This is a genomic window from Chlamydia psittaci 6BC, assembly GCF_000204255.1.
GTDB classification, from domain to species: Bacteria; Chlamydiota; Chlamydiia; order Chlamydiales; family Chlamydiaceae; genus Chlamydia; species Chlamydia psittaci.
Map to the genome: position 1 here is coordinate 1 of NC_017287.1, position 115,343 is coordinate 115,343.

Genomic DNA, 115,343 nt, shown 5'->3' on the forward strand with positions numbered 1-115,343 from the left:
TATATAAATACTCTATCTTTTTCAGAAGTTGTGGAAAGTGTTGAAGGAATGTAAAAATGAGCTCATTAGCGTTGAGTCGACGACCTCGTAGAAATAGAAGAACTGAGGCAATTCGTGATTTGGTATCTGAAACTTCTTTATTACCTCAGGATTTCATCTGTCCTTTTTTTGTTAAGGAAGGAAAAAACATACGTGAGGAAATAGAAAGTCTTACAGGTGTGTATAGATGGAGTATAGATCTTCTTTTAAAAGAGATCGAAAGGTTGTGTTCTTTGGGGTTAAGAGCTGTGATTCTTTTTCCCGTCATTCCGAGTCATCTTAAAGATGCTTACGGTTCATACTCTTCTAATCCTAAAAATATTCTATGTAAGAGCATCTATGAAGTAAAAAAAGCTTTTCCTAACTTGTGTGTAATCAGCGACATTGCTTTAGATCCTTATACCACTCATGGTCATGACGGTATTATTGATCGTGGGGAAGTATTGAATGATGAGAGCGTGCGTATATTCGGTAACATAGCTACGTTGCATGCTGAGATGGGCGCTGATGTTGTAGCTCCGAGTGATATGATGGACGGCAGGGTAGCTCATATCCGCTCGAAGTTAGATCAAGCAGGATGGACTCAAACCTTAATTCTCTCTTATAGCGTTAAGTATGCTTCTGCTTTGTATAATCCTTTTCGAGATGCTTTAGGATCTCATTTGCAATCAGGAGATAAACGCAATTATCAGATGAATCCTAAAAATGTTTTAGAAGCTTTACTAGAGTGTTCTTTAGATGAGCAAGAGGGCGCTGATATGCTCATGATAAAACCCGCAGGATTATATCTTGATGTGTTGCATCGAGTGAAAAATAGTACAACATTACCCTTAGCAGCCTATCAAGTCAGTGGTGAATATGCTATGATAGCAGCAGCTTCTACTATGGGGTGGTTGGATAGAGAAAAGATAGTGTATGAATCTTTGATAGCGATAAAACGCGCAGGAGCCGACATGATCATTTCTTACGCAACTCCGTTAATTTTAGAAATGATAGCTTCTTCGAGAGTGTAAGTTCTTCGAAGAACTTTATTCTGTATCTGCGGTATTTTCTGGGTTTAATATCCCTGTTTCTTTTGCGTAATGCTTTAGAGCTTCTTTGATTATCGTGAGCATTTCTGTTTTTGATGGATCTATGAAGGTCGGAAGAGCAAAATCTTCAGGACACACTTCTAAGAACCCTAACATGCACGCTAATTCGAAGTTTTTGGTAATGACAGACTTAATTAAAGGTACAACAGGGATTTTCATCGCCATAACTTTATCATAAATTTCGGTATCTATGATGGGGCGTGTTTCTCCGTGGAGGTTGGTATCCGGATCCATGTAGGTGTGTTTTCTTTTTAAAAATCCGGAAAGATAGGTCCTTGTCAGTGTAGGTTTATTAATACCTAACCTTAGAAAGTTAAAAGCTTGCCGCTTTTGGGGATTAGGGATAACAGAGATAGTAGCATCTCTCATACCGAGACAAGGAAGATGTTCCTTGTCGCAAAGTCTTCCAGTTAAAGGATCTCCAGAAATTAGAGATACCTGATCAGATGCGATCTCATCTAAGGGAAGTAAGCTTTGGAAATCAGCACCTCTAGTAGTAATCACATAGCGTCTTAACGAAGGTTTTAAACCCGATCCAGCTAGGGCTACTACCTGCTCATTGAGAATTCTTCCTTTTAAGAATAAGTGTCCTATAGCTAAGACTTCCTGGAAAGATATGGTGAAAACCACGTCCTTTTCACTAGTAATAGGTGCTATGTAGTGAATGTGTGTAGAGGGAGACCCAGAAGGATAAGGCCCTGTGATTTTATGTAAATGTGCGATGGATTTTAAGTCTTTTTCAGGAATCGCTAGTCTATCAGTAGAAATAATATGTGGGCATAAACCAAAAAGTTTGGCTATAGCTCGAACTCCTACATTGAAAACGTAAAATCCTTCTTCTCTGGAAGAAAAGACGGAAAGATGTTTTTCTGTAGATGGAGTGAAAGGACGGTTATCAGCTAAGTTGATGAAGACATCCCTAGGATGATGCGTAGGTAAGGCTGGAATATCAAAGGGACGTTGTTTAAAAAGCGCGAATAGCCCTTCTTTTTTAAAGATTTCTAACAGTTCTTGTCGTGATAATTTGGATAAATCGTAAGAGTATTCTGTTAGATTTTGCCCTGGGTTTTTTTTGATAACTACATCTAAAAGAGACCGCTTATCTCCTCTACGTATTTCTTGTACAGTTCCAGAAACGGGAGATGTAATAAACACTCCCGGGAAGTTTTTATATTCCGCAACCGGTGATCCTGAAGAAATAGCCTGACCCTGTTCTACCTTAAGCTTTAAAGTTAAGGCAGAATATGGGCGCAGGTCTACAGAAACTAGAGCAGGGTCGATTCTTTTTAAAAACCCAGACTCTTTAGGAGACCCTTGCAAAGATAGATCTAAACCCCGAGTAATCGCAATTTTCATACTTTAGGGATTATAGGCGTTTTTATAAGGGAATCCAGTTTTTTTTCTTATTTTTTTTAGATGAAGTAGTTTTTGTTTTATTACTAGAATTAGGTTGGGGAGTTTCTCCTCCTAATTCCTTGGTAACTTCATTAATCAGAGCTTCTGTTTCTTTTTTATACTCGTTACATGAAGACCGGATGTTTTCTAACGCTAACCATTCTTCTGGAGAGAAGTTATCTGGGTTATTAGCAAACACTTCCATTTGTTCTCTAGTCATCCCTGTTTGTTGAAGGATTTCCTGAGAACGTTTGTCTAGCTCTTGGATTTTTTCTTGGGTTTTTTCCATCAAATATTCGTAATCTACTTCAGAGTCAGAAGATAAAGCTGCACCGAAGGAAGGATCGAAGTCTATATTATAAAGAGTAAGTATTTGTTTTATAGAATCTATTATTTTTTGCGCAGAGTTACTATTCATTAATACACCATGGATTTTAATTTATTATAAAATAAATATTATTATTTTTGTGTTGTGATATTGCTCTTTTTTATAGTTAAGCGTATATTTCCCGTTAAAAACGGGAGACATCGTGGACTATCTAGAAAAGTTGCAAGTCTTAATAGACGAAGAGCAACCCTCAAGTTTCTTTAATTTGTGGGAAGAATATTGTTTTAACGATGTGGTGAGAGGGGCCGAGCTTGTTCAGATCTTAGAGAAGGTAAAACACTCATCTTTAGCCCCTTTGTTTGGCAAGATATCAGACTCTGTCCTTCCTTTATGGGAGAGAATACCTGAGGGAAAAGAAAAAGATCAGGTTCTTAGATTGGTTTTGGATATACAAAACACTAACGCTAAGCCGTTTTATGATGCTGCTATTGATTATGTAAATAGGAAGTATCATGGTAGGGAAAATTTTAATGAGGCTTTAAGAGTAGTTGGTCTTCGTGATGGTCGCGAGTTTCAGTATAGTTTAAGCCGTTTTGACTTCTTAATGCACTTGAATGAGGGAAATTTCGTCTTTCATTCTGGGGGATGGGGAGTTGGAGAGGTCATGAGTGTTTCCTTTCTTCAACAAAAGGTTCTCATTGAGTTTGAAGGGGTTATGATGGCTAAGGATATCTCCTTTGAAACGGCCTTTAAAAGTTTGATTCCTTTAGATAAAGATCATTTTCTATCACGAAGATTTGGAGATCCGGATGGTTTTGAGGCTTATGCTAAAGATCATCCTTCCGAGGTTATAGAAATTCTACTTAAGGATTTAGGTCCAAAAACAGCGAAAGAGATCAAGGATGAACTTGTAGATTTAGTTATTCCCGAGGCGGACTGGAATCGTTGGTGGCAAGCAACTAAGAGTAAAATTAAGAAAAACACTCGTATTGTAGCCCCTAAAACCATAAAAGATCCTTATAGATACAATCCTGGAGGGGATTCTTTAATTTCTCAGTTAGAAACTCGACTTTCTCAAATCGAAGAGACTCAGGGAAAGATTATAGAGATTTATCAATTCATTAGAGATTTGCATAGTGAATTAAAGAAACCTGAAAACAGGGAAATCATACTCAATGTTTTACAAACACTTCCTATAGAAGATAACCAATCTTTAGAAATCCAAAGGGATTTGTTACTTTCTGATTTTTTAGGTGAAAAATCTAATAAGTTAGACAGTAAATATATAGCTTCGCTTTCTGAAGAAGGGATTATCTCCATAGTCAATGCCATTTCTATAGCAGCCTTACAGAAAGCTTTCTTAATGTTAATAAAGAAGCATTTTCCAGTTTGGGAAAATGTCTTTATGAAGATCTTTTTCTCGACAACGTTTCCAGCTCTTAGAGAACTGAGTTTTAAAGTGTTAAAAGGAGAGGAGTCGTGTTGCCAGAAGATTAAGGAAAAGCTTCTTGGGTTTATAGAGCATCCTATGATGTACCCAGAGGTTTTTGTCTGGTTTTTCTTAAAGTTTGGTTCGCACGATGATGGTCTTTTTGATCCAAATGATAAAGAAATCGAAAGATTGTTTTTAGAAGCTGCTATGGTGTTTATGTATCATATTGCTTCAACGCCTCAGAAAGAGTTGGGCAAAAAGATTTACAACTTCCTTGTGAGTGACCGTTACTTAGTTATTCGTAATATGATCGAGGGAGCTCCTTTGTCTTATTTGAAAGAGATTTTGTTGCTCTCTACAAAATGCAGTCAATTTTCCTCTAGTGATCTTAGTGTTTTACAAAGCGTTGCTGAGGTTGTACAACCTGATTTGAAGAAAAACACTGTGGCTGTGGAAGAAGATATTCTTTGGACAACTCCAGAAAGCTTTACGAAAATGAAAAACAAGCTGCAATCTCTTGTGGATAAGGAAATGGTGGATAACGCCAAAGAAATAGAGGACGCAAGAGCTTTAGGGGACCTTAGGGAGAACTCTGAGTATAAATTTGCTTTGGAAAAACGAGCACGTTTACAAGAAGAAATCCGTGTGCTTTCTGAAGAGGTAAATCGAGCTAGAATATTAACTAAGGATATTGTTTTTACTGATACGGTAGGCGTCGGTTGTAAGGTTTCTTTAGAAGATGAACAGGGAAATCTTATTACATATTCCATCCTCGGTCCTTGGGACGCTGATCCTGACAACTATATTTTATCTTTAAAATCTAAGCTTGCTCAAGAAATGCTCAACAAGAGCGTTGGAGCTAGTCTACAGTTTCAAGGAAAGAAATATAAGATTAGCCGAATACAATCTATTTGGGATGCATAAAGGAAATGGAGTATAGCGGAATCGAACCGCTGACCTCAACAATGCCATTGTTGCGCTCTACCAATTGAGCTAATACCCCAAGTAGATAAAATTATCATGAGATAAGGTTTAGAATCAATCTTTGTTATAATACGAAGGAATTTCTTTGGTATGAGTTTTTTTAATCAATTACCCACGTTTGCTCCCGATTCTATTTTGGGTTTGCAAAAACTATTTTTAGAAGACGAGCGAGAGGATAAGGTCAACCTTGTTATAGGTTCTTATGAAGATCCTAACAAGGCTTATGGTGGCTTTTCGAGTGTCCGTAAGGCACAATTTTTATTATTAGAAAACGAGATGAATAAGGGGTACTTACCTATTAGTGGGTTGTTGTCTTTTAATCAACAAATGGAGAGTCTTGTTTTTGGCGATGATGTAAATCCTAGTTTTGTTGTTGGCGCCCAAGCCCTTGGAGGAACGGGAGCCCTGCATTTAGGCGCGAAGATTTTTTCCATGACCAATCCTTCTGGTGCAGTATACATTCCCGAACAGACGTGGGGAAACCATTTGAGAATATTCGCTCAACAAGGTTTAGATGTTCTAAAATACCCTTACTATAGTTCAGCAAGTAAAACACTAGTTTTTGATGAGATGATGTCTGTATTACAATCAGCTCCCAAGAACTCTTTAGTGCTTTTGCAATGTTGTTGTCATAATCCTACAGGAATGGATCTTAATGAGAACATGTGGACACGTCTTGCAGAGCTGATGAAAGAACGCCAGCTGCTGCCTTTTTTTGATACGGCGTATTTAGGGTTTGGTTCGGGTATCGAAAAAGATAGAAAACCTATAAAGATTTTTATAGATTCAGGGCACACTGTATTTGTAGCTGCATGCGCAAGTAAGAATTTTTCTCTTTATGGGGAGCGTGTAGGCTATTTTGCTGCATACAGTAGGGTCACTGATGATTTAGATAAGATTTCCAGCTGTCTCGAAGAAAAAATACGAGGAGAATATTCTTCGCCTCCTAGACATGGAGCTAAAATTGTTTCTACAATTTTATCAGATGCTTCTTTGAAAACAGAATGGTTGGCAGAATTAGAAACGATTCGTTGTTCTTTAGAGAAAACACGAATTCGATTTGTTCAGGCTATGCGCAATCATATTGGTCATTCTTTTGACTTTATCCTCTCTCAGAAAGGATTTTTTGGTTACCCAGGATTTTCTTTAGAACAAGTCTTATTTTTAAGATTAGAAAAAGGCATCTACACAACAAGTGGAGCCAGGTTTAATCTCAACGGGATCACCGATAATAACATCGATCATGTAGTTCAGAGTTTTGCTGAGGCATATCAACAAGCTTAGTGTGCCGAGTTTTCTATAACATGATTCTCCTTTTTTGATTAAAAATCCTCATAACGATAGCGCAGATAACTATCTGCGCGTATTTTTAATTAATTGCACATTGAAGTTTTCCTTATGTTTTGTTTTATCTGCGAATATCATAAAACGATAAGTTAAGCACAGAACAGCTACATAAACTCAATAGGGTTTCAGGTAGAGTCTGTGGGGAATGAATCTTGTGTTGAAACGAAAACATGAAGAAATATGCGAGAGATTAAAAATCCGGAAGAACATCATTCTGCAATAAAAACAACAGGATCTGTGTTTTACCGTCGACATAGAAAGAACAGAGTATATGTCTACGTGGTGATAGCATTGAGTATTACTTTGTTGTGGAGTTTGCCAAAACCGTTTTATGAAAATATCCAAAAACGTTTCGTGGTTTGGTATTCGCGTGTTTTTATGAATCACGCTGAGGTTTCTTCCACAAGTTGTTCTATCCAAGATACTGAGAACATCATCTTAAAAGATCGCATTGCTATTTTAGAAGAGCGTTTACAAGCTTATGAGGTTGCTTATCATACGCCCCCTTTGTTTCCAGAGATTCTATCGCCTTATTTTCGTAAGTTAATAACGAGTCGTGTGATTTACCGAGATCCCTCCCATTGGGGAAGTTCTTGTTGGGTAGATGTAGGTAGTGAACATAACATACAAAAAAACTCCTCAGTGCTTTCTGGGAAGGTGCTGATCGGTCTTGTAGATTATGTTGGAGAAAAGCAGTCCCGAATACGTTTGATTACTGATGTAGGTATGCAACCTTCAGTGATCGCTGTTCGCGGAGGAATACAAGCATGGTTAGTAAAAGATCGGATTCAAGATCTTAGTAAGCAAATAGAACGCCTTTCTGATGCTTACATTCTAGAAAAAGATAAATATGAAAAAATCTATCAGCTAGACGAGCTCAACATATCTATACAATGCGGTGATGAAAATACCTTACTTTTGCGAGGTACATTATCAGGAAAAGGCGGTCCTTTGTGGAAAGATGAAACTCTAACTTTACATGGGGAAGGATTTTGTTTTTCTGATGGTAAGGGTTTGCGTGTTGGGGATCTTTTAGTTACAACTGGACTAGATGGTGTCTTCCCCCCAGGATTATTAGTTGCTGAAATTACTAAAGTGTGTCTACCCCGAGAGGGCGCATGCTCCTATAAAATAGAGGCTAAATCACTTGCTGCAGATTTAATGAATCTCTCTTCTGTTTTGATTCTTCCTGCTATGGAATTTAACCCTAATGATAGACCGGATATTTTTGGTCTATTGTGGGATTAAATGTTTTGTAGTTTGGTAAGCACAAAAAGCCGTTTCCTTCAGAATCGATACCTCGAATAAATACAAATCCCATTTCTACGTCACTGGTAATATCAAATTGTTGCAAAAAGCGTTTTGCTGCATGGATGTAAATGGCACCTTGATAATCCAGGTTATGCTCTTTGATGTAAGCAAAGAGATTTTCTTGAGAATATTTTGAGGTAGTTTCTCCTAAGAAGGATGTTTTCCAATCTATAATGTAATACTTGCCATTATACTCGAAAAATAGGTCAATTGCTCCCTGCCACAACTGTTCTTTATTAGAAAAGAGAAAGGCTTCTTCACTAAGTATTTTGTCAGGGCAGACATCTTTTAAGGCAAAGGATGCGGAGGTAAAAGATAGCGGTGAAGAAATAGTTGAGAAAAGCTTTTGTGCGATCATTTCTTCATACCCCTCTAAATGAGTGTTTTTCACGAAGTGTGAGACTGTAGTTAAGATTTTAGAAATGGGAATTTTAAAATTTGGAGATATATTCTCTAGGATTTTATGAATGATAATACCCGTTTTTCTTCCTTTAGGAAGTGCTGAAGAGATCGAAGGGTTCTCAATGTCACTATCTACAAGCACTTCGTTATCTAACATCGTTTTTACAGAGGAGAAAGAGAAAATCTGTTTTGTAGGATAGGGCGATAACACAAAAGTTGAAGGTGGGGTAAGGTTATAAATAGGCTCAGTGGATGGATCCTGTCTGTGTGTGGTTGATAAAGAAAATAAGGAGGGATGCTCTTTGGATAAATTTTGGGCGAGATCGAGGATAGATGCATACGATCCCTCCTGCTTTACATAGTTTGTAAGAGCGGTATTGCGTCTTGAATTTAAAGAAGTTTGGAAAGGGATAAAGAGTTGTTTTTTAGCTCGAGTACACGCTACGTACATTTCTCTTATCCATTCTGAAGAACTTTTATTTTTTTTTGATTTATCTAGTCCTGGGCAAAAAACAACATCATATTCCAATCCCTTAGATGCGTGAATTGTAGTGATTTTTAGGATTTCTGTGTCTTCGGAATAAGATGAAAACGACAGGTTTTCTTCCCAACGTCCTGTCTCTGAGAAATATTGCAAATAGAGAAGTTGGTGTTGAGGTTGTGAAGAAAGCGTTCCTAAGTATGCACAAAGCCTTTCCATTTCTTGGAAAGTCAGGTCTCCTTGAGGAGTTTTGAGTAAAGCTTCTCCATGAAGAGTCATGAAATGATAAAATGTAGCCAAAAGCCCATGATCAAAAATATAACTGCGTAGAGAGAAAAAATAAGAGGAGTAGTGTTCTTTTTTCTCTAGAATATCGGTGAGGTCATGTCGAAATAGGCTACTCAGTAAAACCCTTTGTATTTTTTCATAGTTTTCTGGATAGAGGATAGCCTCTAGCCAAGCTATGGTTAATAGATATGTTTCAGTAAGATGAAATATCGATTTATTTTTAGAAAATGATACAGGAATACTGCAGTGGGTTATTAAATCGAATGCTTGAGCCGAATCCGATACTAAAATTGCCATGCGTCCAAAAGAGATTCCATGAGTAGCTTGTAAATGTGAAGCTGTTTGAGATATCCACGCAGCTTGGTCAAGAACATTGTCATAAGAAAATAAGTGAATAGGCGCATGTTGGGAGTTATCAAAATACTCTGAACTCTGTGGGGTTAAGGAATGATATTCTATAGGTTCATAACCAGGAATTTCTAGAAAAGGAGAACATTTACAGAAGAGAATATTGATGGCCTGCATCAACTGTGGTGTAGAACGGTAGTTGTTGATAAGATGCAGCTGTGACGTTTTAGGAAATGTAGATTTTGCTTTTAAATAGGTAACGAGATCAGCATTTCTCCATTCATAAATCGATTGTTTGGGATCACCTATTAGAAATAGGGATCCAGAGAAATCATTGTGAGCAAATAGTTTTGCAAAAATATTCCATTGTTTCCTATCCGTATCTTGAAATTCATCGATTAATATGAGCTGGAATCGCTTTCTTAGGGATTTTATCACTTCTTCAGCTTGAGAAGAGCGCAGCAGCTCTTCTAGTGTGACAATGCTTTCATCTGGAGATAGCCACCAAGTGTAGTGGTTTTTTAAATACAATTGTAAGTCGTGAAGCAAGGTGTTGAAAATACTGTCTACATTGCAAAATTGCTCGGTATCTTGAAACCATGATGTTTCTTCTATATAGCTAAAAGCGTGACAAGGTTGATAACGTGCTAAACGATTTTTGGGATGGAAAGTTTCTGCTATCTTAGAAAAAGAAAGCAGGCGCACTGATGTTTCTGAAGCATACAAATGATCTACAAAGGATAGAAGGTCCTCAGTTATAGAGAAAGGCTGTTTTTTGAAACTCTCCGTATATTTAAGAGCTTGTTCTAAGAAGTTTTCTTTAGGGATATCTTTGATTTTAGATCGAATAGAGCTATGCCAAGTGTTTAACAAGGATGTGGTGGTGCTTTTAGATGGTAGGTGATCAAAAGTCTGGACTGTGTAACTTGAAAGTAACTTATCTGTCAAAAAAGATGTGTGTTTGGAATTAGAGTTATACCGTGCCGCAAGTAAGTAAAATTGTTCAGGAAATAAGACGTTCTCCCAAAGATCTTGGGATAAATACTTACGAATATGATGTAAAACCGTTTGTGAGTGCGTAAGAGCCGAGTTTTTTTGCGAGATTTGCATTTCTGGAAAATGCTGTTGCAAAACGTAATTACAAAACCCGTGGATGGTAAAAATTGCCATACGATCTATCGAAGCTAAAGCATTACGCACCTGCATGTAAAGCTGCTTTACATCACAGGGAGGGGATAAGTAAGGAGGCAAAGGGTGCTCGGGGTTTGTAATGGCAGATTTTAACTGTGATGCAGCTTGTTTGAGGTTCTCTTGAATCCTAAGTTTTAACTCATTAGTAGCGGCATTCGTAAATGTTACAACAAGAATATTTTCAACATGGGAAACAGAACCTTCTAAAAGAGCACGTAAAACAATTTGTTCGATGGTAAATGTCTTTCCAGTACCCGCAGAAGCTTCTAGAAAATATTTCCCTTGGATAGATGTTTCAGGATGAAAAATATCAAACGGTTTCATGCGTACCCTTAAACAAAGAAAGAATCTGTAGACGTTGTTCTTCACTTACTGTGAACTGTTCTTTATAGTCTCGGTTATGAAATTTCCAAAAAGTCGATAAAGAGGGATTATTAGCATCAGCTTCGATAGCTGTACGTATAGCTTCATGAAACTTCTCAGAATTGTCTAAAAACTTCCAACAATCAGAAGAAATTAAAGGAATCGGAAAATCTCTCATCATTTGGTACACACGAAGAACCTGGTGCAGATAATCGTCAGGATTAGAAAAAGGAAGAGGAAGATCTTCAAAAACATCTTGAGAAAGGATGTTTCTGATAACAGCGTCTTCTGAAAGCACGCCAGATTTTTGTAACATTGCTATAGCAATGTAAGCCTTTAAGTAATTTTTCATGTCAGAAGAGTTCTCTAAAATAGATTTTGTTTTCCTTACAGTTTTTCTTGTCTTAGCTGTAGGGTCAATGGAACAGAGATATATACCTTTAGAGAATACTCCAGAAAAATTCCCGTGTAGATAAAGCTCAGAGTTATTCAAAGTTATTGCAACAGGTGAGAGAACCTTATCTTGATCCGCAAGATGATCATGAAATAATAATGAAGAAAAAAGCACAGTATATGGTGCTGTAAGGGCATTTAAGCGAACATTGTTCAGCCATTGGGATATTAGATCGTCGTAGTAAGTAAAAATGTCCTTAGAAAAGGAAGATAGGTAATTATACGTGCTATCTTCAGATGTGTTAGAGAGGTGATTTTCCCAAAACAGCATGATTTGTTTTTTTGTAGGAAACAGCTTCTCTCTAGATTCTAGTACAGTAGGAGATCTTAGAGAAATCTGGTAATTAGACTGTAAGAAGAAGTCTAAAGGTGAGAAAATTGCTTTTATAATTTGAGAAACAGATACATGGTCGGGAAGGTCTGGCGTCGTATCTGGAGTGTGAAATAAAGAAGGTAGGGGGTCTTTCTTAGAACAAAATGCTTGCGCTAACTTGTAGTGATGCTCTTGAGAGGTGTGTACAAGGGTTGTTTTGGCAAATAACGAAGGTGTATACGCTTTTGTAGGCAGATGAGAAACAGGTAGCTGTAGAGCCTCTTGAAGATAATTAATATAAGCACTGGGTAACGCAGGATTGTGCGCAGAAGATAGATAACTAATATGAAGTTCATGTTTAGTAGAAACTATCGTCTGAAGGAAATGAAAGTTTTCTTCATCTTCTGAAGATGAAAACACCAGTTCTTCTTCAGTTGAGGCATCAACGAGATCTAGTAAATCAATGGCCTGTTTTCGCTTATTTGCTCCGAGAATAAACGTGTAGCCTTTAGGTAGAAGACTTAAATCTCCCAATGTTCCGACATAAGGGCCAGGCTTATCATAAACGGGGCTATTCGCACAAAAGCGAGAGAAGAAATCCAAACAAAAGTCTGTAAAGAAATTCAAAGAACATTCTGACGAAGAAAAGGTGGGGAAGAGAGCATTTCTAAGAGATGTTATAAAAGATAACTCTTCTGGAGATAGGATAAAGATAGATTCCAAGAAAGAGAGAATGTGATTACAGTGTTCTTCGTAAGATTTGATAGGGTTCGACGCATAAAGATTTAAGAATTTTTGTAGATCGTACAGTAGAGGAAGAATGCGCTCCCAGAGTTCTACCTGACTTACTTTACCACACTCTTCAACAAAGGGATAGGCATTCAGAATGTTATCCCCCAGATGTTGTAAATGTGTTCCATCCCCTTTATACAGTTTTTCCCACTCACTGGAGAGTTTCTTCAAAAGATAGGGAGTTTTACTCGGATCTATAGGATTTTGTAGTTGGGGGTGTGTAAGAAGTTGTAATAGACGGTATAGATTTCCCTGCGTCTGTAAAATGGATGATAAGAGTAAGAGTTTTTCCTTTAAGTCTTCCGCGTGTGAAGAGGTGTTATTGCAGAAGTATAGAGGTAGATGAGGGGAAAACACTGCTTTTAAATACACCTCATAGATTTCTAGTTGAGAAGATAAAATAAAAATTTCTTCTGGGCGTACACCTTGATGCAATAACGTAGAGATTTTTGAGAACGCTTCTTGTACCTCCCTAGATGGACTTAAGGCTTTGCTAATAGTTATAGTTTGCTTTTTGTCTACAATGTTTTCATGAGAATTTGGTTTTAAGTGCAATAGGTTACTTTGCACAACTCCTAAAGATGTCGTTTCTTGAGGAGGAATGAAAACCTCGGAATAATGTATTTCCTTGTCTAAAAAGAAATTTTGAGATGCTTGCGATTTGTGAGAAAGATTGGCAAGCAATGCTTGCCTATCCGCTAAAACATAGTGTTGCCAAGCGTCTCTGTTGGGTTGATCTATAAGTTGACGCCATAAGAAATCAATTGATTTGTCTGATAATAAATCACCAAAATATTCGCGACTTGGTGAAAAACAGTAAAAATATACAGGGAAAAAATAACTCAACTCCGTAAAAAAAGTCGCAAAATGCTTTGGTAAATGAGAATAACCAAAGATGTGTAAGGAACGGTTTTGTTTTTTAGCTTTTATAGAAGATAGTATGGAAGCGAACACCTTCCCCATAGGCGTAAAGTGCTTCTCTAACTGAGAAAAAAGATCTTTATGATAACGACTATTTTCTGAAGGTGCTTGCGAGAATGTATAGAATTTTTTAAAAATAGATGCCAGATGCTTTGTTGAGCTATAAGAAGGCTCCGAAAGAAAAGATGTGTTTTGTAAAATATCAGGAGTTGCTTCGGAAGTCTTTAGTAGATCGTATATAAATAGAGGAAGTGTTATATAGTCAGGAATTAAAGGTTTTTCATGACAAACTTCAGTGAATAAATGTTTGACAAGGGAGTCAGAAGAAGAGAAAATAGTCGACCCCATAAAAACGTGGTTACTCGTAGCATTAGTAAGTTCTCTACGTAGCCAGTGCCCTATTTCTGTATTGGCAACAAGAATCCACCTTTTAGTAAATGGCTGTTGATAAGTAGAAAATAGATCTTCTGCAAGTTTAGCTAATAGATGAATGGGGGAGTTGCTAAAAATTGCCTGACTATGTTTGGTCGCATTCATGGATATATCAATACAGAAAAAATCTTTTCGTGCCTTAGTAATAACGCATTTTCTTACGATACTAAATGATAATCTTTACAAGTTTCTTTTAGTCTTTTTTCTGCTTGAAGGAAAAAGTTTAACAGAGAATGCAAAGATACTATCTTACGTAAGTTTGTGTTTCGCTTTACCGTTTCTTTTGCTAGCACCTTTGGCAGGAAGTTTATCAGATAGATATCAGAAACGAAACATTATCTTAGCCACACGTCTTATTGAAATTGTTTGTACTTCACTGGGCTTATACTTTTTCTATATCCATTCTGTCGTCGGCGGGTATGTAGTTTTGATCCTCATGGCTAGTCATACGGCTATTTTTGGTCCTGCAAAGATGGGGATTCTCCCAGAGATGTTACCTCTAGATTATTTATCTAGAGCTAATGGAATCATGACCGCAGTAACTTATACTGGAAGTATCTTAGGATCTTGTTTTGCTCCTTTACTTGTCGATCTTACAAAGAACCTTCCAATTAACTGCTATGTTCTTTCAACGTCGTTTTGCGTGGTTTCTTCGATCGTAAGTACTTTTGTTTCCTTAGGCATACGTTCAAGTAACTTTAAAAATCGTAGTCAAAAAATTACTTATGCTAGCTTTAAAGATCTCTGGGAAATCTTTAAAGATACACGTCATGTACATTACCTAACCCTCTCTATTTTCTTAGTCGCTCTTTTTCTTCTGGTTGGAGCTTATGTACAAGTCGAAATCATTCCTTTTGTAGAGTTTACTTTAGGTTATCCTAAGCATTACGGAGGTTATCTATTTCCTATTGTAGCTTTGGGCGTTGGAGTGGGTTCCTATATTACAGGATGGATTTCAGGAAAAGATATTAAGTTGGGGTATGTGCCTGTCATGACCTTAGGGTTAGGCTTTGCCTTTATGGGACTTTATGCTGTTTCCTGTTCTTTAGTTGGGGTGATGTTCTTCCTATTACTGTTAGGATTCTTAGGTGGGGTATATCAAGTTCCTCTACACGCCTATATACAATATGCAAGTCCTGAACATAAGCGCGGGCAAATTCTTGCAGCAAATAATTTCTTGGATTTTGTCGGTGTATTAATCGCAGCAGCAGTTGTCAGGATTTTGGGATCCGGATTGAGTTTGCCACCAGAGACGAGCTTCCTATACATGGGAATCCTCATTTTCTGCCTCGGCTTGTGGATTCTATGGATTTGGAAAGAGTTGGTATATCGTTTAGTACTCAGTGCTGTATTAACAAAACAACTAGGAAGTTATCTTAAGCTTCCAAAATCACTCATACCTGTTTGCTATTTGGTGCCCACCCACTCTTATCGAGAAGTCCGGCGTGTATTAGCCATGCTACCAAAAACTGTACGCACGACTGTGGTGATACTAGATCAAAAACTACAACCTGGTTGGACAACTAGATTAATTTCGTACTGTGTTCCTACAGTCATATGCGATCTTCATGAAACAAGCGATCGAAGTATGAAAGAGGCTTGGGCAGTTTTGCAAGCTAAACGCTTACACATGTTGTTGAAAAAGCAACCGGATTTGTGTGTGATATGTCTAGGTAAAGAAGAGAATATTGAAATATTTTCTAAGGTGGTGTTGGAACAGGGAATTAGTATGAGAACTATTCATTTGGTATCCAAGAAAGCATCTTACCGAAGAAATAGGTATAGTCTATCCTTGAACCAAGCCGATGAAACTTAGTCCAAGGAAAATATTTAGCACACCCTAGTGTAGACAGCAGCAGCTGGCAGCTTCTTCCTTCTCTTTCTGTACTTCACATAGATGCATACGGCGGAAAGGCTTGTTTCCTCTACAAGGGGAAAAGGAGCGAATCCGAGGTGCTTGAGAACACTCTTGAGAACAACATCCTTTTGTTGAATGGATACAATCCTTACAACAAATGAATAAATTATTACAGTCTGTATTCGCACAGTTGTAGTAGGTGTCACAGGGAGTCTCACAATGTGAGCACGAGGCGATAGGAGCAACGTCGGTATCTGCTTCATCAATAGGTACAGCTAAACGATCATCAAATACGAATAGCTTGCCTCGCCATTTACCTGTGCCTACAGCCTGACCATAAGCGATCACACCACCATCCAGTTGATACACTTCTTTAAAACCTTTTTCTAAAAGGAGGGAAGAGTACAGCTCACAACGTATTCCACCAGTACAATACATCATCACAGGGGTGGTAGCTGGGTCGTGTTCCTTAGACAACCGTTCAGCATAATCAGGAAATTCCCGAAAAGTCCGAATGTCTGGAAGAACAGCATTTTCAAAATGCCCTATCTTCCATTCGTAATTATTTCTTACATCTAAAACTAGACAGCGATTCTCCTCGAGCTTCTCATGCCACTCTTGAGGAGAAATATGCTTCCCTTGATTAGACAAATCTACGTCGCAACCAAGAGCTACAAGCTCTTTGCGATATTTTACAGTTACACGAGGGAAAATATTTTCTTCAATGTGATGGATTTTAAATTTTACATTTGAAAATCCAGGACGCTGTCTTAGCCAGTTCATGTAGTACTCTGCATCGGGTTGATAACCGCTAAACTGGCCATTAATCCCTTGTTCAGATATGTAGATACGACAAGAAACATCTAAATTTTTAAATAGTTTCTTGTGCAACGCAATTTCCTGTTGAGGATTATCTACACGAGTCAAATAATAATAAGCTAAAGCGTAATAATTCTTTTTCATGAGAAATACCCTAGCATATTCTCGGAAATAATTCCATTGTAGAAAATTAGGATTGGAACTAAAATGCTCTTTGGTATTTTGTCAAGTGGATGAGTAATCGTTTTCTTTATTAGCGAGGAAAATCTTCCAGGTTATACCGAAAGCAGTGCCGCTACCTTTGTCTAAAACAGGCCAGGGAGGCGTGAATAATTTCTAAGGACTAAATAAAGGACTAAAATACATGGCTCGATATTGTGGCCCTAAAAATAGAATAGCAAGGCGTTTTGGAGCGAATATTTTTGGAAGAAGCCGAAACCCTCTGCTCAAAAAGCCCCATCCTCCAGGTCAGCACGGTATGCAGAGAAAGAAAAAGTCTGACTACGGTCTTCAGCTAGAGGAAAAGCAAAAGCTAAAAGCTTGTTATGGCATGATCCTAGAAAAGCAACTAGTTAAAGCTTTCAAGGAAGTTGTCAACAAGCAGGGCAGCGTCACCAAGATGTTCTTAGAAAGATTTGAGTGCCGTCTTGACAATATGGTGTATCGCATGGGGTTTGCAAAAACTATTTTTGCAGCTCAACAATTGGTTGCTCATGGTCATGTATTGGTGAATGGGAAAAAAGTCGATAGAAGATCTTTCTTCCTACGTCCTGGTATGCAAGTTTCTTTAAAAGAAAAATCAAGAAAGTTACAGTCGGTTAAAGAGTCTTTGGAAAATAAAGATGAAAGTTCTTTCCCTTCCTACATCTCTGTAGATAAAAGCAATTTTAAGGGCGAACTTTTAGTTTCTCCAGAGCAAGATCAAATAGAGGCTCAACTTCCTCTACCTGTAGATGTTTCTGTTGTTTGTGAGTTCCTATCTCATAGAACATAAAAGAAAGTTTCTTTCTTCCAAAAAGAGAGGCGTCAACTATCTTTTATAGTTGGCGCTTTTGATTTTTTATTTCTGAAAGCTTTTCAACTGCCGAATTTCCTTTGTCCATAAGTCTGGACCTCCAGGAGTCTCTAAATATTTGGGAATCATCCGTGTTTGTTCGTCAGTCATAAGAAATTTAAAACTTTCCATCCCTATATCTCCTTCTCCAAGGGGCGCGTGACGATCCTTGTGTTTCCCCAGAGGAAACATGGAGTCATTAAGATGAAAGGCTCTTAAATATGACAAGCCTATCGCATCATCAAAATTTTTGAGCACTTGCTTCCAAGACTCTGGAGAGGTAATATCATAACCAGAAGCAAAGATATGACAAGTATCTATGCAAACTCCTACCGGGATTTTATGCTTAAGTTTGTCTATGAGGTAACCAAGTTCTTCAAAAGTACTGCCGACAAGTGTACCTTGTCCTGCAGTAGTTTCCAAAAGAACAACAAGAGGCGGGGAGTCTTCGAATAGAGGCTCAACCAAGGAAAAACTTGAAACAATCCTGTCTAAGCAAGCTTCTTTAGTGTCATTGACAGCTGCTCCTGGGTGGAAGTTAACAAAGGTAATTCCTAAAGATAGACAATCTTGGATCTCTTGCTGTATGCAAATGCGGCTTTTTTCTAGGATTTCTGGATTAGGAGCCCCAGGATTAATTAAATAGCCAGCGTGGCTCATAATATAAGATAGAGAAGTCTCTTCAAGAGCTGTTTTGAACGAATTTATTAAACCATCATTGAGAGGGCGTCTACGCCACTGTCTTTGATTGGCTGTAAACATTTGAACGGTGGAAGCCCCAATTTCATGCCCTTCGTAAATGGCGTTTTGAAGTCCTCCTGCGGTGGATGTATGCGCACCTAATAAAGGGACTTGGGGAGGCGGAAATACCTGCATTTTAATGCTCCAAAAATCTCTATCTGCTATGGATAAATTAAGTATTAAGGGAGTAAGACTTTTTAATGAATAAAAAAGACGGCCAGGGATCAGTAGCCAGCTCACTTTTTAATTTATTGTCAGGAACCTTTTTTAGTCGTGTAACAGGAATGTTACGCGAAATTGTGATGGCAGCGTATTTTGGAGCAGATCCTTTAGTGGCAGCTTTCTGGTTGGCATTCAGAACGATTTTCTTTTTAAGAAAAATCCTCGGAGGACCCATTTTAGGACTGGCTTTTATTCCCCACTTTGAATTTCTACGAGCACAAGATACAAGCCGTGCCGCATTTTTCTTTAAGAGTTTCTCTCGATTTTTCTGTTATAACGCTTGCGCTTTCACATTAATTATAGAAATCGGCTTAGGGATATGGCTGTATCATGCCCAAGGGAACCTTGCCGATGCCTTACTGTTAACTATGATTCTTCTGCCATCAGGGATCTTCCTGATGATGTATACAGTAAATTCTGCCTTACTTCATTGTGAAAAAAGATTTCTCAGTGTGGGTTTAGCTCCTGCTGTTGTCAATGTTCTGTGGATTCTTACTGTATTTCTCGCAAGACATAGTGATCCAAGACAACGGATTATAGGACTATCTGTCGTTCTTGTTATCGGGTTTGTTTTAGAGTGGTCTGTCACCCTACCTGGCGTGAATAAGTTTCTGGGGACAGCAACAACCCCACCTAAGGAACGTGATAGTATAAAAGCTTTGATTGCGCCATTGTCTTTGGGATTACTGTCCATGGGTGTGTTTCAGATCAATCTTTTAACCGATATGTGTTTAGCACGCTATATACATGAAGTCGGTCCGTTATACTTAATGTACTCGATACGCATCCAGCAACTGCCTGTACATTTGTTTGGTCTTGGAGTCTTTACTGTGCTCTTGCCTGCCATCTCTCGTTGTGTTCAAGAAGATAATAATGAAGAAGGCTACGAACTTATGAAGTTTGCTTTGAACCTGACTGTATCTGTGATGGTCATCATGACTGTAGGTTTGTTGCTTCTTGCTCTTCCTGGCGTGCGTGTGTTGTATGAACACGGTTTGTTCCCAACAAGTGCTGTTCACGCAATTGTGCAAGTTTTACGTGGCTATAGCGGGAGTATCATTCCTATGGCTCTCATACCGCTGATCTCTGTACTCTTTTATGCACGTCGTCATTACACCATACCCTTAGTCATAGGTATCTTTGCTGCTATAGCAAACATGGTGCTCAATGTGATTTTTGGTTGTTGGTTGATAAAACACGTTTCAGGCCTAGCCTACGCCACATCTCTTGTTTCCTGGGTTCAGTTATACTTCCTCTGGCAATGTGCATCAAAAAAACATCCTGCATATTCAGGTTTAATGTGGATTACTTTTAAACGTTCTATAAAGGTTGTTGGTGTCACGAGTTTAGCCTTCATCGTTACCCTAGGGACTAATATTCTTACACATACTACTTATGTGGTTTTCCTTGAGCCCTACACACCACTAGCCTGGTCGTTATCATCTTTTGTAGCGCAAAGCGCTGCTTTTTTCTCTGAAAGTGTCATTTTCTTGGCTTTTTTGTTTGGTTTTGCAAAACTGCTTCGAGTAGAAGATCTTGTAAACTTAACATCTTTTCAATATTGGAAAGGACGCCGAGGCTCTTTGCATAGCTCTTCCGTTGTGCAAGATAGTCAAAATTAGCGAGTTGTTTCCTCCTTTCTTATTAGCAACTGTTTCGTTAGGGTTGTCCAAGTAACCATTTTTTCGATCTTCTTACATTGAATAATTAAATCGACGCTAAGGAAACTATGAAAAAATATATTTATCCATGGTTGGTGTGCCTGACCCTATCGACAGTAGTGTCTCAAGGGTTTGCAAATACACCTTCTAGCATGCAAAGCAAGAACAATTCTCAAACATTTATTAGTTTAGAAGATGTGAAGGCATATTTAGATACTCGAGGTTTCGTAGAAACAAGAAAACGAGGAGGAGTCTTAAGATTAGCCGGAGATGTGCGTGCTAAGTGGATCCATGCTAGGGAAGATATAAAAACACCTCCTGCTCAACCAGATAAGTATAAGCCCTTGCCAGTAAACCGCTATCGTAGCGAATTTAAACTTTATGTGGATTACAACGCCGATAAAACATGGCTAACATCAGAAATGAGTTGGGCAGCAATTGCAGGGGGAGAATCTTCAGCTGCCGGTATGGATATAGACAGAGCATTCTTGGGGTACCGTTTCTATCGAGATTCTCAAACTCGTACCGACGTCTTCATGGAAATCGGACGTTCTTCTTTAGGTAGTATTTTTGAATCAGAAGTACAATTTAATAGTAACTTTGATGGTGTCCATCTTTATGCAGCACGACGCTTAAGCGAACGCTTTCCTTATAATGTGATTATTCATGGCGGACCCTTCGTGGTCAATATGTCGAAAAAACATTATGCCTGGGTTGTTGAAGGAATTGTAAATAAACTTCCTGGGAACTTCTCGGTAAAGTGTAGTGTTATAGATTGGAACTCCTTCTCTCCTGCAGAAGCTCCAGACCCTGCAAAAACATCAGTAGGATCTGTCGCTACAAATCTGAAATATAAGTACTGCGTCTGGCAATGGTTAGTAGGAAAATACTCCGATTTACCTTGGTTCCGCGGAAAGACAAAACCTTTGTATGTTTATGGAGCCTATTTAATAAATACATTAGCAAAAGCGACTGCAACAACCTTAAATGAAAAGCAAAACAAAGCTTGGTTTGTTGGAGGAACTGTCGGAAGGTTAAGAAAAGCTGGAGATTGGTCAGCAACTATACGTTATGAATATGTCGAAGCTTTAGCAGTTCCTGAAATCGATGTATCTGGTATCGGCCGAGGAAATCAGCTGAAGTATTGGTTTGCTCAAGCAATAGCTGGAAATTACGATCCTAAAGAAGCTAATGGATTTACGAATTATAAAGGTGCTTCTTATCTCTTTATGTATGGAATCACAGATTCTTTATCTTTCAGAGCTTATGGGGCTTACTCCAAACCGGCAGATAACCGCCTAGGGAGTGACTTCACCTATAGGAAATTCGATCTTGGGTTAATTTCCGCATTTTAATCAGATTTTTAATAAAATCTTTAAAAAGAGCTCATATCTAATTAAAAGATGTGAGCTTTTTTTTTATCTTTTATAATAAAGAAAAGATTTTATAAGTTTTTTGTTATTATGGTTAATCCTGTTGGTCCTATAGACGAATCTAAAAACATTGCTCCTGCAGACTTATCTACTTTAGGTATGCAGGCTAGCGCAGCAAACCGCAGCTCAGAAGCTGAATCCATAGCCGGAGTCGAAGGTAAAAACGGATCGTCACATCCTTCAGTAAATACTTTGGGACGACTGAGTTTTCTATCTTCAGCAAGAAATGCTTTAGTCAACTTTTTTAATAAGATTTCTGCTTTGTTCACAGGAAAGTCTGTGCCTCAGGATTTTGATGAGGCCAAGACTCAGGCGACGAATGCCGAGAATGCTCTGAAATCAGCAACAACCTATGAACAGTTTAAGACAGCACTACAACAACTCCAAGATGCTGTCAAATACATGGAAAAATTAGCCTCAACTGACGAACAAAAAGCCGAGGCAGCATCATATACAAAAGCACTAGCAGATAAACAGCCCATTATTGATACAATCAATAAGCTCGGGGGGATTCTTGAAGAAAACCAAAAGCTTTTAGATGCAATAAAGACCACTTCATCTATCGATCAGGTTACAGGAGCTGCTGGACAGGTAGAAGCTAACAAAGCTGCTGCGGCAGCTCTTATTGAAGAGTTGCAGAAATTAGGTATTACAGGAGAGAACTACCCCCTAGTAAAGGATACGGAAACTAAAATTAACACATCCTCAGAAGAAATCACTAAATTAGCAGACGCTATAATGGCAGCTCATAGTGCTGGGAAAAACAGTATTACCGCTGTCGGTCAAGCCCAAGCGAATAATAGTCCTTCAAACATAGAAGCCTCTAAAAACATAATAACGGATGCAAAATCTGCGATAGATGCTGCTCTTGATTTGGCTCCAAATTCTCCGATAGTTAAAGCTGCTCAGAAAGAACAACAAAAGGCAGCGGCGGATATCGAAAAAATTAAACCTAGTGGTGGTGGTGACATTCCTATCGGTGGACCTGGAGCGCCTGGTAGTGTGGGAACTTCTCAGAACCGTGGTACTACCTTAGGGGAAGTTAGGGTATCGATGTTACTTGCTGATGTTGACAACGAGACAGCAGCGATCATCATGCAAGGTTTTAGAAACATGATTGATAACTTCCACGCCCAAAATCCTGATTTTACAGCACCATTAGAAGAAGTTTTAGCTCAAGTAACAGATTTAACAACCCAAGTAAACCCTGCGGACGCAGAAGCTACAACACAACTACAAGAAATACAACAAGCTTTACAAGAAGCTCTCCAAGGTGCTTCAGGACAAGAAGGTTTGACGAATGCTCTAGGTGCTATAACAACAGCGGCTTCGATTTCTACAGGAGCTCCTATAGCATCTGCAAATCAGGGTGGTTCAGCTGTAAAGCAGCTTTACAAAACCAGTTCGGCATCTGCTAGCTCTAAATCTTACGCAGATTCACTATCTGCCGGTTATGGAGCTTACCAATCTCTAAATGATGTATATTCACGTAGCAGCGCTGCTAACCGTGAAGTTTTAGATCGTACTTCTACGCCAGCATTAACGCAAACAGTGTCTAGAACAGAAACGCAACCTCGTGACAACGACTCTGCTGCACAAAGGTTCGCAAGAACGATAGCTGGCAATAGCCATACTCTTGGAGATGTTTATGCTTCTGTAAGCGCATTACAGACATTGCTAGGTGTATTACAAAGTAATCCACAAGCAAATGAAGAGGAGATTAAGCAAAAGCTTACGTCCGCAATCACGAAAGCTCCACAATCAGGTTATCCTTATGTCCAGCTTTCTAATGATGCGACGCAGAAGTTTATTACAAAACTTGAGGATGAGTTTACTAGAGGATCTAAAAGACTTGCAGAAGCAAAAGAAGCTGCATTTGAGAGACAGCCTCTGTTTATCCAGCAAGTACTAGTCAACATAGCCTCGCTGTTCTCCGGATACCTACAGTAAAATAGTATTTTCTAAGAACAATGATTTCCTCAAAAGCCTGTTCTGTATTGTTCAGAGCAGGTTTTTTTATGCTTAGATGAGGTCAGGTAAAAGTCTTTTAATTTGATTATGAGAAGATAGGAAGATATCAAAAAGAATGTATGGGAAAAAAGGGAACTTCAGAAGAAGTTCCCTAATGCAATAAGTTATCTAATTAGGGTAAATTTCACCTACGAGTTTGGAAAGGATCTGGTTAAGCACTTGCATCGATGTCGAGACCAACGTCCATTCTTGTTGTACGTTAGTCATCTGATTTTGCAGGTTTAACTGTTGTGTCTGTCCTTGAGTAGTGTAGTTTTGTTGGTCAGATTGAATCTGAGTGAATAAAGGTCCTAATCCTCCGGTAGGTGTACCGTGAGGGAACCCATTGGAAATAAAACCTTCTAAGCTAGCTAGAGTTGGGATCCAGTCTTTAGGACCTTCTATTTTAAAAACGGTTTTTCTGTACGCATTATCCTTGTCTTTCTGAGGTGTAATGTGAAGATTGGATAAGAGCGCGTTCAAAACATTCAGTTGATTAAATGTAATGGACAGTGAGTACATGTAGTTTGAGGTTGCATCAAGCATCTCCGATTGTTGAGATGAAGAAATTCCTGGGAGTTTTTTGATCTTATCAAGTAAACCGTTCACAAATGCTTGAGCCCGTCGACAACGATCTGTGTCCCGAGCAATGTATTCTTTTTCCCTAGATAAGGCTAAGCAAGTTTCAAAATAGTCCCCGCAAAATAAATCTTTGCCTTCTTTACTTTGGATGAGATAGGAGGAAAGGTTGTAGTAAACAGAAGTCGTAGAAAAGTGGTTAGTGATTTTTAAGAGATCATTAATCGCATTTGCAGCAAGGTTATTAAAATTAATTTCTTCGATTAAAGGGTTTAAGAACGCAGATTGCTTGGGCAATTGAGAGTTTAATATAAGATAAATAAAGGCAGAACCCAAGCTCTCAGAATTTAACCAGCTTTCAACAGCTACTTTGCGTTCGTCAGTGAAACTCGCATTTGCGGGGTTTAAATCGGTGTATTTTTTTTCTAAATCCGTGATTTGTTGTTGGAGTTCTTTTATATGTGCATCAGCTGCTGTTTTAAAGCCTTGTAATACTGTGGTTGCTTGGTCCGAGAAGCCGTTTGTATTACTAGTAATGGGTTTTAATTCTTTCTGGGCAAAATCATCGAATTTTGGAATTTGATAACCACCGTTGTCTTGAATATAGTTAGTTAATGCATTGTTAGCTATTGTTGTAATTTGTTGACTAACTGTAGAGTAAAAAGGGTTATTCTTAATAGCCTCGGCTTTTTGTTTTAGGACAGTCTTGACTGTTACGTCACTAGTTACGGCATTATTTAAAGTGTATTCTGAAATTTCCTGAAAAGAGTCTATCTTTGCAATAAATTGAGTAACTTTAGTTTCATTTCCTATAGTAAGATCGAGATATTTAGGAACATAGGTATTAAAAATCTGTTTTTCTTCATCTTTTAGATTTGCCTGCATTTGGGATAGACTATTCAGGCCCGCGCTAGCCTCCATGGCTCCTGTTATAATCTCAGATGTATATTCTTTGGCTCCAGTAATAGTTTTAGAGCCATTTACCCAGGATGTAAAGCAACTTTCCGCTTGTTGGAATGTTGCTAATTGATTTTCTAAAGTCTGTTTTTCATTTTCTATGTCAGAACGAACTGAAGTCAGATTTTGTACAGCAGTTTGATATGCGGCTGTAATGCCCTCACGGTATATAGCAGCATCCCTAGGTTTTAAATATGTATCGAGAGTTGTTTTACTAGGAAGTTGCGATGCTGTATAAATAACTTGTAAATCTTGTTCTGTTAATGATTCTTTAGAGAGATAACCACTTAGAGCTAGTTGGGTTTTAATAACTTCTTCTTCCCCTCCAAGCGCAGGCTCCTTATTAACAGCATCTGTGAGACCGTTAAAAATAGCATGTAGCATTACCATGCCATTAACACTATTAACATTATCTTTATTAGGCTTAGGGACTGATACTGCCAGAGCTTTTATATTATTCATCATTGTGGAGGTTGCTCCACCAATGGTGGATCGGTAAGTCATGAGTTGCTTTTCAACGTGAGCATCAAAAAAGTCAGATGTAAATTCATTCTCGTATTCTTCAAGGGCTTTCTCAATTTCTTCTTCAGTTGCTCCTGCAGATGTGAGTTTTTCTGATAGGGCGTCTTTTCCTTTCTGAATTTCAGTAGCTTGTTCTTTTTTGATTTGGTTCAGGATTTCTTTCTTTTGAGGCTCATAGCAATTATTAAACACTCTTTTCTGCTCATCCAGACTTAAACTAGGTTTATCTTTCAGAGGTGTGATTAAGGCAATAGATAGAATAATGGAAGATATCTGTGCCAAATTAACTTCGGGAGTAGACTCGATGAACGTCTGTAAGCCATCAAGAATGAGCGGGACAAGAGTTACAGCTGTTGTACCTTGAATCCCGGCAATAGCTTCTGCAGTACTTTGGGCTGAACCTATGAGCTTTACTGAATGAGGTTTAGGCGCTATAGGAGGAGAGGGGAATATAGTATTGTTAGGGTTTAACAACATAGAAGCGTGGATATTTCCTGCTTCTATAATAGATGCTAAACGTTTTAAGGCGTACAATCCAGAATTTAATGTTTCTATGTCTATAGCAGGCTGAGCTTTAGGATTAAAATTAGAAAATTTGTGGTCTAATTTAATATTAAATAAACCATCACCTGAAACTGTTTTCGGTCTGTTTTGTATATAGAAAGAAGACATAGAAATTATTTTTATAATTTTTCTTTTTATTTTCTTATTTTAAAAACTTTTTTTCTATGCTACTTTTTGATTAAAAATTTTTATTCTTCCTATAACATTGTTATTTTTGTTTTTAAGAAAAACGATTTATTTTTGATTAATTATAAAAATAGTTTTCATGTTAATTTTATTAAAAATAAAAGTTAACAAGACTGTTCTCCGTATGGATATCATTAATAGTTACTCTGTTTCAGCACATTATAAAAAATGGCCTGTAATATCTTGCGCAGAGTCAATACAAAAACGCCACCAGTTATTAGAAAGCATTTTTCATTACGAAAAGACTGAATTTGAGCGTTATGTAGTGCAGAGATTGCTCTGTATTTTAGATCAACAATCTGATGAAAAGTACCGGCAGTTAATAGACAAACTGCATAAGTTTGAAATAGAAGATCGGACGATTAATAAGGAGAGTAGAACTTCAGCTGTTCATCGTAAGCCTTTATCAGATTTACACGCCTCGATTGCCGTTGTAGCTACGACTTCTGCTGTAGGTAGTAGTGACAGCTTACCTACAGATGACCCTTTCTATAATGCGACTAAACAACAGTGGGCCCACAACTTATTAGAAAAGGTCAAAAAAGTAGTGGATAAGATTGTGGGAGCCACAGCGAAACTGGCTGGTAAGCCAACCTTACTTCCAAGAGACGGGGGTGTGCGCTCTTCAATCGAAAAGGTGGAAAAAGAACCAGAGCCACCCTCACAAGAAGAGTTAGATAAAGCAGCTCTTTTGAAAATTCAAACAGAGGTTGATCGTTTGGCTGCCCTTGGGACGAATTTAACAAACGCTGATTTTGAATCTCTATATAGTTTACCCAAGAAAATTTTTGATACGGTGCAAACATCTTCTCTGTTTACAGGTGGTCAGAAAACCGATTTTATAAATGATCTCTCAGTACAATATGGTAATGCAGATCAATTAGCTCAAGTTTTTGCAGATGGTCGTATTGAGGGATTAAAAGACATTCTCAATGTAGTCAAAGGGAAGTTAACAGAAGAAGAGTACAGCATTTTCTTAGAACTACAACAAGAATTAGAAAGTTTACAAACTTCAGTACAAACCTATGATCAAGACAAATTTGATCGTATTGATCAAGTTGGAGACCAATTAGCAGATACCATTAATGTATCCGCCTTATCGAGAAATGATAAAATTAATCTATGTTCGCAGATTTCGTATTTATACAAAGATCAGGTAGCTGCTGTAGATTCTTTTGATGTCGTTGTTGATGCAACTATTTTCGTAAATAGTCACCAAGAGGCGATTTTTGATCAGATATCTAGTTTGATGGCTTCCTTAATGGGGGTATTTGCTCCTATTAACTTGGGACAGGTAACTACGGAAATCAGCAGCGCCGCCATTGCCGGAGCCTTACAAACTATCCGCGCAATTAATTCTAGGTTTGATGATCTAACAGCTGAACAACAAAAATTAGTTAATAACGCTTTAAACACATTATCAACGTTCAAAGCTCCTAGTTATATAGGCGCTATATGGGCGTATTTTGTTGCTTCAACTGTATTAGCTACTAATACAACAGCTTCGATGGACAATATTGGTGCTGTCATAAAAGAAGCTGCAAAAGAAATGGAGGGTTCGAAACTCAGTGTATCTAATTCCATTAAGACGACAATGGAGGGCATTGTAACGGCAAATGGGCAGTTTAAACCGGGTAATACTATTAATGGGCAAGAAGAATCTTATACAATTTATTCACAACAAAATGGTTCTGGTGTCAAAATTAATCCCCAACTTTTAAATCGTGGAAATATAGGATTTTTACCTCAAATAACGGGTGCAGCAAACAGGAATGCAGAAACTACGGCTAGAGCTTATTTCCAATTTAAAGGATTAGCTGGAGTACAAATAACACAACTCCAATCTAAGATAGAGGCCTCTAAGGAGCAACTCAAGGATTATCAATCCTTAAAGGCAGGTCTGTATAAGGATCAATTATATGCTCAATCTAATGAGCTGCAAGCGATGGCATTACCCTCAGCCGTGGCCTCGGTGTTAATAGATCGTTATATGCCTAAGGAAGTGGGTTTTTTAAATGGTATTTACGATCAGCTTTACTATAGTAACCTAGGCTCGTCAGTTGGGAATGCTATGATAGATGCGATTTCAGAGTATGTTAATGCTGCTACATATTTCAATTTTGCAAGTTACGTTGGTCAGCAGCCTGCTGTAGGGGAGAAAGGTAAAGACGTATTTCCTGGAACTGCGGATAGCGCTAGAAATAAATTAGAAACAGAACGACAAAAAGCAGCTGCTTATTTGAAAAGCACTCAAGATGCAGAGACCGTCCTGGAAGAACAGTTAAAAAGAGTGACTGAAGATCCGAAAATTTCTAATGAGCAACGTACACGCATAATCGATTCTTTAAATAACTATAGAGATAATTTGAATGCCATATCAGGATCTTTAGTGTTGTTGCAAAACTATCTCGCTCCTTTAAGTGTAAGTGACGGTGATGTTGCTGGAACTTTTAAAGTTACAGGTGGAGAAGAACAATGGCAGGCACGACTGGAGATTTTAGAAGATGCGTTAGTGTCTGGGTTATCAGGTAATGCTATCAGTGGGGGTATGTTCCCATTACAAGCAACTATACAATCAGACCAACAATCTTATGCGGACATGGGACAAAACTACCAGCTAGAGTTACAAATGCACCTAACGTCTATGCAGCAAGAATGGACCGTTGTCGCGACATCTTTACAGGTGTTGAATCAGATGTATCTGAGTTTAGCAAGAAGTTTAATGGGCTAGAGGTAGTTTTAAATTATAAGATTTTTCTTATGGACAACCAGTGTTTGGCATGATTTTCGCTCCTTATTTTCTTGTGAAAGGAAGAAATAAAAGGGAGGGAGTTATGGCCACGCCACATATTCAACAAGAATTAGCTCGTTTAGAATTCATTAACGATCAGCTACGTACAGAGCTAGAATATGTTAACGCGCTGTTGTGTGATATAGGATTCCCTGAAGGATTAACTACTATCAAAGCTATAGCGAAAGAAGTACTTACAGATGATGATTTGTTAGATTAATAAGAGAATGAATCTCCAAGGTAGTGCTGCTTTACCATAGGGTTGGCTATCATTTGAGAGGAAGAACCTTCGAAGAAGATCTTTCCGTCAATAATTAGATAGCACCGATCAGCTATGGAAAGTAATTCTTTGGCGTTATGGTCTGTAATAAGAATGCCAATACCTCGACTAGAAAGAATTTTGATTAGGTACTTTACATTTTGAATGACGAGAGGATCAACGTTTGCAAATGGCTCGTCAAGTAAAAGAACACTGGGATTTAAAGCTAATACGCAGGCGATTTCTAACCTCCGTCGTTCTCCCCCAGAGAGTGTTCCGGCTTTTTTGTTGATGCAAGAGGCTAGTTGCAGATCATCAATCAACGTATCTAGAAGATGGGATTGTTGTTTTCTTGCTTTATAGATAATCTCTAGAATGCAAATTAAGTTTTCTTTTACTGTCAGATCCTTAAATACCGTGGGCTCTTGAGCTAGATAACCAATTCCCAATCTTGCTCGATAGTCCATAGTTCTTTTAGTCACATCCGTATTTTTGAATATGATCTTCCCGGAATCTGGACGGATTAAACCTACAGTAAGGTAAAATGCAGTTGTTTTCCCTGCGCCATTAGGACCTAGTAGACCAACCACTTCCCCCGCATTTACTTCAAATGAGACGTCGTTAGTCACGGGTTTTTTGTTATACTTTTTTACTAAATTACATACGGAAAGTATCGGCATAAAAAACTCATTTTCTCAATAAAGATAGGGACAAAGTTTTCATGCCTCCTACAGCTCGTTCCTCAGGAGCCTGGGGATCAGGGTGGATAGGATCTACATGAAAGCGACAATCATAAATATTTAAGGAGCAGTCTTGGTAATTTAACAGCCCACCGTTGCCCTGAAATGTCATAAGTTTGTCTAAGTCTTGGGTATGGATATGACCAGAAAGTTTAGACAGAACCTCTTTACAAGCATAATTTGCATCAGAGAGATGCAGTTCCATACAAGATTTATCCACATGGCAGTTAAAAAACTGCCGGTCAGGAGAAGTGATCTGTTTGTGTACCCCAAGTTTTTTTATCTTTAGAAAAGGAGGCGCCTTTTCAAAATGCTTGTTCATGCAAGAGACATCGCAAATGCTATCTACTTTGATTATAGCAACGATTGTTGTACAGGCAATCCCAAGTATCGCTAATGAGCAGAACAAGCCGTAGAACAAAAATTTGGTCATACTGCAGCCATCTCAAATGAACGTACACATTGATACAGCTGATTCCATATCGGAAGGAGAGCTTCAAAAGTCTTTAAGGATAACATAGACGCAGCATCACTTTTTGCTATAGCAGGATTCATATGCGTTTCTATGAATAAACCATGAGCTCCTGCAGCTAGAGCAGCTCGTGTCAACGTAGGTATAAACTCTGTTTGTCCACCACTATGGGTTTTTAACCCTCCAGGAAGCTGCACAGAATGCGTCCCATCAAAAACTACAGGGAAGCCCATCTTTGAGAGAACAGCAATAGAACGCATATCCGAAACAAGATTATTGTAGCCAAAAGAACAGCCGCGTTCTGTTAAAATAATCTTGGAATTTCCGGTAGAAAGGACTTTGTCTACAGGGCCTTGCATATCCCAGGGAGAGAGAAATTGCCCTTTTTTAATGTTAATAACCGCATGTGTTTCAGCAGCAGCAACGAGAAGATCCGTTTGGCGACATAGAAATGCAGGGATTTGAAGAATATCACAAACCTCTGCTGCTGCACGTGCTTCTTCCGGTGAGTGCACATCAGTAAGGATTTCTACGCCAAAAGTTTGTTTAACTTTGGATAAGATTCTCAACCCCTCTTGTAACCCGGGACCACGATAAGAATTTATAGAAGAACGGTTTGCTTTGTCATAGCTACTTTTGAAAATCCAGTGGATGTGATCGGTATAGGGAGCTACTATTTCTTGGATTTTTGAGGCGATTTCTAATGTAGTTTCTTCTTCCTCTATTACACAAGGCCCAGCGATCAGGATCATCTTATCTGAGAACATCGTACGCCCTCTTTTTCTTTCATTAAAAAGCCACTATAGAGCTTTATTTTAAACAAGTCTACTCACGATTTTAAGGATAGAACGCTCTTCGAGGAACACAAGGGAATAGGAGGGCCGAGTCTTAAATTGACTTTTTTAGACATAGATTTATACTATAGCATGAATTATCCCTTTGCCTAGGCCGAGGTCAATATCTTTGGCCAAGGTTTGACATCTCTCAATAGATCTGGACCGATAGCTCAGTGGATAGAGCATTCGCCTTCTAAGCGAATGGTCGCAGGTTCGAATCCTGCTCGGTCCGAACTCTTTAAAGTTGAAAAGCTGTCAAATAGAAGAAAAGTCTCCCTTCTTTTTGCCTGCGGAGTTTCCGCAGGCGGAAACGGAATACATCTGGCGAGTATAAAATATTATAGAAAGTCTATCTAAAGGGGGAAGATTCTATAACTATTTATCTTCCATAATTTCTAAGCTAACTTTTACATTATTTCTACTAGCTACAGATACCAGAAGAGTACGAATAGCTTTGATGGTGCGGCCCTCTTTTCCAATGATTTTACCAATATCAGGTTTCGCAACGGTTAATTCGTAAATAATGGTGTGAGTGCCTTGAACTTCTTTAATGTGTACTTCCTCAGGGCGGTCCACAAGGTTTTTGATAATGTAACTTAAAAAGTCTTTCATAAAGTAATCCTATAACTAAATTCGCGTTATCTGCGGGAGAACGGTAAAAAATCGAACTCGAATTAATTTAATTTTAATTGGTCTGTTAAAATAATCAAACTTAATTAACGATCAAATTTATTTTATGGTTGATTCAAATAATTGTTTGTTAATAACAGTTTTACTATTATGAAACTCTTTTATTATCAAGATCTTCATATCCCGGGGCAATTCTGTTGTTAGGTTTAGATGTTTATGCGTCTGAGGGTGGATAAAATTCACGCTATAGGCGTGTAATTGTTGTTTGTCAAGACCATAACATGAGTTGGCAGAAGCTGATCCATAAACTGGATCGCCTAAAATTGGGGTAGATAGATGTTTCATGTGAACTCTAAGTTGATGAGTTCGTCCTGTTTCTGGATACAGGAGCACTAAACTTAATTTCCCGTTGTAAGCAAGTACCTCGCAACGAGTAATAGCTTCTTTCCCTATAGAGGAAACCGCCATTTCTTTGCGTTTAGTGTGATGTCTGGCTAATTTGGTGTGGATTATAGAGGCTGATGGCTTCCCTACACAAATCGCTAAATAACTCTTTTTTAACTGTTTTGTCGCAAATAACTCACTGTAAATCATTTTTGCTTGGCGGGTTTTTGCAGTGATGAGTAAACCTGAAGTATCTTTGTCCAATCTATGGATGATACCAGGTCTCCACGGCTCTTCTGGGAACTCTTGTTTGAGACGCTCTCCAATTTCATGCAGTAGAGCATGAACAACCGTACCTCTAGTGTGTCCAGGAGCTGGATGTACCACCATGTCCCTAGGTTTATTTATAACGAGAATCATTTCATCTTCATAGATTTTCTCTAGGGGGATGGCTTCGGGTAAGAGTTCTGAAAGTTCTTCTTTTTCCTCAATGGTAATAGAGACTATGTCTCCAGGAGCCAGTTGGGTGGAAACTTTTGTCTGTATTTGCTCATTAATTGTAACCCGTTTATCTAGAATGTGCTGTTGATAAAAAGCTCGAGAATATTTTGGGTTTTGCGAAACTAAAAACTTATCTAACCGATCTCGATTTGTTTCATTAACAATAAAAAGAAGGGGAGTATTTGATTTCATTGCAATGAGCAGTTTTTATTAAAACATTTTAAAATAAAGAAGCTTATGGTTCTAGGGAAAAGCGAAAATAGATCCTTGTAAATACATATTAGAAAAAATACTTAATTAATTGGGCTGTTGTTGTTTTCAGATATTTTTGTATCAAGATAGATGGCGAAACAAGAAGAATACAGTTGACGCGCTATTTAAATTTAAAATTTTAATTAGCAGGAACTGTGAGTTCAATTTGTTTAAATTGCGGACAGGCCAGGAAAACAAGGGAATCAACGGATGAACATAAGAATGTATGGGTAAGAAGGCTAGATACGTGATTCACAGCTTTTTGCCATTGTTCAAGAGTACAGGGGAAAGAAGAGATTTCTTTAGCGAGATAGGCAGTAGCATTGTAAGAAATCAGAGAAAGATAGAGATCCTGGTTTAAAAATGGAGCCCAACGTTTTGCAGAGTTTAGAAAATATGAGAGGTCTTTTTCGCTTAAGGGTAGGGCTAAAAAGTAGGAGATTCCCATACTACTCTTTATAAATAGAACGCATTTTTTTAGAGGCTTTTTGAGCACGATCCATTTCTTTATGGATGTTGCCAAACGAAGAAATCAGAATAGATTGAATGAACTGGTCATACATCTCTTTCCCTTTTTCTTCTCCCATTTTCTGAATAAGAGCTAATCTTAGCTGATCCAAGGTACGTACAGGACCTTCGAAGGTCGTGTTCGTGGGTGATAGATATTCAGGAGTTGGCGTCTCTTTTACTGGCGCAATTTCCTGAGTCTCAGCCTTTTTGATGTTGATGTAACGTGGTTCCATAATCCTATAGACCTTGGTGGCTAGCTTAATTATGCATTTTACTAAGTAGAGAACTTATTTTCTATAATCATAAAATAAAAAGTTTCAAAAAATAGAAATTTATTGTTTTTGATTACACTAAAGTTTGTTGTTTAAGAATGGATTTCTTTTGTTTAGAAAAAGATAGAACTTGAGTCTTTCTTTTCCCGAGCTCACCGTATTTTGCTAAAAGGCCTTTGAGATATTTGATAGTGAACTTTTTCATGTTGCTGAGATCTTTTTTTACCGCAGCTTGTTTTTTCTCTATTGTTGCGAGATCTTTGGTGTAGCTGTTTTCATTAAAGCAGAGAATTTTCTTAATTGCTAAGGAAGCCAGTTGCCCTGTTGCTTGTTTACTTGGGATTTCAGGTAAGCTAGAGAGAAAAGGTGCTAGAGCCGTCAAAACAGCTTCATGGAGATCTTCTTGAGACACCTTATTTTTTAACTTAGAGAGGTTTTCCCTGACCGTATCGTACAGACGGTGTTTAATGAAAATATATTCCAGAGATTTATAGTAATGTTCTTGCGCTAACTCATCATGGAGTATCTGCAGTTCTTGTTGGAGATAGCCTTCCAAGACTTCTGTGTGGAGTTTTAAAATTTCAGAGACAGAAGTCTCAATAGGTTTATTATTATAAATCGCTGTGGGTCTCGAGGTTAAAACGACTTGACATTCCGTATGTTGGAATAAAGGTTCGATAATATCCTTAGCATAGACTCCTTTAGGAAGTTTTATTTCTATGTGGGGTTGGTCTGTTGAGAAATCTTGAATGGAATCAATTTTGATCACACCGCGTTTAGCTGCGTTTTCTATAGAGCGGATTAGGGTTTCTGTTGTAGTGGAGGGGCAAATTTCTTTTATGATTAGGGTTTTTTGATCCACAGTTTGAATAGACGCGCGCATGGTTATTGAGCCTAAGCCATCTTGATATTCCGAGGCATCCATAACACCTCCAGAATAGAAATCAGGAAGCAAGGTAAAAGCACGATTATTTAAAATAGCAATTTGTGCTTCTATAAGCTCACAAAGGTTGTGCGGGAAGATTTTTGTCGTCATCCCTACAGCAATCCCTTCAACACCATGTAACAAAAGTAAGGGAAGCTTAGCAGGAAGGATATCAGGCTCCTTATCTCTTCCGTCATAGGAATCATGAAAAGACATCAAATCAGTATTGAATAAGATTTCTTTAGCTAGAGGGCTAAGACGTGCTTCGATATATCTCGCTGCTGCATGAGGGTCTCCTGTTAGAGGATTCCCAAAGTTCCCTTGCATATCGATAAGGTACCCTTTATTTGCTAGCACAACAAGAGCTTCGACAATTGGAGCATCCCCATGGGGATGTAGTGCCATAGTTCTACCGGCAATATTGGCAACTTTGTGCATTTTGCCGTCGTCCATACAAAACAATGTCCAAAGTAAGCGTCTTTGGACGGGTTTAAGGCCGTCAAGGATATGAGGAATGGCTCTTTCTAAAATCACATAAGATGCGTAATGCATAAAATGTGTTTTAAAAAGTTCTGAAACATCATGCATAAATTATAAGTTGGTAATCAGGTTATCCATAATAAATTGTTTTCGTTCTTTAGTGTTTTTCCCCATGTAAAATTGTAAAAGGGAATCTAAAGATTCTAATGAACTAATTGTTACAGGAGTCAGGCGCATATCCGCACCAATAAAGGTTTTAAATTCTTTAGGAGAGATTTCTCCTAACCCTTTAAATCGCGTGACTTCTATATGAGCTTCTTTTTTCCCTAATTTCTGTATTGCCTGAGTCTTTTCCTGATCTGAGTAGCAATATAGTGTCGTATCTTTATAACGAACTTTAAATAGAGGCGTCTCTAAAATAAACAGGTGCTGGTTTTCAACAACGGACAAGAAAGTCTTTAAAAAGAATGTAATTAATAGATTCCGGATGTGCATGCCATCCACATCAGCATCGGTGGCAAGGATGATTTTGTTATAACGCAAGTGTTGCGTGCTATTTTTTGTAATGCCTAATGCTGTGGCCAGGTAAAACAACTCATCGTTTTTGTACATTTTTTCTTCTTCTAAAGAAAAAACGTTCATAGGTTTCCCTCGAAGAGAAAACACAGCTTGTGTTAGCGGATTTCTTGAGGATAAAATGGATGCAGAAGCAGACTCTCCTTCTGTCACAAAAATAGATGATGCCTCACCATACAGAGAACGCTCATTATAGTGGAACTTACAATCACGAAGTTTCGGAATTTTATAATGGAGTTTCTTCTGCTTGTCTTTAAGATCCTGTTTTATGAATTGGATGTTTTTTCGTGTTTTTTCATTTAGCTTAATCTTTTCTAGAAGAAGATCTGAGCGAGATTTGTTTTTTTTCAGCTCTTGAATAATCGCGCTTTTGACTTCCTTGATGATTCCTGAGCGAATTTGTGTATTCCCAAGTTTATTTTTTGTTTGGGATTCAAAAATGGGCGAAGCAATTTTTATAGCAATACAGCCTACAATCCCTTCACGGATATCATTGCTTGTAAAATTCTTTCCAAAGTACTCATTGATACCTTTAACAACGGCCTCTTTAAAAGCTGCTAGATGAGATCCTCCATCTAGAGTTTCTTGACCGTTAACAAAAGAAAAATACCGCTCGCTGTGCGTTTCTAAATGTGAAAATAAAAACGATAACTCAGAATTTTGGAAAGCAATAGGGGGATAGAGTGTTTCTTCTGGAATTTCTTCTTTAAATAGATCAAGAAGACCTTGTTGCGAGATGAACACTTCGTTATTACAAATAATCTCAAGGCCAGGGTGCAAGTAGGTGTAACGACGAATTTTTTTTCTTAAAAACTCATCATTGAAAGCAAAATTGGTAAAAATCGTTGGGTCTGGAGAAAAGGTAATTTCTGTTCCATCAGGATCTTTCGTAGATCCTTGTCGCGAATCTTGCAGAACTCCTTTGTAAAATGTGGCGTAGTGGTATTTTTTCTTCCGTACAGAACGTACGGTAAATTTCTCAGAAAGTGCATTTACTGCTTTTAATCCAACACCATTTAATCCTACAGAAAAATGAAAGACATCTTGAGTGTACTTTGCTCCCGTGTTGATTTTCGAAACACAGTCGATCATTTTCCCTAGGGGAATCCCTCGTCCAGAATCACGTACAGTGATGGTAGAGTCATCAGTAAAAATGGAAATAGTTTTCCCATAACCCATGATGAATTCATCAATTGCGTTATCCACCACCTCTTTAAATAAGGTATAGATACCATCTTCAACTTGAGAGCCGTCTCCTAATCTTCCTATATACATGCCGGCTCGTAGGCGGATGTGTTCTAAGGAGGCTAGAGAAACCACACTAGCTTCAGTATATGTTGCCATATTTTTCTATTCTTCTTGCTATATTCTAGAGGAAAAGAGTTGTGTTAGAATTCTTCTGCGTGATGTTTGTATTCAAACTTCATAGCTGGCCATAACAGTGCTGCGAGTATTTCTCAACACTAGCATGGTGTACTATTAAACCCATAGAGATCTAAGCCCTTCTCTCAGAGAATTTGTCAGATTACGACATTTCTTTTTCTCAATCAAGATAGACATAATTTTTAGATTAAAGTTTATGCTTTTTATATTTTTAATATTTTCGAATGATTTTTATAATTTAATCATTAAAGAAGATAGTATCTTGATGTTAGACTATATTTTCTGAAATGCTGTACTGGTTCATCGATTAAAAATAACACCATAGAGGCTGGAAACTCTATATTCTGCATCTTGCATTTAGACTCAGGCAATGCTTGTTTATTTTTCTAATCTAGCGAGTAAATGCTGAGGGAGAGTGGATAAATAGATGGCATCTAATTTTGTCTTGGGCTATACACCTAGATTACTTTCGTTCTCCATTCTCTATTATTTTTCTCATGGTTAGAGGATAAGCGGAAAACTTATTGCAACGTGCTTATGGTCCTAGGAGTTGTTGGAATTAGCTATCGAGAGGCTGCTTTAAAAGAAAGGGAAGCAGTAATTAATATCTTAAAGGATTTCGAAGCTGATTCTTTTTTTTCTCAGCGTTTTTTCGGTGATGACGGATCTTTCGTTTTATTGCTGACATGTCATAGAGCGGAAATTTACTATTTTTCTAAAAGTAATCGTCATGTTCAATCAAAATTGCTGTCGCGGATTTCTTCTTTAGGAGCACGTCCTTATTGTTATCAAGGACTTGCGTGTTTCACTCATTTATTCACCGTGACTAGTGGTATGGATAGCTTAATTTCTGGAGAGACCGAAATACAAGGCCAAGTGAAACGCGCGTATATAAAAGCAAAAACAGATCGAGAATTACCCTTTGCTCTACATTTTCTATTTCAGAAGGCTTTAAAAGAAGGAAAGGATTTTCGTTCCCAAGTGTCTTTATCTCATCCTGTTGTAACGATTGAATCTGTCGTTGAAGAAACTCTAGACTTGCATGGTAAATCAACAAAAGACAAACTTTTATTTATCGGTTACTCCGATATTAATCGGAAGATCGCAAAGGGGTTGAGTGCGAAAGGTTACCGAAATCTAATTTTTTGCTCTCGAAAAAATATTTCCATACCATACGATACAGTGGCTCGTAGCCAACTTTCTTTTAGGGAACCCTATGATGTCATTTTTTTCGGATCGTCGGAATCAGCTAAAGATTTTTCCGGGTTATCCTTAGAAAGTTTGGCAAGTATCCCCAACCGTGTGATTTTTGATTTTAATGTTCCGCGTACCTTTACTTTAGCGGAAAGTCCGAAAGATATCATATGTTTGGATATGGATTTTATTAGCGAGCGTGTGCAGAAAAAACTTCAAATTAGTAAGCAATGTACAGATAAAGAAAAACCATTTTTAGCTCTAGCAGCAAGAAAACAATGGGAAGTTTATGAAAAAAAGAGCTCACATATACCTTCGAGCCAGGTTCGAGCTTCTCGTCCTAAGCTGTTGATTCTTTAGCGTCTAATTCATCTCTTGACATATACAGCTATCGAAAATACTCTAGGCTTTCATCGTTAACTCCGATGAATTTGTATGCAAGTGTGGTCTAGTACTGGCAGATTGTAGTTGATAACAATTGCAATAAAAATCATCCCGATTTTTCTTAGGTCTTTTGTTCTTTATAGTGAAAAAGATGAACAAGAAAACGAACATGAGATTGTTTATAAAAACAAGAAATCGTTTTTATTTTTAAAGTTTGTATTCGCATAACTCGATTTAAAGGCTGAAAAAGCCAAGTCTAGAAAAGAGGTTGTCTAAATTTTTGAAGAAGAGACAGCCGTTCCTGTATTAGGAAGAGCGTGCATGTTGGAAAAATTGATAAAAAATTTTGCCACGTATATTGGTATAACGTCAACCCTCGAATTCGATGCGGATGGAGCCTATGTCTTGCCTATAAGCGATCTCGTCAAGATACGTGTATTACAAAATGCAGATAATGAAATTGTACTTAATGCTTTCTTAGGGGAATTACCTCCTTCTTCGGATACCAATAAAGCATACTTACAAATGATGGTAGCGAACTTGTTTGGTAGAGAAACAGGAGGTAGCGCTTTAGGATTGAATTCCGAAGGCCATATTGTCATGACACGTAGAATTCCCGAAGAAGTTTCATATGAAGACTTTGCGCGCTACGTAGAGAGTTTCATGAATTTTTCTGAAACCTGGCTAGAAGATTTGGGACTAAACAAAGCACAACAAGGACAATAGGCAACAGGGGTAGAAAAGCATGAGTGCACGGTTAATTATTGATAAAGGCCCTTTGTCAGGATTTGTTCTGGTTCTTGAACGAGGAACAAGCTGGTCGATAGGAAAGGATGCAGCGTCTAGTGATATTCAGTTAGAGGATCCTAAGCTTGCAAATACTCAGGTCGTTATCACAAGAGAAGATGACCTCTACTTTATTACAAATCTAGATACGTCCTATCCTGTTACTGTAAATGGAAAAGAAATCACAGAGGCAACACCGATAAATGATGCGGATGTCATCACGTTCGGAAGTAATCAATATTCTTTTTTCACGCATGAGTTTGATCCTGATGATGTTGTTTACGATTTCGATTTTTCTTCAGAAAATACGACTAATGTCCTGCCTGAGCCTGCCGATACTAAAAAGGAAACGAAGAAGAAAAGTCAGCCTGCAAAGGATCAGGCAAAACAACCTTCTTCAGAACAGCAAGATTCTTCCGATACTTCTCCTACCGATAAAGATAAAGAACTCGCTGAAGCTTTCCTAGCTTCTGCAAAGTCAGAGAAGGAAACTTCCGGCCAAAAACTAGATATGGAGACGCTTCCAGAGGCCGGATCAAAAAATACAAAATCCTCATTGCGGGATGTAAAAAATACTGAAACCCAGCATGCTACTATGGAAGAAAACGGAGCTTTGCCTAATCAAAATCAGCCGCCGTTGCCAGATTCAGATCCTGCTGCTCAGGATCAATCTATAAAAGGTGACCGGCCCAAAGAAGGTGAGCCTGTCAAAGAAACTCCTGCTTCTGCAGAACAGTCAGCAGAAAAAGAGAGAATTTCCCAAGGCGAAGAAGTAAGTCCTAAAGAAACTCAACCTGAAGATGGTCAGGATGTAGAACAATCCCCTAACGATCAAGAAGCTCCTAAAGAAAAAACAGACACAGAAGAAGAAACTGAAGAGAAGTCCGAAGGAGAAGAGGAGCAGGAAAGCAAGAAAACAGAAAAAGCTGAAGTCTTGTCTCCATTTAATGTACAAGATCTCTTTAGATTTGATCAGGGAATTTTTCCTGCAGAAATAGATGAGATTGCGCAAAAAAATGTTTCTGTAGACCTGTCTCAACCTTCACGCTTTTTATTAAAAGTCTTGGCCGGAGCGAATATCGGTGCGGAATTCCATTTAGACACTGGGAAATCTTATATTCTAGGAAGTGATCCCGCCTCTGCAGACATTGTCTTTAATGACCTTAGCGTATCCCATCGTCATGCAAAGATCATCGTAAGCAACGATGGTTCTATCATGCTAGAAGATCTCGGTAGTAAAAATGGCGTGATCATCGAAGGAAAGAAAATCGAGAACAGCTCCACATTAAGCGCCAATCAAGTTGTTGCTTTAGGAACAACTTTATTTTTACTCATAGACCATTTAGCCCCTGCTGATACTATTGTAGCATCATTTGCTCCGGAAGATTACGGATTATTCGGTCGTCCTCAAGATCCTGAAGAAATTGCTCAGCAAGCAGCTCAAGAAGAAGAAGAAAAACGTAAGCGCGCTACGTTGCCTACAGGTTCGTTTATTCTTACATTATTCATAGGAGGGCTTGCTATACTGTTCGGTATAGGCACCGCATCTCTATTCCATACGAAAGAAGTCATTCCTATAGAAAATATAGATTATCAAGAAGATATAGAACGTGTGGTTAATGCTTTCCCCACGGTCCGCTACACATTTAATAAAAACAATGGCCAGCTCTTTTTGATAGGACACGTAAAAAATAGTATTGATAAAAGTGAGCTTCTCTATAAAATGGATGCTTTGTCTTTCATCAAATCTATAGATGACAACGTTATCGATGATGAAGCCGTTTGGCAAGAAATCAATATATTGTTGTCTAAAAAACCAGAGTTCAAGGGTGTAAGCATGCACTCCCCACAACCTGGAGAATTTGTTATAACGGGATATCTAAAAACAGAAGAACAGGCTGTCTGTCTCTCTGATTATCTCAATGTACATTTTAACTATCTTTCTTTGCTTGAGAATAAGGTAATTATAGAATCACAAATGTTGAAAGCGATCGCAGGCCAACTTTTGCAAGCAGGCTTTGCAAATATTCACGTCGCTTTTGTTAATGGAGAAGTGGTTCTTACAGGTTATGTAAATCATGAGGATGGAGATAAGTTCCGTTCTGTTGTTCAGGAGATCTCCACACTTCCCGGAGTACGTCTGGTGAAAAACTTCGTGGTTTTGTTACCTGTTGAAGAAGGGATTATAGATTTAAATTTACGGTATCCTAGCCGTTATCGCGTAACCGGATATTCAAAATATGGTGACGTGAGCATTAACGTTGTAGTCAATGGTAGAATTTTGACCCGTGGTGATGTTATCGATGGAATGACAGTCACAAGCATACAACCACACTGTATCTTTTTAGAGAAGGAAGGGTTGAAATATAAAATCGAGTACAATAAATAGCTAATGTTAAGGCTTATTAATTCTATTGCATTTAGGAAGAAATACTATGTTTAATATGGAAAATACAGCTGCTAAAGAAGATAAGTCTTCTCATCAGCTATTTGATTTAGAGAAAGATATGCAGGATCTGAGCAAAGCTCAGGAGATCAAAGCTAATGTACAGGATAAAGTGCAAAAATTGCATGTTTCTCTTCGAGAAGGTTCTGATAAAGCCTCTTTTGAGAAGCAACAAATATTATTAGCAGGATATCTAGCCCTTCAGAAAGTTCTCGGGCGGATCAACCGCAAAATGGTTTAACAGACTAGATAAGTGGAGAATTTATGAGTAGTGGTAGCAGTTGCTCAGCTTTTAATTTTAATGACATGCTTAATGGCGTATGTAAGTACGTCCAAGGTGTGCAACAATATCTAACGGAATTAGAGACCTCAACGCAAGGTACAGTCGACTTAGGTACGATGTTTAATTTGCAATTCCGTATGCAAATTTTATCACAGTATATGGAAGCTGTATCCAACATCTTGACAGCAGTGAACACAGAGATGATCACTATGGCAAGAGCTGTTAAAGGAAGTTAATAAATTAAGAGAAGGATCATGGCAGATTTGGAATTATTTAAAGCAGATTTTGCGTTGTTGTTTGAAGCTGGTATGTTGGCCATTAAACAAGGCGACGAAGAAAGTGCAAAAAAGCTTTTTCAATCTCTACAAGTCTTAAATCCTGACCATTATGGTTATGAATTAGGATTAGCACTAATAGACCTGCATAAAATGGAAATTTTTGCTGCAGAAGAACGATTAAACGCTTTAGCACAAAAAGAAGTGGATAACTGGAGCATTAAGTCTTTCCTTTCTCTAACACATATGATGATTGTATTACATCAAGGAAGCTCTTTCGAAGTGCGTCGTGAAAGCTTGGAAAATTGCTTAAAGTTAGCAGATCAAGTGTTGGAAAATTGCGAAGTGGAATCTACAAGAATTCTAGCACAATCCGTTTTAGACTGGCATGATAACTTAGTAGCTAAAAGCGGAGGACCTTTAAGTTAACCTTATTCCGTCCTAAATATAAAAAACGCCTGGTTGTTGTCTTATGATAGATCCTTTGCAGCTTTTCCCAAAGTTAGACTCTGAGAAAGAAACAGCTTCTATACAGAAGCCTTTAGGAACTCCTTTAGCAAGTGAGTTAAATAAGGAGGTTCCTGCATTTTCTTTAGGGATGGCAGCAGACTCCTTGAATAAAAATATCGAGGATGTCAAGCCTAACCCTATGGCGATGATGCAAGATAGAAATTCTAACATTATCGATCCTGAATTAGAAGAGGCTTTAGATTCGGAAGAGCTGAAAGAGCAAATAAACAACTTAAAAGAGCGTTTATGGGATGCACAATCCACTCTACAACAAGATCAGAATAAACTATCGCAAGAGCATTTTGAAGCTGTCAGTGTCATCATTGATTTAATCAATGGGGATCTGAATGATATAGCTGAGCATACCCAACAAAACTTACAAAACAAAACAGAAGAAGAACACGAATCCGTTGCTCGTAAGATGGTCAATTGGGTGTCTTCTGGAGAAGAAGTGTTAAATAGAGCCCTTCTATACTTCTCAGATAGGAATGGAGAACGGGAAAATTTAGCAGACTTTTTAAAAGTACAGTATGCTGTTCAAAGAGCAACGCAAAGAGCAGAACTCTTTGCTAGTATCGTAGGAACTACGGTAAGTAGTATAAAGACGATAATGACCACACAATTAGGTTAACATGGACGAGTTGACGACAGATTTCGATACCCTCATGTCGCAATTGAACGACGTGCACTTGACTACCGTTGTCGGTCGTATAACTGAAGTCGTCGGTATGTTAATTAAAGCAGTCGTTCCCAATGTACGCGTTGGGGAGGTATGCTTAGTTAAACGTTATGGTATGGAGCCGCTTGTTACTGAAGTCGTCGGCTTCACACAAAATTTCGCTTTTTTATCGCCGTTAGGAGAACTTACTGGAGTCAGCCCTTCTTCAGAGGTTATTCCCACAGGTATGCCTTTGTATATTCGTGCAGGTAATGGTCTTTTAGGTCGTGTATTAAATGGTCTGGGAGAACCTATCGACTCCGAAATCAAAGGTCCTTTAGTTGATGTTAACGAAACCTATCCTGTTTTTCGCGCCCCTCCAGATCCATTGCATAGAGAAAAATTAAGGACAATTTTATCCACAGGTGTGCGGTGTATCGACGGTATGCTCACAGTCGCCAGAGGTCAGCGTATAGGAATTTTTGCTGGTGCTGGGGTTGGTAAATCGTCGCTCCTAGGAATGATCGCTAGAAACGCTGAAGAAGCAGATGTCAATGTGATTGCTCTCATAGGAGAGCGGGGCCGAGAGGTTCGTGAGTTTATCGAGGGAGATCTTGGAGAAGAAGGAATGAAACGATCGGTGATCGTCGTCTCTACTTCAGATCAATCATCACAGTTGCGGTTAAATGCTGCTTATGTAGGGACTGCTATAGCAGAGTATTTCCGTGATCAGGGTAAAACTGTAGTTTTGATGATGGATTCTGTAACCCGATTTGCCCGAGCTCTCAGAGAAGTAGGTTTGGCTGCCGGAGAACCTCCAGCTCGAGGAGGATACACGCCTTCTGTATTTTCCACTTTACCTAGGTTATTAGAACGTTCCGGAGCTTCTGATAAAGGAACAATTACAGCATTTTATACTGTACTTGTTGCCGGGGATGATATGAATGAACCGGTCGCTGATGAAGTTAAATCGATTCTTGATGGTCATGTTGTCTTGTCTAATGCTTTAGCTCAGGCATATCACTATCCCGCTATTGATGTTTTAGCATCAATAAGCCGATTGCTAACAGCTATTGTTCCTGAGGAACAAAGACGCATCATAGGAAAAGCCCGAGAGGTGCTGGCAAAGTATAAGGCAAACGAAATGCTTATACGTATTGGAGAATACCGCCGAGGGTCCGATCGTGAAGTAGATTTTGCTATAGATCACATCGATAAATTGAACAGATTCTTAAAGCAAGATATTCATGAAAAAACAAATTATGAGGAAGCCTCGCAACAACTTCGAGCCATTTTCCGATAAGATATTCAGGGTAAAATGCCGTGCCTAAATACCCGTTAGAACCTGTTCTAGCAATTAAAAGAGATCGTGTTGATAGAGCAGAAAAAGTCGTTAAGGAAAAGCGACGGCTTTTAGAAATAGAACAAGAAAAATTGCGAGAAATCGAAGCTGCTCGTGATAAAGTAAAAAATCACTATATGCAAAAAATTCAGCAACTCAGAGAGTTGTTAGATGAAGGCACAACGAGTGATGCAGTTTTACAAAGAAAAGCTTATATTAAAGTTGTTGCCGTACAGCTTGCTGAAGAAGAAGAAAAAGTAAATAAGCAAAAAGAAAACGTTTTAGCAGCATCTAAAGAGCTGGAAAAAGCAGAAGTTAATTTAGCCAAACGGCGAAAAGAAGAAGAAAAGACGCGTTTACATAAAGAAGAGTGGATGAAAGAAGCTCTAAAAGAAGAAGCGCGAGAAATTGAAAAAGAGCAAGATGAAATGGGACAGCTACTTTATCAGCTGCGCAAAAAAAAACAACGTGAATCGGGGGAATCTAGTTCATGGAATTAAATAAAACATCCGAGTCTTTGTACAATTGCAAGACAGATCGCCACTCAATACAACAAGAAGTAGGCCCAGAGCCTAAAGATAACCGCGATGTTAAAGTCTTTTCTTTGGAAGGCCGTCAACAATCGAAAAATGATCGTCAGGACAAAACTGCTAACAAAAGTTCTCGTCAAGAAGCTCGTGGTGCTGATGATAAGCATGTAGAAGAGAAAACCTCCGGAGTATCTTCTAAAGAAGAAGAGAAAGAAGAAGGACAAAATTTCATGGCTTATGATAACCCTACAGCAGGAATGGCATTCGTAGATATTGCTCCTTCTGTGTCCAGTGAGGTTGTTGTGGAAAGCACTACAGTCGCAGTTGCTAGTGCAGATTTGCAGTGGGTCCAAGATGTGATTGCTAGTACTGTAGAATCTATGATAGTTGCTGATGTAAACGGTCAGCAGTTAGTAGAATTAGTTTTAGATGCTGAAGGCAATGTTCCTGAAGTTTTTGCTGGCGCGAATTTAACGTTAGTACAGTCTGGAACGGATCTTTCTGTAAAATTTTCCAATTTTATGGATGATGTTCAGCTCACAGAGGCAGTAAATCTGATTTCGAATAATCCTTCTCAGCTTGCTGGTTTGGTAGAATCATTAAAAAATCTTCGTTTGAATTTGACAGAATTAACAGTTGGAACAAGTATTGTACAATTGCCAACTATCGAAGAAGTACAGACACCTTTACATATGATTGCTGCGACAATACATCAAAGAGATGAAGAGAAGGATCAAGAAGGAAAAGATCAGCAGCAGCAGCAAGATCAAGAACAAAACCAATATAAAGTTGAAGAAGCACGTTTATAAAGGTGATTTCTCATGACAGTAGCAGCGGAACCTAGCGCTAGTTGGTTAAAATCTAGACACGATTTTCTAAGTTCTTTAGTGAAAACGGACGAGGTGATTTCTCTTCCTCCGTTCCCTAAAGAACTTTGCCAAAATAGGTTGAAAGAAAAATTCCGTCTAGAAGATGCGAATCTGACTATTCAACCTCGAGGTTCCCTAACTGCTGCTCAGGCTGTTCAAGATTTTGGCACACACTTTCTAGTACAGTCTTTCTTAGCCCAGCCCTTGACATCAGGGACATTTTTCTTTGTTACCTCAGAAGCTGATCTTCAGTCTTTCATGGTTGCTGTATTTAATGATTCTAGTTTGGCTTCCTACTTTTATGAGAAGGATAAGCTTTTAGGTTTTCATTACTATTTCTCGGCAGAGCTGTGTAAGTTGCTCCAGGAGCTCGCTTGGATACCTTCTCTATCTGTTAGAGTTGTCGGCGATGCTCGGTTTTCCACTAAAGACTTACAAGGCTCGTATCAGGCTGTAGATGTCAACTGCGGATTAGACGGAAAAACTATGCGTTTCCGTTTACTTTTCCCAGAAGCAACATGTGACAGCTGTAAGGATTTCCTTTCAGCTTCAAATCAAAGTTTCGATATTCATCAGTTAGATCCTACACCTTTAACTATGTCTGTAGAAATTGGCTATTGCCAATTAACTCAGGAAGAATGGCAACAAGTTGAGCATGGAAGCTTTATCTTGTTAGACAGTTGTTTGTATGATCCTGATACAGAAGAAAGTGGAGGCTTGCTTACTATCCAAGGACATCAGTTCTTTGGAGGTCGTTTTGTTGATCAAACATCTGGAGAATTTAAAATCACTAGCTATCCAAGTTTGTCACAAGAAGCACCTACGGAAGAAACTCCGGAAGCTTTGCCTGCAGCACCTTTGCCAGGCAACTATAAGCTAGTAGCAGAAGCTTCTCGATACTCATTAACTGTTGAAGAGTTTTTAAATCTCTCTCAAGGCAGTATTCTAAATCTCAATGGGATCCACCCTTCTCGAGGCGTGGATTTAGTCCTCAATGGCGCAAAAGTTGGAAGAGGAGAAATAGTATCTTTAGGAGATGTTTTAGGAATTCGAGTTCTGGAAGTCTAAACGTATAATTGTCTCTTATGGATTGTCAATCCGAAATACTTCCTCTGAATCAGGCAATAGGTGCTTACCACATCAAGAAAATCCTGAGTAAGAAAGAAGGAAGCGCGGTGTACCAGGGTTTGCATTCTGAAACTCTACAATCTGCAGCTATTAAAGTGCTTGAACCGCCTTTAGTTGCTGATACGCGCAGAGTTCATAACTTTTTAAAAGAAGCACGAATTATTGAACAAGTCTCACATCCCCATATTGTTAAGTTATATCAATATGGACAGTGTAGAGAAGGTCTGTATATAGCCATGGAATATATACAAGGCGTGTCTCTTAGACAGTATATCCTCACCCATCTAATTCCTTTATCCAAGGCTATTGATATAGTGTTACATATTGGCCAGGCTATAGAATATCTGCATAGCCGTGGTATACTCCATAGGGATATCAAACCCGAAAATATCCTGATTAATTCTCAAGGGCAAATCAAACTCATAGATTTTGGACTTGCTGTTTGTTCTTCTACAGAACATGCTTCTCATCCTGCTTGTTTAGGAACGCCTTCATATATGAGCCCTGAACAACGTCAAGGAGATAAAGTTTCTGAAAAATCAGAAATCTACTCTCTAGGTTTAATTGCTTATGAATTGATCTCGGGAAACCTAGCTCTAGGTAAGGTCATTTTATCATTGATTCCGGATAGAGTGAGTAAGATTTTAGCGAAGGCCTTGCAACCTTCTCCTAAAGATCGTTACGGATCTATGAAAGAATTCATGAGTCATTTACATCGATATCGGTACAGCCAAGACCTTCAGAAAGATTATCGTAATAAAGATTATACAGCACAGGTTAATGAGCAGCTGTATCAGCAGAGATTTTGGTTATCTCCTACAGAAATTGTTGTCCCCGACTTCTTATCCGTTTCTATATATGAGCAAGGATACCCAACACATCCTCATGTATACTACGAAGCTTATATGAGTCAGGATACTTTCCGGTTGTGGTTTTGTTATAGTCTTTCAGGAAATGCAACTTTAGTATTAACTATTATAAAAACCTTCGTAAGTCAGTGGGGCCATGAAGATAACATTAGAAGTACGATGCGAAAAATGCATAGTGAGCTAATGCGGATCAATGTTCCTATTGATACAACGGAAATTTCTTTAGTTTGCGTTACTATTCCCAAAGAAAAAAAGGAACTTTCTTGGATTACTTGTGGGAAAACTAGTTTCTGGTTAAAAAAACAAGGAAAGGTTCCTCAGAATTTTACTACTTCATCCTTAGGTTTAGGGAAAATTAGTTCTTTACAAATTCAGGAAACCAAGGTTGCATGGGAAATAGGTGATGGAGCAGTATTACATACCTTACAGGCAGACGATTCCATGTCATCTTTAAATAGTCCTTTATTCACAGAGTTGAAAGATAGAGGACAAACAGCTATATTCTGCCCAATAGAGAGCGTACAGTTCGGGATATTAGAAAATCATGACGGAAATCTTTGTCCCTCAACACTTATCGGCTTAAAAAGAATCCGGTGAAAATAGTGACGTCGAACATTGGAAGAAAGATCTTACAGGTCATAAATAAGAAAAAAGGAAAAATGGGAGTACTTTCTATTCTATTTTTCTTTGACCTGGTTTTGCTTGGTGTGAATTCTCAAAAACCTCCAAATGACGAGCCAAGATCTCGAGTTAAAAACTCCCAAACTGACGAGAAAAGCTTAGTTGCTGCCTGTCCTAAAAATATAGTAAATAAAACATCAGCAAAAAAATCTGATAAGCAAGCCGTAGTTAAAAATTTCCCAACCAATCAACCACGGCATTTTAAAAAATCTACGCAGACATTTTCTCCAGGATTTTCTGAAGGTTCACGATTTGCTAAGCCTGAAGTAAAAAAACGCCTTCAAGATAATCGCTATACACAAACTGGTGCAAAAAAGACCCCGAGGTTCCTTCCTAAACAAGAAGAAAAAACTGAAGCTATTGAAGCGAAAAGCGAAGAAGAACGTATTTGGGAAGATAAGCGCGCTTACGCTAAACGCGCTGTAAATGCAATAAACTTCAGTGTTAAAAAACTGGTAGAAGAAAGTGACAAAAAGAGTGCCCAAGAAGAAGGCTTTAAAGTAGACCATAACTCTGGATCTCCGCACTCGTTAAAAACGAAATCACCAGATAAACAACCCTCTATTGATAAAATAGCCATACAGCCCGATTCAACAAAAGAAGAAGAGCCCACGCTATTAAAAGGGAAACAAATTACTTGTGAAGACCTGAAAGACAATGGTTATACTGTAAATTTCGAAGACATCTCTGTTCTTGAGTTATTACAGTTTGTTAGTAAGATCTCTGGAACCAACTTTGTTTTCGATAGTAATGATTTAAATTTCAATGTAACGATTGTTTCTCATGATCCTACATCTGTAGACGATCTCTCTACAATCCTTTTACAAGTCTTAAAAATGCATGACTTGAAAGTTGTAGAACAAGGAAATAACGTCCTGATTTATCGCAACCCACGTCTTTCCAAGTTGTCTACGGTAGTTACTGATGGCTCTGCAAAAGATAATTGTGAAGCTGTTGTAGTTACTCGTGTATTCCGTTTATATAGTGTACATCCTACATCAGCTGTAAATATTATTCAGCCTTTGCTCTCCCATGATGCTATAGTAAGCGCTTCAGAAGCAACACGTCATGTAATCGTTTCTGATATTGCTGGCAATGTAGAGAAAGTAGGAGAATTACTAGCAGCTCTAGATAGTCCCGGTACATCCGTAGATATGTCTGAGTATGAAGTCCACTATGCAAACCCTGCTTCATTAGTGAGCTATTGCCAAGATGTTCTTGGCGCTATGGCAGAGGATGAAGCTTTTCAGATTTTCATACAGCCAGGAACAAATAAGATTTTTGTAGTTTCCTCCCCTCGTTTAACAAACAAGGCAATACAACTACTCAAATCATTAGATGTTCCAGAAATGGCTCATACATTAGATGATGTCACTAGTCCTGCAGCAGCCCTCGGATCATCAGGAGCTGCGAATCCGAAAAGCTTGCGCTTTTTCATGTATAAGCTGAAGTATCAAAATGGCGCAGCTATTGCTCAAGCAATTCAAGACATCGGTTATAATCTCTATGTCACAACAGCTATGGATGAAGATTTCATCAACACATTGAATAGTATTCAATGGTTGGATGTGAATAATTCCATCGTTGTGATTGGAAATCAAGCAAACGTAGATAAAGTAGTCAGCTTACTCAATGGCTTGGATCTACCTCCAAAGCAAGTATACATTGAAGTTTTGATCTTGGAGACAAGTTTAGAAAAGTCTTGGGATTTCGGAGTTCAATGGGTGGCTCTCGGTGATGAACAAGGGAAAGTTGCTTATGCTTCAGGATTGTTAAGCAATACTGGTCTTGCTAATCCTACAAAATCTACAGTACCTCCTGCAAAACCTTCTCCAGGAGATATCCCTTTACCTACGCCTGGTCAGCTAGCAGGTATTAGCGATATGATGTATGCATCTTCCGCATTTGGTTTGGGGATCATAGGAAACGTACTCAGCCATAAGGGAAAATCTTTTCTAACCCTAGGGGGACTCCTCAGTGCCTTAGATCAAGATGGCGATACTGTTATAGTTCTCAACCCAAGAATTATGGCTCAGGATACGCAACAAGCATCATTCTTTGTTGGACAGACTATACCGTTCCAAACAACCAGTACCATTATTCAAGAAACAGGAACAGTTACACAAAATATCGAATATGAAGATATCGGTGTGAATCTTGTTGTTGCTTCAACAGTAGCACCAAATAACGTTGTTACCTTACAAATAGAACAAACGATTTCCGAGTTACACTCTGCTCAAGGAACGCTTACACCGGTAACAGATAAAACATACGCTGCCACACGCTTGCAAGTCCCTGATGGTTGTTTCTTAGTCATGAGTGGTCACATCAGAGATAAAACTACGAAAATTGTTACTGGAGTACCTCTTTTAAACTCCATACCTTTGATCCGAGGTTTATTCAGCAGAACAATAGATCAAAGGCAAAAACGCAACATAATGATGTTCATTAAACCTAAGGTTATTAGTAGTTTTGAAGAGGGAACAAAATTAACCAACAAAGAAGGTTATAGATACAATTGGGAAGCTGATGAAGGCTCGATGCAGGTGGCGCCACGACATGCTCCTGAATGTCAACACCCCCCAGCACTACAAGCAGAAAGTGATTTTAAAATGCTAGAAATAGAAGCCCAATAAATGTTATATAGAAAAGGTAAGATGATATTCTGCGCCATGGAATAGCTTCTCACTCTGTTGCATTTCAGGGGGAAAGCCAAGAAAGCATCGTCGGCCGTATGATTGTTGTTTTCTTGGCTTTTTTGTTCCCCAATTCTATACTGATTTTTCTTATTTTTTTTGCCTAAATAGCTCAGTTGGTAGAGCAACGCATTCGTAACGCGTAGGTCGTCGGTTCGATCCCGGCTTTGGGCAAACATGGTAAAAAATATTTACAAAAATAAAACAAATGCTTACCTTTTGTTTTGTTCCTTAAAGGAAAAGCATAAGAAGTAAGAACTTATAAAGATCGGGTCTATTTCATAATGTGAATCAAATTCACACCCTCTTTATTTTACGGCTATTTCTTAACCTTTTCCTTTAAAGAAAGCTTTTATTTATGAAGTGCGCTGAGGAATCCTTATTTTCTCTATTCATTTCAAAAACACGTACATAGGGGGAGGGCAGGCTGACATGTCCTAAGAGGCGAGGGTTTGAAGGAAGAACCTCCTCAAAGCTTTTTTATATTAATTTTAAAAGGCAAAGTCGGGGCTTTTAATTTAGGCTTTAGGGGGAAAAAGTTTTGCTGCCCTCCTTGCTGCATATTGCGGTTATAGGAGGGTATTAAAAGCCATTAGCAGATAAGCCTTCGGCAAGTTTCTTTAACACATCTGCACGTAACTGTGAGATAACTTCTTTTTGTAAATTCTTATTATCTTCAGGTTGTTTTGTAAGCGCTAAGTGCCCACGACGCGCCTGCCAGAACACAGGATTCCAAATGGAACTGTTGTCGGAGCCTTGAATCCATCCTAAGCTAATCCCTAATTGGATCCAACTCAACGCATCTAACGTTTCTTGAAGATCTAAATGATAGGAGTGTGTAAGCAATCCTAGGGCACGTAAAATATGATTTTTTAATTCTCCAGGATTTTGCTCAGCATGCTTCTTTTTTGCGGAAGCTTCGGCAACAGCAACTTTCGAAGACCATATTCTGAGCGAGGATAAGATTTGTTCTTCAGTAAGCCCCAAAGAACATTTATTCGATAAAACTACAATATTCCCAATATATTCTGGAGTTCCTGGTAAAATTCCAGAGCAAGCAACCTCTGTATCCTCGTCAATAATCTCAGACAATTCTCGAGAATAAACCAATGCTGGAGCATGTAGGAAACTCTGACTTTTTAATCCTGTACCGCATTCTCGAGGATTTGTCGTTAGAAAACCAAAATCAGGGGAAAAAGCAAATGCTAACTTTTCATTCAGATAACTATCTAACCGCACAAGCTGATCTAAGGCTTTTTCGGGTTCTGATGTAAAATCTATAGCATGGAGAATCAAGTGATCGCGGAAATTTATAGCCGCTAGAATATTTCCAGAGCGGTTTACAATAAGGGCTTCGCCTTCAGGGTTGCCTGTAAGATCATGGGGAAATAAAAAATGCTCAATGAGAAACTCTTTTTGCCAGGAAGGTGCATCTTTAAGAGGTAAAACTAGAAACTCATCAAAACCTTTAATATGGTTAAAATGTGAAGCTATAACTTCTAAAATTTCTTGTTTTTTCTCCCTAGATAAGCAGGGCAGAAACTTCGCTATGGAAAGATTCCTAGATAGTGAGAACGTCGTTATAGGCCAGGTTTTATTTACAGGAGGGGCGTCTTTCTGACTAGCAAAATTAAGAAGTAAGTCATTGGGAAGAATCATGCGAATTCTGATTTTTTAAATGATTAATCTGATCTCGTATTACAGCAGCTTGCTCATAATCTTCACGAGCTAGCGTATCCTGAAGAGCCTCGTTTAACGCTATTAATTTCAGGAGGGGGTTCATACTCGCCGCTTCTCCAGGGGAACGACCAATATGCAAACCACCTCGACTATTGTCCGCAGTCGCCGATGAACAAATAGCTTTAGTATGTATGAGTTTGGCTATAAGTTGTGTTTTAAAGTTTGTGTAACATAAGTGACAACCAAATAGCTGATTTTCATCAGCAGTCGGCTTCCATACGGTTTTACAATTGCCACATTCTAAAGTTACAGCAGCCCCAGAAGCACCTAACACAATGTTGTCACGGCTGTAGTAATGACCAGGACACGGACAAGAATCACATACATAAGAGCGTAAAATCTTATCCTTATCTACTTCAGTATAACAAATTGTTGCCGGCTTTTGACAATGGTAACATAGGTGGGGTTTAGAAGTTGCCATGAAGATCAACCATTAAAGCCAAATACTAATACACCCGATACCAATAACAAAAAAGAGACAAAGGAGAAAAAGGTTTTTTTAAGAAATATAAAAGAACCAAGAATAATCAATTGGGCCTTGAAGGATTTGAACCTTCGACCCCCTCATTAAAAGTGAGGTGCTCTAACCGCTGAGCTAAAGGCCCGAAGTTTACTTGGCTATTTTACATTTTGACCCCAAGGGGATTCGAACCCCTGTTACCGGAATGAAAATCCGATGTCCTGGGCCAGGCTAGACGATGGGGCCAAGACAACTACAATATTACTAGTTCTACTCCTTTAGAGCAATCTTTTCCTCTCCTAGTTTTGCATGAAAAACCAAAGAAAGAGAAGTAGATAAAGATTACTCACAAAAAGTAAAGCTTATCAAATCGATGAAAGATCAGCTTCTTTTTGCTTGGTCATTTCGTCGATCTGCTTACAAAACTTATCTGTTAATTCCTGGATTTTTTTCTCCATTCCCTTAACAGCGTCTTCTGTTAAATCAGAATCTTTTTTTAACTTATCGTTAGATTCCCTACGGATATTGCGAATAGCGACTTTTGCTTCTTCAGATTTACGACGCAACTGCTTAATAACTTCGTTTCGGTATTCTGCTGTAGGCTCAGGAATTTTAATACGTACTATGGATCCTTCTACATCAGGTTGCAAATTTAAATTTGCAGCAATAATACCTTTAGATATAGCAGAGACGTTATTGGCATCGTAGGGGGAAATTACTAACTGGCGTGTATCAGCTACAGAAATAGAGGCTAAATCAGATAACCTCATCGTAGTGCCATATACATCTACAGTAACTGTTTCTACTAAAGCAGGATTAGCTTTCCCTGTTCTAAATGAACGGACTTCTTTAGTGAAAAATTCTAAAGCAGCGGCCATTTTCTTTTCAGTATCAGCTAGAATGGACATGTGTAGCTTCCTCACAAATTAATGTTCCGATATTCTCATCAAAAATAGCTTGCTCTAGAGAGTGTTTAACAAAGCTAAAGACACGAATAGGAATATTAGAGTCCATGCATAAAGATACAGCGGAAGCGTCCATAACGCCTAATCCTTGAGCTAGGAAATCTTTAAAGCTAATACGATCATATTTTACAGCATCGCTAAATGACCGAGGATCTTTGTTATACACTCCATCAACATGCATAGTGGCTTTGAGTAGAATGTCAGCTTTTAACTCACAAGCACGCAAAGCTGCTCCTGTATCAGTTGTTAAGTAAGGAGATCCTGCCCCCGTTGTGCAAATTACAATTTTGCCTTGGCTTAAAGCTTCTTCAGACTTTTGAGGAGTGTATAGGTCTGCTAATTGAGGGCAAGATAATGTAGAAGTTAATAAACAAGGAATGTCATCAGCTTTTAAAGCGTCTGCTACAGCCATACCATTGATTAAGGTAGCTAGCATCCCCATTTGGTCAGCAGACACTCGATTAATTTGTAGTTCTTTTTGTTGAGCAAGGCCTCTGATGATGTTGCCTCCGCCTATAACAAGAGCTGTTTCAATATCACAATTGCGCACAGCACGTAATTCTGCCACTAATCTCGATAAACGAACTTCGTCAATTCGATTCCCGCTGTCTGTAGAGAGAGATTCTCCGGATATCTTAAATAAGACTCGTGTTATTTGCTTAGACATATTTCCTCTCGCTAATTAAGCTCCTATTTTCCATAAAATGAATTCCTTCACTTCGACGGAGTTTCCACTAGTTTTGCTGACCTCATTAATCAAGCCTTGAATAGTTACATCAGGGTTTTTAATGAAAGCTTGTTCTAGTAGACAAACATCTTGGAAGAATGTCCCCAACTTACCATTGATGATTTTATCAATAACTGCTTGGGGTTTTCCTTGTATTTGAGAAGAAATAACTTCTTTTTCTCTTGCTAGAGCATCTTCAGGAACACTTCCCTTATTTAAGAACAGAGGTTGAGCTGCTACGATATGCATCGAAATATCTTTCGCGAGGCTTTCTTTATCAGAAACTCCAGAAAGAATAGTTACAGAAACGGTTTTCCCGTTTCCATGAGAGTAGATGCCCACACTTTCATTAGTTGTTTTTGGCAAATACTTAATTCTATTGATGCGAATATTTTCTCCGACAGTTTGCATAGTTACAGCACGTAACTCATCTACTGTAAGGGAGGTATCTTGAGATGAAGGAAGTTGTAGTAATGCATCAACATTATCTACTTTATGGTTTAAGACGTCTTCAACAAGACCATCAACGAAAGTTCGAAAGACTGCATTATTTGCTACGAAGTCTGTTTCTACGTTAACTTCAACGACAGCAGTGCCGCGAGAATCGCTTTTTGCTGCGATAACGCCTTCTTTCGTTTCTCTATGTTCTTTTTTACTAGCTGAGGCAAGACCTAATTTACGTAAGTAAACTACAGCTTCTTCAAGATTTCCATTGCACTCGGCTAAAGCTTCCTTACATTTGGTTAACCCTACACCGGTTTGCTGTCTTAAGAGTTTGAGGGTTTCCATAGAAAAGTTGCTCATTAGTTAGCCTCATTACTGTCATATTTTTTTGCTAATAGATCTTCTTGACGATTGTCATCATCGGTTGCGTAGATGTCACTATCTTCACTCTCTTGTACGTCTAGAGTTTTAATTGGAGAGACAATCTCAATGCCAAGTTTTTTCTTAGTATCAATGATACTATCTTTAATAGTGCTAATGATTAAGCGAATGCTTTTTAAAGAATCGTCATTGCAAGGAATAACATAATCGATAGGGGTTGGGTCGCAGTTAGTATCTACTAAAGCCAATACGGGGATGCCGAGCTTTTTAGCTTCTGCAACAGCAATCTTTTCGTAGCTAGGGTCAACAACAATAACAAGACCAGGAGCTTTCTTTAGGTAGCGAATACCCTCAAGGTTCTTCAATAATTTTTGATGACGTTTAGCGAGTAAGGCGATTTCTTTTTTCGTAAGGTAAGAACTATTTTGAGTAAGGTCTTTTTCGATCTTATCCAATGTTTTGATGGAGTTTCTAATAGTCGTCATGTTAGTTAACATGCCGCCTAACCAACGCTCAGCAACAAAGTATTCGCCAGCTTCAATAGCAGCTTCTTTGATCACACATTTGGCTTGTTTTTTTGTTCCCACGAAAAGAATAGGTTTATTTTCTTTAATAACCTTGCAGACTTGTGGGAGAGCTTTACGTAATTGATAAAGGGTTTTTGCTAAATTGATGATGTAAAGACCGTTTTTCTCTTCAAAGATGTAAAGTTTCATCTTTGGATTCCATCTTCGGGTTTGGTGCCCAAAATGAGCTCCCGCTTCCATTAAGTCTTTAACTGAAAGATTGCATAGTGGTTGTTCTTCCAAGCTTTGTACCTCTATTTCTTGAATATGTTAACAATGGCATCTTGAACCGATGTCAAGATTTCAGTCTTGGTGGTGTTCAGAAAGCGCCCGATCAGAATCGAACTGACACCGGTAGCTTGGAAGGCTACAGCTCTACCATTGAGCTACGGGCGCGTGCTAAGAATAGAGATGTTAATTTAATAATGCTTTTTACGCAAGATTGTAATCTCTAGGTTTCTAGCTTCTAGAAAATTTTAGATAATCAGTGAATTCTGATGCGAACGGATTTTAGAAAAGAGATTTGAAACTCTGAAAAGGGTGGTAGCAAAAAAAATCAGAACCCGGAGACTCCCAGGTTCTGATAGCGGGACAAAAAGTTAGGATAGTATAAACTAAATCCTTAGAATCTGAATTGAGCATTCATGTGAGCAGCTCTTTCATTGATTAAGCGTGCTTCACCAGTGATTGACCATTTGTCAGCGTCGATTAACGTTGCACCAACAGCTACACCACAAGCTTTTCTAGACTTCATTTTGTTGATCTGAATCGAAGCAATTTGCAAGACATCAGATAGAACATCCTTACCACTATTATTGGGCAAAGCAGTGGTTGATCCTATAAGGCTTGGGTTCCATGTAGTAATGTTAAGAATCTCCGATTTTAATTTAGGTTGAGCAATGCGGATAGTATCAGCATCAAAAGTTGCTCTTGACCAGTTTACGCCAATATATGGAACAAGCATATTCAATCTGTAAGACAGGGCGAGGCCTACTTGCCATTCATGGTATTTAATTGTAGCTGATTTGGTGTCTGTAGCTTCTGTTGTTCCAGCCGTTATAGGTAAAGGAAAATTCGAGCTAGCTCCTTTATAGCCTCTTGGTTTGTGAATCACAAATTGTGCTGGGCTTGAAGTGACGTTGAGCATTTCAATCTTAGGATTAGATTGAGCGTATTGGAACTCAGCTCCTAAAGTTGCACAACCACATTCCCATAAAGCTCCACGTGCACCTACGCTCCAAGAAAATGATGTGTCTGTATAAAATTCCACAACACCTTGGGTAATGCCTACGTTAGGAAGTTGCATTGGAAGATCGGTAGAGATTGAGCTTGCAGCTGAAAACCCTATTAACCCAACCAAGTTGAATGCAGCCGAACTTGCTTTGAAGTATCCATTGGATGCCCCTAAGGTGCAGAAAATGTCGAAGCGATCCCAAATGTTTAAGGCTAGGAAGGCTGCATTTGAAAACCACTCTGCATCTTGCATATGCCTTCCGTAAGCGATGTTCGGTCTGCCATTTGCTTCTGGCTGATTAGTATTACTTGCGTTACCTGTAGCCTGCGTAGGAGTTGCAGCCATGCCGCTAAAAGTTTTATTCACATCAACTTTTAATACACGATCGAAAACATAATCTCCGTAGTATCCTGCGCGGATGCTAATGGCGTCACACCAAGTAGCGCAAGGATCGCAAGGATCTCCTGAAGCACCTTCCCACATAGTGCCATCGATTAATAAACTTGGTTCAGCTGGGTTCCCTACAGGCAAGGCTTGTAAGGAGAGAGCGGAACCCGTAGCGGCAAACAATAATGCCGATTTCAAGAGTTTTTTCATACTCACCTCTAAAGATTATGCTTAGTATCTTTTCTTTTTGTGCTCGCTATTCTAATTTGCTCTTCTGGCGGCACCACGTCCAAGTTAAAGCCAGACAAGATATCCTGTAGGCAATTAATGGCTTTGAGGAGTGTCTTGCAAGTGAAAACAGCCTTAAGCATGAACATACAGTTCATTATTCGAAAACATAACAAACTTTTCTTATTATAGTAAAGACGATAAGAAAAAAGACTGTTTTCAGGCATAGATTTCAAGCAATAACTCCTTATACTTGCTAATAAAAGAGCTATCAGATTTTTGTACACATTTTTATTTCTTATGCCACTTAGAATAAGTTGGAATTACCCTCGTAGAAGAGTGTAAAAAGGCTTTCTTATATTTGAATCATTACGCTTTATTCTTTATTTTTGTAAATAAGATAAAGCAAAATTGTTAAACAAAGCGTTAAAGTTTTTGGTATTTTTCATTTCTATGTTTTATTTGTAATGATTTTCTGTTTTTCAAGATTCGTGTTTGTTTTTCTGCTTATGTATGTCTTGTGAAACCAGTTTGTAACCAGTCGAAGCACTTGCCAGACAATGGGTGAGACCCTACTATTTGTTTTATGAAATCTCCGAAGAAGCGTCGTTCCTACCTTACTGTTCCAGAAAAGACAAACAGGCTATTGTCAGGGATTATTGTTGCTTTAGCGATAATAGCAGTGCGTTTGTGGCATCTTGCTGTTGTTGAACATGATCAAAAGTTAGAAGAGGCTTACAAACCACAGAAGAGGGTGATTCCTGAGCTTATAGAACGTGCAACTATTTGCGATCGTTTCGGCAAAGTATTAGCAGAAAATAAAATGCAATATGATGTGAGTGTTGCTTATAGCGCTATTCGTGATTTGCCTGCGAGAGCATGGCGTGCCCGTGCAGATGGAACTAGAGAGCTCATTCCTGTTAGGAAAAACTATATTGCACGTTTAGCGCAACTTCTTGCTCAAGAGTTACATCTAGATAAAGATACGATAGAAGATAATATTCATGCGAAAGCCTCTGTATTAGGTTCTGTACCCTACTTAGTCCAGGCCAATGTTTCTGAGCGTACGTATTTAAGATTAAAAATGATGATGAAACATTGGCCGGGCTTGCATGTCGAACCGTCCGTGCGTCGGTATTATCCTATGGGAAAGACGGCATCAGATATTTTAGGTTATGTAGGGCCGATTAGTGCTCAAGAATATAAGAGAGTGACACATGAGTTAAGCAAGTTGCGGGAATGTGTTCGAGCGTATGAAGAGGGTGAGAATCCGAAGTTTCCTGAAGGTCTAGCAAGTATAGATCAAGTGCGTTCTTTATTAAATTCTTTAGAGAACAATGCTTATAGTTTGAATGCTTTAGTTGGGAAGGTGGGTATAGAAGCCTATTGCGACGCGAGTTTAAGAGGACAATTAGGGAAAAAAACGGTTCTCGTAGATCGTCGCGGCAATTTTATTCAAGGTCTTAATGAGATAGAAGCCATTTCTGGGAAGAAGTTGCAGCTTACATTGTCTACAGAGTTACAAGCATTCGCAGATGCTTTACTTTTAGATCATGAAAAAACGGAACAATTTCGTTCAGCACAGTCTTTGAAAAAGCAAAAATTTCTACCTCCTTTATTTCCTTGGATTAAGGGAGGAGCGATTATTGCTTTAGATCCTAATAATGGCCAAATATTGGCCATGGCATCTTCTCCGCGGTATCATAATAACGATTTTATCGACATGCGGGACGCAGATTCTGAGGCTAGATCTGCGGTGTATCGTTGGTTGGAAAACACCGAACACATTGCCGAGGTGTATGATAGGAAAGTTCCGTTGCGTCGAGAAAGACGAAGTTCCCTTACTGGGTTATATTATGATGAGGAGCTTTCTCTTACTTTTGATTATTTCTTAGATTTCATTTTGCCGAATACCTCAGAGGTTAAGTCTGTTATAAAACGTTACGGCACTGTGAATAATGCTGTTAAGATACAGCATGCTATGGGAAGGTTATTAGAGTTATTTTCTTATTCTGAGGGGCATTGTTCTTGTTCTTCTATTTTTGATGCAGTGTTTCCTGTTGAACAGGAACATATTGCTATTGGCCGAGTGATTTCTATGAAGCAGCAGCAATGGATAGCGCGTTGTCATCAGGCGCATGAACAAGAAATAGAGGAGATTAAGCAAGAGCTCGAGCCCTTTTTTGCGGAACTTCCGGCAAATTACGATAAACTTTTACTTGTAGACCTCTTTCAGATGGTTGTGGATCCTTCTAAAATTGATCCTGAGCTATTTGCCTCGGTGGCTTCGTTTTCTTTATCAGAGTTTTTCGAGTGTCAGGGACATTACGTAGCTTTGCGTAGTGCATTTTCTAAGATCGTAGAGGATATTTTCACTGAAGTAGATTTTAAAGAATGGCGGAAACTCTATTTTGCTAAGTTTTTAGAGGTTAAACGTAAAGAGGAAAACGAGAGAAAGCAGCGTTATCCCACACCTTATGTGGATTACTTAGCGGAAGAACAACGTGCGCAATACCGAGATTTTCGTCGTTGTTATCTTGATAAGTTTTTAGCTTATTTACTTTCTGGGCAAGGAGATATAGAGAATCAAAAAGCTTACTATGAAGCTCTTTCTGTCTGGAAAAGAGAATTAGAAAATGGTGCGCATCAGGCATTGCCTTGGTATGAACATTACGAGTTTTTGAAACAAAAATTCTCAGATTCTTCTATAGATTTGCTACGCTTGTTTTTATCTTTTAGAGAGTTTTCCGAGCTGCAAAGGCCGCTATATGGTAACTATGCCCCGATGCTGACTAGGAATGTTCCTCAAAAGGAACAAGATCTTGCAGCAGCGTTTTATCCTGCTTATGGTTATGGCTATTTGCGGTCTCATGCTTTTGGTCAGGCAGCAACTTTAGGATCTATTTTTAAACTTGTTTCTGCTTATTCTGTGCTGTCTCAAGAAGTGATGCGGGGTAATGTCGATGTGGACTATTTATCTCGATTGCTAGTTATTATCGACAGGAAATCTTTTGGGTATGCTAGCGCTAAGCCCCATGTAGGTTTTTTTAAAGATGGCACGCCTATTCCTTCGTTTTATCGTGGAGGGATTTTACCTAAGAATGATTACTCTGGTCGTGGGCGTATCGATCTGATTTCTGCTTTAGAAATGTCTAGTAACCCCTATTTTTCTTTGCTCGTAGGAGAGTATCTCTCTGATCCTGAAGATTTATGCCATGCGGCTGCCTTATTTGGATTTGGAGAGAAAACGGGGGTAGGCTTGCTTGGAGAGTATGCCGGAGCGGTTCCCCAAGATGTAGCGTATAATCGTTCGGGATTGTATGCCACAGCCATAGGGCAGCATACTCTTATTGTAACTCCTTTACAAACTGCCGTCATGATGGCGTCCCTAGTGAATGGAGGGACTTTATATGTTCCTAGTTTAGTTTTAGGAGAATGGAATGGTGAAGAGTTTTCCCCGACTCCTCCCATGAAGAAAAGAGATGTGTTTATGCCTGAGTGTATCACGGAGTTATTTAAATCCGGTATGCATAACGTGATATGGGGAAATTATGGAACAACACGAAGTATTCGTGATCAGTTTAGTCCTGAACTATTAACTCGCATCATTGGAAAGACAAGCACTGCAGAATCGATAGTTCGTGTAGGTTTAGATCGGCAATACGGAAGTATGAAAATGAAGCACGTGTGGTTTGCTGCGGTGGGTTTTTCAGATGAGGAACTTATGCATCCGGATATTGTTGTTATTGTCTATTTACGCCTTGGTGAGTTTGGACGCGATGCGGCTCCCATAGCCGTAAAGATGATCGAAAAGTGGGAGAAAATAAGAAAAAGAGAGAATTTTTCATCTATGTACTAAGGGTTGGCACGCTTTTTGCTCCTGTAAAACACGAGGTCAACAAACTTGTGTGCCAGGAGAAAGATTCATGGAAGAAGCTGCGAAACATCTAGCGAAAGAATTTCTCTGCTCAGGAATTAACTTTTTTTTGAGCGGGGAATACGAACAGGCAGAACAAAGACTAAAAGAAACTTTAGAGCTAGATCCTACAGCAGCGCTAGCCTATTGTTATTTGGGCATTATTGCTTTGGAGTCAGGAAGAACTTCAGAGGCATTAACTTGGTGCACAAAGGGATTAGAGTCGGAACCTGGAGATAGCTATTTACGTTATTGCTATGGGGTAGCTTTAGATCGTGATAATCGTTGTGAAGAAGCTGTAGAGCAATATCGTGCGTATATTGTTTTACATCCAGATGATGCAGAATGTTGGTTTAGCTTAGGTGGTGTCTACCATCGTTTAGGTAAGTACATTGAAGCTATAGAGTGTTTTGATAAAATCTTAGAGTTAGACCCTTGGAATCCACAAAGTTTGTACAATAAAGCTGTTGTTTTAACAGATATGAACAATGAGCAAGAAGCCATTGTTTTGTTAGAGACTACGGTAAGAAAGAATCCTTTATATTGGAAAGCTTGGATAAAATTAGGGTATTTACTCTCGCGTCACAAACAGTGGGATAAAGCCACAGAAGCTTACGAAAGGGTCGTGCAATTGCGTCCTGACTTGTCTGACGGTCATTATAATCTTGGTTTATGTTACCTCACTTTAGATAAAACCCGATTAGCTTTAAAAGCTTTTCAAGAGGCGCTTTTCTTAAATGAAGAAGATGCTGACGCACACTTTTATGTTGGACTTGCCTACATGGATCTTAAGCAGAATCGCCAAGCATCGGATGCTTTCCATCGTGCGCTTGGTATTAACTTAGAACACGAGCGCTCGCACTATCTTCTTGGTTATCTTTATCATATGGAAGGGCAGTTTGAAAAAGCTGAAAAGGAACTATCTTTTTTGACTACGAAAGATTCTACATTTGCTCCATTGCTACAGAAAACAGTGTCTTCTGGGCAATTTGAGCCTAAGTTGGATGTCTTTCCGTAAAACTTAACTGTCTTATAGTAAATATTTTTGATTCCTTAGTGTCTTGTTGAGACAAAAAAAATCACAGAGTGGAAGAAACTTTTGGGATAAAAATAAAGAATTCTTAAAATAGTTTTGTGCTTCAAGGCTTTAAGTCTTGTTTAGCACGTAGTGTGATCCTCCATAAAGAATGTTCTTTGTTCGCATTCTTTTCTAAACAAGTGTGAAAGTTAAAGCTTCGCTTTTTCCTTCACGCTTTCTTTAATGCTTCGAAAAATATGGACAATTTGTTAATCTGGCTAAGCCCTTGTGAAGTTTTACACAATAATATTACGAGCGCAGAGGCTGGGCATTATGAGCCAATCTATAGAAGATTTTTTACATAATCATGAGGATTATCCTTATGGTTTCGTCACACCTATAGAGTCAGAGGGATTAACTCGGGGGCTAAGCGAAGAGACAATAATCAAGATCTCTCAGCTGCGCAACGAGCCCTCTTTCATTTTAGATTTCCGTTTAAAAGCTTATCAGCATTGGAAAAAGCTACAGGAGCCTGCATGGGCTAGGCTGTCCTATCCTACGATAGATTATGACAGTATAGTCTATTTTTCTGCTCCAAAGCAAAAAAATCCTTTAGGGCGTTTGGAAGAAGCTGATCCTGAAATTTTAGAGACCTTTAAGAAATTGGGGATTCCTCTAGATGAACAGAAGCGTTTATTAAACGTTCAAAATGTTGCTGTAGATTTAGTTTTTGATTCGGTGTCTATAGGAACAACATTTAAGGAAGCTCTGGATAAGGCGGGTGTGATTTTTTGCTCGATGAATGAAGCGATTCGAGAATATCCAGAGTTAGTAAAAAAATATTTAGGCTCGGTTGTTTCTCATAGAGACAACTATTTCGCGGCTTTGAATGCTGCAGTGTTTAGCGACGGTTCTTTTGTATATGTTCCCAAGGGTGTGCGTTGTCCTATGGAGATATCCACGTATTTTAGGATTAATGACAAAGAATCGGGGCAGTTTGAGCGTACATTGATCATTGCTGAGGATGATTCTTTTGTGAGTTATCTTGAAGGGTGTACAGCTCCATCGTATTCTTCGAATCAGCTGCATGCAGCTGTTGTAGAATTAGTAGCGCATGAACGAGCAGTTGTGCGTTATTCTACCGTGCAAAATTGGTTTTCTGGAGATAAGAAGACTGGTAAGGGTGGAATTTATAATTTTGTAACAAAGCGCGGATTGTGTGCGGGTTACAAATCAAAGATCTCTTGGTCCCAAGTTGAAGTTGGAGCGGCAATTACTTGGAAGTATCCTAGTTGCATTTTGAGGGGGAAAGAAAGTGTAGGGGAGTTTTACTCTATCGCTTTAACAAGTGGAAAAATGCAAGCTGATACTGGGACGAAGATGATCCATGTGGGGGAAAAAACAACTTCTACAATAGTCTCTAAGGGAATTTCTTCAGAGGATTCGCATAACACCTTTAGGAGTCTTGTTTCTATTTCTGAAGGAGCTGTTGGAAGTCGTAATCACACACAATGTGATTCGATGCTGATTGGCCGGGCGTGTGGAGCTTATACAGATCCTAAAATTTCTGTAGAGAACTCTCGATCGTCTGTTGAACATGAGGCGACAACATCAAAATTGCGAGCAGATCAATTAATGTATTTGCGTAGTAGGGGGTTGAGCGCCGAGGAGGCTGTGAGTTTAGTAGTTCACGGTTTTTGCCGTGAAATTATCGAACAGCTGCCTTTAGAGTTTGCTCGAGAAGCTTCGAAATTATTGTTTGTTAAGTTGGAAAATAGCGTGGGGTAGTTGATGCTACATATACAAAACTTACACGTATGTTGTGAGGATGTTAAAATCCTGGATTATTTAAATTTGCATATTCATCCGGGGGAATTACATATAATTATGGGCCCTAATGGAGCAGGAAAATCTACCTTCGCGAAAGTATTGTCAGGAGATGATAGTTTATCTATCATCTCTGGGGAAATAAGCTTATTGGGTCAGGACCTTTTAGAAAAAGCTCCTGAAGAGCGAGCTCATATGGGATTGTTTATAGGATTCCAACAACCTCCAGAGATTCCTGGGGTGAATAATAAGCTTTTTCTAAAAGATGCTTACAATGCTTGTAGGCGTTCTCGGCAAGAAGAAGAGATGGCAGAAGCTGAATTCGATATGTTATTGTCTTCTGTATCGGAGACTTATGAATTCGCGTCCTTCGAGCATTTCTTACAACGAAATATCAACGAAGGGTTTTCCGGAGGAGAGAGAAAGAAAAACGAAATTTGGCAAATGCTGGTTTTAGAACCGGAAATGATACTATTAGACGAGCCTGATTCAGGGTTGGACGTTGACGCTTTAAGATTCATATGTAAAACCATTGAGAAATATCGCGAACTCCATCCTAAAAGTGCCATCTGCATAGTTACGCATAACCCTAAGTTAGGCACTCTTCTTGAGCCTGACCACGTACATATTCTTTTAGAAGGTAAGATAGCCTGTTCAGGAGGGGTTTCTTTAATGCGGGAGTTAGAAGAAAAGAGTTATCACGAAGTCTTGGCACGCTCTTCCTGGGGGTAAACATGTTGGGTTTTTTAGAGCATACCTTTCCTATAGTTAAGGACTCTCCTATTCATCAAGCAGCACAAGCATACTATGAGAAATACTCTCAATTAGAGTCTTTCAAAGCGATTTTTCGTAGTTACCCATGGTTTAAGAATTTGGCACAGTCCCCTGAGGACTATCATATTGCTAATGGAGGGTCAGAAACAGCAAAACAACACTGGTTACACCATCAGAACTCTTTGTCTTGTGAATGCGTTTTAATTAACGGCAAATATGAGTCATCACTTTCTCAACTTCCTGAGGGAGTATTATCGATGACATTAAAAGAAGCGCGGTCTGTTTTTTCCACATTTATTAAAAAATACACCTTGGATACGCATCCTCTAGCATTTCTTAATTCTGTATGTGCTCAAGAAGAAGGCGTGGTGATTTATGTCCCTGAAGAATTTCAGGTGAGTGAGCCGATATGCATACGTCATATATGTTCTCCGACTTCTAGGAGTGATAAGGTGATCTACTCTCCGAGGATTATTGTGATTGTAGGAAAACATTCTAGCTGTCGCGTATTTGTATCTCATCATACTGAGAGAGAAAGCGGTGTTGCTGAAAGTTTTGCTATTGTCAATGGTCTGACGGAGGTATTTGTATCTGAAGGCGCGGAACTATCTTTAATGATGCAGCCTAAGTACATTAATGAAGAGAGGATAAGTTGGGCGCATATTGTGACTATCGAGGAGCAAGGAGCGTGTTCTATACATCAACATCTGCAAGAACATGTGGATGGTTATGGATGGTTTGACAATACCTTTTCAATGATAGGAAATCGCGCTCATGGGGAATCTTTAGTTTCTACCCTATCTCCAAAAAAGACTTGGGTAAGAAATATGATGTATCATGATGCTGAGGGGACAACATCAAGACAGAATATCAAATCGATATTGTCTTCTGGTCATTTTCTTTTTGAGGGGGGTATTCATATCACAAGCCAAGGAGTGTTTTCCGATGCTTATCAAAAACACGACACTCTATTGCTTAGTGACGATGCTTGTGTGACAACCTTTCCAAGATTAGAAATTCTTACGGATGATGTCAAAGCTTCTCACGGAGCTGCTGTAGGGCCATTAGATCCTCAACAGATATTTTATATGCAATCGCGAGGAATGACGCGAGAGGAAGCGCAAAAAAAACTAGTTCAAGGATTTTTATCTATAGAACCTGGTCAAGAGGCTTTCCCTAAACTATCCGAGCAACTGCAATCTCAAGAAATTACTAAGGAGTATTCTATAGATGGTGTGTAGGATAAAAGAAGACTTTCCTATTTTTTATAATAAAAAGCTTCAAGGGGAGTCCTACATTTATCTTGACTCTGCTGCTACTACGCATAAACCTAAGAAAGTAATAGACGCAATTACAGATTTTTACAGTACTACCTATGCTACCGTAAATCGTAATGTCTATACTTCTTCGAAGGCTACGACGGAAAATTATAACGCTGTGCGTGGGAAAGTGTGCGAATGGATACAAGCTGCATATGATGAAGAGATCATTTTTACTCGGGGAACTACAGCAGCATTGAATCTATTAGCCATATCTGCAAATGACGCTTTCATTCCTGAAGGTGGTGTGGTGTTGGTTTCTGAAGTAGAGCATCATGCGAATGTATTGTCATGGGAATTGGCCTGTCGTAGGCGTGGATCTTGTGTTAAAAAGGTTGCTGTTGACAATTCAGGTTATATAGATTTAGAGCACTTAGAAGCCTTGCTTAAAGCGGGAGCTGTTTTTGTAAGCATAGCCCACGTGAATAACGTTACGGGGTGTATCCAACCTCTAAAGGAAATAGCCAGTCTCGCTCATAAATACGGTGCGTATGTAGCTGTGGACGGAGCCCAGGGAGTCGCTCATGCCTCTGTAGATGTTGTTGATTGGGATGTAGATTTCTATGCTTTTTCAGGGCATAAAATGTATGCGCCTACAGGTGTAGGGGTATTGTATGGGAAGAAGGAATTGTTAGAAAAGCTTCCTCCTGTAGAAGGTGGAGGCGATATGGTCTCCATTTATGATAGTGAGCATCCAGAATATCTTCCTGCACCGTTAAAATTTGAGGCAGGAACACCGCCTATCGCTTCTATTTTAGGATTAGGAGCAGCTATAGATTACTTACAATCTTTACCAGACTCCGCATATCAGAAAGAAAAAGAGTTGACGCAGTATCTGTACAACGAATTGATGACAATTTCGGGTATGCAGATATTAGGTCCAGAGGTAGATCACACTCGTGGAGCTTTGATAAGTTTCAAGGTGGAAGGTGCGCATCCTTTCGATATAGGTTGCTTATTGGATCTTCAAGGGATAGCCGTCCGTACAGGGCATCAATGTGCACAACCTGCTATGACCCGATGGAATTTGGGTCATGTTCTTAGAGTGTCCCTGGGATTATATAATGATAAGGAAGATATGGATACTTTCTTGTCGGCTTTACGTTCTATTTTGAATAAGGTGCGCGTATAGTTCTTATTGAGAGGAGCTTCCTTGAAATGCGATGGGTTCTTTAGCATAAGGGTACCAACGTAAGCGCATTTGTTGACATCTATCTATTAGCCAGTTTTTGACATAGTGTGGGTTATGGATAGGTCTAGGCAATGTGTACGCAGCTCGCGTCATATCTAGACGATAAATCCTGTGGTTCTTGTTTTTCATATTTATGATATCACCTAAAACAAAAGAAAAAGGATAGTACTTCCTTACTGTTTGTTCGCATATGTGATCATATTTGCCAAAAGGGTAGAAAAACCCTACAGGGTTTTGCCCCAAGGCTTTTTCTATAGAATATTTTGATAGAAAGATTTCTGTAGCAAGATAGGGCGGTGTATTTTGTAAATTTCGAATAGCGAATCCTGATGAAGCTAGTCGTATCAAAGGAGAATCAGCGAGTGCCTGTAACTCCTGTTGTGAGCAAAATGGTTGATGTTTTGCAAATACTTCGTCTTGGAAGGCCAAGGTTGCACTAGGGGCTAAACGATAGGAAAGAGGAAGAGTTTGAGCAGAATTTTCAGCAACATATCTCCAAGCAATGCCAACAACAGCTGGAATATGATGAGTCTGTAGGAAAGGGAAGATATGAGCATAGAAATCTACAGAGGCGTAATCAAAAGTTATCATAAGGGATAACTTTTTGATTGGTTCTCCGGGGAGCACCAAGGGATAAGACTGTTTAAGAAGTAATAAATACCGGAGTAGTTTTTCTAATAAGTGTGGTTGTTTAGAAAAGAAAACCTGGCGGAAAGCTAAAACAATCAGCATACATCTGCCTTAAGATGCCGGTTTGTTATCCTCAGAGGGATAGATAACTAAGGATCCAGAGAGAACTTTCGGGGGATGTTGAGGGGAAGGTTCTGTTATAGTTTGTGTAGCAGTCGTCGATTCCGTTGTAGCATTAGAAAGTTCTTGAGTGTCTACAGAAGAAGGCATACGAATCCTTGGTATAAATAGGCAGTTAGTGTTTTTTGCCAAAACGTTTAGTTAATGTCCACTCTCCATCTTTATAGAATTGTTCGAATTCTTTGAACAACGGCAGTGCTTTGAGTTCTTCGAAATCTATGGAGGTGTCTTGATTTAAGATTTCTTTGATTTCTATAATTCTTAATAGAGTAAGGAAGCGTAACGTCGGATAATCTTCGGAAGATGCAGCGAATTGAAGAAGCTGAGAAGATTTTTCTAAAGCTGTTTGATAGTCTTCAGCAGCTTGAGCATCTGCAATTTCTTTGAGTAGTACCTGAGCGGGTGAAGGCATGCGAAAATGCGATCCGCTTCCAAAGGCAAGCCCTGCATAATATGCGCCGCGTAAAGGTTCATTGTGGATATAAAAACATGAAGATAGAAAACCAGCGTAAGGTTTTGCAGAGTCTCCACCCATACGGTAAGCATGTTCTAACATCGGCAGAGCAGTTTTAGGAGGTATGAACCCTTGAAAAACGGCAGATTCCGCGGTTTTGGTGAGAAGAAGAATACTTTCGTGTTTTTCGCGATCATTTTTTTGAAGATTATACACGATCTTTCCCGTGAGAAATATGGATAGGATAATTAGGAATGTGAGGGTAAACGAATAGGAATAAACCCTTTTCCATACTAAGGATAGTAAATTCTTCATGATTTTAGGGTGTAAAGCGCTTGATATCCTTAGTGTATCTGGAAAAATTTTTTTCGTAAACTCCTTGATTTAAGATGCTCTAACAGTGGAAAACACTAAAAAAAGCACTTCACTTCTACAAGCTCTTTTGATAGAAAAACTTCTGTGATACTATTTTTACTTAAAATACGTTGGGATAAATAGCATCTCTATGCCACTGAAAATGTTTCAGAGATAATAGGAAAATAGCGAAGGTAATTTGTGAGCGGAGTTATCAATACAGATACAATAATAGAAGTGGCTATCGACAACATTCGGGTAAGTCCTTTTCAACCTCGTCGAGTGTTTTCCGAATCTGAACTTCAGGAATTAGTTGCATCGTTAAAATCCGTAGGTTTAATTCACCCTCCTGTTGTGCGTGAAATTCGTAGTGGGGATAGAGTTTTATATTATGAATTAATCGCAGGAGAGCGCCGCTGGAGGGCTTTACAACTTGCTGGATACACTGCGATACCTGTTGTTCTCAAACAAGTGGTTGCAGACGATATAGCTGCAGAAGCTACTCTTATCGAAAATATCCAACGTGTCAATCTCAGCCCTATGGAAATGGCAGAGGCTTTCAAAAAGCTCATCAATGTTTTTGGATTAACTCAAGATAAGGTGGCTTTAAGAGTAGGGAAAAAACGCTCCACAGTAGCAAATTACCTACGTCTTTTTTCTCTATCTGAGTCTATTCAAAAAAGCCTTTACCTTGGAGAGATAACTTTAGGCCATGCTAAAGTCATTCTTACCCTTGAAGACCCTAATCTGCGAGAAATTCTTGCTGAAAAGATCATCTCACAACGTCTTGCTGTCCGAGAAGCTGAACAAGAAGCAAAGAAGCTGTTGTCTGGAGAAGTGGTAACAACACGCGCTTCTAAAGAGCAAGTAAAGGCGTGTGCTACATCTTCACACTATCATGAAATGCAAGAACGTCTTAGCCAGTCTTTGGGTTATAAAGTCACAGTCAAATCTCAAGGTTCTCATTATAGTGTGTCACTGCATGTTCAAGATGAAGAACAACTCAAACAGTTAGAAGAATTGCTGTTGAAGAAATCGTAGGAAAAAGAGCCTCAGGTCTTTTTTAGCTATCTTTTAAAGAATACAGAGATATGTATGTTTATCCCCTTCTGTTTGTTCTGGGATAGGTCCTTGAAGGCAGGTTTTTTGTCGTTTAGGACAGCGATTATAGAAGACACATCCTGTCGGTGAGGGATTCTCCGATGAATTTTTTTGAAAAGATTTTAGTTTATGCTCAATGCTGCGATTTTCCGGTAAGTCAGGTAACTGCGAATTCAGCAGCATTTGGGTATAAGGATGTTTAGGGTTTAAGAAAATATCTTCCGTCGCTCCTGATTCAACAATTTTTCCTTTATACATGATGATCACTTCTGAGCAAAAAGATCGTACAACAGCTAAATCATGGGAAATAAACAGGTAGCTCATCTGGAGTTCTTTTTGTAATTTAGCGAGCATATTCAAAATCTGCGCTTGCATGGATAGATCTAAAGCAGAAACTACCTCATCACATATGATAAGCTTAGGAGCTCCTAGCAATGCTCGGGCTATAGATACGCGCTGTTGCTGACCTCCTGAGAGCTGATGCGGATAATAATAAAAATAATCAGCAGATAATCCTACACGTTCTAAAGTTTCTCCAATTACAGAATGGAGTTTATCTTTTGTAATGATCCGATGATGGATAAGGGCGTGACCTAAGCTGTCGAAAATCGTTTTTCTAGGATTTAAAGAGGCTTTGGGATTTTGGAAAACCATACGCACGTGAGAGCGTAGTTTTTTTAAGTCATGTCGAGAATGGAGATTAATTGGAGTATTGTCGAAAGATAAATAACCCGATGTTAACGATAGCAGCCCAGATAGGGCTAGGGCTAATGTGGTTTTCCCTGATCCTGATTCCCCAATTAGTCCTACAATCTTTCCCGAAGGTATAGAAAAAGAAACATTATCAATAGCACGCGTGGCTATGGTTTTTTTTCGAAACCAGCTGGTCCGCTTATAGTAATATTTTTTTAGTTGATTCGCTTGTACTAAGGGGTCATTCATATAACCAGCACCTTACTTTATGTCCTTTTGTCACGTGCTGAGCTTCTGGAGATTCTACTTTACATTTTCCAAAAGCTTTTGAGCATCTGGGGTAGTAGCAGCATCCGGAAGGCAGGGCACTGTAGTGGGGAGGTTGCCCAGGAATTGTCGTAAATGTTTCACTTTGCAATGAAGGACGAGAAGCAAGTAAATCTTGAGTATAAGGATGACAAGGATTATGAAAAATATCCTTTACTGGAGCACACTCGGCTAGTCTGCCTGCATAGAGAACAAGTACGTTATCCGCAGTTTCAGCAACGACGCCCATATTGTGGGTAATGATAAGCAAGGCCATTCCTAGTTTTTCTTGTAAGCCTTTGAGTAATTGTAAGATCTGGTATTGAACAGAAACATCAAGAGCTGTTGTTGGCTCATCGGCAATGAGAATTTCCGGAGAGGTAAGTAAAGCCATAGCAATAGAAACTCTTTGAAGCATCCCTCCGGAGAGCTGATGCGGATAGAGCTTTAAACAGAGTTCGGGATTATGAAATCCTGTATCTGTAAGAGCTTGAATAATTTTATTTTTTCCCTCTTTAGTAGGTAGGTGTAAGTGTGTGCGGATCAGCTCTTGGAATTGTTGTTCTATTGTAAAAACAGGGTTTAATGAAGAGTGAGGATTTTGAAAAATCATAGAAATCTTTGTTCCAAAGATAGAACGTAAGATACCTCGAGGGGCTTTTAATAGGTCCTTCCCATGGAACAATATTTCCCCTGATGTAGAAAATAGCGGGGAGGGTAATAACTGCATAAGCGCTTGAGCTGTTACCGATTTCCCTGAACCGGATTCCCCAATAATCGCTAACGTCTTCCCTTTATGCAGATCAAAAGACAATGACTCAACAATAGGGTAATGTTCCCGACGTTTATGCAGACTTACCGATAGATCCTTAACTTGTAAGATAGGTGGATGAGTCATAAGTCATTTACAAGATCATTAAAGCTCGTTATTATTACTAAAAAGGTATTCTTATGCAAACCCTTGCTCGTCTGTTTGGACAGTCTCCTTTTGCCCCATTGCAGGCACATTTAGAAGTTGTAGCATTTTGCGTTCAGCAAATGGTGCCGATCTTCACAGCTTTGCGTGACGGGGATTACAAACAGGTACAAACAATAGCTAAAAGTATTTCTGATAAGGAATATCAAGCAGATTGTATAAAAAATGATATGCGGAATCACCTTCCTGTAGGCTTATTTATGCCTATATCTCGGGCAGGGTTACTGGAAATTATTTCTATACAAGATAGCATAGCTGATGTTTCTGAGGATGTCGCTATTTTGCTTACGGTCAGAAAGCTCCGTTTTTATCCGGAGTTTGAGAAGATCTTTTTTCAGTTCTTACATAAAAGTGTCGAGACTTTTGACCTTACTATGACGGTCATACAAGAATTCAATAAATTACTAGAAAGCTCTTTCGGAGGACGTAAAGCTGATAAGGCTCGTTTCCTAGTAAGTCGTGTGGCGAAAGCAGAACACGAGTGTGATGTCATTCAACGAGAGATCATGCAAATATTCTTTTCCGATGAATTTACCATTTCTGAAAAAGAGTTTTATTTATGGCTGCAGGTAATTAAACGTGCAGCGGGCATATCCGATAGTGCGGAGAAGCTTGCTCATCGAGTTAACATGACGCTGGAAGAAAAGTAATATTTCATGCTTGCCTTACTCATTTTTGTTCTCTTATGTGGTTTCTACACCTCTTGGAATATAGGAGCTAACGATGTTGCTAATGCTGTTGGCCCCAGTGTAGGATCCGGAGTATTAACACTACGACAAGCTGTAGTCATTGCCGCTATTTTTGAATTTTTAGGAGCGTTATTCCTAGGAGATCGTGTAGCAGGAACCATAGAAAGTCATATTGTTTCTGTTTCAGATCCTTTAATAGCTTCTGGGGAGTACGTTTATGGGATGACAGGAGCCTTGTTAGCTACAGGAGTTTGGCTACAATTGGCCTCCTATTTTGGATGGCCGGTCTCTACAACCCATTCTATAGTTGGAGCGGTGATAGGTTTTGGTCTCGTCCTTGGAAAAGGAACAGTGATTTACTGGGGATCTATAGGGGCGATTTTAGTTAGTTGGGTAATCTCTCCATTAATGGGGGGATGCATTGCCTATACAATCTTCTCTTTTATACGTAGGAATATTCTTTATAAGAATGACCCCGTAGGAGCAATGATTCGCATAGCTCCTTTTCTTGCTGCTTTTGTCTTCGTCGTTTTAGGGATTATTATTGTTTGCGGAGGGGTAGTCACCCGGTTGATTCCTTTACCCTGGGCTTTGGCATTAGTGTTCTTAGTCGGGAGTATTGCTTATACAATTATGTTTAAATATGTGCATACGCCACACTGTTCTTTTATTTCTGCTTCGCCTAAATCAGGGAGTTTACTTTGTCGTTTAAAAACATGCGGAGGAAACTACGGTAGAAAGTATCTCATCGTAGAAAGAATCTTTGCTTACTTACAAATTATTATCGCATGTTTTATGGCTTTTGCTCACGGATCTAATGACGTTGCTAATGCCATAGCTCCGGTTGCTGGAGTTTTACGACAGGTATATCCTCAAGTATATTCTTCCTATACGTTAATCGGTCTTATGGCGTTTGGTGGTGTGGGATTGATCATAGGGTTATCTATTTGGGGATGGCGAGTAATTGAAACCGTAGGATGTAAGATTACAGAACTCACACCTTCAAGAGGGTTTTCTGTAGGTTTAAGTTCTGCTGTGACCATTGCTTTAGCTTCAGCTATAGGTTTACCCATATCAACAACACATGTAGTTGTCGGAGCTGTCTTAGGTATAGGCTTAGCTCGGGGTATCCATGCGATTAATTTAAATATTATTAAAGACATTATCATGTCGTGGTTTATCACTCTTCCAGCAGGAGCAGTTCTCTCTATTCTATTTTTCTTTGCTTTAAGAGCGCTCTTCCAGTAAAAATAGGGAAATCATCTTAGATAGTTTCTCAAGGTATATGGATAGATTGACAGTCAGGGACCTCTCCCCAGAAGAAAAAAAGGTTTTAGTTCGTGTAGATTTTAATGTTCCTATAAAAGATGGGAAGATTCTTGATGATATCCGCATTCGTAGTGCGATGCCGACAATTAATTATCTATTGCAAAAGCGCGCTGCTGTAATTTTAATGAGTCATCTGGGTCGCCCTCAAGGAAATGGTTTCGAAGAAAAATATTCTCTCCAGCCTGTTGTTGAAGTTTTAGAAGGTTACCTAGGCCATCATGTGCCTTTAGCTCCCGATTGCGTAGGAGAAGTTGCCCGTCAGGCAGTAGCACAAATCTCTCCAGGACGCGTGTTGTTATTAGAGAATCTTCGTTTCCATCCAGGAGAAGAACATCCTGAAGACTATCCTGCTTTTGCTGCAGAACTTTCCTCCTATGGAGATTTTTATGTGAATGATGCTTTTGGAACTTCACACAGAAAACATGCCTCTGTGTACACGGTTCCCCAAGCTTTTCCAGGGCGATCGGCGGCAGGTCTTCTTATGGAAAAAGAACTCGAGTTTTTAGGACAGCACCTATTAATTTCTCCTAAGCGTCCCTTTACTGCGATTCTGGGTGGTTCTAAAGTATCTTCAAAAATCGGCGTCATAGAAGCCCTACTCTCTCAAGTGGATAACCTACTTTTAGCAGGAGGCATGGGTTTTACTTTTCTAAAAGCATTAGGAAAATCTGTGGGGAATTCTTTAGTTGAAGAATCTGGCATAGAACTCGCGCGTCGTGTTCTGAAAATTGCAGAGCAGCGTAATGTGCGTATCGTTCTTCCTATAGATGTGAAGGTTGCCAAGGCCTGTGCTCCCGCAGTTTCTTGGAATGAAGTCTCTATAGATCAGGGGATCCCTAAAGATCTTGAAGGCCTGGACATAGGAACAAAAACTATTCAAGAATTTTGTAAAATCATTGATGCCTCATCAACCGTATTTTGGAATGGCCCTGTGGGTGTTTATGAAGTTCCTCCTTTTGATCAGGGGTCCATGGCTATTGCTAATTGTTTAGCACGACATCCTTCTGCAATTACAGTAGTGGGGGGTGGGGATGCTGCTGCTGTTGTTGCTTTGGCTGGATGCACAGCACAAGTCTCACATGTATCTACAGGTGGTGGTGCTTCTCTAGAATTCCTAGAGAAAGGCTTTTTACCAGGAACCGAAGTTCTGTCTCCATCACAAGATTAAACTTTTGCAAGCTCTTGTTTTTAAGACGCTTCAATACGGTTTCTTTTTAATAGCATAAAGCTGAATCCAGCTTTATGCTTAAATCTTCATCAGCTATTTCTCGCTGAATTTCTCTGTTACTATTTGTAAAAATGAGATTCTTTACAAAAACAGATCTTTATGTTTCTTCATATAATTTAGAATAGTATTTCACTTTATTATTAAAGTGAAACTATTGCCTAACTCATTGATTAGTAAGAGTTAGGCGACGTTTCATCTCAACTTCAATCTCCAGCCTATCTTGCATCGATCAAAGTCTTAAGATGCACGTTTACAAAGTTTTAGCGTTTATTTCCTAATTAATTCTTAATTTTATTTATTGTTAATTAATTATGTTGATTTTTGTTTCTTTTTAAATAAAAGCATGCGTATTAATTAAATTTAATTTTAAAATTATAATTATAAATAGTGAAACTATTATGGAGAAAAGCTATGGGAATTAATCCAAGCGGTCACAGTCGTAATAATAATAATGATCTATGGATTTCCGGAGCCCATAATCAGCACGAAGATGTTCAAGATGCTGGGAACAGCTCATCCGGAGTAGTAGGATCCCATAACATTTCTACCCAAAATAATACCCGTGAAAGCTCTGGCTTCTTATCAAGAGTGACCTCTGCCGTCAGGAATTTCTTCTCCAGTATATTTGGTAGTTCTTCCTCAAGAGCAAATTCCCGAGCATCTACTCCTACACCACCCGAAGTGAGTAGTCGCCGATCTTCTGTATCTTCTTTTGCCTCATCTATGGATATCAGTGACAGCGAAGCTGAGACAATGAGTTTCTCATCTTTTGGTCTTGGTGAGTCTAAAGAAAAGAGCACTAGCTCGAGTTCTTTGGATAGCGCAAGATCGACAGAGGGTGCCGCTAGAGGATTACAAAAGAAAGGTTATAAGCAAGGAATTAAAGTAGATATTCCTAAGGTGCCAGATCGAGCTTCAGGGCCAAAGCGTCCAAATACCCCACCTCCACCTCCACCAACTTCTTCATCTGTAAGAACAACACCAAGAGGGGTTAATCTGGCGTCCTCAGTCACTACATCAAGCGCATCTCAAGCTGCTTCAGAAAGTAGTGCACGGCCTCTCAAACGTAAAGCTCCTCAACCTCCAGCAGGAGGACCACCAAAAGCGAAATTACAGCGTCAGGATAGTTCGGCTTCTATTTCTAGCTCAGGTTCTAGTGACTCAGTCACGAGTAGGAGCTCGGAAGAAGTTTCTGCTGGAATAGCAGATAAATTAAAAGCTGAGTTAGAAGCACACCACAAGACAAAACAAGAACAATTGACAAGGTTATCTGACCAGATTAGAGAACGCTGGACAAATCACGAAAACGAAGAGCCAGTAGCGTATAAACTTGCGTGTTTACAGACAGTAACATCTCGGTTGGGTCAGGCACGCCTAGAAGCGCAACAAGAAATGAGTGTCTTGCGACCTGGAATTCATGAATTCCCACTAAAGACGGCTATTTCGTTATCTCGATCTATATGGGACCTGGGAGAGAAAGAACAAAGACAAGATGGAGAATCTGTACTTCTTCCGTTGTTGGTGCGTATGGGTTTAGAAGGGCCTAAGTTAGGTCATAACGAAGATTTTGTTAATTATGTTGATCAGCTTATAGATGAATACGGAGATTTAGACGAAAATTACGACTGGAAAGACTCTTTGCAATCTCTAGCTCGTGATTTAAATTCTCTAAAAGAGGTTAACCCTAACGGTATGAAAAAGTTTTGGTCTTCGTTTGCTGGTAAGGGAGAAATTACTGTAAGAATGCTAGCGAATAGATATGCCTCTGCTAATGTTGGGAAATATGATCCTAGTTCAGTTCAAGTAGAGAGACGTTGGAATGCAGGAGCTTTAGATTTAATGAAATTTTTAAGCTCAGAAGCTTATGTAAAAACCACTTCGATCTTAGCTTATGATGCTTTCACTGTATCAGAGGGTTAAGTAAGGATTAGCTATGGGAGCACCAGTTTCAGGTGGTGGGGGCGTAGAACCTCCTTGGAAAGACCTATTTACAGATAAGGAATTTTCAGTAGAAGGTGAGGGAGAGGATCTTGATTTAGAAGAGCGTATCTCCGACCACGTAGGTTCTATATTAGACGAACAGCATGCTGAACATGGTATTCCCGAAACTAATGCTTCCGAAGGGATGAATAGTGACTTGCAAGGCAGGGTACAATCAGAGACTCAAGAAGGATTTTTTAGAAATATACTATCTAGAATTCGTCAAGCAGTTCACAGGCTATGGTATACTAAATTAGGAACACCGCGTTTTTCAAAAAGTCGATCTTTTTCTAAAAGTTACTTGGCGCTGTTTAATGAAACAGAGTTGCCGGAAGAAGCTATCAAAGAAGCTAAAGCTGCCCCAGAAACTACAGCGGGGTGTTGTACGTCCATAAGACAATTTTTCTTAAAAATTTTTGAGAAAATGTGCTTCAGTATCTGCAGAAAAAAAGCAGAATCTTCCATTGATTTTTGTGGTATAGATCTTGAAGGGCCTGAAGTAACTGTGGCGTTGGCCTTGATGTTGCGTATGGCTTGTAAATGGTCTGCAGAAAAAGAAATCTTCTATAAAATAGGAAATCATGAATATAGTTCCTTAACAGCATTGGGAACAGCTCCTATGGCAAGCACTGTAGAAGCTGGGGTGATCTTGTCGTCTTTTTACGATATTATGAACGGCGAGCAGGTGCTAGACCCCTTAGCTACAGTTCGAGGAATCACAAAACTCTCCACTCTACCCTACAATGAGAAAGTAAGGTGTAAAGATGCTGTAGAAACATTGGCACAAGCTGATGCTGATTCCGATTACACACTTGTTTTAGATTTAGCCTCTCGTCTCGATGTACTCGCAAGTAAGGGATATGAAGAAACAGTTATCGTCAGACAAATTCTTTCTTCTTTGCGTTACACTCATACCACGTTAATGGCAGAATATCTCGACTTATGGACGAGTGATATCGAACACACGGATCTTGGAATTCCTACCATCAATTATGAGTTGGTAAGCAATATTGTTGAAGCTAACCTACCTGCTTTAGAAGAGGATTACCGAAGTAATCCTCGAGAATATGAGCAAAAACTTAACGACATGATACGAAATTTTTTCTTTTCCTATCAAACAAAGTAAGAGAAGATAAATAAATTCTATTGGAATTCATACTAGAAAATCTTTAGGCATAGACTAACAGCTCTAGGGATCTATTTTCCTCGAACAAAAATAATGCAATAATATTTCCTCTAGAGAATAAGCAAGAAAAACGTTAGGGCTTTGTTCTCCTATGATGTTAGATTTGCGATTTTCTACAGACTATTATTTGCGTGTTATCGAACTCGCTATTCGTGATGAGTCTCGGATTCTTGTTTATAATAAAAAACAACGTCTTTTAGAAACTTGGCCTATAAACACCGCTCTTTCTTCGGATCAGGATGCGATGAAAGAGACCATCCAAAAAGTTATTCAAGAGCTTTTTTCCCGCTCATTAATTTCGTACGCTCTGTCAGGAAGACTTCTTTCTATTATCGATATGCGCCTACGTCAGGAACTGCCTTACACTCGTATTCTCTATAAGATATTTCGCAAAGATACTTTTGAAAGAAAGACGAGCATCGTCAAAAAGCTCCTAAAGTTAAAGAATATCATTTTCCTAGAACGCCAACGTCCTTTAAATAAAGTTTCCAATGTAGCAAGCGCCGTATTTGCAAAAGAGAAAACGAATTTTTCTTCCTGGGAAGATTTTACCCATGATGTGGAAGTCCGTTCCGAGAGCGCTGATGTACGCTTGTCTGTAAAAGAGATCATGACTGCAGAGTCTTCTTCTCAAGTGATTATGGAAGCTTTAATGACATTTTTAGAGAGCCAGGCAACTTATCTTCCCTTAAGCTTAGAACTGCTAGATCAATTCGTTGCTGAGAAAGCTGCTCCCTTGCAGACTTTGTCAGAAAGAAGCTTTAAGTTATTGTCAGAACTCAAAAATCTCTACGCACTAAGTCGAGAAGATTTCCAAGCAGTCATCGGGGGAGTCATCACAAACTCTCTTTCTGATATGTTGACTAACTCATTGGTAGGTTCTCTATTATTCACTCCACAAGGGAAAGCTATGGTGAATACCTGGCAAGAGGTCGCAGAATTTTCCCCGAAGGAAGCAAACGCTGCTCAAGGATTCCTTGCAGAAATTCTTCGGCGTATCGTATCAGAAGATCTAAAAACTGCAGCTACAGTTGTCAATGAAGCGACTCCAGAGCAAATCGGAAGAATGTATAGCATTCGTGACTGTAGCCCTGGACTATGGTTGAAAATGATGCAGATGCTGCTTATGCGCTGGCTTTTAGATTTCGATGAAAAGGTCTATTCTTTATTGAAAAAAAGTATTAACTATTACACACCAGAACCAACGCTTTGGCAGCAAATCTTGTGTATATTTAAAAAATTCTAATATTTTTTATGCTGTTGTGGGGAGTGTTCTCGACTCTGGAGATGAGAGCGCTCTAGTTATTTTTTCTTTTACAGTTTTTTCAAAGGAAAATAACGCACAACAATGTATACTTTCCTCCATGGTTCCTTTTCGTCTACATCATTTATACACACTACTCAATGAGCTGTATACCACACCTATTGGTGAGGTTAATCGTGTAGCTCTATATTTTAAACAACACCGTTCTTTAGGCTCTAAAGATCGTCAGTGGATCAGTGCTCGTGTGTTCGCTATTCTTCGTCATCGGCGGCTGTTAGAAGCTCTGATTCAACGAGATAATCAGGAGATAACTCCAGAAACTTTAGTGGCTAAAGTAGAAGAAGGAGCTTTAGATGATATTGAGAAATATCACGACCTCCCTTGGCCGGTAAAGTATTCTGTCTCTGATGATCTTGCTACATGTTTGACAGAAGATTACGGCCAAGAACGCGCTAAGGAACTCGCGGAGATTTTTCTTAAGGAAGCTCCCTGTACTATTCGTGTGAACACACGAAGAACCTCAGTGGAAGATCTACAAAAGTGTTTAGAATATCCTAGTGAGCTGGGATCCGTACCCGGGGCACTGCGTTTTGCTAAGCGTTATCCCTTGCAGCATAGCGCAGCATTTCATCGTGGTTTATTTGAAGTCCAAGATGAATCTTCACAAAAAATTACTCTAGATATTCCGATAAGCAAAAAGGATCGTATTTTAGATTTTTGTGCCGGAGCTGGTGGGAAAAGTCTGATTTTTGCTGAGAGGGCGCATCATGTTGTTTTACACGATAGCCGAAAGGATATTTTGGAAGAGGCAAAACAGCGTTTACGTAGAGCAGGATTTAGAAATTTCTCTATAGGCGAGCAACATCTCAGAAAAAATAGCTTTTCTATTGTAGTTGTTGATGCTCCTTGTACAGGAACGGGGGTATACCGTCGTCATCCGGAAAAGAAAAGCCAGTTTTCTAGGAAACTACTCACGACATTCTCATGTGTGCAAAGAAAGATCCTTAGAGACGCTGTCCGTTACGTCAAACCCGGAGGTAAGCTTGTCTATATTACCTGTTCTCTCTTGTCCGAAGAAAATGAAAAGCAAGTCGCTTTTATGAACTCTTTGGGGTGGGAAGAAGCACATCGTATGCACACCACTCTTTCACCAGAAAGCGGAGACGGCTTTTTCTCGGCTCACTTTGTTCGTAAGCGCAGCCAAGTTTCTGTATAGAGTTGCGTGCTTATCTCTTATTCCATGTTCATGGTGAGTACCATAACTCTATGTTTGATAATGACTAACAATAAGTTATGACATTCTCCCGATGCCTCTGGAAATTTGTCAAATTGCAACAAAATATGCAGAAGATTTAACGGATCATTCCAAATTTCTGGTCGCTTTAATGCAAGAATTACCTGTTTTAGAAAGTGAACATGTTGTTCTTCTCTCACTACTTTTGGATCTTTCCAAAAGTACCAAGAAGATGATTCTCGATCCTCGTTTCTAGAAATACATAACGTAGTAGATACGGGAACCTTAGAACTTTCCTCCCCAGATCCGACTATAGGCAGAAAGATAAAAGCAAATAAGCCGCAAACGAGGTATTTATACATGGTATTCCTTGTTATTACAATAATCTACCCGAGTAGTTTATGCAAAAATAAGGTTTTTCATAAGCTAAAAGAAAGAGTTGTATTATAGGTAATATCGAGAGGATTTGCGCCGGTGTACTCGAGTTTTCCTATAGTAAAGCAGAACGAGTGTTAGAACAATATACGTTCTATATGAAGTCATTACACGCTTAGTATACAAACGGATTTTCTGTCCAATAGAGGGATGAATGGCATCCGCCGCATATAAAGGTTCAGCACGGACTCTTTCCCCAGAAATATTGCGAAATACCCAATGCCCGAGAAGATCTCCCTTGTGAATAGGGAGTTTTGTTGCATGAGGAACAAAAGAGAGTGTTTTAGGCTCCTCACCCTCAGAAGCATAGAAATCATAATAGACTCCATGAGGTAGAGGAATAGAGATTTTCCCTAAGAGGCCGAGACGTAGGGTATATTTTTCTGTAGGAGGAATGAGGTACCTTCGTAGCGGTTGCTCATTGAAAACGCCTTCGCATAAAGCGATAACATCTTCATAAAGTTCGCTCATAACAGAGTAACCAGCAGCTATAGTGATAATAGATCGACCATGTTTTTTCGCTGCAAAGACGAGGTTTTTCCCTGCATCTTTTGTTGTTCCTGTTTTTCCCCCTAAAGCAGGAGGGTAGTAATAAGTAGATCCGGGAAGGATCAGCTTATTTGTAAGATTGAGAATTCTCTCTTGGCTGAGATTCGTAGGAGCCATTTTGTAGTTGGTCGTTCGGATAACCTGACGGAATAACGGCTCTTTTAATCCCTCGCGCATAATACGTGTTAAATCACCTGCTGTTGTGTAGTGATTGGGGTGATGTAGGCCATGAGGATTATTAAAATGGGTATGGGCGCAACCAATTTCCCTCAAGAAATCATTGAGTTGTTTCATAAACTCTACGACAGATCCTGAGCACGCGATAGCCAGAGCATTAGCCGCATCATTGGCTGAGCAAATCAATAACGCATGGAATAGATCCCAGCCGGATACCTCTTCTTTATTTTGTAGCTGTATTGTTACACCATCAGTCTCTAGCCAATGCGGAGGACTGCGGTATCCTGATTGTTTTTTTGCTTGAGGAGTGATTGAAGCTATGGCGTCCGGCTTTACTATAATAAAGCGATTTAAAACATCTGGGTGCTTTTTCAGGATAAATAGTGCGGTCGCGATTTTGGTCATGCTCGCAGGATAGATTCTTTTATCTATATCCTTAGCATAAAGTACTTTACCTGTTTCTGCATGCACAACCGCCACTGCATTTCCTCGTGTTTCAGGAAATACTATGTGTCCATACAAAGGATGTGTAAACAATCCTACCAGGAAAGGAAGCAAGGCAAATCTAAAAAAAACTCTTATCATCTTAGGGGTTTTGATAGCTTGTTACTTAGATAGGAATCTTCAAGCAAGTCCGAGAAAGCTCTTGACGCCTCTTAAAATAAAGAATTACCATAAATGAGAGGGAAAACGTTATGAGTTTGGATTTTTTAGAGGATTTTTACCGTCGTTCTATTTATAACAAAGAAACGGCGTTTCCTGAGGGCTTTATGGATATAGCCGATGTCCTGTCTCATTCTGCGTCTGAACTTAAAATGGACTCTATTAAAGAGCTTCCTATGAGTAATTTCATCATTGCAGAATCCGCAGATAAACTCACTTTATTTAATGCAGATTTTGCTGTTTGGTTAGTCCCAGAGATAGTTCAAGGAGAACCAGTCACTCGAGGATATATTGCTTTATACCATTCTAAAGGAGACTATACTCCAGAACTGGCATTTCAGGCTTCCGGAGAGTATAACCAATCCACGTTGATTCTCGAAGCACTTCAGATATATCTCCAGGATATCAAAGATACCGAAAGTATGTTACGCTCTTTCCGTTTTAATCAAGATTGACTAATGATTGTGGATTTTCAGATGTACAATATTCGCATCCTCGTGCCTTTCATACTGAAATTCATCCACCGAGTTTTTTGCTAAGAAAATTCCTAACCCACCGAGTTTTCGCTGATCTAAAGGTAAGTGATCTTGAATATCAATAGCTGCAGTTAGAGGATTAAAAGAAGGGCCGTGATCTTTAATGGTGACATGCAAGGCGTCTTTGTCTCCATTGCAACAGATGATTATAGATCCTGGAGTTGGCGCTTCTTGGTATGCATAGGAGATGATATTCACTAGTAACTCTTCACAAGCTAACTCTAATTTTAAAAGCTTTTCTTTTGGGAATGTTTTGAGTTGTTCTGTCCCTTTAACGAAGTCTAGCATATTGTGAAGTTCACTAAGGAGTGCCGGGAAGACTGCTTCTCCATCAGAAGAGGTCATAATATACCTGTTGAACTATAGTCTCAGCTAAATGAGCGTACAGCACACGCCAGGCGCTCTTAATAGCCTCATTATGCATTTCAAATTGACCTAAGGCAAACTGATGAGCATTCACTACGCCTAAATCAGGTTCAAAATCAAAAGAGACTGATTTTTTTGCTATACAGTCATCGACTATGACTTGTCCCGAATGTCTGTCAATAAGTTGTACTTTCGCAGACAAGGATAAGCGCCCCTCGCTAGAAACAATAAAATGTCTGGGGGTTTTATCACCAATTTTATTTGGGGCATACGTAAAACCTGTATTCTCGTCAACCTCATTCAAGAGTTGCACTTTGAGCAGGTAGCGAGCGCAACTTTCTCCATTGCGTACAGGGAGAGAACGCTTCCCTAATTCATACATGAGAGCTGATGTCAATTGCCCTAGAGAGTCCTTATCAATAGGAGAAAGATAAATGCCTTCAGAGAGTATTGAACGTCCTAAATCTGATAAAGTACCTGAAGAACGTAAAATAGAATATCCAGAGCAAGAAGATAGTCCTAAACCGGACAAACAAGAAAACAGCAAAAAAAGTACAATACGCATAGAAAATATCTTAAAACTAAGAAGAATGCTTTGTTATTCTATTTAGTCGTTTATGACACTTAGCTACTAAAGATGACTCAGGATAGTTTTCTATAGCGGTAGCATAATAGATACTTGCTGCATGAGGCTTCTTCTTTTTCTCATAAAATCTTCCTGTAGAGTATAGCCCTGAAGCATAACGCTCACACATAGCGCGTACATTCGCAGCAACAACGCTATTTAAAGGATGATTAGGGTGCTGCTTGCCTATAGCTTCTTCATTAATCTTTGCAAGGTTTAAATATTGCAAGTTATGAGGTTCTTTTTGTGCCTGCATAAGATAAATCTCTGAAAGACGCACAAAAGATTTTGGAGATAAAGGATGAGCAGAAAATTGTAATGTTAGCTTCTTAAATGTCTTAATCGCTTCGGGAAGATCTTTTTTAGTCACAAGAAGGTCCCCTTTAAGATACAAAGCCTGAGCTCCTAGATCTTTATTAGGGAAAGCCGTGAGGATCTCGTCATAAATACGTAAAGCATCCGCGTCGGCATTCGCAAGTTTAGGAAACCCTTCTAAAAGGAATACGTGTTTACGTTTTCCTTGAGCGAAGCTCTTTGCTATAGCATATTTCATTAAAAACAATTCTTCAGAGTAATCAGCGTCAGGAAGTTGTAAATACGCGGAAAAAACTTTTTCAGCTAAATCTGGTTGATCATTTTTAAAGTAACAAACTCCCGTTAAGTATAAAGCTTCAGAATATAACGGATCTTGTGGGAAGTGGTGTGTAATCATGCCAAAGCAAAGAAAGGCTTTGCGATAACGTTGTTGTTCTAAATAGCGCTTTCCTTCGGAAAGATATTCTTGCGGAGAGTACTTAGGTGTAAACTTTTGAGGAGATAATTTGCCAGAAAAAGGCTCAAAAGAAATCGGTCTGGCATAGCAGCCAGAAGATAAAAGTAGTAACAAAACAACAAACTGTAAAACAGATTTCATAAATCCGGCATGAAGCTACGATAACAAAACGTTATCATAGAAAAGAAAAAGAGAATTTGTCAAATCCGTTGTTTTTGTTTTATTTACAAAATATAATTTTTTTGTTTGATAAAACATTTTTTTATTTAGTAAAATAAATAAAAAGGTTTTTTATGAAAAAGTTAGTTTTGTACTTTGGTACTTTTGTTGCATCTCTTTTTTGTGGAGTTTTTTTATGGGACAATGTGCCTTGTGCACATAAAGCCATGCAAGTAACCGCAAATTATAGCATGGATGTTTTTGAAAAAAGCTGCAGGTTTGTCCGCAAGGTGTCTGGATTTGAGAAGTTACGAGTTTTTGAGAGAAAACTTTCTCCAGAGCAAGTCTTGACTTTCTTTCCTGAACATCAAGAGGGTAAGGCTACTGTAGAGTTGATTTTTGTCCCTCATACATTGATGCATGTGCGTTTCTCCCGAGAAGATGTTGTTAAGAAAACCATGGTGAGCCAGGAAGGAGATATCCTTTGGAGTTTAGCGAATGGTGAAATGGTCCTGAATACCGGGACATGGAATTGTTCTAAAGGATTTAGAGAGTGCTTGATGCTAAAAGCTGGCAAGCAAGACGTAAATGTTATGCAAGCTTTGGCAAATCTGGGAGGAGCAGCGTCTAAGGAATCTCTAACTCACGCTTTATCTATGAAAAATATCCGAGCAGATAAAGTCATCCGAGCCTGTCAAAAAAAGAAATTGATTTTCTCTATGGGAAGTCAAATAGGTAGCCATTTCCAACAACTTCAACCAATTAAAGGTTGTACAACAACGATCCAGTCGTCTCCAGTATGGCTAAGAAAACCTCGAGGGTCCTCTATTGTATCCCCACAGTTTTCAGAAGATCGTATCAGTAACCTTGCTGAAATGATTTTCGGAGATAACTTCCTCATATTAGATAAGGTGGTTGTTTATGTGCCTGTATATAAGGTGTCACTGGTTGCTGCAGATAATAGTATCCGTATAGAGTATATTAATGCAGTCACAGGTAAGCCATATCAGGATATTTAAACAGCAATGAATCGAACAGGAAGTTGGGAATTTTCCAAATCTTTTTGAAGACCACTAGTATCTTCAGCGACAAAATAATCAGAGTCCGGAGAGATAGAGGCTACACGTTCATTATTTTTGGTAAAAACTAGAGAGAGTGCGCGAGATCCAGGATATTTGCGAATGATTTGTTTTAACGTACATAAGTGGCTATGGCGTAGTTGCTCAAGATCTAAAGATAGCTTAACTGTGGGCACCTGAGACTTGTGATCAGTAGACTTTGACATGGTTGATGTTTTCCTCTGATTCGCGTCTTTATTAGTTTCTAAATTTAAATACGACATTTTCTGCATTTGACTTTTGATTTTATCAAACATATCGTCGCATTCTTGAATGAGATCTTCATTAATAAGAGACAGGTCTCTCATCCATCGGCAAGATAAGCGTAGAGATTCGCTACGTTTATCAATAGATAAAATAGCGTAAATTAAACGATCTTCTTCTAGAAGCTCTTGCTGCTCAGCATACATTTCTGGCCATATCGGCAGTTCATAAGAATCTACGCCATCGCTAACACGTAATAAAGCAAATTTTCTTTGGCCTTTTGAGGAAATCCGTGTCGTTACCTTATCAATAATAAATATTGTCCGAATTACTGCTCCATGAGGGAGATTGTCAAATTCTCCAGGACTTACCACCGAAAGCCGAGGTAAAATATCTTTAACAGCATCCATGGGGTGCTCAGTAAGGTAGATCCCTAAAAGTTCTTTTTCCTTCTTAAGTATTTCTTTTTTTGATCTACGGACAACATCAGCTGCAGGAGTTAAGGTGATAGGATGTTTTTGATTCATAGTATTTAAAGAAAAGAAGGTCATGACACCAGTAGCTGCCTCTTTCTTTTCTTTAGATATACTATCGTATAGGGATTCTAAAGTTGCTTGAGCGACGTCTCTATCTGGTTCAAAAACATCAAAACATCCCGCATCAATTAAGTTTTCTGTATGTTTTTTAGTAACTTTTTTTAAATCAGAGCGTTGAATAAAATCTTGAATACTTTGATAAGGACCGTGTTTCTCTCTCTCTTCTATAATACTTTCTACAAGGCCCTTCCCTATACCTCGGATGGCCCCCATAGCAAAACGAATGCCCTTATCTGTAGCAACAAAATCAGTTCCGGATTCATTGATATCAGGAGGAAGGATACAGATATCCATGCTATGCGCTTCATGGATCAGTTTCCCTACCTTTTCAATATCGTCAGAATCACTGGTAAGAAGAGCTGCCAACCATTCTCTAGGATAGTTCGCTTTGAGATATGCAGTTGTATAAGTGATTAACCCATAAGCAGCCGCATGAGATTTATTAAATCCATAAGAAGCAAACTTTTCCATTTTATCAAAAATAGTCGTTGCTAGATCAGCATCAATACCATTTTTGCATGCTCGTTCACAAAATCTTGTTCGCTCTTTGAGCATTTGATCGATGTCTTTTTTCCCCATAGCACGACGTAAGACATCACCCTCTCCCAAGGAGTAGCTTGCTAAAGAGCCGGCAATTTGCATAACTTGCTCTTGATAAACCATAATCCCATAGGTTTCTTTGAGAATGCTCTCCATCAAGGGGTGATCATATTCTATGATCTCTTTCCCGTGCTTTCGGTTGATGAATGAGGGAATCATGTCCATAGGACCTGGACGATACAAAGCACCTATCGCTATGATTTCTTCAAAAGAATCAGGACGGAGATTTTTTGCTAATTCCTGCATTCCTTTGGATTCCATTTGGAATATACCCATAGTCTTCCCTTGATGCAAAAGAGCAAATGTCGTTTTGTCATCTAGGGGTAGAGATGCCATCTCTAATAACTTTCCCGTTTTCTTTTCGATTGCACGAATGGCTATGTGGATACTAGTTAGGGTTTTTAATCCTAAGAAGTCTACTTTAAGCATGCCTACACTTTCCACCGGCTTCATGGAAAATTGTGTGGTGATCATGGTAGAGTCTTTAGAAATACAAATGGGTATGTGATTCGTTAGGCGATCTCCACAGATGATCACTCCAGCAGCATGCACTCCTGTATTGCGGATAGATCCTTCTAGACGCATTGCCATGTCGATAACTTGAGCCGCTTCAGCATCGTTGGTATACAATTCGTTTAGGTGAGGGTCTGTTTCTAAGGCTTTTGCTAACGTAGTATTCAGCTCTGGAATATGCTTGGCAATGTGGTTAACCTTAGAAAGGGCAACATCTAAAGTTCTACCCACATCTTTTACAGCCATTTTGGCTTTCATAGTTCCAAAAGTAATGATCTGGGCAACGTTATCTTTCCCATGACGTTCTATTGCATAGTTAATAACGCGTTCACGTCCTGCCATACAGATATCGATATCGATATCAGGATAGGATAACCTTTCTGGGTTAATGAATCTCTCAAAGAATAAGTCAAAACGAATAGGTTCTATTTCTGTGATTCCCAATAGGAATAACATAACAGAGCCTGCTCCAGAACCACGACCAGGACCTACAGGAATACCATTATCTTTTGCCCAATAGATGATGTCCCAAACGATCAGTAGGTAGTCACACATCCCTTTAGGAATGATGATAGACATTTCCATTTCTAAGCGTTCTTTGACTAATTCTAAGGGATCGCGATCAGGGAATTTTTTTGAGATATGAGCAAGCTTTTCTGGAGTGTATTTTGTGGACAAGCCTTTTTCACAAAGTTCTCGAAGAAAAGCTGAAGAAGCTGCGTAACGCTCTTCTTCAGTATAGTTTGGCTTATCTTTTAAAAAATCAGGAACATAAATAGGGTAGTGTTTGCTTGAAAGATTTAATTCTAGGTTGCACTTATCAGCAACTTCTAAAGTATTAGTAATCGTTTCAGGATGATCGGCAAATAACATTGCCATTTCTTCAGGGGATTTAAAATAATATTCCCTACTACGGAAAGTTTTTCTCTTGGGGTTGGGGATATAGGTATTCTGCTTTGCTATCCTTATGGTTTCTCCTAGTTGGACATTGAGGAGAATCTCATGAGCTAACCAATCATCAGCATGAATATAGTGAATATCGTTTGTAGCTACCGATCGAATGCCTAAACGTTTACTTGCATCTAATACAGCTTGATTTACCTTTGTTTGGGAATCAATAAACTGATAATACTCATGTTTCAACCATTCTTCACCCAGAGAAGCTATTTTCTCCTCAGACATTTTATGCAGTTGGATTTCACTGTAAAAATCTTCCCCGAATAAATTTTGATACCAGCGGAGATCTTTTTCTAGAGCCTCTTCTGATTCTAATGCCGCTTGTGCTACAGAACCAGAAAGACACGCGGATAAACAAATTAACCCCTCAGCATGTTGGCTAAGAAGGTCCCTGTCTATTCTAGGAAAATAATAAAACCCTTCAGTAAAAGCTAAGGAAGATAATAGACAAAGATTACGATAGCCTAGTTCGTTTTTACATAACAGAATGAGGTGATTGGCAACGCGGCTTTTTTTCTCTTTCTTTTTATCAAAACGTGATGAAGGAGCGACGTAGATTTCACAGCCAATAATAGGCTTAATATCGTTTTGTTGGCACTCTTTGTAAAACTCAATCGCTCCGTAGAGATTCCCATGATCTGTTAACGCTAAGGAAGGAATTTGATACTCTTTTGCTTTTGCTACAAAGCTCTTAATAGAGCTTGTAGCATCTAGAATAGAGTATTGAGAATGACAATGAAGAGGTATCCAAGTCACAAGTAACCTTCGTGTCAACCCGCGTTATTTTCTAGTTTGTAAACTTCTCTCTGAGGCATTCCATGTAGGAAGGAATAAAACCAAAGCAAGTAAAGCACAGCCTAGAAGGGCAATAAAGAAACCTCTCCAACCCCAATCTTGAGCTATTTTTCCTAATGGATAACCTGCAAACGCTGCTCCGAAATAAGCAAACCATCCTGCAAAGCCGCTAGCAGTACCTGCAGCTTTTTTATGTGATAGCTCAGCAGCTGCTAATCCTATCATCATTTGAGGACCAAATAAGAAAAAGCCAATAATAAAGAGAAGGGAGCCATCTAACCACCACATATCTTGATTACGGCTGTACCACATGCTTAAAATCGAGAATAGCAATCCTAAAGAAAACACAACATTCATAGGACCGCGTTTGCCTTTGGAAATTTTATCAGATAACCATCCAGCAATTAACATGCCGAAAAGTCCGCCAATCTCAAATAGAGAAACACAGAAATTCGCTTTAACAGCTACGTAACGCTTTGTTTCGATCAAGAATAAAGCGCTCCAATCATTTACAGCCATGCGGACAACATAAATGAAAAATGAAGCAAAGGACAATAACCAAATCCACTTGTTTTTCAGAACATAAGTCAAGAGGATTTCTCTAGTAGAAAGCTCTTTTTCTGCTTCTTCTTCTAAAATATCCGCAGTGGTTTCTTCGTGTTTTTGCGCTTCCTGCTTTTTTCGGAATTTTTCAATAGAGGGAAGACCTAGGGATTGGGGCGTGTCACGAAGGCGATTAATTAAAACTAATCCCATGAGAATACATAGTACACCAGGGATAAACATAGCTCCGCGCCAACCACAGCAATCAATAGCAAATCCTGTAAGAATAGGAATTAACGCTCCACCAATATTGTGCGAAGTGCTCCATACACTCCACCAAGTTCCTCTCTCAGATTTTGAATACCAGTGAGTTAGTAAACGGGCACATGGAGGCCAGCCCCAACCTTGAAACCAACCGTTAAGCCCCCACCATAATGCAAATAACAGGATAGAGGAAGACATCCCGAAGAAGATATTAGTGAATCCTGTAACAATTAAACCCAGCGCCATAAAATAACGAGGATTAGACTGGTCAGATATCACACCGCTAACAAATTTGCTAATACCGTAACTGATGTATAAAGTACTTCCGATGATCCCCAGCTGCGCTTTATCAAAGCCAAGATCTGTCATTAGTGTTGGCATGGCAAAGGTAAAACTCTTCCTTGTGAAATAATAGAAGACATACCCTATAAACATGCTATAGAAGATGCGGATTCTCCAATACTTGTATTGTTTTTTGACTAATTCTGGATCATCAAGTTCTTTAATGTGCTTGGGAGGCTGAAAGAATTTGGTCCAAATATTCATTATAAGATCTCATATTTAAATATTTAATATAGTTTCAGTGGAACAGAGAAGACCTGAGGTTAGCATATGAGCAATGAAAAAACAAGAAGGTAATAACATCTTGTAGTGCCTGTAAACATTGATTAATTGTAGTTTTCAGTTACTTATTTTAGTATAGATTGATGTATGTAATAATATTGAAGTTTGCTTTAGCGTATTTCATCTTCATTGTTGGAAGGTGGTACCTGAGCTCCAAGAGTCTTGTTATGAAGAGAATGAGCGTCGTATTTATTAGTTTGTTTTTGGCACCTATTGGAGCTGGAGACAATAAAGAAGCGCGTTCTTACGAGACAAAAATTTGGAAAGAAATATTACAAACATATATTGGCGAATGTGAGTTTCCTCGTCAAGAGGTCTTAGAACCTCTATTCGGTGAATCTCTTGACTCTCACATAGGAAGGGTTTAATTTTGCTCTTTATCCGAATTTTGGATATTCTACTCTTAAAGTTGTTCAATTAAATTAAAGACATACGGTGAAAGTAGCTTTGCCCAAAGGGGTGTTCGATATATTCCCTTACATTACGGATGCGAAACATATGTGGAGAAACACTTCTCTATGGCATCGGGTCGAGGATGTGATTCATGACGTATGTAGTTTATACGGGTTTTCAGAAATTCGTACGCCTGTTTTTGAAAAGTCGGAAGTCTTTTTACATGTCGGAGAACAAAGTGACATTGTAAAAAAAGAAATGTATACCTTTCTGGATAAGAAAGGACGGTCATTGACATTGCGTCCTGAAGGGACTGCCCCCATCGTGCGCTCGTTCATAGATAACCCTATGAATCAACGTGATGACAATAAGTTTTATTATATTCTGCCTATGTTCCGTTATGAAAGGCAGCAGTCAGGAAGGTATCGTCAGCATCATCAGTTTGGGGTAGAAGCTCTAGGGGTACGTCATCCTCTTCGCGATGCTGAAATTCTTGCTTTACTTTGGCATTTTTATTCTGCTGTGGGTTTGCAACACATGCAAGTTCAATTGAACTTTTTAGGTGGAGAGGCCACACGCAAACGCTACGATAAGATTTTGCGAGAATACTTCCATGATCATTTAAGTTCTTTATCTTCGTTAAGTAAAGAACGGTTTAATACAAATCTATTGAGGATATTGGATTCTAAAGAGCCAGAAGATCAAGAGATTATCAAATCTGCACCACCCATTCTTGACTATATTTCTGATGATGATCACAAATATTTTGATGAAATTCTTTCTGCTTTAAGGGATTTAAACATTTCATATGATATTAACCCAAGGCTTGTGCGTGGTTTAGATTACTATACTGATGTAGTTTTTGAAGCTGTCACGACATATGGAGGTCATTCCTATGCTTTGGGAGGAGGAGGGCGCTATGACGGCCTAATTGCTTCTTCTGGAGGGCTATCAACTCCTGCTTGTGGTTTTGGAATTGGTTTAGAGAGAGTGATTCAGACTTTATTGGCTCAAGGGAATTTCACACCGCTATCCTCTCACAAATTGCGTTTGATCCCGGTTGAGCCGCAAGCCGACTCTTTTTGTTTTGTTTGGGCACAGCACTTACGTAGCTTAGGCATCCCTACAGAAGTGGATTGGACACATAAGAAATTAAAAACTGCTTTAAAAATAGCAGATGCGGAGAAAGCCACTTTTGTTTGTCCCGTGGGAGAAAGAGAGTTGGTTTCAGAGCAATTGACAGTTAAAAATATGTCTTTGCACAAAGAGTTCTCTGGTTCAAAGCAAGAGGTAGAGCAAAGGTTGCTATATGAAATACAGAACACATCGTTGTAATGAATTATCCCTAAGCAATGTAGGAGAACGTGTCCGTGTATCTGGATGGGTACATCGTTATCGTAATCACGGGGGAGTCGTTTTTATAGACTTGCGAGATCGTTTTGGTATCACACAGATAGTGTGTCGTGAGGACGAAAAACCTGAATTACACCAGTTAGTTGATTCTGTACGTTCAGAGTGGGTTTTATCCATAGAGGGAACGGTATGCCGACGTTTAGAAGGCATGGAAAATGCGAATTTAGCCACAGGGGAGATTGAGGTAGATATTGAAAAAGTAGAGATCTTATCGAAAGCCAAAAACCTTCCTTTTTCTATATCAGATGATCATATTCACGTTAATGAAGAGTTGCGTCTAGAGTACCGTTATCTAGATATGCGTAGAGGCCAAATTTTAGATCGATTAGTCTGTCGTCATAAAGTGATGATGGCTTGTCGTCAGTATATGGATAAACAGGGTTTTACCGAGGTAGTCACGCCAATTTTAGGTAAATCTACTCCCGAAGGAGCTCGAGACTATCTTGTCCCTTCTAGGATATATCCCGGAAGTTTTTATGCTTTGCCTCAGTCGCCACAATTGTTTAAACAAATTCTTATGGTGGGAGGGCTCGATCGGTATTTCCAAATAGCCACTTGTTTCAGAGATGAAGATCTTCGAGCTGACCGTCAGCCCGAATTTGCTCAGATTGATATTGAAATGAGTTTCGCTACTCCTAATGATCTTTTCCCTATAATTGAACAGTTAGTAGTAGAGATGTTTGCTGTTCAAGGAATTAAAATCGACCTCCCATTACCGAGAATGACATATCAAGAAGCTAAAGATTTATATGGTACAGATAAACCAGATCTGCGATTTGGTTTGCAGCTTCATGATTGTCGGGAACATGCAAAAGAGTTTTCCTTCTCTATATTTTTAGATCAGCTTGCTCAAGGAGGCACAATAAAAGGTTTTTGTGTGCCTGGTGGAGCAGATATTTCTCGTAAGCAGCTTGATGTTTACACGGAATTTGTCAAGCGTTACGGTGCTATGGGATTGGTTTGGATTAAGAAACAAGAGAATGGTATCGCTTCTAATGTAGCGAAATTTGCTTCTGAAGCAGTATTTCAAGCAATGTTTGCTGATTTTGGGGCTGAAGATAATGATATCCTACTTTTGATAGCGGCTCCAGAAGATGTGGCCAATCAATCTTTAGATCATTTACGTAGATTGATAGCTAAAGAGCGCAACTTGTACAATGAATCGCAATACAACTGTGTTTGGATCACAGATTTTCCTTTATTTGCTAAAGAAGATGGGAAAATATGCTCAGAGCATCATCCATTCACCTCACCTTTAGATGAGGATATTCCTTTGTTGGACAAAGATCCTTTATCGGTACGATCTTCCAGTTATGACCTAGTTCTTAACGGATATGAAATCGCTTCAGGGTCACAACGTATCCATAACGCAGATTTACAAAATAAAATATTTTCTATTTTAGAGTTATCACCAGAGAGTATAAAAGAAAAATTCGGCTTCTTTATCGATGCTCTGAGTTTTGGGACGCCTCCACATTTAGGAATTGCTTTAGGTTTAGATCGTATTATGATGGTATTAACGGGGGCAGAAGGTATTAGAGAAGTCATAGCTTTCCCAAAAACTCAGAAAGCTGCAGATTTGATGATGGATGCTCCTTCGAAAATTATGACTTCCCAATTAAAAGAGCTAAATATTAAGGTAACTTCTTAAATAATTTTATACCTATTTTAGGTGCATGGCGCCATACCATGTGAGTGTCTAGGCTACAACCATAGGAGAGAAAATATGAAAAAACAATGGTATTTAATTATAATAACAATGGTTGTGTCCTTTTCCATTGCTTCCTGTAATCAGAGTACTCCAAATGAGAACTCTAAAACACAAGTTGAGGAGGAAAGCACTGCCAGTGATTCACAACTTTCTGTAAATCAACAGATATCGCGTACTTTTGGTCATTTGTTAGCACGACAATTACACAAATCAGAGGATATCGTCATGGATATCGCTGAAGTTGCTAAAGGATTGCAGGCTGAATTAGAATGTAAAAGCGCACCTTTAACTGAATCCGAATATGAGGAGAAAATGGCAGAAATACAACAATTGGTTTTCGAGAAAAAAGCAAAAGAGAACCTCTCCCTAGCTGAAAAATTCTTACAAGAAAATAAGAAGAATGCAGGTGTCGTAGAAGTACAAGTTGGTAAATTACAGTACCGTATCGTTAAAGAAGGAACCGGGAAAGCTATATCAGGAAAACCTTCAGCACTCCTTCATTACAAAGGGAGTTTTATCAATGGTCAAGTCTTCAGCAGCTCTGAAGCTAATAAAGAGCCTATTCTTCTTCCTTTAGCACAAACAATTCCAGGATTTTCTTTAGGAATGCAGGGAATGAAGGAAGGTGAAACTCGTATTCTCTACATTCACCCCGACCTTGCCTACGGAACTTCTGGCCAATTGCCTCCCAACTCTTTGTTGATTTTCGAAATTAATTTAATTGAAACTACAGAAGATACTGTAGCATTACGAGATATAGAGGACAAAAACACAGCTTCATGAAGGTAGTTCTTTATCAGCCTGATATTCCCCAAAACACGGGGAATATAGGAAGGACTTGTATAGCTCTAGGTGCTGAATTGATTTTAGTGAGGCCCCTAGGGTTTTCTTTATTAGATAAATTTGTTAAACGCGCGGGGATGGATTACTGGGATAAGGTCAATCTGTCTGTTGTTGATTCCTTAGATGAAGTGTTGTCAGGTGTCGATGAAGATAAGGTCTTCTGTCTTTCAACTAAAGGCACACAATACTACGGTGATGTTTTTCTCCCTATGGATGGCGTGTACGTGTTTGGCTCTGAGTCCAAAGGTTTGCCGGAAGAAGTATTAAAAAAGTACCACAACCACACGTATTACTTGCCTATGAAACCTGGAATCAGATCTTTAAACTTGGCAACCACCGTGGGTGTAGTACTTTTTGAAGCAGTTCGACAAAATAATCAAAGTGCGTGTATCCGTACTGGAAATTAAGAGTGCTGATTAATCATTTTAATTAATGCATCCTTATCTTTTAATCCAACTGAACGGTCTACTTCTTTTCCGTCTTTGAATAAAATTAAAGTTGGGATTGAAGAAACTCCGTACTGTTCTGCTGGAGCAGGACTGTCATCAATATTTACTTTCCCAATGAGTACCGAAGGTACCTCTGCTGCAAGACTCTCTAATACGGGAGTGAGCATTTTGCAAGGACCACACCATTCAGCAAAAAAATCTATAAGCACTAGGCCCGAGGAAATGAAGGAATTGAAATTTTCAGCGGATACAACTTTGACCATAATTCTCCAATAAGTTCAGGGTATTCGTTTTGAATTCTATATGCAGCTAAGAAGACTTGAACTTCCATGAGCCTAAGCTCACTAGAACCTGAATCTAGCGCGTCTACCGGTTCCGCCATAGCTGCATGAAGGCAGATTGTAGACATAGGTTAAAAAAAACACAATTCAGAAACTTTTTCAAAGAAAAAGCAGAGACATTTCCTATCGATTCTCAAGATCCTTTATTGAGGATCTGAGGGTGTTGAACTATGCCTAGGAAAGATATGCGTATTCAAAGAACCTTCAGACATCCCTGTTCGGGTTATTCATATCTGTTAAGATCTTCTAATTGTGTTTAATCATTTGATTTGAAATGCTTTGAGAGACTGTTATAGACAGTTTTAAGATTAAAAATTTTCGAGGAATGTTATGGAAACGGAACAACATACAACTTCTGAGAATATGAAACAATTTTTTCAAAATCTAGAAAAGATCAAGCTTTTCCTAAAGGAACATGCAGGCGAACATCCAAAGCTTCAGGAAGCTTTTGATATGTTCGATAAAACATTTAAAGTAGAGGATTAAATAAGATACATACTTCTAGTTTATGTTTAGGCTGCTGTTTATCTATTTTAGATGCTTGTGTACGGTAAATCAAAGTTCCGGGACTTACAACAGTAGATCCTAGAGGATGTGTTCACAGAGGATAAAAATAAACAGTTCTTTGGATATTGAATAACTCTTGTTAACACATTTGCAATAACAAACAAGCTATGATGTGGGTATTTAACTTAAGAATATTGACGTCATAGCTTTAAAATTCTAAATAATAAACACGATTTCCCAATGGTGTTCTTGGGTTGTTCTAGTTTCATTGCGATACGTTCAATAAAATGCCCCAGCCATAGTCTTAAAAGTATCCTTCAGTAACACTACTCTTCGCTTTATTGCGAATCATCAATTTATCTTTTTAATTCTCGCAATGGCTAGTAGCTTTATGTTCAACATAATTCTCGTGTTATGCTAGTATGATTGATTTAATGTGAAACAGTGCTAAACTATTCTTGAGTTTATTGCTTTAGAAAATAAAATTTCTTCAGTAAACCAGGAAAACTTTTAATTTGCTTCATTAGCTGAAAAAGGGATGAGCATGAATATTTCTGGAAGTATCAAACAGAAACTTCTCCAGTTTTTGGGAAAACAAAAAGCACCAGAATTGTTGGCTACGTATCTATTTTACCTAGAACAAGCTTTAAATATAAATCCTGTGGTTTTTGTCCGCGACAAAATAATTTTTAAAACTCCAGAAGATGCCATTCGAATTCTCGAGGAAGATAAAAAGGTTTGGCGCGAAACAGAGATACAAATTTGCTCTGGGAAACCAGAAGTTAACGAACAGACAAAAAGAATCTATATATGTCCTTTCACTGGGAAAGTATTTGCCGATAACGTGTATGCCGATCCTCAAGATGCTATTTACGATTGGCTGTCATCCTGTCCTCAAAACACAGAGCGTCAAAGTGGTGTGCGCGTAAAGCGTTTCCTTGTGTCCGATGACCCAAATATGATCAAAGAGTATATCGCTCCTCCTAAAGAGCCAATTGTTAAAACTGTTTTTGCTTCTGCTATCACGGGAAAGCTTTTCCACAGTTTACCAGCACTTATAGAAGACTTTACCTCTTCATACTTGCGTCCGATGACGTTGGAAGAAGTACAAAATCAAAACAAGTTTCAATTGGAAGGTACTTTCTTATCTTTACTACAAGATGCTCTCGTGGAAGACAAAATTGCTGAGTTTATCGAAAGCTTGGCGGATGATACAGCCTTTCATGTGTATATTAGTCAATGGGTAGATACAGAAGAGTAACTAATTCTTCTCAAGAAACTGTAGATATAGGTGCCGAACTTGGCAAAATACTTCCTCAAGGAGTTGTTTTGTTATTGTTCGGTGATTATGGTTCAGGGAAAACAGAATTTGTGCGCGGTGTTGTACAAGGGTATTTAGGAGATGCTTTAGCTCAAGAAGTTGCTAGCCCCTCATTTTCTCTTTTGCATGTGTATGGTAATGAACCACGAAGAATCTGCCATTATGATTTTTATCGGATAGATGCCGCTAAGGAAAATCAAACAGATCTTTTTCAAGATGCTGACGAGGATGATGTTCTATGCGTGGAATGGCCAGAAAGTATAACGTTGCCGCAATTTCGAGAGATGATACAGGTGCAGATTCATCTGCTAACCACTGAGCAAAGAGAAGTTAGCATAGATGCCCCGCCATCGATATTGTTAAAATTGCTGAAGGAATAAAATAGGATCATGACTTTACTAAAAGATACAGTTTTTGTTTGCCTAGATTGTGAGATGACTGGGTTGGATGTAAAGAAAGATCGTATTATTGAATTTGCTGCGATACGTTTCACTTTCGATCGTGTGATCGATTCTATGGAGACGTTAATCAATCCTGACCGTGTAATTTCAGCAGAATCACAGAGAATACATCATATTTCTGACGCGATGTTAAAAGATCAGCCTAGGATTGCTGAAGTATTCCCAAAGATTAAGTCTTTTCTGAAAGAGGGAGACTATATCGTAGGCCATAGCGTAGGATTTGATCTCCAGGTATTGAGTCAAGAAGCAGAAAGGATAGGAGAGAGCTTCTTATCTAAGTATTACGTTATCGACACCTTGAGATTGGCTAAAGAATATGGAGACAGCCCGAATAATTCTTTGGAAGCCTTAGCTGTACACTTCAATGTTCCCTATGATGGTAATCATCGCGCTATGAAAGATGTGGAGATCAATATCAGTATTTTTAAACACTTCTGTAAGCGTTTCCGCACGATAGAACAACTCAAGCAAATGCTATCAAAACCGATAAAGATGAAATATATGCCTTTAGGAAAACATAAAGGACGTTGTTTCTCTGAAATTCCCCTTTCCTATTTGCAGTGGGCATCTAAAATGGATTTTGATCCCGATTTGCTCTTTTCTATACGACACGAGATCAAACATCGACAAAAAGGTATAGGTTTTACGCAAGTCAATAACCCATTTATTGGATTGTAAAACACTTTTACTTTGTAAAAGTTTATTTGAAATCTTTGGAATTCCAGCTAGTAAAAAAATAAAAACTACTCTTCAAGTAATCTCTTGATTTTCTTTAGACCTCAAGATACTATCCAACAAAAAGTAGAGAGCGTTGTCTCTGCCTAGGGGAATTTTTAATGCTTAAGAAAAAGCCCGTATCTTTTAGTTGTATAGACGGTCATATCTATAAAATTTTCCCGAACGATCTAAACGCAAATAACACTGTATTTGGTGGTTTGTTAATGAGTTTGTTAGATCGTTTAGCTCTTGTAGTTGCTGAAAGGCATGCCGAAAGAATTTGCGTCACAGCTTTTGTTGATGCTCTGTGTTTCTATGCTCCTGCATATATGGGAGAGAATCTAATTTGTAAGGCCGCTGTTAATCGCACGTGGAAAACTTCGTTAGAAGTTGGGGTTAAAGTGTGGGCAGAAAATATCTATAAACAAGAAAGGCGTCATATTACTTCTGCCTATTTTACCTTTGTTTCTGTAGATGAGAATAACGCCCCAACTCCTGTTCATCAGGTTGTTCCTGAAACCCCAGAAGAAAAACGTCGCTATCATGAAGCTGATCAGCGTAGACAATCTCGGTTGAATATGAATAGATAGGAACGTTTTGTTCAGAATTCTTAGTTTTTTTTGTTCCTGGATTCTCATAGCTTGCGCTCAGCCTGATTTGAGCTGGTTTTTCTCTTTATTAGGAAGTGCTATAGGTTACGGACTTTTGTGGTATAGCTTAGAGCCACAAAAACCACCGTATCTTTCTTGGAAATATCTAACAGGTTTATTATTCCTTTGGTCTGCCACCATACATGGCGTGCATTTTTCTTGGATGCTTTCCGATTTATATGTAGGGAAATTTATTTACATCGTTTGGGGTGTATTAACTAGCTCACTCGCCCTACTATTCACTGCTTTTTCTTCTCTATTATTCTATGTAGTACGTAAAAACCATGGCAAAATTCTCTGGTGTTTACCAGGCTTGTGGATTGCCATCGAAATGGTAAGATTCTACTATTTTTGCTCAGGAATGTCTCTGGACTACTTAGGATGGCCTATTACTGCGAATGCCTACGGACGACAGTTTGGCGGTTTTTTCGGTTGGTCTGGAGAGAGTTTCTTTGTAGTCGCTACAGGAATAAGTTTTTATCAAGTGTTATTGAAAAAGCAGTTTGCTCGATTTGCATGGTTGGGATGTTTACTCGTTCCCTATATGTTGGGCGGATTACATTACGAATATCTCAAAACTACTTTTTCAAATGAAGAGACTCTGCATGTCGCTGTCGTACAACCTGCCTCATCCACTCTTTTGGAAGGGTCGTGGTCAAGCTCGCCAGCTATGGCGTGGCAAAGATTAATTAGTCTTTCTTCTATTGTACGAAAACCCGTAGATCTTCTGATTTTCCCTGAGGTTTCGGTCCCTTTTGGAAGAGATAGAAAGATTTATCCTTACGATGATAGTGAAATCATCCTCTCGCCTTTGACACACTTTAAACATCAAGATGTGCTACTCGCAAATATAGATTGGATGCAGGCTCTTTCCAACCATTTTGATTGTCCGATTCTTATAGGATTAGAACGTTGGGAAGAACGAGAATCTACACTACACCTCTACAACTCAGCAGAATGTATCTCTCAACACGGCGAGCTAGTTGGATATGATAAACGTGTCTTAGTGCCTGGAGGAGAATACATCCCTGGAGGCAAACTCGGCTGGGCAGTATGTAAGAAATATTTCCCTGAATATGCATTATCCTGTCAGCGTCTCCCCGGAACACGTTCCGGAGTAATTGAGATCAATAGCTTACCTAAAATGGGCGTGTCTATTTGTTATGAGGAGACTTTCGGATCCTTATTACGTAACTATAAGAAAGAAGGCGCTAAGCTGCTTGTAAACTTGACTAACGATGGATGGTATCCTTCGTCAAGACTCCCACAAGTGCATTTTCATCATGGAATTTTGCGAAATCAAGAGTTGGGCATGCCTTGCGTGCGTTCTTGTCATACCGGAGTTACTGTTGCAGCAGATGCCTTAGGAAGGATCATAAAAATGTTGCCCTATGAAACACGTTCTAGAAAAGCATCCCCAGGAGTATTACAAGTAGCTCTTCCTCTTCAAAATTATTCTACTTTGTATGCATTATGGGGAGATCTTCCTATGATTTTACTCTCTTTGTTGTCTATAGGATACATGGGATGTTATTTCGGATATCGCTTGCTTGCTAAAAAAGAAAAAGGATAATATACGAACACTCTTTGTCAGGTTTTTGCATGTTAGAACGAGCTCAAAGAACGTTAAGGCGCGAAGTACGTTATTCAGGTGTGGGAATTCACTTTGGAAAGTCCGCGACTATAACTTTAGAACCTGCTAAAGAAAACACTGGAATAGTCTTTTGCCGTTCCGATCTCTTAGGGGAACATATCCCCGCATTACTCCCTCATGTATGTAATACAGGCCGCAGTACGACCTTGTCCTCAGGAGATTCCATTATTGCTACTGTTGAACATCTCATGGCTGCTTTGCGTTCGAGTAACATTGACAATGTGATAATCCGTTGTGATGAAGAAGAAATCCCCATCGGGGATGGAAGTTCTCATGTTTTTATGCAGTTAATAGATGATGCTGGGGTTTGTACACAGAATGATAAGGTCTCTATTGCTAGGCTGTCGCAGCCTGTGTACTATCAAGCTCAGGATACTTTTCTTGCTGCATTTCCTTGTGATGAGCTGAAGATTTCTTACACTCTACATTATCCTCAAAGTCCTACCATAGGGACGCAGTACCGTTCTTTTGTTATAACAGAAGAATCTTTTCGTAAGGAAATAGCTCCTTGTCGAACATTTGCTCTATACAATGAGCTATGTTTTTTAATGGAGAGGGGATTGATAGGAGGCGGATGTTTAGAAAATGCTGTGGTGTTTAAAGATGACGGTGTGATTAGTCTCGGCCAGTTGCGGTTTTCAGATGAGCCTGTAAGGCATAAAATTTTAGATTTGATAGGTGATCTATCTTTAGTAGGCAGACCTTTTGTTGCTCATATTGTTGCTGTGGGATCGGGACATTCTTCAAACATTGCTTTGGGTAGAAAGATTTTAGAAGCGTTACAACCCTAAGAAACGAGTGTTAAATGAAAGAGTCGCCTGTAATTAAATTACGAGAATTATTAAACTTACTCCCACATCGTTATCCTTTTTTGCTTGTGGATAAGGTGTTGTCTTATGATTTAGAGAAGCGGTCCATTGTTGCACAGAAAAATGTAACAATAAACGAGCCTTTTTTTGTAGGGCATTTCCCTGAAGCGCCTATCATGCCTGGAGTATTAATATTAGAATCTTTAGCGCAAGCAGCCGGAGTTTTGCTGGGCTTAGTTTTAGAAAATGACAGAAATAAAAGATTGGCTTTGTTTTTAGGGATACAAAAAGCGAAGTTTCGTCAGGCAGTTAAGCCCGGCGACATTCTTACATTAAGCGCTGAATTTTCATTGATTTCGTCGAAGGGAGGGAAAGCTTCGGCACGAGCTTGTGTGGGTTCTCAGGTTGCTGCTGAGGGAGAACTAAGCTTTGCTCTTGTAGACAAGAAATCTTTAGATTAACGGAGACGTATGACGAACATTCACCCAACAGCAATTATCGAACCCGGGGCTAAAATCGGAAGGAATGTTGTTATTGAGCCGTATGTTGTTATTAAATCTACGGTGACCCTTTGTGATGATGTAGTTGTCAAATCGTATGCTTATATCGATGGGCACACAACTATAGGCAGAGGTACAACGATCTGGCCGTCCGCTATGATCGGTAACAAACCTCAGGATTTAAAATATCAGGGTGAAAAGACCTATGTTACTATAGGGGAAAATTGTGAAATTCGAGAATTCGCTATTATTACCTCTTCTACATTTGAAGGAACAACAGTTTCTATAGGAAATAATTGTCTTATCATGCCTTGGGCTCATGTAGCTCATAATTGTACAATTGGTAATTATGTAGTCTTAAGTAACCATGCGCAGTTGGCTGGTCATGTTGTGGTAGAAGATTACGCTATTATTGGTGGTATGGTTGGTGTCCATCAGTTTGTTCGTATTGGTGCACATGCTATGGTCGGAGCTTTAAGTGGCGTTCGAAGAGATGTTCCTCCCTATACTATAGGCACAGGGAACCCCTATCAGTTAGGCGGAATCAATAAAGTTGGTTTACAGAGACGACAAGTAAGTTTTGAAACACGTTTGGCTTTGATCAAGGTGTTTAAGAAAGTTTATCGTTCCGAAGACAGCTTCTTTGAAGCTCTACTAGAGGCTCAAGAAGAGTACGGCCATATTCCCGAAGTCCAAAAATTTATTCATTTTTGTCAGAATCCGAGTAAGCGTGGAATCGAGCGTGGAGCTGCTAAAGAGGCTTTCCAAGAGGAGAGCGTAGATAAAGAAGGAGCTCTTGTTGAGTCTTAAGGTTGTTTATTTCGGCACGCCACAGTTTGCTGCCACAGTTTTAGCAGATTTATTACATCATGAAGTCAATGTTATCGCTGTTGTTACTCGTGTAGATAAACCGCAAAAACGTTCGTCCCAACTTATACCTTCTCCTGTTAAAACGTTAGCTTTATCTAAGAATATTCCTCTTTTACAGCCAGAAAAGGCTTCAGATCCACAATTTATCGAACAGTTGCGAGATTTTGAGGCAGATGTTTTTATTGTGGTTGCTTACGGAGCTATTTTAAGGCAAACGGTTTTGGATATTCCAAAATATGGCTGTTATAATTTGCATGCAGGCCTATTACCAGCTTACCGTGGAGCCGCTCCTATACAGCGTTGTATTATGGACGGTGTCACACAGTCAGGAAATACTGTAATTCGTATGGATGCAGGTATGGATATCGGAGATATTGCCAACGTATCTGTTATCCCGGTAGGACCTGATATGACAGCAGGAGAGCTGGCCGAAGCTTTGGCTAGTCAAGGCGGGGAAATCTTAATAAAAACTTTACAACAAATCTCTGATGGAACAATCACTCATACACCACAGGATGCATCTAAAGCCTCGATAGCTCCAAAGCTATCAAAAGAAGAAGGGTTTATTCTTTGGGATCGTCCTGCAGAAAAGGTGTATGCTCAAATACGGGGTGTCACTCCAGCTCCTGGAGCTTGGACGCTCTATTCTTATCAAGATAAACCAGAAAGGCGTTTAGTTGTTCGTAAAGCCTCTCTTGCTTCTAGTAAGGGGGGTTATGGCAAGCCTGGGGATATTATCTTGTCAGATCAACAAGAGCTGCTTGTTGCGTGTGCTGAAGGTGCCATTTGCCTAAGAGAAATCCAACCTGAAGGCAAAGGGGTGATGAATTCAAAAAGTTTTTTGAATGGCCTTTCTGGGCATAAATTAAAATTATCATTTAACTTAATTTATTAATTTCGATTTTAGTCAATATAATTCACTTTAATTAAGGTGCTTTTATGTTATAATTGGGGCTTAAAATCTTTATTTTGCTAAAAAAACCTTTTAATTTTAGGGAGGTGAATATGGCATCTGTAACTCCACAAGTGGCTGCTCTTGCTATGGGAGGCCGAAATGTGTTTATGCAAACAGCAATGCAAAGAACTGGCAGAGGTGCAGCTGGCAATTGCGTAAAACTATTTTTTACTAGAGGAGATAATCATTTAGCTCGTTTTGTTGGCAGTACTAAAAATTTAGATAAGGCCTTTAAATTCGCTAAATCAGTTTCTGAATTTAGTTGTGGCGTTATTGAGAGTTCAGGAACTACCGGAGCTTCTCTTGAGATAGCTAAAAATGTTGCTGGAACTTTAAGTACAACAAGATCTGTTGTGGCTTTAAGTAACGTGTTTAACGGTGCAATCCCCGGTTGTGTTAACTCTTCAAAGAATTGCTTCGCACACGTCAAAAAATGTTTCACTGCAGAATCTCAATACGATCTTGGCAGCGCCGAGAAAGGATTGCCTTATAACAAAATCTACCTGACTAAGGGCGATCATGCATTAGCCGCGGTTAAAGAGGGATGTTCTGCAATCGGTGCAGCTACATATGTTGCAACATTCGGCGTATGCCGTCCGGTTATGTTAGCAAACAAGCTCGCACATAAATCTTTCCTTCCTAAGGAAGTGAAAGCAGGATTTGGCGATGCCGTAACCTACATGATGACAGCTAACCACGCTGCTAGCGTTATCGGGGGAGCTGCTTCCTTAATGTATGAAAACCGTGCATATCAACGTGCTTCTGCGGGATTAGAAGATGCTAGAGTCAACGAGACTTTGAATTCCGATGTTTATAATCAAGTGTCTAGAGAATTAAGAGAGTCGCATCTTGCGGTTGTTAAAAAAGCTATACTATCGATTTTAGAAAAAGCATTTGAATTAATAGCCGATATCGTCAAATTAATTCCTTTCCCAAGCACCGCTTCAGTTCGATTGGCCGTAACATCAGGAGCTGTTGCCATTTCTAGTGGTATCGGTCTCTACAATGCATGGGCTCATTCGTAAGAAAAAGATTTGTCAATTCTGGCAATATTGTAAATCGCTTCTAGAAAACCTAGAAGCGATTTTTTTATTTATTAGCAAACTAAGATTTTATAAGAACTTTTTATCTTTCTCTCATTAAGGCATTCCCGTTTTTTCTTATTGTAAAAATCTTCTCCCTCTGATAACCTGTCCCTTTATTTTCTTAAGGAAAAGGCTCCTTTTCTTTTTAGGGAATTCTACGAACAAAAATGCTATAACGATTTGCCTGGTTGCTCTCGCTTGAGCGCGAACAACCATTGTATTAGTGGGTAATTATATATGCGATCTCAGCTTAGCTTAATGGGAAAAAAGGAAGGCATGATTCATGTCTTCGACAAAGATGGAAATCTAGTTGCGTGTTCAGTAATTAGCATGAGTTCCAATGTTGTTACTCAGATAAAAGTTGATTCAACAGATGGTTACAACGCTATTCAAATGGGCGCCAATGAAATCAATGTCCCAGAAAAAACATTGCAAAAACGTGTGAATAAACCTAGTCTCGGACATTTTAAAAAGTCCGGTTCTCGTGTTTTTCGTTCGTTGAAGGAAGTTCGTCTTTCGGAAGAAGCTGTTAATGAAGTTTCTTTAGGAAGCGAGTTTGGTTTGGAAGTCTTTGAAAGTGTTTCTTCCGTAGATATTAGCGGTGTTTCTAAAGGTAAAGGATTTCAAGGGGTCATGAAAAGATTCGGATTCCGTGGAGGTCCTCAAAGTCACGGCTCAGGATTCCATCGTCATGCCGGTTCTATAGGAATGCGATCAACTCCTGGACGATGCTTTCCAGGAAGTAAGCGTCCTAGCCATATGGGTACTGTGAACGTAACCGTTAAGAATTTAGAAGTGATAAAAGTAGATTTAGAGAAAAAAGTTTTGCTAGTGAAGGGAGCAATTCCTGGTCCTAGAGGTTCTGTTGTTGTCGTCAGACGTTCTTCCAGAGCAAAAGGGTAATGCAGAAGAGGTCCTAATGGTTTTATTATCAAAGTTTGATTTTTTTGGGAATAAGGCAGGAGAGGTAGAATTGCCAGATTCCTTTTTTGCTCAGGAAGGAAGTGGACTTCAGTTAGTGAAGGACTATCTTGTGGCGATTCGTGCTAACAAGAGACAGTGGTCCGCATGTACGAGAAATCGTTCAGAAGTAAGCCATTCTACTAAAAAGCCTTTTAGACAAAAAGGTACGGGAAATGCTCGTCAAGGGTGTTTAGCGTCTCCTCAGTTTCGAGGAGGGGGCATTGTTTTCGGCCCCAAGCCTAAATTTGATCAACACGTTCGTATTAATAGAAAAGAGAAAAGAGCAGCAATTCGTTTATTGCTATCTCAAAAGATTCAAACGAATCGTTTGATTGTAGCTGATGACAGTGTGTTCACAAACAGTTTAACTTCTCCAAAGACAAAAGAAGCTTTGAGATTTTTAAAATCCTGTAATGTGGAATGTCGCGGGGTGCTTTTCATCGATGATTTAGAGCACGCTCAAAATAACGAAAGTTTAAGACTAAGCTTGCGTAATTTGCCTGCTGTGCGCGGTTTTACGTATGGAATGAATATCAATGGATATGACCTAGTCTCTGCCCGCAATATAGTGATTTCCGAAAAGGCTCTTAATAGACTCTCCGGGCATCTTATTTCTGGAATGAAAGATTAAAAGGGAATTTTAGGACATGAAAGATCCTTATGATGTAATCAAACGGCATTATGTAACCGAGAAGGCTAAAACACTAGAAGGTTTGAGCCTTGGGAATGGTGAGGGCAAAAAGAAAGGTAGCTATTGTAAGCATCCGAAATATACGTTTATCGTAGATTGTAACGCTACTAAGCCTTTAATTGCTCAAGCTTTGGAATCTATTTATGCGGATAAAAAAGTAAAAGTTAAAAGTGTAAACACGATATGTGTGAAGCCTCAGCCAGCCCGAATGTTTCGCGGAAAGCGAAAAGGAAAGACTGCTGGATTTAAGAAGGCAGTTGTGACCTTCTATGAAGGCCATTCTATCGGGTAATCTATTAGAGGGAAGAAAAACATGTTTAAAAAGTTTAAGCCAGTAACTCCAGGGACTAGACAGTTGGTTCTTCCGGCTTTTGATGAACTGACCACACAGGGAGAGTTGTCAGGGAAAAAAACTAGAAAAAGCGTTCGACCAAATAAGAAGCTTTCATTTTTCAAAAAGAGTTCTGGCGGTCGTGATAATTTAGGTCACATTTCCTGTCGTCATCGTGGTGGAGGAGCTAAGCGCCTGTATCGAGTTATCGACTTTAAGCGCAATAAAGATGGTATTGAAGCTAAGGTAGTTTCTGTTGAGTACGATCCAAATCGTTCTGCCTACATTGCTTTATTGAGTTATGCTGATGGAGAAAAACGTTACATACTTGCTCCAAAAGGCATAAAAAGAGGAGATCAAGTGATCTCAGGAGAAGGCAGCCCTTTCAAATTGGGTTGTTGCATGACTTTAAAAAGCATGCCTTTAGGGTCAACTGTTCATAATATTGAGATGCGACCCCATTCTGGAGGGAAATTAGTAAGATCTGCAGGTTTAGCTGCTCAGGTTATTGCTAAAACTCCAGGATATGTTACATTGAAAATGCCTTCAGGCGAATTTCGCATGTTAAATGAAGGTTGTAGAGCCACTATTGGCGAAGTTTCTAATTCAGATCACAACTTATGTGTTGATGGTAAAGCAGGAAGAAAACGTTGGAAAGGTATTCGTCCAACTGTTCGCGGTACTGCTATGAACCCTGTTGATCACCCTCATGGAGGTGGTGAAGGCCGTCATAATGGTTACATTCCTCGTACTCCTTGGGGTAAAGTCACGAAAGGATTAAAAACTCGTGATAAGCGTAAAAGCAATAAGTGGATAGTTAAAGATCGTAGGAAATAGGGATTATGAGTAGATCGTTAAGAAAGGGTCCTTTTGTTGATCACAGCCTGATAAAAAAAGTACGTGCTATGAACTTATTGGAGAAAAAAACTCCAATTAAAACCTGGTCTCGTCGTTCTATGATTACCCCTGAAATGATAGGCCACACATTTGAAGTTCATAACGGGAAAAAGTTTCTAACAGTTTTTGTTTCGGAAACTATGGTAGGGCACAAGTTGGGAGAATTCTCTCCAACAAGAATATTTAAAAGTCATCCCGTGAAGAAAGGGTAAGTCTAAAGGAGACAAGTCATGTTTAAAGCGACCGCCCGCTACATACGGGTTCAGCCTCGCAAAGCCCGACTAGCCGCTGGGCTTATGAGAAATTTAAGTGTTACGGAAGCTCAACAGCAGTTGAGTTTTTCTCAGTTGAAAGCTGGAAGATGTCTAAAGAAAGTTTTGGATAGCGCTGTAGCTAATGCTGAGCTTCATGACAATGTAAAACGTGAACAATTAAACGTTATCGAAGTCAGAGTGGATGCAGGCCCTGTATATAAGCGAGCTAAATCAAAAAGTCGGGGAGGACGATCCCCAATTTTAAAACGCACTAGTCACTTAACTGTTGTTGTTGGTGAGAAGGAGCGGTAGGAGAAGTTATGGGTCAGAAAGGATGTCCAATCGGTTTTCGTACAGGTGTTACCAAGAAGTGGCGCTCTCTTTGGTACGGAAACAAACAAGAGTTTGGTAAATTTCTTATTGAAGATGTGAAAATTCGAGAATTCTTAAGAAAAAAACCTTCTTGTCAAGGGGCTGCGGGCTTTGTTGTGAGACGTATGAGCGGTAAGATTGAAGTTACAATCCAGACAGCTCGTCCAGGACTAGTTATCGGGAAAAAAGGCGCTGAAGTAGATCTTCTAAAAGAAGAGCTAAGAAAGCTTACTGGTAAAGAAGTTTGGGTAGAAATCGCAGAAATTAAGCGTCCCGAATTAAATGCAAAGTTAGTTGCAGACAATATTGCTAAACAAATTGAACGCCGTGTTTCTTTCCGACGTGCAATGAAAAAAGCTATGCAGTCTGTTATGGATGCAGGAGCTGTAGGTGTTAAAATACAGGTTTCTGGAAGATTAGCAGGAGCTGAAATTGCTCGTTCTGAATGGTATAAAAACGGTCGTGTTCCTCTACATACGTTGAGAGCTGATATTGATTACGCCACAGCATCTGCAGCAACTACTTACGGAATTATCGGCGTAAAAGTTTGGATTAATCTTGGGGAAAAAGTCTCTACAGCTAGTTCCAATGTTGGTGCTGCTGCTCCAGTTGTACAGTAGCTGTAAATAAGAGAGTGTGAATTATTATGTTGATGCCTAAACGAACAAAATTTCGCAAACAGCAAAAAGGTCAATTTGCAGGCCTAAGCAAGGGGGCTACTTTTGTTGACTTTGGCGAATTTGGAATGCAGACCTTAGAAAGAGGATGGGTAACTAGTCGGCAAATAGAAGCTTGCAGGGTTGCTATCAATAGACATTTAAAACGTAGGGGAAAAGTTTGGATTCGTATTTTCCCAGATAAAAGCGTAACTAAAAAGCCTGCAGAAACTCGTATGGGTAAAGGTAAAGGTGCCCCAGATCATTGGGTAGCAGTAGTTCGCCCAGGGAGAATTCTTTTTGAAGTGGCTAATGTTTCAAGAGAAGATGCTCAAGACGCTTTAAGAAGAGCTGCAGCAAAATTGGGAATAAGAACACGTTTTGTTAAGCGGGTTGAAAGGGTATAAGTTTATATGTCAGTAAAGAAGAATTTATTAGCTGAGCTTAGACAGAAAAGTCTATCTGAGTTGGACGCGTTTATCCATGAAAATAAGAAAGCTCTTTTTTCTTTAAGAGCTGAAGCCGCTTTGCAAAATAAAGCAGTAAAGACGCACTTGTTCTCTATGTATAAGAAAACCATAGCTCGATCTATGACGGTCAAACAAGAAAAAGAAGGAAAAGTCGATGGCTAGTGAAGTAAGAGGCCTTAGAAAAACCAAAATTGGTGTTGTTGTCTCGTCAAAAATGGATAAAACCGTAGTTGTTCGAGTTGAAAGGATATATTCTCATCCTCAGTATGCCAAAGTTGTTAGAGACTCTAAGAAGTTTTATGCTCATGATGGTCTGGGTGTTTCTGAAGGCGATAAAGTGAAAATTCAAGAAACACGACCTCTGTCTAAATTAAAAAGATGGCGTGTTGTTGAGCGTGTAAGTTAGTTTGGTAGATTAGCAACATTGGGTAGATGCAGTTATGATTCAGCAAGAAAGTCAGTTAAAAGTTGCCGATAATACTGGGGCTAAAAGAGTAAAGTGTTTTAAAGTTTTAGGCGGTTCTCGAAGACGTTACGCTACAGTGGGTGATGTCATTGTATGTTCTGTTAGAGATGTTGAGCCTGACAGCTCTGTAAAAAAGGGTGATGTGGTTAAAGCTGTAATAGTTAGGACACGCCGCAATATTCTTAGAAAAGATGGTTCTTCTTTGAAATTCGATACTAATAGCTGTGTAATTATCGATGATAAAGGAAATCCCAAAGGAACACGAATTTTTGGTCCGATAGCTCGAGAAATCCGCGATCGTGGCTTTGTGAAAATTAGTTCTTTGGCCCCTGAGGTGATTTAAGGATAAGAAAAGATATGAAAAGACGTAGTGTTTGTGTTGGCGACACTGTTTATGTGCTAGCCGGGAACGACAAAGGCAAACAAGGTAAAGTTTTATCTTGTCTCAGAGAAAAAAATAAAGTGGTCGTTGAAGGAGTCAACGTTCGTACGAAAAATATCAAGCGTAGTCAAGAAAATCCAAAAGGTAAAAGGATTAGTATTGAAGCTCCGATACATATTTCTAACATTCGTTTAAGTATAGACGGAGCTCCAGCAAAACTTTCTGTCAAAGTTACTGAGAATGGACGAGAGTTATGGAATAAATCTCCTGATGGTACCTCCAAACTATATCGTTCTGTGAAAGAGAGAAAAGGTTAATATGAGCAGGTTAAAAAAACTATATACCGAAGAGATCCGAAAGACCCTCCAAGAAAAGTTTGGATATAGCAATACCATGCAAATCCCTGTTCTTAAAAAAATTGTAATAAGCATGGGTCTTGCAGAAGCTGCTAAAGATAAAAATCTTTTCCAAGCTCACTTAGAAGAACTTTCTATGATTTCTGGACAAAAACCTTTGGTGACAAAGGCTAGAAATTCTATCGCCGGCTTCAAGCTTCGTGAAGGACAAGGCATAGGAGCAAAAGTAACACTACGTGGCCAACGTATGTACGATTTTATGGATCGTTTTTGTCACATTGTCTCTCCTAGAATTCGCGACTTTCGTGGTTTCTCAAGTAAAGGAGATGGACGCGGATGTTATTCATTAGGACTGGACGATCAACAGATTTTCCCTGAAGTGGATTTAGATCGCGTTAAGAGAACCCAAGGAATGAATATTACCTGGGTAACTACAGCAAAAACAGATGTAGAATGCACCACTCTTTTAGAGTTGATGGGTTTGCGCTTTAAGAAGGCTCAATAGGGGAGATATAAGATCAGTATGGGCATGACAAGTGATACTATAGCCGATTTATTAACAAGAATCCGAAATGCTTTGAAGGCAGAGCATTTATACGTAGATTTAGAACACAGCAAAATGCGTGAAGCAATTGTAAAAATTCTGAAACAACACGGATTTTTAGCACATTATTTGGTAAAAGAAGAGCATCGTAAACGTACAATGCGTATTTTTTTACAATATACTAATGACCGTAAGCCTGTGATACGCCAATTAAAGCGGGTTTCTAAGCCCTCTAGAAGGGTTTATGTCCCTGCAGCGAAAATTCCTTATGTTTTCGGAAATATGGGTATTTCCGTTCTTTCCACATCGCAAGGAGTTTTGGACGGGTCAACAGCTCGGGCTAAAAATATTGGTGGTGAACTACTCTGTTTAGTTTGGTAACAGGATAAAAGAATTTATAGGACGGTAAGGAATGTCTCGTAAAGCTCGAGACCCTATTGTGCTCCCTCAAGGAGTAGAGGTCTCCATTCAAAATAATGAAATCTTAGTAAAAGGTCCTAAGGGCTCTTTAAAACAGGTATTGGCTCCAGAAGTACTCATCGACATAAAAGGTAAGGAGATTTTTGTTCACCCTGCCCCTCATGTGGTTGACAGGCCAAGTCGCATGCAAGGTTTATTTTGGGCATTAATTTCCAATATGGTTCAAGGAGTTAGTGTAGGATTCGAGAAACGTTTGGAAATGATTGGGGTTGGCTTTAGAGCTTCCGTTCAGGGATCTATTTTAGATTTGTCTATAGGGGTTTCTCATCCGACGAAGATTCCTATTCCTTCAGATATTCAAGTTAGTGTTGAGAAGAATACTATAATATCTGTGAAGGGGATAAA

The 115,343-nt window shown here is 39.0% G+C and carries 107 protein-coding genes and 7 tRNA genes (1 of these 114 running past the window's edge); 73 read left to right on the forward strand and 41 right to left on the reverse strand.

The window, feature by feature from the left end; all coding sequences use genetic code 11:
- The first annotated feature begins 56 nt into the window (after positions 1-56).
- On the forward strand, positions 57-1,052 hold the full coding sequence (gene hemB / locus G5O_RS05140) for a porphobilinogen synthase (protein ID WP_006342675.1): 996 nt from the start codon (positions 57-59) through the stop codon (positions 1,050-1,052).
- A 15-nt stretch (positions 1,053-1,067) separates the two neighbouring features.
- Here hemB and G5O_RS05145 read toward each other — a convergent pair whose 3' ends face one another.
- Both G5O_RS05145 and G5O_RS05150 read right to left on the reverse strand, forming a co-directional pair.
- Complete coding sequence (locus G5O_RS05145) at positions 1,068-2,486, reverse strand: Na(+)-translocating NADH-quinone reductase subunit A (protein WP_006342676.1); 1,419 nt, start codon at positions 2,484-2,486, stop codon at positions 1,068-1,070.
- A 22-nt stretch (positions 2,487-2,508) separates the two neighbouring features.
- Positions 2,509-2,943 carry a hypothetical protein gene (locus G5O_RS05150; protein ID WP_006342677.1) on the reverse strand — a complete coding sequence of 145 codons (435 nt, stop codon included), beginning with the start codon at positions 2,941-2,943 and terminating at the stop codon, positions 2,509-2,511.
- Positions 2,944-3,055: 112 nt separating this feature from the next.
- Between G5O_RS05150 and G5O_RS05155 the strand changes: the two genes are divergently transcribed.
- Complete coding sequence (locus tag G5O_RS05155; RefSeq protein ID WP_013747310.1) at positions 3,056-5,209, forward strand: GreA/GreB family elongation factor; 2,154 nt, start codon at positions 3,056-3,058, stop codon at positions 5,207-5,209.
- A gap of 6 nt (positions 5,210-5,215) precedes the next feature.
- Here G5O_RS05155 and G5O_RS05160 read toward each other — a convergent pair.
- Positions 5,216-5,288, reverse strand: a tRNA-Ala gene (locus G5O_RS05160).
- A 71-nt stretch (positions 5,289-5,359) separates the two neighbouring features.
- On the opposite strand from G5O_RS05160, the gene G5O_RS05165 reads away from it, so the two are divergent.
- Positions 5,360-6,553 (forward strand): amino acid aminotransferase, encoded by a 1,194-nt coding sequence (locus G5O_RS05165; RefSeq protein ID WP_006342679.1) that lies wholly within the window; start codon positions 5,360-5,362, stop codon positions 6,551-6,553.
- A 243-nt stretch (positions 6,554-6,796) separates the two neighbouring features.
- Positions 6,797-7,864: a rod shape-determining protein MreC gene (locus G5O_RS05170; RefSeq protein WP_006342680.1), complete on the forward strand. Its 1,068-nt coding sequence runs from the start codon at positions 6,797-6,799 to the stop codon at positions 7,862-7,864.
- Here G5O_RS05170 and recB read toward each other — a convergent pair.
- Both recB and G5O_RS05180 read right to left on the reverse strand, forming a co-directional pair.
- Positions 7,824-10,961, reverse strand: coding sequence for an exodeoxyribonuclease V subunit beta (recB, locus tag G5O_RS05175; protein ID WP_013462572.1), 3,138 nt, complete (start codon positions 10,959-10,961; stop codon positions 7,824-7,826). The two genes, G5O_RS05170 and recB, sit on opposite strands and share 41 nt — an antisense overlap.
- Positions 10,948-14,016 carry an exodeoxyribonuclease V subunit gamma gene (locus G5O_RS05180; protein WP_006342683.1) on the reverse strand — a complete coding sequence of 1,023 codons (3,069 nt, stop codon included), beginning with the start codon at positions 14,014-14,016 and terminating at the stop codon, positions 10,948-10,950. Before G5O_RS05180 ends, recB begins: the two co-directional genes overlap by 14 nt.
- On the opposite strand from G5O_RS05180, the gene G5O_RS05185 reads away from it, so the two are divergent.
- A complete protein-coding gene (locus G5O_RS05185; protein ID WP_006342684.1) occupies positions 14,015-15,727 on the forward strand; it encodes an MFS transporter in 1,713 nt (570 codons plus the stop codon). The two genes, G5O_RS05180 and G5O_RS05185, sit on opposite strands and share 2 nt — an antisense overlap.
- 24 nt (positions 15,728-15,751) lie before the next feature.
- Here G5O_RS05185 and trhO read toward each other — a convergent pair whose 3' ends face one another.
- Positions 15,752-16,732, reverse strand: a complete 981-nt coding sequence (gene trhO, locus G5O_RS05190) for an oxygen-dependent tRNA uridine(34) hydroxylase TrhO (protein WP_006342685.1) — start codon at positions 16,730-16,732, stop codon at positions 15,752-15,754.
- Positions 16,733-16,952: 220 nt separating this feature from the next.
- On the opposite strand from trhO, the gene rpsD reads away from it, so the two are divergent.
- Positions 16,953-17,582, forward strand: coding sequence for a 30S ribosomal protein S4 (gene rpsD / locus G5O_RS05195; protein ID WP_006342686.1), 630 nt, complete (start codon positions 16,953-16,955; stop codon positions 17,580-17,582).
- A gap of 66 nt (positions 17,583-17,648) precedes the next feature.
- Here the strand turns inward: rpsD and G5O_RS05200 are convergent, their stop codons facing one another.
- The gene (locus G5O_RS05200; protein WP_013462573.1) at positions 17,649-18,518 is read right to left on the reverse strand and encodes a deoxyribonuclease IV; all 870 of its coding nucleotides are present in this window, start codon (positions 18,516-18,518) and stop codon (positions 17,649-17,651) included.
- A gap of 65 nt (positions 18,519-18,583) precedes the next feature.
- Here G5O_RS05200 and G5O_RS05205 point away from each other — a divergent pair, with 65 nt between their 5' ends.
- From G5O_RS05205 to G5O_RS05215, 3 genes are all read left to right on the forward strand, one after another.
- Positions 18,584-20,227: a lipid II flippase MurJ gene (locus G5O_RS05205; RefSeq protein ID WP_006342688.1), complete on the forward strand. Its 1,644-nt coding sequence runs from the start codon at positions 18,584-18,586 to the stop codon at positions 20,225-20,227.
- Positions 20,228-20,334: 107 nt separating this feature from the next.
- Positions 20,335-21,621: a hypothetical protein gene (locus G5O_RS05210; RefSeq protein WP_006342689.1), complete on the forward strand. Its 1,287-nt coding sequence runs from the start codon at positions 20,335-20,337 to the stop codon at positions 21,619-21,621.
- A gap of 108 nt (positions 21,622-21,729) precedes the next feature.
- On the forward strand, positions 21,730-23,649 hold the full coding sequence (locus tag G5O_RS05215) for a hypothetical protein (protein WP_006342690.1): 1,920 nt from the start codon (positions 21,730-21,732) through the stop codon (positions 23,647-23,649).
- Positions 23,650-23,838: 189 nt separating this feature from the next.
- Here the strand turns inward: G5O_RS05215 and G5O_RS05220 are convergent, their stop codons facing one another.
- Entirely contained in the window at positions 23,839-26,439 is a 2,601-nt protein-coding gene (locus G5O_RS05220) for a CT620/CT621 family type III secretion system effector (RefSeq protein WP_006342691.1), read from the reverse strand.
- 202 nt (positions 26,440-26,641) lie between these two features.
- Here G5O_RS05220 and G5O_RS05230 point away from each other — a divergent pair, with 202 nt between their 5' ends.
- The gene (locus tag G5O_RS05230; protein WP_013462574.1) at positions 26,642-29,248 is read left to right on the forward strand and encodes a CT620/CT621 family type III secretion system effector; all 2,607 of its coding nucleotides are present in this window, start codon (positions 26,642-26,644) and stop codon (positions 29,246-29,248) included.
- Between the two features lie 103 nt (positions 29,249-29,351).
- On the forward strand, positions 29,352-29,528 hold the full coding sequence (locus tag G5O_RS05235; RefSeq protein WP_006342693.1) for a hypothetical protein: 177 nt from the start codon (positions 29,352-29,354) through the stop codon (positions 29,526-29,528).
- Here G5O_RS05235 and lptB read toward each other — a convergent pair.
- Genes lptB through kdsA form a run of 3 tightly spaced genes read right to left on the reverse strand, consistent with a single transcriptional unit; the run spans position 29,525 to position 31,546 of the window.
- Positions 29,525-30,247 carry an LPS export ABC transporter ATP-binding protein gene (gene lptB, locus G5O_RS05240; protein ID WP_006342694.1) on the reverse strand — a complete coding sequence of 241 codons (723 nt, stop codon included), beginning with the start codon at positions 30,245-30,247 and terminating at the stop codon, positions 29,525-29,527. The two genes, G5O_RS05235 and lptB, sit on opposite strands and share 4 nt — an antisense overlap.
- Positions 30,248-30,254: 7 nt before the next feature.
- A complete protein-coding gene (locus G5O_RS05245) occupies positions 30,255-30,740 on the reverse strand; it encodes a DUF1137 domain-containing protein (protein ID WP_006342695.1) in 486 nt (161 codons plus the stop codon).
- Positions 30,737-31,546 (reverse strand): 3-deoxy-8-phosphooctulonate synthase, encoded by an 810-nt coding sequence (kdsA, locus tag G5O_RS05250; protein WP_006342696.1) that lies wholly within the window; start codon positions 31,544-31,546, stop codon positions 30,737-30,739. The genes G5O_RS05245 and kdsA overlap by 4 nt, the downstream gene beginning before the upstream one ends.
- A gap of 228 nt (positions 31,547-31,774) precedes the next feature.
- Between kdsA and G5O_RS05255 the strand changes: the two genes are divergently transcribed.
- A tRNA-Arg gene (locus tag G5O_RS05255) sits at positions 31,775-31,847 on the forward strand.
- 143 nt (positions 31,848-31,990) lie between these two features.
- Here the strand turns inward: G5O_RS05255 and G5O_RS05260 are convergent.
- The 6 genes from G5O_RS05260 to G5O_RS05285 form a co-directional block, all read right to left on the reverse strand.
- Positions 31,991-32,227 carry a KH domain-containing protein gene (locus tag G5O_RS05260; protein ID WP_006342697.1) on the reverse strand — a complete coding sequence of 79 codons (237 nt, stop codon included), beginning with the start codon at positions 32,225-32,227 and terminating at the stop codon, positions 31,991-31,993.
- Between the two features lie 117 nt (positions 32,228-32,344).
- On the reverse strand, positions 32,345-33,322 hold the full coding sequence (locus G5O_RS05265) for an RluA family pseudouridine synthase (RefSeq protein ID WP_006342698.1): 978 nt from the start codon (positions 33,320-33,322) through the stop codon (positions 32,345-32,347).
- A 199-nt stretch (positions 33,323-33,521) separates the two neighbouring features.
- A complete protein-coding gene (locus G5O_RS05270; RefSeq protein WP_006342699.1) occupies positions 33,522-33,830 on the reverse strand; it encodes a hypothetical protein in 309 nt (102 codons plus the stop codon).
- A gap of 1 nt (position 33,831) precedes the next feature.
- Positions 33,832-34,125 carry a CT656 family putative T3SS effector gene (locus tag G5O_RS05275; protein ID WP_006342700.1) on the reverse strand — a complete coding sequence of 98 codons (294 nt, stop codon included), beginning with the start codon at positions 34,123-34,125 and terminating at the stop codon, positions 33,832-33,834.
- A gap of 112 nt (positions 34,126-34,237) precedes the next feature.
- Entirely contained in the window at positions 34,238-35,677 is a 1,440-nt protein-coding gene (locus G5O_RS05280) for a DNA gyrase subunit A (RefSeq protein ID WP_006342701.1), read from the reverse strand.
- Between the two features lie 3 nt (positions 35,678-35,680).
- Complete coding sequence (locus G5O_RS05285) at positions 35,681-37,489, reverse strand: DNA topoisomerase IV subunit B (RefSeq protein ID WP_006342702.1); 1,809 nt, start codon at positions 37,487-37,489, stop codon at positions 35,681-35,683.
- A 576-nt stretch (positions 37,490-38,065) separates the two neighbouring features.
- On the opposite strand from G5O_RS05285, the gene G5O_RS05290 reads away from it, so the two are divergent.
- The 14 genes from G5O_RS05290 to G5O_RS05355 all read left to right on the forward strand — a co-directional run bounded on the left by G5O_RS05290 (position 38,066) and on the right by G5O_RS05355 (position 52,353).
- The gene (locus G5O_RS05290) at positions 38,066-39,082 is read left to right on the forward strand and encodes a glutamyl-tRNA reductase (RefSeq protein ID WP_006342703.1); all 1,017 of its coding nucleotides are present in this window, start codon (positions 38,066-38,068) and stop codon (positions 39,080-39,082) included.
- A gap of 345 nt (positions 39,083-39,427) precedes the next feature.
- Positions 39,428-39,832, forward strand: coding sequence for a CesT family type III secretion system chaperone (locus G5O_RS05295; protein ID WP_006342704.1), 405 nt, complete (start codon positions 39,428-39,430; stop codon positions 39,830-39,832).
- Between the two features lie 19 nt (positions 39,833-39,851).
- Positions 39,852-42,281, forward strand: coding sequence for a type III secretion system inner membrane ring subunit SctD (sctD, locus tag G5O_RS05300; RefSeq protein ID WP_013462576.1), 2,430 nt, complete (start codon positions 39,852-39,854; stop codon positions 42,279-42,281).
- A 46-nt stretch (positions 42,282-42,327) separates the two neighbouring features.
- Positions 42,328-42,579, forward strand: a complete 252-nt coding sequence (locus G5O_RS05305; protein ID WP_006342706.1) for a DUF5398 family protein — start codon at positions 42,328-42,330, stop codon at positions 42,577-42,579.
- 23 nt (positions 42,580-42,602) lie between these two features.
- Positions 42,603-42,857: a type III secretion system protein CdsF gene (cdsF, locus tag G5O_RS05310; protein WP_006343709.1), complete on the forward strand. Its 255-nt coding sequence runs from the start codon at positions 42,603-42,605 to the stop codon at positions 42,855-42,857.
- An 18-nt stretch (positions 42,858-42,875) separates the two neighbouring features.
- On the forward strand, positions 42,876-43,325 hold the full coding sequence (locus tag G5O_RS05315; RefSeq protein ID WP_006342708.1) for a CdsG family type III secretion system protein: 450 nt from the start codon (positions 42,876-42,878) through the stop codon (positions 43,323-43,325).
- A gap of 43 nt (positions 43,326-43,368) precedes the next feature.
- Positions 43,369-44,037 (forward strand): CT668 family type III secretion system protein, encoded by a 669-nt coding sequence (locus G5O_RS05320; protein WP_006342709.1) that lies wholly within the window; start codon positions 43,369-43,371, stop codon positions 44,035-44,037.
- Between the two features lies 1 nt (position 44,038).
- On the forward strand, positions 44,039-45,367 hold the full coding sequence (gene sctN, locus G5O_RS05325) for a type III secretion system ATPase SctN (RefSeq protein ID WP_013462577.1): 1,329 nt from the start codon (positions 44,039-44,041) through the stop codon (positions 45,365-45,367).
- A gap of 20 nt (positions 45,368-45,387) precedes the next feature.
- Positions 45,388-45,906 (forward strand): hypothetical protein, encoded by a 519-nt coding sequence (locus G5O_RS05330; RefSeq protein ID WP_006342711.1) that lies wholly within the window; start codon positions 45,388-45,390, stop codon positions 45,904-45,906.
- Positions 45,897-46,745 carry a DUF5421 family protein gene (locus G5O_RS05335; protein WP_006342712.1) on the forward strand — a complete coding sequence of 283 codons (849 nt, stop codon included), beginning with the start codon at positions 45,897-45,899 and terminating at the stop codon, positions 46,743-46,745. Before G5O_RS05330 ends, G5O_RS05335 begins: the two co-directional genes overlap by 10 nt.
- Before the next feature lie 12 nt (positions 46,746-46,757).
- Positions 46,758-47,873, forward strand: a complete 1,116-nt coding sequence (gene sctQ / locus G5O_RS05340; RefSeq protein WP_006342713.1) for a type III secretion system cytoplasmic ring protein SctQ — start codon at positions 46,758-46,760, stop codon at positions 47,871-47,873.
- Positions 47,874-47,890: 17 nt separating this feature from the next.
- Positions 47,891-49,399: a serine/threonine protein kinase gene (locus tag G5O_RS05345; RefSeq protein ID WP_014518317.1), complete on the forward strand. Its 1,509-nt coding sequence runs from the start codon at positions 47,891-47,893 to the stop codon at positions 49,397-49,399.
- Positions 49,396-52,119 carry a secretin N-terminal domain-containing protein gene (locus G5O_RS05350; RefSeq protein ID WP_013462580.1) on the forward strand — a complete coding sequence of 908 codons (2,724 nt, stop codon included), beginning with the start codon at positions 49,396-49,398 and terminating at the stop codon, positions 52,117-52,119. Before G5O_RS05345 ends, G5O_RS05350 begins: the two co-directional genes overlap by 4 nt.
- A 161-nt stretch (positions 52,120-52,280) precedes the next feature.
- Positions 52,281-52,353: transfer RNA gene (locus G5O_RS05355), tRNA-Thr, on the forward strand.
- 408 nt (positions 52,354-52,761) lie between these two features.
- Here the strand turns inward: G5O_RS05355 and G5O_RS05360 are convergent.
- The 10 genes from G5O_RS05360 to G5O_RS05405 all read right to left on the reverse strand — a co-directional run bounded on the left by G5O_RS05360 (position 52,762) and on the right by G5O_RS05405 (position 59,293).
- Complete coding sequence (locus G5O_RS05360) at positions 52,762-53,838, reverse strand: protein arginine kinase (protein WP_006342717.1); 1,077 nt, start codon at positions 53,836-53,838, stop codon at positions 52,762-52,764.
- Entirely contained in the window at positions 53,822-54,340 is a 519-nt protein-coding gene (locus G5O_RS05365) for a UvrB/UvrC motif-containing protein (RefSeq protein WP_006342718.1), read from the reverse strand. Before G5O_RS05365 ends, G5O_RS05360 begins: the two co-directional genes overlap by 17 nt.
- A gap of 111 nt (positions 54,341-54,451) precedes the next feature.
- Positions 54,452-54,524, reverse strand: a tRNA-Lys gene (locus G5O_RS05370).
- Positions 54,525-54,550: 26 nt separating this feature from the next.
- A tRNA-Glu gene (locus G5O_RS05375) sits at positions 54,551-54,625 on the reverse strand.
- Positions 54,626-54,744: 119 nt separating this feature from the next.
- Positions 54,745-55,287 carry a ribosome recycling factor gene (gene frr / locus G5O_RS05380; protein WP_006342719.1) on the reverse strand — a complete coding sequence of 181 codons (543 nt, stop codon included), beginning with the start codon at positions 55,285-55,287 and terminating at the stop codon, positions 54,745-54,747.
- On the reverse strand, positions 55,271-56,011 hold the full coding sequence (pyrH, locus tag G5O_RS05385; protein ID WP_006342720.1) for a UMP kinase: 741 nt from the start codon (positions 56,009-56,011) through the stop codon (positions 55,271-55,273). Before pyrH ends, frr begins: the two co-directional genes overlap by 17 nt.
- Positions 56,012-56,026: 15 nt before the next feature.
- Positions 56,027-56,875, reverse strand: coding sequence for a translation elongation factor Ts (gene tsf, locus G5O_RS05390; RefSeq protein WP_006342721.1), 849 nt, complete (start codon positions 56,873-56,875; stop codon positions 56,027-56,029).
- The gene (gene rpsB, locus G5O_RS05395) at positions 56,875-57,663 is read right to left on the reverse strand and encodes a 30S ribosomal protein S2 (protein ID WP_016893740.1); all 789 of its coding nucleotides are present in this window, start codon (positions 57,661-57,663) and stop codon (positions 56,875-56,877) included. The genes tsf and rpsB overlap by 1 nt, the downstream gene beginning before the upstream one ends.
- Before the next feature lie 124 nt (positions 57,664-57,787).
- Positions 57,788-57,858 (reverse strand) — tRNA-Gly (locus G5O_RS05400).
- 226 nt (positions 57,859-58,084) lie between these two features.
- Positions 58,085-59,293: a porin gene (locus tag G5O_RS05405; RefSeq protein ID WP_013747314.1), complete on the reverse strand. Its 1,209-nt coding sequence runs from the start codon at positions 59,291-59,293 to the stop codon at positions 58,085-58,087.
- Between the two features lie 604 nt (positions 59,294-59,897).
- On the opposite strand from G5O_RS05405, the gene G5O_RS05410 reads away from it, so the two are divergent.
- From G5O_RS05410 to G5O_RS05435, 6 genes are all read left to right on the forward strand, one after another.
- Positions 59,898-63,170: a penicillin-binding transpeptidase domain-containing protein gene (locus G5O_RS05410; RefSeq protein ID WP_006342724.1), complete on the forward strand. Its 3,273-nt coding sequence runs from the start codon at positions 59,898-59,900 to the stop codon at positions 63,168-63,170.
- Positions 63,171-63,237: 67 nt separating this feature from the next.
- Positions 63,238-64,245: a tetratricopeptide repeat protein gene (locus G5O_RS05415; RefSeq protein ID WP_006342725.1), complete on the forward strand. Its 1,008-nt coding sequence runs from the start codon at positions 63,238-63,240 to the stop codon at positions 64,243-64,245.
- 333 nt (positions 64,246-64,578) lie between these two features.
- Positions 64,579-66,033, forward strand: a complete 1,455-nt coding sequence (gene sufB, locus G5O_RS05420; protein WP_006342726.1) for a Fe-S cluster assembly protein SufB — start codon at positions 64,579-64,581, stop codon at positions 66,031-66,033.
- Between the two features lie 3 nt (positions 66,034-66,036).
- The gene (gene sufC / locus G5O_RS05425; protein ID WP_006342727.1) at positions 66,037-66,804 is read left to right on the forward strand and encodes a Fe-S cluster assembly ATPase SufC; all 768 of its coding nucleotides are present in this window, start codon (positions 66,037-66,039) and stop codon (positions 66,802-66,804) included.
- Between the two features lie 2 nt (positions 66,805-66,806).
- On the forward strand, positions 66,807-68,087 hold the full coding sequence (locus G5O_RS05430) for a SufB/SufD family protein (protein WP_006342728.1): 1,281 nt from the start codon (positions 66,807-66,809) through the stop codon (positions 68,085-68,087).
- The gene (locus G5O_RS05435; RefSeq protein ID WP_006342729.1) at positions 68,077-69,297 is read left to right on the forward strand and encodes a SufS family cysteine desulfurase; all 1,221 of its coding nucleotides are present in this window, start codon (positions 68,077-68,079) and stop codon (positions 69,295-69,297) included. The genes G5O_RS05430 and G5O_RS05435 overlap by 11 nt, the downstream gene beginning before the upstream one ends.
- A 3-nt stretch (positions 69,298-69,300) precedes the next feature.
- Here G5O_RS05435 and G5O_RS05440 read toward each other — a convergent pair whose 3' ends face one another.
- From G5O_RS05440 to G5O_RS05445, 3 genes are read right to left on the reverse strand one after another with little or no spacing between them, the layout of a single operon-like run.
- The gene (locus G5O_RS05440; RefSeq protein WP_013747316.1) at positions 69,301-70,089 is read right to left on the reverse strand and encodes a polysaccharide deacetylase family protein; all 789 of its coding nucleotides are present in this window, start codon (positions 70,087-70,089) and stop codon (positions 69,301-69,303) included.
- Between the two features lie 9 nt (positions 70,090-70,098).
- The gene (locus G5O_RS10415) at positions 70,099-70,257 is read right to left on the reverse strand and encodes a hypothetical protein (protein WP_014943310.1); all 159 of its coding nucleotides are present in this window, start codon (positions 70,255-70,257) and stop codon (positions 70,099-70,101) included.
- Between the two features lie 25 nt (positions 70,258-70,282).
- Positions 70,283-70,936, reverse strand: coding sequence for a hypothetical protein (locus tag G5O_RS05445; RefSeq protein ID WP_013462581.1), 654 nt, complete (start codon positions 70,934-70,936; stop codon positions 70,283-70,285).
- A 240-nt stretch (positions 70,937-71,176) separates the two neighbouring features.
- Between G5O_RS05445 and G5O_RS05450 the strand changes: the two genes are divergently transcribed.
- Positions 71,177-72,016: a ParB/RepB/Spo0J family partition protein gene (locus G5O_RS05450; protein WP_006342732.1), complete on the forward strand. Its 840-nt coding sequence runs from the start codon at positions 71,177-71,179 to the stop codon at positions 72,014-72,016.
- 33 nt (positions 72,017-72,049) lie between these two features.
- Here G5O_RS05450 and G5O_RS05455 read toward each other — a convergent pair whose 3' ends face one another.
- Positions 72,050-73,018, reverse strand: coding sequence for an oligopeptide/dipeptide ABC transporter ATP-binding protein (locus G5O_RS05455; RefSeq protein WP_006342733.1), 969 nt, complete (start codon positions 73,016-73,018; stop codon positions 72,050-72,052).
- Positions 73,011-73,973, reverse strand: a complete 963-nt coding sequence (locus G5O_RS05460) for an ABC transporter ATP-binding protein (RefSeq protein WP_006342734.1) — start codon at positions 73,971-73,973, stop codon at positions 73,011-73,013. Before G5O_RS05460 ends, G5O_RS05455 begins: the two co-directional genes overlap by 8 nt.
- 53 nt (positions 73,974-74,026) lie before the next feature.
- Between G5O_RS05460 and G5O_RS05465 the strand changes: the two genes are divergently transcribed.
- The 7 genes from G5O_RS05465 to G5O_RS05495 all read left to right on the forward strand — a co-directional run bounded on the left by G5O_RS05465 (position 74,027) and on the right by G5O_RS05495 (position 82,943).
- Positions 74,027-74,701 carry a TIGR00153 family protein gene (locus G5O_RS05465; protein ID WP_006342735.1) on the forward strand — a complete coding sequence of 225 codons (675 nt, stop codon included), beginning with the start codon at positions 74,027-74,029 and terminating at the stop codon, positions 74,699-74,701.
- Positions 74,702-74,707: 6 nt separating this feature from the next.
- Positions 74,708-75,988 carry an inorganic phosphate transporter gene (locus G5O_RS05470; protein WP_006342736.1) on the forward strand — a complete coding sequence of 427 codons (1,281 nt, stop codon included), beginning with the start codon at positions 74,708-74,710 and terminating at the stop codon, positions 75,986-75,988.
- 37 nt (positions 75,989-76,025) lie between these two features.
- Positions 76,026-77,237 (forward strand): phosphoglycerate kinase, encoded by a 1,212-nt coding sequence (locus tag G5O_RS05475; RefSeq protein WP_013462582.1) that lies wholly within the window; start codon positions 76,026-76,028, stop codon positions 77,235-77,237.
- A gap of 471 nt (positions 77,238-77,708) precedes the next feature.
- Positions 77,709-79,217: a SemD/SinC family type III secretion system effector gene (gene semD / locus G5O_RS05480; RefSeq protein ID WP_006342738.1), complete on the forward strand. Its 1,509-nt coding sequence runs from the start codon at positions 77,709-77,711 to the stop codon at positions 79,215-79,217.
- Positions 79,218-79,230: 13 nt separating this feature from the next.
- On the forward strand, positions 79,231-80,403 hold the full coding sequence (locus tag G5O_RS05485; RefSeq protein ID WP_006342739.1) for a TmeB family type III secretion system effector: 1,173 nt from the start codon (positions 79,231-79,233) through the stop codon (positions 80,401-80,403).
- Positions 80,404-80,554: 151 nt separating this feature from the next.
- Positions 80,555-81,709, forward strand: coding sequence for a hypothetical protein (locus G5O_RS05490; protein WP_006342740.1), 1,155 nt, complete (start codon positions 80,555-80,557; stop codon positions 81,707-81,709).
- A 118-nt stretch (positions 81,710-81,827) separates the two neighbouring features.
- A complete protein-coding gene (locus tag G5O_RS05495; RefSeq protein ID WP_006342741.1) occupies positions 81,828-82,943 on the forward strand; it encodes an RsmB/NOP family class I SAM-dependent RNA methyltransferase in 1,116 nt (371 codons plus the stop codon).
- A 17-nt stretch (positions 82,944-82,960) separates the two neighbouring features.
- Here the strand turns inward: G5O_RS05495 and G5O_RS05500 are convergent, their stop codons facing one another.
- A complete protein-coding gene (locus G5O_RS05500) occupies positions 82,961-83,323 on the reverse strand; it encodes a hypothetical protein (RefSeq protein WP_006342742.1) in 363 nt (120 codons plus the stop codon).
- An 82-nt stretch (positions 83,324-83,405) separates the two neighbouring features.
- Complete coding sequence (locus G5O_RS05505; protein WP_013462583.1) at positions 83,406-84,707, reverse strand: D-alanyl-D-alanine carboxypeptidase family protein; 1,302 nt, start codon at positions 84,705-84,707, stop codon at positions 83,406-83,408.
- Positions 84,708-84,817: 110 nt separating this feature from the next.
- Between G5O_RS05505 and G5O_RS05510 the strand changes: the two genes are divergently transcribed.
- The gene (locus tag G5O_RS05510; protein ID WP_006342744.1) at positions 84,818-85,240 is read left to right on the forward strand and encodes a hypothetical protein; all 423 of its coding nucleotides are present in this window, start codon (positions 84,818-84,820) and stop codon (positions 85,238-85,240) included.
- On the opposite strand, the gene G5O_RS05515 is transcribed toward G5O_RS05510, so the two are convergent.
- Genes G5O_RS05515 through G5O_RS05525 form a run of 3 tightly spaced genes read right to left on the reverse strand, consistent with a single transcriptional unit; the run spans position 85,241 to position 87,225 of the window.
- Positions 85,241-85,666, reverse strand: coding sequence for an ATP-binding protein (locus G5O_RS05515; protein WP_006342745.1), 426 nt, complete (start codon positions 85,664-85,666; stop codon positions 85,241-85,243). It lies immediately after the preceding gene.
- Positions 85,653-86,252, reverse strand: a complete 600-nt coding sequence (locus G5O_RS05520; protein WP_006342746.1) for a globin family protein — start codon at positions 86,250-86,252, stop codon at positions 85,653-85,655. Before G5O_RS05520 ends, G5O_RS05515 begins: the two co-directional genes overlap by 14 nt.
- A gap of 16 nt (positions 86,253-86,268) precedes the next feature.
- Positions 86,269-87,225 carry a tetratricopeptide repeat protein gene (locus G5O_RS05525; protein ID WP_006342747.1) on the reverse strand — a complete coding sequence of 319 codons (957 nt, stop codon included), beginning with the start codon at positions 87,223-87,225 and terminating at the stop codon, positions 86,269-86,271.
- Positions 87,226-87,377: 152 nt separating this feature from the next.
- Here G5O_RS05525 and G5O_RS05530 point away from each other — a divergent pair, with 152 nt between their 5' ends.
- Positions 87,378-88,262 carry a hypothetical protein gene (locus tag G5O_RS05530; protein WP_006342748.1) on the forward strand — a complete coding sequence of 295 codons (885 nt, stop codon included), beginning with the start codon at positions 87,378-87,380 and terminating at the stop codon, positions 88,260-88,262.
- On the opposite strand, the gene dnaE is transcribed toward G5O_RS05530, so the two are convergent.
- Together dnaE and pgtP are read right to left on the reverse strand one after the other, a co-directional pair.
- Entirely contained in the window at positions 88,259-91,987 is a 3,729-nt protein-coding gene (dnaE, locus tag G5O_RS05535; protein ID WP_006342749.1) for a DNA polymerase III subunit alpha, read from the reverse strand. The two genes, G5O_RS05530 and dnaE, sit on opposite strands and share 4 nt — an antisense overlap.
- 24 nt (positions 91,988-92,011) lie before the next feature.
- Complete coding sequence (gene pgtP, locus G5O_RS05540) at positions 92,012-93,379, reverse strand: MFS transporter (RefSeq protein ID WP_006342750.1); 1,368 nt, start codon at positions 93,377-93,379, stop codon at positions 92,012-92,014.
- A gap of 245 nt (positions 93,380-93,624) precedes the next feature.
- On the opposite strand from pgtP, the gene G5O_RS05545 reads away from it, so the two are divergent.
- From G5O_RS05545 to G5O_RS05565, 5 genes are all read left to right on the forward strand, one after another.
- Entirely contained in the window at positions 93,625-93,825 is a 201-nt protein-coding gene (locus G5O_RS05545) for a hypothetical protein (RefSeq protein WP_006342751.1), read from the forward strand.
- 67 nt (positions 93,826-93,892) lie between these two features.
- A complete protein-coding gene (gene hisS, locus G5O_RS05550; RefSeq protein WP_013462585.1) occupies positions 93,893-95,185 on the forward strand; it encodes a histidine--tRNA ligase in 1,293 nt (430 codons plus the stop codon).
- Complete coding sequence (gene aspS / locus G5O_RS05555) at positions 95,160-96,914, forward strand: aspartate--tRNA ligase (RefSeq protein ID WP_006342753.1); 1,755 nt, start codon at positions 95,160-95,162, stop codon at positions 96,912-96,914. The genes hisS and aspS overlap by 26 nt, the downstream gene beginning before the upstream one ends.
- Before the next feature lie 75 nt (positions 96,915-96,989).
- On the forward strand, positions 96,990-97,757 hold the full coding sequence (locus G5O_RS05560) for an FKBP-type peptidyl-prolyl cis-trans isomerase (protein WP_013747318.1): 768 nt from the start codon (positions 96,990-96,992) through the stop codon (positions 97,755-97,757).
- Positions 97,754-98,224 carry a tRNA (cytidine(34)-2'-O)-methyltransferase gene (locus G5O_RS05565; RefSeq protein ID WP_006342755.1) on the forward strand — a complete coding sequence of 157 codons (471 nt, stop codon included), beginning with the start codon at positions 97,754-97,756 and terminating at the stop codon, positions 98,222-98,224. Before G5O_RS05560 ends, G5O_RS05565 begins: the two co-directional genes overlap by 4 nt.
- Here the strand turns inward: G5O_RS05565 and trxA are convergent.
- Both trxA and G5O_RS05575 read right to left on the reverse strand, forming a co-directional pair.
- Positions 98,221-98,529, reverse strand: coding sequence for a thioredoxin (trxA, locus tag G5O_RS05570; RefSeq protein ID WP_006342756.1), 309 nt, complete (start codon positions 98,527-98,529; stop codon positions 98,221-98,223). The genes G5O_RS05565 and trxA overlap by 4 nt on opposite strands.
- A 41-nt stretch (positions 98,530-98,570) precedes the next feature.
- A tRNA-Leu gene (locus tag G5O_RS05575) sits at positions 98,571-98,654 on the reverse strand.
- 283 nt (positions 98,655-98,937) lie between these two features.
- On the opposite strand from G5O_RS05575, the gene G5O_RS10420 reads away from it, so the two are divergent.
- The 26 genes from G5O_RS10420 to rplF all read left to right on the forward strand — a co-directional run.
- The gene (locus tag G5O_RS10420) at positions 98,938-99,093 is read left to right on the forward strand and encodes a hypothetical protein (protein WP_006342757.1); all 156 of its coding nucleotides are present in this window, start codon (positions 98,938-98,940) and stop codon (positions 99,091-99,093) included.
- Positions 99,094-99,658: 565 nt separating this feature from the next.
- A complete protein-coding gene (locus G5O_RS05580; protein WP_006342758.1) occupies positions 99,659-100,375 on the forward strand; it encodes a DUF2709 domain-containing protein in 717 nt (238 codons plus the stop codon).
- Positions 100,354-100,815 (forward strand): tRNA (adenosine(37)-N6)-threonylcarbamoyltransferase complex ATPase subunit type 1 TsaE, encoded by a 462-nt coding sequence (gene tsaE, locus G5O_RS05585; protein ID WP_006342759.1) that lies wholly within the window; start codon positions 100,354-100,356, stop codon positions 100,813-100,815. The genes G5O_RS05580 and tsaE overlap by 22 nt, the downstream gene beginning before the upstream one ends.
- 9 nt (positions 100,816-100,824) lie before the next feature.
- On the forward strand, positions 100,825-101,574 hold the full coding sequence (locus G5O_RS05590) for a putative quorum-sensing-regulated virulence factor (RefSeq protein WP_006342760.1): 750 nt from the start codon (positions 100,825-100,827) through the stop codon (positions 101,572-101,574).
- 158 nt (positions 101,575-101,732) lie between these two features.
- Complete coding sequence (locus G5O_RS05595) at positions 101,733-102,203, forward strand: acyl-CoA thioesterase (protein ID WP_006342761.1); 471 nt, start codon at positions 101,733-101,735, stop codon at positions 102,201-102,203.
- A gap of 7 nt (positions 102,204-102,210) precedes the next feature.
- A complete protein-coding gene (gene lnt / locus G5O_RS05600; protein ID WP_006342762.1) occupies positions 102,211-103,836 on the forward strand; it encodes an apolipoprotein N-acyltransferase in 1,626 nt (541 codons plus the stop codon).
- Between the two features lie 29 nt (positions 103,837-103,865).
- Positions 103,866-104,708 carry a UDP-3-O-acyl-N-acetylglucosamine deacetylase gene (lpxC, locus tag G5O_RS05605; RefSeq protein WP_006342763.1) on the forward strand — a complete coding sequence of 281 codons (843 nt, stop codon included), beginning with the start codon at positions 103,866-103,868 and terminating at the stop codon, positions 104,706-104,708.
- A gap of 14 nt (positions 104,709-104,722) precedes the next feature.
- Positions 104,723-105,187, forward strand: a complete 465-nt coding sequence (fabZ, locus tag G5O_RS05610; RefSeq protein WP_006342764.1) for a 3-hydroxyacyl-ACP dehydratase FabZ — start codon at positions 104,723-104,725, stop codon at positions 105,185-105,187.
- Positions 105,188-105,196: 9 nt separating this feature from the next.
- The gene (gene lpxA, locus G5O_RS05615) at positions 105,197-106,036 is read left to right on the forward strand and encodes an acyl-ACP--UDP-N-acetylglucosamine O-acyltransferase (protein ID WP_006342765.1); all 840 of its coding nucleotides are present in this window, start codon (positions 105,197-105,199) and stop codon (positions 106,034-106,036) included.
- Positions 106,026-106,991 (forward strand): methionyl-tRNA formyltransferase, encoded by a 966-nt coding sequence (fmt, locus tag G5O_RS05620; RefSeq protein ID WP_006342766.1) that lies wholly within the window; start codon positions 106,026-106,028, stop codon positions 106,989-106,991. The genes lpxA and fmt overlap by 11 nt, the downstream gene beginning before the upstream one ends.
- Before the next feature lie 110 nt (positions 106,992-107,101).
- Positions 107,102-108,076, forward strand: coding sequence for a CT529 family inclusion membrane protein (locus G5O_RS05625; RefSeq protein WP_006342767.1), 975 nt, complete (start codon positions 107,102-107,104; stop codon positions 108,074-108,076).
- A gap of 297 nt (positions 108,077-108,373) precedes the next feature.
- Entirely contained in the window at positions 108,374-109,039 is a 666-nt protein-coding gene (gene rplC, locus G5O_RS05630) for a 50S ribosomal protein L3 (RefSeq protein WP_013462586.1), read from the forward strand.
- A 16-nt stretch (positions 109,040-109,055) separates the two neighbouring features.
- Positions 109,056-109,730 carry a 50S ribosomal protein L4 gene (rplD, locus tag G5O_RS05635; protein WP_006342769.1) on the forward strand — a complete coding sequence of 225 codons (675 nt, stop codon included), beginning with the start codon at positions 109,056-109,058 and terminating at the stop codon, positions 109,728-109,730.
- 16 nt (positions 109,731-109,746) lie between these two features.
- On the forward strand, positions 109,747-110,082 hold the full coding sequence (locus G5O_RS05640) for a 50S ribosomal protein L23 (RefSeq protein ID WP_006342770.1): 336 nt from the start codon (positions 109,747-109,749) through the stop codon (positions 110,080-110,082).
- A 21-nt stretch (positions 110,083-110,103) separates the two neighbouring features.
- A complete protein-coding gene (rplB, locus tag G5O_RS05645; RefSeq protein ID WP_006342771.1) occupies positions 110,104-110,958 on the forward strand; it encodes a 50S ribosomal protein L2 in 855 nt (284 codons plus the stop codon).
- A 5-nt stretch (positions 110,959-110,963) separates the two neighbouring features.
- A complete protein-coding gene (rpsS, locus tag G5O_RS05650) occupies positions 110,964-111,230 on the forward strand; it encodes a 30S ribosomal protein S19 (protein ID WP_006342772.1) in 267 nt (88 codons plus the stop codon).
- An 18-nt stretch (positions 111,231-111,248) separates the two neighbouring features.
- Positions 111,249-111,584 carry a 50S ribosomal protein L22 gene (gene rplV / locus G5O_RS05655; protein ID WP_013462587.1) on the forward strand — a complete coding sequence of 112 codons (336 nt, stop codon included), beginning with the start codon at positions 111,249-111,251 and terminating at the stop codon, positions 111,582-111,584.
- An 8-nt stretch (positions 111,585-111,592) separates the two neighbouring features.
- Complete coding sequence (rpsC, locus tag G5O_RS05660; RefSeq protein WP_006342774.1) at positions 111,593-112,264, forward strand: 30S ribosomal protein S3; 672 nt, start codon at positions 111,593-111,595, stop codon at positions 112,262-112,264.
- 26 nt (positions 112,265-112,290) lie between these two features.
- Complete coding sequence (rplP, locus tag G5O_RS05665) at positions 112,291-112,707, forward strand: 50S ribosomal protein L16 (protein ID WP_006342775.1); 417 nt, start codon at positions 112,291-112,293, stop codon at positions 112,705-112,707.
- 6 nt (positions 112,708-112,713) lie between these two features.
- A complete protein-coding gene (gene rpmC, locus G5O_RS05670; protein WP_006342776.1) occupies positions 112,714-112,932 on the forward strand; it encodes a 50S ribosomal protein L29 in 219 nt (72 codons plus the stop codon).
- Positions 112,925-113,176 carry a 30S ribosomal protein S17 gene (gene rpsQ / locus G5O_RS05675; RefSeq protein ID WP_006342777.1) on the forward strand — a complete coding sequence of 84 codons (252 nt, stop codon included), beginning with the start codon at positions 112,925-112,927 and terminating at the stop codon, positions 113,174-113,176. Before rpmC ends, rpsQ begins: the two co-directional genes overlap by 8 nt.
- A 34-nt stretch (positions 113,177-113,210) precedes the next feature.
- Positions 113,211-113,579: a 50S ribosomal protein L14 gene (rplN, locus tag G5O_RS05680; protein WP_006342778.1), complete on the forward strand. Its 369-nt coding sequence runs from the start codon at positions 113,211-113,213 to the stop codon at positions 113,577-113,579.
- Positions 113,580-113,593: 14 nt separating this feature from the next.
- On the forward strand, positions 113,594-113,935 hold the full coding sequence (rplX, locus tag G5O_RS05685) for a 50S ribosomal protein L24 (RefSeq protein ID WP_006342779.1): 342 nt from the start codon (positions 113,594-113,596) through the stop codon (positions 113,933-113,935).
- 1 nt (position 113,936) lies between these two features.
- Positions 113,937-114,479: a 50S ribosomal protein L5 gene (rplE, locus tag G5O_RS05690; protein WP_006342780.1), complete on the forward strand. Its 543-nt coding sequence runs from the start codon at positions 113,937-113,939 to the stop codon at positions 114,477-114,479.
- A gap of 18 nt (positions 114,480-114,497) precedes the next feature.
- Positions 114,498-114,899, forward strand: a complete 402-nt coding sequence (rpsH, locus tag G5O_RS05695; protein ID WP_006342781.1) for a 30S ribosomal protein S8 — start codon at positions 114,498-114,500, stop codon at positions 114,897-114,899.
- A gap of 31 nt (positions 114,900-114,930) precedes the next feature.
- Positions 114,931-115,343, forward strand: partial view of a 50S ribosomal protein L6 gene (gene rplF, locus G5O_RS05700; RefSeq protein ID WP_006342782.1) — the 5' portion only. Its footprint extends 139 nt past the window's final position; only the first 413 of its 552 coding nucleotides appear in the window; the start codon lies at positions 114,931-114,933; its stop codon lies beyond the right edge, outside the window.

Bases quoted from the DNA above. Each gene is read 5' to 3' on its own strand.
- hemB (WP_006342675.1), top strand. From the start codon at position 57: ATGAGCTCATTAGCGTTGAGTCGACGACCTCGTAGAAATAGAAGAACT.
- G5O_RS05145 (WP_006342676.1), bottom strand. From the start codon at position 2,486: ATGAAAATTGCGATTACTCGGGGTTTAGATCTATCTTTGCAAGGGTCT.
- G5O_RS05150 (WP_006342677.1), bottom strand. From the start codon at position 2,943: ATGAATAGTAACTCTGCGCAAAAAATAATAGATTCTATAAAACAAATA.
- G5O_RS05165 (WP_006342679.1), top strand. From the start codon at position 5,360: ATGAGTTTTTTTAATCAATTACCCACGTTTGCTCCCGATTCTATTTTG.
- G5O_RS05170 (WP_006342680.1), top strand. From the start codon at position 6,797: ATGCGAGAGATTAAAAATCCGGAAGAACATCATTCTGCAATAAAAACA.
- recB (WP_013462572.1), bottom strand. From the start codon at position 10,961: ATGAAACCGTTTGATATTTTTCATCCTGAAACATCTATCCAAGGGAAA.
- G5O_RS05185 (WP_006342684.1), top strand. From the start codon at position 14,015: ATGGATATATCAATACAGAAAAAATCTTTTCGTGCCTTAGTAATAACG.
- G5O_RS05180 (WP_006342683.1), bottom strand. From the start codon at position 14,016: ATGAATGCGACCAAACATAGTCAGGCAATTTTTAGCAACTCCCCCATT.
- trhO (WP_006342685.1), bottom strand. From the start codon at position 16,732: ATGAAAAAGAATTATTACGCTTTAGCTTATTATTATTTGACTCGTGTA.
- rpsD (WP_006342686.1), top strand. From the start codon at position 16,953: ATGGCTCGATATTGTGGCCCTAAAAATAGAATAGCAAGGCGTTTTGGA.
- G5O_RS05200 (WP_013462573.1), bottom strand. From the start codon at position 18,518: ATGCAGGTATTTCCGCCTCCCCAAGTCCCTTTATTAGGTGCGCATACA.
- G5O_RS05205 (WP_006342688.1), top strand. From the start codon at position 18,584: ATGAATAAAAAAGACGGCCAGGGATCAGTAGCCAGCTCACTTTTTAAT.
- G5O_RS05210 (WP_006342689.1), top strand. From the start codon at position 20,335: ATGAAAAAATATATTTATCCATGGTTGGTGTGCCTGACCCTATCGACA.
- G5O_RS05215 (WP_006342690.1), top strand. From the start codon at position 21,730: ATGGTTAATCCTGTTGGTCCTATAGACGAATCTAAAAACATTGCTCCT.
- G5O_RS05220 (WP_006342691.1), bottom strand. From the start codon at position 26,439: ATGTCTTCTTTCTATATACAAAACAGACCGAAAACAGTTTCAGGTGAT.
- G5O_RS05230 (WP_013462574.1), top strand. From the start codon at position 26,642: ATGGATATCATTAATAGTTACTCTGTTTCAGCACATTATAAAAAATGG.
- G5O_RS05235 (WP_006342693.1), top strand. From the start codon at position 29,352: ATGGCCACGCCACATATTCAACAAGAATTAGCTCGTTTAGAATTCATT.
- lptB (WP_006342694.1), bottom strand. From the start codon at position 30,247: ATGCCGATACTTTCCGTATGTAATTTAGTAAAAAAGTATAACAAAAAA.
- G5O_RS05245 (WP_006342695.1), bottom strand. From the start codon at position 30,740: ATGACCAAATTTTTGTTCTACGGCTTGTTCTGCTCATTAGCGATACTT.
- kdsA (WP_006342696.1), bottom strand. From the start codon at position 31,546: ATGTTCTCAGATAAGATGATCCTGATCGCTGGGCCTTGTGTAATAGAG.
- G5O_RS05260 (WP_006342697.1), bottom strand. From the start codon at position 32,227: ATGAAAGACTTTTTAAGTTACATTATCAAAAACCTTGTGGACCGCCCT.
- G5O_RS05265 (WP_006342698.1), bottom strand. From the start codon at position 33,322: ATGAAATCAAATACTCCCCTTCTTTTTATTGTTAATGAAACAAATCGA.
- G5O_RS05270 (WP_006342699.1), bottom strand. From the start codon at position 33,830: ATGGGAATCTCCTACTTTTTAGCCCTACCCTTAAGCGAAAAAGACCTC.
- G5O_RS05275 (WP_006342700.1), bottom strand. From the start codon at position 34,125: ATGGAACCACGTTACATCAACATCAAAAAGGCTGAGACTCAGGAAATT.
- G5O_RS05280 (WP_006342701.1), bottom strand. From the start codon at position 35,677: ATGCATGATGTTTCAGAACTTTTTAAAACACATTTTATGCATTACGCA.
- G5O_RS05285 (WP_006342702.1), bottom strand. From the start codon at position 37,489: ATGGCAACATATACTGAAGCTAGTGTGGTTTCTCTAGCCTCCTTAGAA.
- G5O_RS05290 (WP_006342703.1), top strand. From the start codon at position 38,066: ATGGTCCTAGGAGTTGTTGGAATTAGCTATCGAGAGGCTGCTTTAAAA.
- G5O_RS05295 (WP_006342704.1), top strand. From the start codon at position 39,428: ATGTTGGAAAAATTGATAAAAAATTTTGCCACGTATATTGGTATAACG.
- sctD (WP_013462576.1), top strand. From the start codon at position 39,852: ATGAGTGCACGGTTAATTATTGATAAAGGCCCTTTGTCAGGATTTGTT.
- G5O_RS05305 (WP_006342706.1), top strand. From the start codon at position 42,328: ATGTTTAATATGGAAAATACAGCTGCTAAAGAAGATAAGTCTTCTCAT.
- cdsF (WP_006343709.1), top strand. From the start codon at position 42,603: ATGAGTAGTGGTAGCAGTTGCTCAGCTTTTAATTTTAATGACATGCTT.
- G5O_RS05315 (WP_006342708.1), top strand. From the start codon at position 42,876: ATGGCAGATTTGGAATTATTTAAAGCAGATTTTGCGTTGTTGTTTGAA.
- G5O_RS05320 (WP_006342709.1), top strand. From the start codon at position 43,369: ATGATAGATCCTTTGCAGCTTTTCCCAAAGTTAGACTCTGAGAAAGAA.
- sctN (WP_013462577.1), top strand. From the start codon at position 44,039: ATGGACGAGTTGACGACAGATTTCGATACCCTCATGTCGCAATTGAAC.
- G5O_RS05335 (WP_006342712.1), top strand. From the start codon at position 45,897: ATGGAATTAAATAAAACATCCGAGTCTTTGTACAATTGCAAGACAGAT.
- sctQ (WP_006342713.1), top strand. From the start codon at position 46,758: ATGACAGTAGCAGCGGAACCTAGCGCTAGTTGGTTAAAATCTAGACAC.
- G5O_RS05345 (WP_014518317.1), top strand. From the start codon at position 47,891: ATGGATTGTCAATCCGAAATACTTCCTCTGAATCAGGCAATAGGTGCT.
- G5O_RS05360 (WP_006342717.1), bottom strand. From the start codon at position 53,838: ATGATTCTTCCCAATGACTTACTTCTTAATTTTGCTAGTCAGAAAGAC.
- G5O_RS05365 (WP_006342718.1), bottom strand. From the start codon at position 54,340: ATGGCAACTTCTAAACCCCACCTATGTTACCATTGTCAAAAGCCGGCA.
- frr (WP_006342719.1), bottom strand. From the start codon at position 55,287: ATGTCCATTCTAGCTGATACTGAAAAGAAAATGGCCGCTGCTTTAGAA.
- pyrH (WP_006342720.1), bottom strand. From the start codon at position 56,011: ATGTCTAAGCAAATAACACGAGTCTTATTTAAGATATCCGGAGAATCT.
- tsf (WP_006342721.1), bottom strand. From the start codon at position 56,875: ATGAGCAACTTTTCTATGGAAACCCTCAAACTCTTAAGACAGCAAACC.
- rpsB (WP_016893740.1), bottom strand. From the start codon at position 57,663: ATGGAAGCGGGAGCTCATTTTGGGCACCAAACCCGAAGATGGAATCCA.
- G5O_RS05405 (WP_013747314.1), bottom strand. From the start codon at position 59,293: ATGAAAAAACTCTTGAAATCGGCATTATTGTTTGCCGCTACGGGTTCC.
- G5O_RS05410 (WP_006342724.1), top strand. From the start codon at position 59,898: ATGAAATCTCCGAAGAAGCGTCGTTCCTACCTTACTGTTCCAGAAAAG.
- G5O_RS05415 (WP_006342725.1), top strand. From the start codon at position 63,238: ATGGAAGAAGCTGCGAAACATCTAGCGAAAGAATTTCTCTGCTCAGGA.
- sufB (WP_006342726.1), top strand. From the start codon at position 64,579: ATGAGCCAATCTATAGAAGATTTTTTACATAATCATGAGGATTATCCT.
- sufC (WP_006342727.1), top strand. From the start codon at position 66,037: ATGCTACATATACAAAACTTACACGTATGTTGTGAGGATGTTAAAATC.
- G5O_RS05430 (WP_006342728.1), top strand. From the start codon at position 66,807: ATGTTGGGTTTTTTAGAGCATACCTTTCCTATAGTTAAGGACTCTCCT.
- G5O_RS05435 (WP_006342729.1), top strand. From the start codon at position 68,077: ATGGTGTGTAGGATAAAAGAAGACTTTCCTATTTTTTATAATAAAAAG.
- G5O_RS05440 (WP_013747316.1), bottom strand. From the start codon at position 70,089: ATGCTGATTGTTTTAGCTTTCCGCCAGGTTTTCTTTTCTAAACAACCA.
- G5O_RS10415 (WP_014943310.1), bottom strand. From the start codon at position 70,257: ATGCCTTCTTCTGTAGACACTCAAGAACTTTCTAATGCTACAACGGAA.
- G5O_RS05445 (WP_013462581.1), bottom strand. From the start codon at position 70,936: ATGAAGAATTTACTATCCTTAGTATGGAAAAGGGTTTATTCCTATTCG.
- G5O_RS05455 (WP_006342733.1), bottom strand. From the start codon at position 73,018: ATGAATGACCCCTTAGTACAAGCGAATCAACTAAAAAAATATTACTAT.
- G5O_RS05460 (WP_006342734.1), bottom strand. From the start codon at position 73,973: ATGACTCATCCACCTATCTTACAAGTTAAGGATCTATCGGTAAGTCTG.
- G5O_RS05465 (WP_006342735.1), top strand. From the start codon at position 74,027: ATGCAAACCCTTGCTCGTCTGTTTGGACAGTCTCCTTTTGCCCCATTG.
- G5O_RS05470 (WP_006342736.1), top strand. From the start codon at position 74,708: ATGCTTGCCTTACTCATTTTTGTTCTCTTATGTGGTTTCTACACCTCT.
- G5O_RS05475 (WP_013462582.1), top strand. From the start codon at position 76,026: ATGGATAGATTGACAGTCAGGGACCTCTCCCCAGAAGAAAAAAAGGTT.
- semD (WP_006342738.1), top strand. From the start codon at position 77,709: ATGGGAATTAATCCAAGCGGTCACAGTCGTAATAATAATAATGATCTA.
- G5O_RS05485 (WP_006342739.1), top strand. From the start codon at position 79,231: ATGGGAGCACCAGTTTCAGGTGGTGGGGGCGTAGAACCTCCTTGGAAA.
- G5O_RS05490 (WP_006342740.1), top strand. From the start codon at position 80,555: ATGATGTTAGATTTGCGATTTTCTACAGACTATTATTTGCGTGTTATC.
- G5O_RS05495 (WP_006342741.1), top strand. From the start codon at position 81,828: ATGGTTCCTTTTCGTCTACATCATTTATACACACTACTCAATGAGCTG.
- G5O_RS05500 (WP_006342742.1), bottom strand. From the start codon at position 83,323: ATGTATAAATACCTCGTTTGCGGCTTATTTGCTTTTATCTTTCTGCCT.
- G5O_RS05505 (WP_013462583.1), bottom strand. From the start codon at position 84,707: ATGATAAGAGTTTTTTTTAGATTTGCCTTGCTTCCTTTCCTGGTAGGA.
- G5O_RS05510 (WP_006342744.1), top strand. From the start codon at position 84,818: ATGAGTTTGGATTTTTTAGAGGATTTTTACCGTCGTTCTATTTATAAC.
- G5O_RS05515 (WP_006342745.1), bottom strand. From the start codon at position 85,666: ATGACCTCTTCTGATGGAGAAGCAGTCTTCCCGGCACTCCTTAGTGAA.
- G5O_RS05520 (WP_006342746.1), bottom strand. From the start codon at position 86,252: ATGCGTATTGTACTTTTTTTGCTGTTTTCTTGTTTGTCCGGTTTAGGA.
- G5O_RS05525 (WP_006342747.1), bottom strand. From the start codon at position 87,225: ATGAAATCTGTTTTACAGTTTGTTGTTTTGTTACTACTTTTATCTTCT.
- G5O_RS05530 (WP_006342748.1), top strand. From the start codon at position 87,378: ATGAAAAAGTTAGTTTTGTACTTTGGTACTTTTGTTGCATCTCTTTTT.
- pgtP (WP_006342750.1), bottom strand. From the start codon at position 93,379: ATGAATATTTGGACCAAATTCTTTCAGCCTCCCAAGCACATTAAAGAA.
- G5O_RS05545 (WP_006342751.1), top strand. From the start codon at position 93,625: ATGAAGAGAATGAGCGTCGTATTTATTAGTTTGTTTTTGGCACCTATT.
- aspS (WP_006342753.1), top strand. From the start codon at position 95,160: ATGAAATACAGAACACATCGTTGTAATGAATTATCCCTAAGCAATGTA.
- G5O_RS05560 (WP_013747318.1), top strand. From the start codon at position 96,990: ATGAAAAAACAATGGTATTTAATTATAATAACAATGGTTGTGTCCTTT.
- G5O_RS05565 (WP_006342755.1), top strand. From the start codon at position 97,754: ATGAAGGTAGTTCTTTATCAGCCTGATATTCCCCAAAACACGGGGAAT.
- trxA (WP_006342756.1), bottom strand. From the start codon at position 98,529: ATGGTCAAAGTTGTATCCGCTGAAAATTTCAATTCCTTCATTTCCTCG.
- G5O_RS10420 (WP_006342757.1), top strand. From the start codon at position 98,938: ATGGAAACGGAACAACATACAACTTCTGAGAATATGAAACAATTTTTT.
- G5O_RS05580 (WP_006342758.1), top strand. From the start codon at position 99,659: ATGAATATTTCTGGAAGTATCAAACAGAAACTTCTCCAGTTTTTGGGA.
- tsaE (WP_006342759.1), top strand. From the start codon at position 100,354: ATGGGTAGATACAGAAGAGTAACTAATTCTTCTCAAGAAACTGTAGAT.
- G5O_RS05590 (WP_006342760.1), top strand. From the start codon at position 100,825: ATGACTTTACTAAAAGATACAGTTTTTGTTTGCCTAGATTGTGAGATG.
- G5O_RS05595 (WP_006342761.1), top strand. From the start codon at position 101,733: ATGCTTAAGAAAAAGCCCGTATCTTTTAGTTGTATAGACGGTCATATC.
- lpxC (WP_006342763.1), top strand. From the start codon at position 103,866: ATGTTAGAACGAGCTCAAAGAACGTTAAGGCGCGAAGTACGTTATTCA.
- fabZ (WP_006342764.1), top strand. From the start codon at position 104,723: ATGAAAGAGTCGCCTGTAATTAAATTACGAGAATTATTAAACTTACTC.
- lpxA (WP_006342765.1), top strand. From the start codon at position 105,197: ATGACGAACATTCACCCAACAGCAATTATCGAACCCGGGGCTAAAATC.
- G5O_RS05625 (WP_006342767.1), top strand. From the start codon at position 107,102: ATGGCATCTGTAACTCCACAAGTGGCTGCTCTTGCTATGGGAGGCCGA.
- rplC (WP_013462586.1), top strand. From the start codon at position 108,374: ATGCGATCTCAGCTTAGCTTAATGGGAAAAAAGGAAGGCATGATTCAT.
- rplD (WP_006342769.1), top strand. From the start codon at position 109,056: ATGGTTTTATTATCAAAGTTTGATTTTTTTGGGAATAAGGCAGGAGAG.
- G5O_RS05640 (WP_006342770.1), top strand. From the start codon at position 109,747: ATGAAAGATCCTTATGATGTAATCAAACGGCATTATGTAACCGAGAAG.
- rplB (WP_006342771.1), top strand. From the start codon at position 110,104: ATGTTTAAAAAGTTTAAGCCAGTAACTCCAGGGACTAGACAGTTGGTT.
- rpsS (WP_006342772.1), top strand. From the start codon at position 110,964: ATGAGTAGATCGTTAAGAAAGGGTCCTTTTGTTGATCACAGCCTGATA.
- rplV (WP_013462587.1), top strand. From the start codon at position 111,249: ATGTTTAAAGCGACCGCCCGCTACATACGGGTTCAGCCTCGCAAAGCC.
- rpsC (WP_006342774.1), top strand. From the start codon at position 111,593: ATGGGTCAGAAAGGATGTCCAATCGGTTTTCGTACAGGTGTTACCAAG.
- rplP (WP_006342775.1), top strand. From the start codon at position 112,291: ATGTTGATGCCTAAACGAACAAAATTTCGCAAACAGCAAAAAGGTCAA.
- rpmC (WP_006342776.1), top strand. From the start codon at position 112,714: ATGTCAGTAAAGAAGAATTTATTAGCTGAGCTTAGACAGAAAAGTCTA.
- rpsQ (WP_006342777.1), top strand. From the start codon at position 112,925: ATGGCTAGTGAAGTAAGAGGCCTTAGAAAAACCAAAATTGGTGTTGTT.
- rplN (WP_006342778.1), top strand. From the start codon at position 113,211: ATGATTCAGCAAGAAAGTCAGTTAAAAGTTGCCGATAATACTGGGGCT.
- rplX (WP_006342779.1), top strand. From the start codon at position 113,594: ATGAAAAGACGTAGTGTTTGTGTTGGCGACACTGTTTATGTGCTAGCC.
- rplE (WP_006342780.1), top strand. From the start codon at position 113,937: ATGAGCAGGTTAAAAAAACTATATACCGAAGAGATCCGAAAGACCCTC.
- rpsH (WP_006342781.1), top strand. From the start codon at position 114,498: ATGGGCATGACAAGTGATACTATAGCCGATTTATTAACAAGAATCCGA.